This window comes from Sorangiineae bacterium MSr11954 (assembly GCA_037157815.1).
Taxonomy (GTDB): Bacteria; Myxococcota_A; Polyangia; order Polyangiales; family Polyangiaceae; genus Pendulispora; species Pendulispora albinea.
Genome location: CP089984.1, coordinates 7,483,358 through 7,598,700 on the forward strand (window position 1 = coordinate 7,483,358; position 115,343 = coordinate 7,598,700).

Annotated in this window: 84 protein-coding genes (2 of these 84 running past the window's edge); 47 read left to right on the forward strand and 37 right to left on the reverse strand. The window is 66.7% G+C overall.

All coding sequences use genetic code 11. The features are described 5' to 3' along the window. Positions 1-216, forward strand: the final stretch of a protein-coding gene (locus LZC94_28995) for a Gfo/Idh/MocA family oxidoreductase (GenBank protein ID WXB11881.1). 885 nt of this gene lie to the left of the window's left edge; the window shows 216 of its 1,101 coding nt (coding positions 886-1,101); its start codon lies beyond the left edge, outside the window; its stop codon occupies positions 214-216. 44 nt (positions 217-260) lie between these two features. Here the strand turns inward: LZC94_28995 and LZC94_29000 are convergent, their stop codons facing one another. Beyond that, positions 261-656: a type II toxin-antitoxin system PemK/MazF family toxin gene (locus LZC94_29000; protein WXB11882.1), complete on the reverse strand. Its 396-nt coding sequence runs from the start codon at positions 654-656 to the stop codon at positions 261-263. 524 nt (positions 657-1,180) lie between these two features. Here LZC94_29000 and LZC94_29005 point away from each other — a divergent pair. The 5 genes from LZC94_29005 to LZC94_29025 all read left to right on the forward strand — a co-directional run bounded on the left by LZC94_29005 (position 1,181) and on the right by LZC94_29025 (position 8,537). Further along, positions 1,181-2,197, forward strand: coding sequence for a polysaccharide deacetylase family protein (locus LZC94_29005; GenBank protein WXB11883.1), 1,017 nt, complete (start codon positions 1,181-1,183; stop codon positions 2,195-2,197). A 5-nt stretch (positions 2,198-2,202) separates the two neighbouring features. Next, positions 2,203-2,610, forward strand: a complete 408-nt coding sequence (locus LZC94_29010) for a Dabb family protein (GenBank protein ID WXB11884.1) — start codon at positions 2,203-2,205, stop codon at positions 2,608-2,610. 301 nt (positions 2,611-2,911) lie between these two features. Then, a complete protein-coding gene (locus tag LZC94_29015) occupies positions 2,912-4,789 on the forward strand; it encodes a gamma-glutamyltransferase family protein (protein ID WXB11885.1) in 1,878 nt (625 codons plus the stop codon). Positions 4,790-5,356: 567 nt separating this feature from the next. Then, positions 5,357-6,475, forward strand: coding sequence for a glycosyl hydrolase family 18 protein (locus LZC94_29020; GenBank protein ID WXB11886.1), 1,119 nt, complete (start codon positions 5,357-5,359; stop codon positions 6,473-6,475). A 589-nt stretch (positions 6,476-7,064) separates the two neighbouring features. Further along, positions 7,065-8,537, forward strand: a complete 1,473-nt coding sequence (locus LZC94_29025) for a carboxylesterase family protein (protein WXB11887.1) — start codon at positions 7,065-7,067, stop codon at positions 8,535-8,537. A gap of 25 nt (positions 8,538-8,562) precedes the next feature. Here the strand turns inward: LZC94_29025 and LZC94_29030 are convergent, their stop codons facing one another. Both LZC94_29030 and LZC94_29035 read right to left on the reverse strand, forming a co-directional pair. After that, positions 8,563-10,347: a serine/threonine protein kinase gene (locus tag LZC94_29030; GenBank protein ID WXB11888.1), complete on the reverse strand. Its 1,785-nt coding sequence runs from the start codon at positions 10,345-10,347 to the stop codon at positions 8,563-8,565. Between the two features lie 327 nt (positions 10,348-10,674). Beyond that, positions 10,675-13,779, reverse strand: a complete 3,105-nt coding sequence (locus LZC94_29035; GenBank protein ID WXB11889.1) for an amidohydrolase family protein — start codon at positions 13,777-13,779, stop codon at positions 10,675-10,677. Between the two features lie 579 nt (positions 13,780-14,358). Here LZC94_29035 and LZC94_29040 point away from each other — a divergent pair. Next, entirely contained in the window at positions 14,359-15,651 is a 1,293-nt protein-coding gene (locus LZC94_29040) for a sigma 54-interacting transcriptional regulator (protein ID WXB11890.1), read from the forward strand. A 33-nt stretch (positions 15,652-15,684) separates the two neighbouring features. On the opposite strand, the gene LZC94_29045 is transcribed toward LZC94_29040, so the two are convergent. After that, a complete protein-coding gene (locus tag LZC94_29045; protein ID WXB11891.1) occupies positions 15,685-17,334 on the reverse strand; it encodes a serine/threonine protein kinase in 1,650 nt (549 codons plus the stop codon). 1,025 nt (positions 17,335-18,359) lie between these two features. On the opposite strand from LZC94_29045, the gene LZC94_29050 reads away from it, so the two are divergent. Beyond that, positions 18,360-19,337, forward strand: coding sequence for an acetylserotonin O-methyltransferase (locus LZC94_29050; protein ID WXB11892.1), 978 nt, complete (start codon positions 18,360-18,362; stop codon positions 19,335-19,337). Between the two features lie 623 nt (positions 19,338-19,960). Here the strand turns inward: LZC94_29050 and LZC94_29055 are convergent. Genes LZC94_29055 through LZC94_29065 form a run of 3 tightly spaced genes read right to left on the reverse strand, consistent with a single transcriptional unit; the run spans position 19,961 to position 22,991 of the window. Then, positions 19,961-21,772 (reverse strand): M14 family metallopeptidase, encoded by a 1,812-nt coding sequence (locus LZC94_29055; protein WXB11893.1) that lies wholly within the window; start codon positions 21,770-21,772, stop codon positions 19,961-19,963. 10 nt (positions 21,773-21,782) lie between these two features. Continuing rightward, on the reverse strand, positions 21,783-21,932 hold the full coding sequence (locus LZC94_29060) for a hypothetical protein (protein WXB11894.1): 150 nt from the start codon (positions 21,930-21,932) through the stop codon (positions 21,783-21,785). Between the two features lie 18 nt (positions 21,933-21,950). After that, positions 21,951-22,991, reverse strand: coding sequence for a DUF1566 domain-containing protein (locus LZC94_29065; protein ID WXB11895.1), 1,041 nt, complete (start codon positions 22,989-22,991; stop codon positions 21,951-21,953). A 65-nt stretch (positions 22,992-23,056) separates the two neighbouring features. Between LZC94_29065 and LZC94_29070 the strand changes: the two genes are divergently transcribed. The 3 genes from LZC94_29070 to LZC94_29080 are packed head-to-tail and all read left to right on the forward strand — an operon-like array spanning position 23,057 to position 26,813. Continuing rightward, a complete protein-coding gene (locus LZC94_29070; protein ID WXB11896.1) occupies positions 23,057-24,403 on the forward strand; it encodes a sigma 54-interacting transcriptional regulator in 1,347 nt (448 codons plus the stop codon). Next, positions 24,400-25,782: a protein kinase gene (locus LZC94_29075; GenBank protein WXB11897.1), complete on the forward strand. Its 1,383-nt coding sequence runs from the start codon at positions 24,400-24,402 to the stop codon at positions 25,780-25,782. The genes LZC94_29070 and LZC94_29075 overlap by 4 nt, the downstream gene beginning before the upstream one ends. Next, positions 25,779-26,813 (forward strand): hypothetical protein, encoded by a 1,035-nt coding sequence (locus LZC94_29080; GenBank protein ID WXB11898.1) that lies wholly within the window; start codon positions 25,779-25,781, stop codon positions 26,811-26,813. The genes LZC94_29075 and LZC94_29080 overlap by 4 nt, the downstream gene beginning before the upstream one ends. Before the next feature lie 14 nt (positions 26,814-26,827). Here the strand turns inward: LZC94_29080 and LZC94_29085 are convergent, their stop codons facing one another. From LZC94_29085 to LZC94_29100, 4 genes are all read right to left on the reverse strand, one after another. After that, entirely contained in the window at positions 26,828-27,391 is a 564-nt protein-coding gene (locus tag LZC94_29085; protein WXB11899.1) for a hypothetical protein, read from the reverse strand. A 195-nt stretch (positions 27,392-27,586) separates the two neighbouring features. Further along, on the reverse strand, positions 27,587-28,564 hold the full coding sequence (locus tag LZC94_29090; GenBank protein WXB11900.1) for a hypothetical protein: 978 nt from the start codon (positions 28,562-28,564) through the stop codon (positions 27,587-27,589). A gap of 381 nt (positions 28,565-28,945) precedes the next feature. Then, on the reverse strand, positions 28,946-29,626 hold the full coding sequence (locus tag LZC94_29095; GenBank protein ID WXB11901.1) for a hypothetical protein: 681 nt from the start codon (positions 29,624-29,626) through the stop codon (positions 28,946-28,948). Between the two features lie 164 nt (positions 29,627-29,790). Next, positions 29,791-30,702, reverse strand: a complete 912-nt coding sequence (locus LZC94_29100) for a hypothetical protein (GenBank protein ID WXB11902.1) — start codon at positions 30,700-30,702, stop codon at positions 29,791-29,793. A gap of 171 nt (positions 30,703-30,873) precedes the next feature. On the opposite strand from LZC94_29100, the gene LZC94_29105 reads away from it, so the two are divergent. Next, positions 30,874-31,185, forward strand: a complete 312-nt coding sequence (locus LZC94_29105; protein ID WXB11903.1) for a hypothetical protein — start codon at positions 30,874-30,876, stop codon at positions 31,183-31,185. Positions 31,186-31,258: 73 nt separating this feature from the next. On the opposite strand, the gene LZC94_29110 is transcribed toward LZC94_29105, so the two are convergent. Further along, complete coding sequence (locus LZC94_29110; protein ID WXB11904.1) at positions 31,259-31,936, reverse strand: TetR/AcrR family transcriptional regulator; 678 nt, start codon at positions 31,934-31,936, stop codon at positions 31,259-31,261. A gap of 439 nt (positions 31,937-32,375) precedes the next feature. On the opposite strand from LZC94_29110, the gene LZC94_29115 reads away from it, so the two are divergent. Further along, positions 32,376-47,510: an amino acid adenylation domain-containing protein gene (locus LZC94_29115; protein ID WXB11905.1), complete on the forward strand. Its 15,135-nt coding sequence runs from the start codon at positions 32,376-32,378 to the stop codon at positions 47,508-47,510. Between the two features lie 42 nt (positions 47,511-47,552). Continuing rightward, positions 47,553-47,774: an MbtH family protein gene (locus tag LZC94_29120; protein WXB20262.1), complete on the forward strand. Its 222-nt coding sequence runs from the start codon at positions 47,553-47,555 to the stop codon at positions 47,772-47,774. A gap of 168 nt (positions 47,775-47,942) precedes the next feature. Here the strand turns inward: LZC94_29120 and LZC94_29125 are convergent, their stop codons facing one another. Continuing rightward, on the reverse strand, positions 47,943-48,950 hold the full coding sequence (locus LZC94_29125) for a formylglycine-generating enzyme family protein (protein ID WXB11906.1): 1,008 nt from the start codon (positions 48,948-48,950) through the stop codon (positions 47,943-47,945). Positions 48,951-49,104: 154 nt separating this feature from the next. Between LZC94_29125 and LZC94_29130 the strand changes: the two genes are divergently transcribed. Then, positions 49,105-49,524: a hypothetical protein gene (locus tag LZC94_29130; GenBank protein ID WXB11907.1), complete on the forward strand. Its 420-nt coding sequence runs from the start codon at positions 49,105-49,107 to the stop codon at positions 49,522-49,524. On the opposite strand, the gene LZC94_29135 is transcribed toward LZC94_29130, so the two are convergent. The 3 genes from LZC94_29135 to LZC94_29145 form a co-directional block, all read right to left on the reverse strand. Beyond that, positions 49,488-50,699, reverse strand: a complete 1,212-nt coding sequence (locus LZC94_29135) for a formylglycine-generating enzyme family protein (GenBank protein WXB11908.1) — start codon at positions 50,697-50,699, stop codon at positions 49,488-49,490. The genes LZC94_29130 and LZC94_29135 overlap by 37 nt on opposite strands. 3 nt (positions 50,700-50,702) lie before the next feature. After that, entirely contained in the window at positions 50,703-51,716 is a 1,014-nt protein-coding gene (locus LZC94_29140) for a formylglycine-generating enzyme family protein (GenBank protein ID WXB11909.1), read from the reverse strand. A 477-nt stretch (positions 51,717-52,193) separates the two neighbouring features. Next, positions 52,194-52,967, reverse strand: coding sequence for a formylglycine-generating enzyme family protein (locus tag LZC94_29145; protein WXB11910.1), 774 nt, complete (start codon positions 52,965-52,967; stop codon positions 52,194-52,196). Positions 52,968-53,556: 589 nt separating this feature from the next. Between LZC94_29145 and LZC94_29150 the strand changes: the two genes are divergently transcribed. From LZC94_29150 to LZC94_29185, 8 genes are all read left to right on the forward strand, one after another. After that, complete coding sequence (locus LZC94_29150) at positions 53,557-54,360, forward strand: hypothetical protein (protein ID WXB11911.1); 804 nt, start codon at positions 53,557-53,559, stop codon at positions 54,358-54,360. Continuing rightward, positions 54,360-55,943: a protein kinase gene (locus LZC94_29155; protein ID WXB11912.1), complete on the forward strand. Its 1,584-nt coding sequence runs from the start codon at positions 54,360-54,362 to the stop codon at positions 55,941-55,943. Before LZC94_29150 ends, LZC94_29155 begins: the two co-directional genes overlap by 1 nt. Before the next feature lie 277 nt (positions 55,944-56,220). Continuing rightward, complete coding sequence (locus LZC94_29160; protein ID WXB11913.1) at positions 56,221-57,522, forward strand: sigma 54-interacting transcriptional regulator; 1,302 nt, start codon at positions 56,221-56,223, stop codon at positions 57,520-57,522. Positions 57,523-57,688: 166 nt separating this feature from the next. Then, positions 57,689-58,339 carry a TetR/AcrR family transcriptional regulator gene (locus LZC94_29165; GenBank protein ID WXB11914.1) on the forward strand — a complete coding sequence of 217 codons (651 nt, stop codon included), beginning with the start codon at positions 57,689-57,691 and terminating at the stop codon, positions 58,337-58,339. After that, complete coding sequence (locus LZC94_29170; GenBank protein WXB11915.1) at positions 58,336-59,571, forward strand: acetyl-CoA C-acetyltransferase; 1,236 nt, start codon at positions 58,336-58,338, stop codon at positions 59,569-59,571. The genes LZC94_29165 and LZC94_29170 overlap by 4 nt, the downstream gene beginning before the upstream one ends. A gap of 17 nt (positions 59,572-59,588) precedes the next feature. Next, positions 59,589-60,053: a PaaI family thioesterase gene (locus LZC94_29175; protein WXB11916.1), complete on the forward strand. Its 465-nt coding sequence runs from the start codon at positions 59,589-59,591 to the stop codon at positions 60,051-60,053. Then, a complete protein-coding gene (locus tag LZC94_29180) occupies positions 60,050-61,282 on the forward strand; it encodes an HlyD family secretion protein (protein WXB11917.1) in 1,233 nt (410 codons plus the stop codon). Before LZC94_29175 ends, LZC94_29180 begins: the two co-directional genes overlap by 4 nt. Further along, positions 61,279-62,871: a DHA2 family efflux MFS transporter permease subunit gene (locus tag LZC94_29185; GenBank protein ID WXB11918.1), complete on the forward strand. Its 1,593-nt coding sequence runs from the start codon at positions 61,279-61,281 to the stop codon at positions 62,869-62,871. Before LZC94_29180 ends, LZC94_29185 begins: the two co-directional genes overlap by 4 nt. A 63-nt stretch (positions 62,872-62,934) precedes the next feature. On the opposite strand, the gene LZC94_29190 is transcribed toward LZC94_29185, so the two are convergent. The 4 genes from LZC94_29190 to LZC94_29205 all read right to left on the reverse strand — a co-directional run bounded on the left by LZC94_29190 (position 62,935) and on the right by LZC94_29205 (position 67,747). After that, the gene (locus LZC94_29190; GenBank protein WXB11919.1) at positions 62,935-64,584 is read right to left on the reverse strand and encodes a thiamine pyrophosphate-binding protein; all 1,650 of its coding nucleotides are present in this window, start codon (positions 64,582-64,584) and stop codon (positions 62,935-62,937) included. A gap of 255 nt (positions 64,585-64,839) precedes the next feature. Beyond that, positions 64,840-65,916 (reverse strand): fatty acid desaturase family protein, encoded by a 1,077-nt coding sequence (locus LZC94_29195; protein WXB11920.1) that lies wholly within the window; start codon positions 65,914-65,916, stop codon positions 64,840-64,842. 26 nt (positions 65,917-65,942) lie between these two features. Then, positions 65,943-66,869 carry a 2-dehydropantoate 2-reductase gene (locus LZC94_29200; protein WXB11921.1) on the reverse strand — a complete coding sequence of 309 codons (927 nt, stop codon included), beginning with the start codon at positions 66,867-66,869 and terminating at the stop codon, positions 65,943-65,945. After that, entirely contained in the window at positions 66,866-67,747 is an 882-nt protein-coding gene (locus LZC94_29205) for an iron-containing redox enzyme family protein (protein ID WXB11922.1), read from the reverse strand. Before LZC94_29205 ends, LZC94_29200 begins: the two co-directional genes overlap by 4 nt. Before the next feature lie 384 nt (positions 67,748-68,131). On the opposite strand from LZC94_29205, the gene LZC94_29210 reads away from it, so the two are divergent. Next, a complete protein-coding gene (locus LZC94_29210; GenBank protein ID WXB11923.1) occupies positions 68,132-69,058 on the forward strand; it encodes a branched-chain amino acid transaminase in 927 nt (308 codons plus the stop codon). Between the two features lie 45 nt (positions 69,059-69,103). On the opposite strand, the gene LZC94_29215 is transcribed toward LZC94_29210, so the two are convergent. The 3 genes from LZC94_29215 to xylB form a co-directional block, all read right to left on the reverse strand. After that, positions 69,104-70,324, reverse strand: coding sequence for an MFS transporter (locus tag LZC94_29215; GenBank protein WXB11924.1), 1,221 nt, complete (start codon positions 70,322-70,324; stop codon positions 69,104-69,106). 215 nt (positions 70,325-70,539) lie between these two features. Beyond that, complete coding sequence (gene xylA, locus LZC94_29220; GenBank protein ID WXB11925.1) at positions 70,540-71,703, reverse strand: xylose isomerase; 1,164 nt, start codon at positions 71,701-71,703, stop codon at positions 70,540-70,542. Further along, the gene (gene xylB, locus LZC94_29225) at positions 71,700-73,151 is read right to left on the reverse strand and encodes a xylulokinase (GenBank protein WXB11926.1); all 1,452 of its coding nucleotides are present in this window, start codon (positions 73,149-73,151) and stop codon (positions 71,700-71,702) included. Before xylB ends, xylA begins: the two co-directional genes overlap by 4 nt. Before the next feature lie 142 nt (positions 73,152-73,293). Here xylB and LZC94_29230 point away from each other — a divergent pair, with 142 nt between their 5' ends. Together LZC94_29230 and LZC94_29235 are read left to right on the forward strand one after the other, a co-directional pair. Next, positions 73,294-74,475, forward strand: coding sequence for an ROK family transcriptional regulator (locus LZC94_29230; protein ID WXB11927.1), 1,182 nt, complete (start codon positions 73,294-73,296; stop codon positions 74,473-74,475). Between the two features lie 341 nt (positions 74,476-74,816). Next, on the forward strand, positions 74,817-75,221 hold the full coding sequence (locus tag LZC94_29235; GenBank protein ID WXB11928.1) for a hypothetical protein: 405 nt from the start codon (positions 74,817-74,819) through the stop codon (positions 75,219-75,221). Between the two features lie 51 nt (positions 75,222-75,272). On the opposite strand, the gene LZC94_29240 is transcribed toward LZC94_29235, so the two are convergent. Together LZC94_29240 and LZC94_29245 are read right to left on the reverse strand one after the other, a co-directional pair. After that, positions 75,273-76,841, reverse strand: coding sequence for an aromatic amino acid ammonia-lyase (locus LZC94_29240; GenBank protein ID WXB11929.1), 1,569 nt, complete (start codon positions 76,839-76,841; stop codon positions 75,273-75,275). Next, entirely contained in the window at positions 76,835-77,743 is a 909-nt protein-coding gene (locus LZC94_29245; protein WXB11930.1) for a fatty acid desaturase, read from the reverse strand. Before LZC94_29245 ends, LZC94_29240 begins: the two co-directional genes overlap by 7 nt. Before the next feature lie 150 nt (positions 77,744-77,893). Here LZC94_29245 and LZC94_29250 point away from each other — a divergent pair, with 150 nt between their 5' ends. From LZC94_29250 to LZC94_29280, 7 genes are all read left to right on the forward strand, one after another. Continuing rightward, on the forward strand, positions 77,894-78,760 hold the full coding sequence (locus tag LZC94_29250; protein ID WXB11931.1) for a helix-turn-helix domain-containing protein: 867 nt from the start codon (positions 77,894-77,896) through the stop codon (positions 78,758-78,760). Next, the gene (locus LZC94_29255) at positions 78,757-79,470 is read left to right on the forward strand and encodes a chorismate mutase (GenBank protein WXB11932.1); all 714 of its coding nucleotides are present in this window, start codon (positions 78,757-78,759) and stop codon (positions 79,468-79,470) included. The genes LZC94_29250 and LZC94_29255 overlap by 4 nt, the downstream gene beginning before the upstream one ends. A gap of 891 nt (positions 79,471-80,361) precedes the next feature. Continuing rightward, positions 80,362-82,170, forward strand: coding sequence for a fatty acyl-AMP ligase (locus LZC94_29260; protein WXB11933.1), 1,809 nt, complete (start codon positions 80,362-80,364; stop codon positions 82,168-82,170). A gap of 666 nt (positions 82,171-82,836) precedes the next feature. Then, positions 82,837-84,624: a protein kinase gene (locus tag LZC94_29265; protein ID WXB11934.1), complete on the forward strand. Its 1,788-nt coding sequence runs from the start codon at positions 82,837-82,839 to the stop codon at positions 84,622-84,624. A 76-nt stretch (positions 84,625-84,700) separates the two neighbouring features. After that, complete coding sequence (locus LZC94_29270; protein WXB11935.1) at positions 84,701-85,528, forward strand: tetratricopeptide repeat protein; 828 nt, start codon at positions 84,701-84,703, stop codon at positions 85,526-85,528. After that, a complete protein-coding gene (locus LZC94_29275) occupies positions 85,525-86,985 on the forward strand; it encodes an ABC transporter substrate-binding protein (GenBank protein WXB11936.1) in 1,461 nt (486 codons plus the stop codon). Before LZC94_29270 ends, LZC94_29275 begins: the two co-directional genes overlap by 4 nt. A 144-nt stretch (positions 86,986-87,129) precedes the next feature. After that, positions 87,130-88,386 carry a kynureninase gene (locus LZC94_29280; protein ID WXB11937.1) on the forward strand — a complete coding sequence of 419 codons (1,257 nt, stop codon included), beginning with the start codon at positions 87,130-87,132 and terminating at the stop codon, positions 88,384-88,386. Positions 88,387-88,419: 33 nt separating this feature from the next. Here the strand turns inward: LZC94_29280 and LZC94_29285 are convergent, their stop codons facing one another. The 5 genes from LZC94_29285 to LZC94_29305 form a co-directional block, all read right to left on the reverse strand. Next, on the reverse strand, positions 88,420-89,628 hold the full coding sequence (locus tag LZC94_29285) for an ABC transporter substrate-binding protein (protein ID WXB11938.1): 1,209 nt from the start codon (positions 89,626-89,628) through the stop codon (positions 88,420-88,422). A 68-nt stretch (positions 89,629-89,696) separates the two neighbouring features. Beyond that, positions 89,697-90,113, reverse strand: coding sequence for a DCC1-like thiol-disulfide oxidoreductase family protein (locus LZC94_29290; GenBank protein WXB11939.1), 417 nt, complete (start codon positions 90,111-90,113; stop codon positions 89,697-89,699). 152 nt (positions 90,114-90,265) lie between these two features. Beyond that, on the reverse strand, positions 90,266-91,162 hold the full coding sequence (locus LZC94_29295; GenBank protein ID WXB11940.1) for an N-acyl homoserine lactonase family protein: 897 nt from the start codon (positions 91,160-91,162) through the stop codon (positions 90,266-90,268). 148 nt (positions 91,163-91,310) lie between these two features. Continuing rightward, positions 91,311-92,966 (reverse strand): sulfatase-like hydrolase/transferase, encoded by a 1,656-nt coding sequence (locus LZC94_29300; GenBank protein WXB11941.1) that lies wholly within the window; start codon positions 92,964-92,966, stop codon positions 91,311-91,313. Positions 92,967-93,039: 73 nt separating this feature from the next. Next, positions 93,040-93,900, reverse strand: a complete 861-nt coding sequence (locus LZC94_29305) for a DUF4097 domain-containing protein (GenBank protein ID WXB11942.1) — start codon at positions 93,898-93,900, stop codon at positions 93,040-93,042. A gap of 201 nt (positions 93,901-94,101) precedes the next feature. Between LZC94_29305 and LZC94_29310 the strand changes: the two genes are divergently transcribed. Genes LZC94_29310 through LZC94_29320 form a run of 3 tightly spaced genes read left to right on the forward strand, consistent with a single transcriptional unit; the run spans position 94,102 to position 96,217 of the window. After that, the gene (locus LZC94_29310) at positions 94,102-94,716 is read left to right on the forward strand and encodes a TetR/AcrR family transcriptional regulator (GenBank protein WXB11943.1); all 615 of its coding nucleotides are present in this window, start codon (positions 94,102-94,104) and stop codon (positions 94,714-94,716) included. Continuing rightward, positions 94,713-95,567, forward strand: coding sequence for an enoyl-CoA hydratase-related protein (locus LZC94_29315; protein ID WXB11944.1), 855 nt, complete (start codon positions 94,713-94,715; stop codon positions 95,565-95,567). Before LZC94_29310 ends, LZC94_29315 begins: the two co-directional genes overlap by 4 nt. Continuing rightward, positions 95,564-96,217, forward strand: coding sequence for an MGMT family protein (locus LZC94_29320; GenBank protein ID WXB11945.1), 654 nt, complete (start codon positions 95,564-95,566; stop codon positions 96,215-96,217). Before LZC94_29315 ends, LZC94_29320 begins: the two co-directional genes overlap by 4 nt. Here the strand turns inward: LZC94_29320 and LZC94_29325 are convergent. Further along, complete coding sequence (locus LZC94_29325; protein WXB11946.1) at positions 96,214-97,335, reverse strand: hypothetical protein; 1,122 nt, start codon at positions 97,333-97,335, stop codon at positions 96,214-96,216. The two genes, LZC94_29320 and LZC94_29325, sit on opposite strands and share 4 nt — an antisense overlap. A gap of 1,325 nt (positions 97,336-98,660) precedes the next feature. Between LZC94_29325 and LZC94_29330 the strand changes: the two genes are divergently transcribed. Then, positions 98,661-99,281 carry an RNA polymerase sigma factor gene (locus LZC94_29330; protein ID WXB20263.1) on the forward strand — a complete coding sequence of 207 codons (621 nt, stop codon included), beginning with the start codon at positions 98,661-98,663 and terminating at the stop codon, positions 99,279-99,281. Between the two features lie 366 nt (positions 99,282-99,647). Here the strand turns inward: LZC94_29330 and zigA are convergent, their stop codons facing one another. After that, the gene (gene zigA, locus LZC94_29335; protein ID WXB11947.1) at positions 99,648-100,904 is read right to left on the reverse strand and encodes a zinc metallochaperone GTPase ZigA; all 1,257 of its coding nucleotides are present in this window, start codon (positions 100,902-100,904) and stop codon (positions 99,648-99,650) included. Positions 100,905-100,986: 82 nt separating this feature from the next. Here zigA and rpmG point away from each other — a divergent pair, with 82 nt between their 5' ends. After that, complete coding sequence (rpmG, locus tag LZC94_29340; GenBank protein WXB11948.1) at positions 100,987-101,148, forward strand: 50S ribosomal protein L33; 162 nt, start codon at positions 100,987-100,989, stop codon at positions 101,146-101,148. Here rpmG and LZC94_29345 read toward each other — a convergent pair. Next, positions 101,145-102,710 (reverse strand): oligopeptide:H+ symporter, encoded by a 1,566-nt coding sequence (locus tag LZC94_29345; GenBank protein ID WXB11949.1) that lies wholly within the window; start codon positions 102,708-102,710, stop codon positions 101,145-101,147. The genes rpmG and LZC94_29345 overlap by 4 nt on opposite strands. 19 nt (positions 102,711-102,729) lie before the next feature. On the opposite strand from LZC94_29345, the gene LZC94_29350 reads away from it, so the two are divergent. Both LZC94_29350 and LZC94_29355 read left to right on the forward strand, forming a co-directional pair. Next, positions 102,730-103,653: an SDR family oxidoreductase gene (locus LZC94_29350; protein WXB11950.1), complete on the forward strand. Its 924-nt coding sequence runs from the start codon at positions 102,730-102,732 to the stop codon at positions 103,651-103,653. A gap of 138 nt (positions 103,654-103,791) precedes the next feature. Beyond that, positions 103,792-104,112: an L-rhamnose mutarotase gene (locus LZC94_29355; GenBank protein WXB11951.1), complete on the forward strand. Its 321-nt coding sequence runs from the start codon at positions 103,792-103,794 to the stop codon at positions 104,110-104,112. A 168-nt stretch (positions 104,113-104,280) separates the two neighbouring features. Here LZC94_29355 and LZC94_29360 read toward each other — a convergent pair whose 3' ends face one another. Continuing rightward, positions 104,281-105,312: a hypothetical protein gene (locus LZC94_29360; protein ID WXB11952.1), complete on the reverse strand. Its 1,032-nt coding sequence runs from the start codon at positions 105,310-105,312 to the stop codon at positions 104,281-104,283. 81 nt (positions 105,313-105,393) lie between these two features. Between LZC94_29360 and LZC94_29365 the strand changes: the two genes are divergently transcribed. Beyond that, entirely contained in the window at positions 105,394-106,209 is an 816-nt protein-coding gene (locus tag LZC94_29365) for a LytTR family DNA-binding domain-containing protein (protein ID WXB11953.1), read from the forward strand. A gap of 34 nt (positions 106,210-106,243) precedes the next feature. Here LZC94_29365 and LZC94_29370 read toward each other — a convergent pair whose 3' ends face one another. The 3 genes from LZC94_29370 to LZC94_29380 form a co-directional block, all read right to left on the reverse strand. Continuing rightward, positions 106,244-106,669 carry a type II toxin-antitoxin system VapC family toxin gene (locus LZC94_29370; protein ID WXB11954.1) on the reverse strand — a complete coding sequence of 142 codons (426 nt, stop codon included), beginning with the start codon at positions 106,667-106,669 and terminating at the stop codon, positions 106,244-106,246. Further along, entirely contained in the window at positions 106,666-106,869 is a 204-nt protein-coding gene (locus LZC94_29375) for a hypothetical protein (GenBank protein WXB11955.1), read from the reverse strand. Before LZC94_29375 ends, LZC94_29370 begins: the two co-directional genes overlap by 4 nt. Before the next feature lie 506 nt (positions 106,870-107,375). Then, positions 107,376-108,278, reverse strand: coding sequence for an alpha/beta hydrolase (locus LZC94_29380; protein ID WXB11956.1), 903 nt, complete (start codon positions 108,276-108,278; stop codon positions 107,376-107,378). A gap of 7 nt (positions 108,279-108,285) precedes the next feature. On the opposite strand from LZC94_29380, the gene LZC94_29385 reads away from it, so the two are divergent. From LZC94_29385 to def, 6 genes are all read left to right on the forward strand, one after another. Next, entirely contained in the window at positions 108,286-112,125 is a 3,840-nt protein-coding gene (locus LZC94_29385; GenBank protein WXB11957.1) for a hydantoinase B/oxoprolinase family protein, read from the forward strand. Continuing rightward, positions 112,122-113,483, forward strand: coding sequence for an MHS family MFS transporter (locus tag LZC94_29390; protein ID WXB11958.1), 1,362 nt, complete (start codon positions 112,122-112,124; stop codon positions 113,481-113,483). The genes LZC94_29385 and LZC94_29390 overlap by 4 nt, the downstream gene beginning before the upstream one ends. A gap of 90 nt (positions 113,484-113,573) precedes the next feature. After that, on the forward strand, positions 113,574-113,939 hold the full coding sequence (locus tag LZC94_29395) for a nuclear transport factor 2 family protein (GenBank protein WXB11959.1): 366 nt from the start codon (positions 113,574-113,576) through the stop codon (positions 113,937-113,939). Positions 113,940-114,125: 186 nt separating this feature from the next. Further along, entirely contained in the window at positions 114,126-114,479 is a 354-nt protein-coding gene (locus tag LZC94_29400; protein WXB11960.1) for a copper-binding protein, read from the forward strand. Between the two features lie 32 nt (positions 114,480-114,511). Further along, positions 114,512-114,883, forward strand: coding sequence for a copper-binding protein (locus LZC94_29405; protein WXB11961.1), 372 nt, complete (start codon positions 114,512-114,514; stop codon positions 114,881-114,883). A 121-nt stretch (positions 114,884-115,004) separates the two neighbouring features. Next, positions 115,005-115,343, forward strand: partial view of a peptide deformylase gene (def, locus tag LZC94_29410; protein WXB11962.1) — the 5' portion only. 267 nt of this gene lie beyond the right edge of the window; 339 of the gene's 606 nt are visible here — the first part of the coding sequence; the start codon lies at positions 115,005-115,007; its stop codon lies off the right edge, out of view.

Consider the following 115,343-nt stretch of genomic DNA (forward strand, 5'->3'; position numbering starts at 1 on the left):
AAGCTGACCGTCCCCCAGGCGCATGTGGGTGAGTACGGCACGGATCTCCAAGGCTCGGCCTATGCGATGACGCAGCTCTATGCCGCGTTCGGGCGCGATATCGCCGATGGGACTTCGCTCGCGCCCGGCTTCGACGATGCGCTCCGGCGGCACCGGTTGCTCGACGCCATCCAAACGGCAGCGTCCACGGGACGAACGCAACCCGTGCCGGGGTGACGAGCCGAGCCTGCGCGTGCGCGAGGAGGTCTTCCGACGTGCGATCACTCCCCGAAGAACGAGCGCTGCTGGAAGCGTAGGCCCGAGAGGATTTGCTCCACGCGGGCGCCGGAGAGCGAGCCGATTCGTTCGCCCAGTTGGGCTTTTTCGACCGAAGCGATCTGAGACACCACCACCACGCTCGGCTTGGGAAGGTCCCCCTCCCCCGGGTCGAGCAGAACATTCCCCGGTTCGTTTGCCCGGTGCACGTTCGAGGTCAATGCGCACACGACCACGGTGGTGATGCGCGAGTGGTTGAAGACATCGTCTTGAACCACCACGTGGGGGTGCGCGCAGCTCGGGATTGGCCCTCGCCCATCGTCGGGCGCAATCCAGAATAGGTCGCCTCGGTCGATCCTCGCGGGACGTGCGGGCACCTTCTCCTCCGCCTTCGTCGTCATATCGGCAGTCTATCGCAATCAGCCGCTCGCGAGCCTCCAATAAAAGCAGCGGGAGCCCGAAAGAGGCGCGAGACTTTTCTCGCGCATGCTGCTAAACAGTTTAGCAAAGAGAGCCGGAAAGGATCCCGCTGCCTCGACTTCGAAGTCGCTGTTTCGTTGACGATGGGATCCCGGATTTCTCACGGTGAGAAGGAATCTGCGCGACCACTCCCGAATACGCGTCAAAACGCGATTCGTCCAAAACGACTGGTATGCACGCTTGACTCGAAGTCCCGAATTGGGTACTCGACGGTCCGTGCATTTGCACGACGAGACGTTCGCCGCCGAATGACCGCGACGTAGTTCGCGAAGAAGCTTGGTTTGCGCCTTCGAATCGCATGGCACGCGTTCGTGACTCGACCTCACAGGTCTTGTTCCGCACGACCCGCTAGCCCAGCGCGAAGCGAGCGCCCACATTCCTGCGGTCCGACATTCGTCTCGGAATTGGGAGTCGTTTCTTTGGATCGAGGAGAGGTGCGCTCACCATGAAAAGAAGAGAGATGCTGACGGGATCCCTGGCCTTGGGGGCCCTGGCGATGACCGGGTGCGCGAGCACCGCGGGGGCCCAACCCACGAAGGCGGTCGGGGCCGGCGCCCCGCTCGCGGGCGTCAAAACGGGCCCGTTTTGGCCGAATGGGGCGCGGCTGGCCGTGTCGGTGTGCATGCAGTTCGAAGGGGGCGGTCAGCCGATCTCGGGTGCGCCGGGTCCCATTACGGTGCCCGTCGAGCCCGGCGTGCCCGACTTGACGCAGAATACCTATTACGAATATGGCCCGAACGAGGGTATTCCCCGCATGCTGGAGCTATTCGACCGGCATGGCATCAAGGTCACCAGCTTCATGATCGGCGAAGCGGTGGACAAGCGGCCCGATCTCGCCAAGGAGATCGTCCGGCGCGGGCACGAGGCGGCCAATCATGGGAAGCAATGGGCATTTCAGTACATGCTCCCGCCGGAGCAGGAGAAGGCCTGGATCCTGAGCGGCCAGAGGAGCATCGAGACGGCGACCGGTGTGACCCCCGTCGGGTACGACTGCTATTGGATGCGCGGCTCGGTCCGCACCCTCGAGCTCCTGCAGGAGTTGGGCTATATTTACCACAACAACGATCTCAGTCGCGACGAGCCCTACGTCCAACGGATCAACGGCAAGCCCTTCGCCGCCGTGCCCTACACCGCCCATTTGAACGACATCGCGTCGTTCGACTTCGATGGCTATGACGCAGACGCTTACGTTCGAGCCGTGTGCGACGAGTTCGATCAACTTTACGCCGAAGCGGCCACCCGGCGACGCATGATGTCCATGAGCCTGCACGATCGAATCAGCGGCCGTCCTTATCGCATTCCGCCGCTCGACCGCATTTTTACGTACATGAAGAGCAAACCCGGCGTCTGGTTCGCGCGGCGGGACGAAATCGCCCGCCACGCGCTGGCCACGCCGCAACGGACCCTCCAGGTCGAGCGTCCACCCGCCCCCATCAGCGGCCTCCCGGGCCGCAGCCATTGAACCCCATGGACCGAAGGCAATTCTTATCGCGCTCGCTCGCCGCCGTCTCCGTGGCCGCGATGGCGACGCCCGCCATGGGCCGTGCCGCGGAAGAGGGAAATCGCATGGTGATTCATATCGTGCTTTTCAAGTTCATGACCACCGCGACCTCGAAGGCCATCGATGACCTGATGGCCCAGGTGCGCGCGTTGCCGAAGGAGATCCCGGGCATCGTCGATGTCGCCTGCGGGCGAAATGTATCTCCGCGGAGCCAAGCGTATACGCACGCCATCACCCTGCGGTTTCGCAACCGGGCGGCGCTCGATGCGTTCTATGCGCACCCCGCGCACCTTCGTCTGATCCGCGAATCGATCAAGCCCATCGTGTCCGAGCTCCTCCCCGTCGACTACGAGGACACGCCGACGCATCCGTGACCGCCGAGCTTTGGGATTCCGACGCGCATCGCCTCGAACATGGCCGTTCGCGAGCGTGGCGATCCGTCATGACGGCGCCGGCTCGAGCCCGAGGTCTTCGCCATGATGCGCGCCATCGACATACACGTAGCATCCGAAGGCGGCCGAGCTTCATCGCGCGGGACGAGAGGGAAATGGCCTCGACCGAGGGCCAAAGCCCCGAGCTCGTGCGGTGACCTAGCGCATGCCCCTTGCAAAGGCCGCGCGCGCGGAGTCGAATCGCTTCTTCTGGACGACATGTCCATCCCCGAAGGAGCTTTCCATGACGACGGTTCCCATGAAGGCGCTGGGGGGCGCCGCGTTTCTTCTCATCCTCGCATCGGCCCCCATGTCCGGCGGCCAGGCATGGGCTCAACCCGCCCCGCTCATGTCGGCGTGCGATGCCGAGCCAAGACCGCCGGCCTGCAACGCGGTGCGCGGTGATCGCGCCGAAGGTTGGCGCGCGCAGGGCCGCGCGGAGGTGATGGCCCAACACGGTATGGTCACCAGCAGCCAGCCGCTCGCCTCGCAGGCGGGCCTGCAAGTGCTCATGAAGGGCGGCAACGCCATCGATGCCGCCATCGCCGCCTCCGCGGTGCTCAATGTGGTGGAGCCGATGAACACCGGCATCGCGGGCGACTTGTTCGTCATGGTGTACATCGCAAAAGAGAAGAAGCTGTATGCCCTCAACGCGAGCGGTATGGCGCCGACGGGGGCGAACCTCGAGCGGTTCCAATCCCTCGGCTACCGCGCCGACCCCGCGAACTTCGGCCCGGGCTCCGGGATGCCCGGCTACGGCATTCTGCCGGTGACCGTGCCGGGGGCCGCGTGGGGTTGGGAGGAGCTCCTCAAGCGATTCGGCAAAAAGACCTTCAAGGACGTGCTCGCGCCGGCCATCGACTATGCGGAGAACGGATTTCCCATCTCGCAGCGCATTGCCCATGATTGGGTGTTGCCCAACGCGCTGCCCCTGCGCGGCTGCTGTACGGCGCCCGATCCCGACACCATCAAGACCTGGTACATCGACGGCAAGCAGCCCGTCGCCGGGCAGGTCTTTCGCAACGCCGATCTGGCCAAGACCTTCCGGCTCCTCGCGCAGCACGGCCGCGACGTCTTCTACAAGGGCGAGATCGCCAAGGCCATCGTGGCCAAATCGAACGCCCTGGGCGGCAGCATGACCCTGGAGGATCTCGCCACCTACAAGGGCGAGTGGAGCACCCCGGCCACCAGCGAGTACCGCGGTTACCGGGTCGCCGAGCTCCCCCCGCCCTCGCAGGCGTGGGGCACCAACGTCATGTTGAACGTCCTCGAGACGTGCATGCCCAAGTGGGCGCCGGGGCAGTCGCTCGCCAGCTTGGGTCCGCGAAACGCCAAGTACTGGCACTTCTTGGTGGAGGCGAAGAAGCTCGCGTACGCGGATCTCTTTCGCTACAACGGCGATCCCAACTTCGTGAAGATCCCGCTGGCCGACTTGCTGTCGAAGGCGCACGCGGAGAAGCTTTGCAGCAAGGTCGATCCCAAGCGCGCGTCGTCCACGGGCCCCGCGGCCCCCGTCAACGCGGGCGGCGACACCGTCGTGCTCTCCACCGCGGACGCGGAGGGCAACATGGTGTCGTGGGTCAGCAGCAATTATCAGAGCTTCGGATCGGGCATCACCGTTCCGGGGTATGGCTTCGTGCTGCACAACCGCGGCTCCCTCTTCAGCCTATCGCCGACGAGCCCCAACGTGATCGCGCCGCACAAGCGGCCGTTCAACACGCTGTCGGCCGGCTTCGTCATGCGAAATGACAATACGCCGCTCATGTCCATTCTGCTGATGGGCGGCGATATGCAGGCGCAAGGTCACGCCCAGACCCTGGTGAGCATCCTCGACCTCGGCGCCAATTTGCAGGCGGCGACCGATATGGCGCGCTTCCACCACGTGCAGGTCCCCAACCGGCTGGAGCTCGAGTCGAGCTTGGCCAACCTCATAGGCCGAGACCTCCTCTCCATGGGGCACAACGTCGTCTCCATCGACGGCACCCCCGTGGGCGGCTTTCAATCCATCCTGTTCACGCCGCTCCCCGCGGGCGCGCCGGCCGGCGCGGGCGCCCCTCGCGTGCACGGTTTCTATCGCGCGGCCTCCGATCATCGAAAAGATGGTGAGGCCGTCGGCTGGTAGCATTTTCGAGTCGGATTGTGCCCTCGTAAGCACCTACCCACGTGCGCGCGAGGGCACGCGCGCCGGCGCGCACCGGGTGAAGGTAGCGCTTTGTCCTCCACGCACGCGCGCCTATGGTGCTCGGATGCGCGACGTCGTCTTATCGTGTGCCTTCCTCGCCATGACCTTCGTGCTCGGTGATCTGCGCGCGGAGACACCGGCGCCGGCCCAGCCGCGGCCGGCGGATCCTGGAAAGCCCACCGTGGTACATCGAAGTGCCTCACCGCCGCCGCCGCGCCGTAACCCCAAGAAGAGCCCGCGCCGGCGCAAGCACCCTGCCGATCCTGCCGTCGGGTCGGCAGCGGCTCGGCCGGGCGGTGCACCTTCTGCCGCGCCGGGCGCGCCGCCGCGGGAGCCGAAACCGCCGACGCGCGATAAGCGAGTACGCAAAGTGAAAATCAAGAAAAAAGACACGACGCGCGTACACACGATTTGATCGATCGCGGCTCGTAGGCGCGTGTATCCGAAGTACATGCGGTTCGGGCCCCAGCGCCTCGCAGGCGCGTGAATTGCTGGGGACCTGCCACCATGAACATTGCAAGGCTTGGATGGACCTTGGTCCTCGGTGCGCTGGTGGCTTGTTCGTCGACGGAGTCCCCTCGTTCGCAATCGGGCAATGATGGGGATGGCCCCCGCCCGGGCTCGGAGACGGGGGCACCCGGCCGCGGCCCAGGCACCGGCGATCCCAACGCGGGCAACGGCGGCGGCTCGGGAGGAGGCGGCGGCTCGGGAGGGAGCGGCAGCGGCGCGGCCGAGTATGCACCGTATTTTTACACGTGGGGCTGGGGCAATCCCGTTTATCCATTTACGAGCCTGGTGGACATGAAGGCCAAAGGCGGCCCCGCCGCCGTCACCTTGGCCTTCGTGCTGTCGAGCGGCGGGTGCGCGGCCACCACCGACGTGCAAGAGCACCTCGCCGACGTCAAAGCGTATGTGGCGGCCGGCGGTCACGTGAAAGCATCGTTCGGCGGCGCCAATGGCACGTACCTGGAGAATGCGTGCGCGGACGCGACCTCGCTCGCCAACGCGATCACGGGCTATGTGCGCGCCACCGGCATCGACGATCTCGACTTCGACGTGGAGCAGAGCGGCGCCATGACCCCGCAGGTGAACGCGCTTCGCGCGCGGGCGCTGGCCACCGTGCAGAAGCAGACCGGCGCCCGCATCTCGTTGACCCTCGCCGCGCTCCCGCGCGATAAGTTCAACACCCCCGGCGGGCTCGGTGCGACCTCCGTCGATGTCGTGAAGGCGGCGGTGGCGGCGGGGGTCGAGCTCACGCACGTCAATTTGATGGTCATGGATTATGGCAATTACTTCAGCGAGGGAAAGAAGATGGGCGAGCTGGCCATTTCGGCCCTCACCGACGCCAATGCCCAACTACGAAGTGCCCTATCCGGCTCGAGCGAAGCAGACGCGTGGAAGATGCTCGGCGCCACCCCCATGATCGGCGAGAACGACGTGGCGAGCGAGGTCTTCACCTTGGAAGACGCGCGCACCTTGGCGGCGTTCGCCAAGAGCAAGTCGCTCGGGTTGCTCTCGTTCTGGGCCATCCATCGCGATCAGCCGTGCGGGGGCGATACCAGCAAGGCCATCTGCAACCGCGTCGGGGGCGCGGCGTTCTCGTTCCATCAGATCTTGCGACCCTGACCGAAGGTGCGCCGCTTGCACCGGCCCCTCATCGGGGGTACGCCGCCCTGCGCGGTTCCTTTCACGCGGGAGGTGTCATCATGAATGGTCGGGCGTGTGGGTTCGGTGCGGCGATCGCAGCCTTCGCAGTGGCGTCGTGCTCAACGGCGGCAGCCAACCGGGGTACGGTGATGCGGAATGTCGACGAAGGTGAGTCGCGGGTGCGAATCACGTCCGCCGAATTTCGAGAGGGCGATTCGATCCAATTTTTACGGGATACATGTGGCACCCGAACCCGCGGCTCGGGCTCGCCGAATTGCAGGCTCCAACCGGTGGGCACGGGCATGATCACCCGCATCGTCCAACCGAACGAGGCCGCAGTACGGCCCGACCCAGGCATTACCGTTCAGCCGGGGGATGCGGTACAAAAGATTCCGAAATGATCGGGTCACGGAAGTATTCGCGACGCGAGGCATTGCGAGCTGGTCTCACGGGGCTCGGCAATGTCGCGTGCGGTCGATGGTTGCAAACCTATGCCCGATGCGCGGCATCGGTCGGGTCGGGAGCGGTCGCCGGCTGCGCCGATTCGCGGCCCGAGCCGGTTGGCCCCGTGGTGGACACCCAAAGCGGCAAGGTGCGCGGGCGCGATGCCGGCGATCCGCGATCCCCTGGCGCCAACCCTATCGTGCACGTGTTTCGCGGAATTCCATTTGCCGCGCCGCCCTTTGGCAAAAATCGATTTCGCGCGCCGATAAAACCGGAGCCTTGGGGCGGGGTGCGCGACGCAACGAAGTACGGGCCGGTGTGCCCGCAGATCGGCAACCGCTTTGCCTGGAAGGGCGGACCGCCCCAAGGTGACGATTGTTTGACCCTCAACGTGTGGACACCCGCGCTGGGCTCGGCGCGCCTGCCCGTGCTGGTGTGGTTTCACGGCGGCTCGTACATGTATGGAACGGGCGCGCTCCCCGGGCGCGAGGGCGCGGCGTTTTCGCGCGACGGGGTGATCCTCGTTTCCTGCAATTACCGACTTGGCGCCGAAGGGAGCCTTTGGGTCGGCGACGAGCCGGGATCGGGCGCATTCGGTCTTCTCGATCAGCTGGCGGCCTTGGGGTGGGTGCACGAGAACATCGCCGCGTTCGGCGGCGCTCCGGACAATGTCACCATCTTCGGCCAATCGGCCGGTGGCACCTCGGTGAGCGCCTTGCTCGCCGTCCCCTCGGCGCGCGGCCTCTTTCGCAGAGCCGTCCCCATCAGCGGCGGCGGCAACGCCACCCGCTCCCCAAAAGACGCGGGAACGATCACGCGCGCCATCTTCGACGCCGCCAACCTCGCGCAAGGCGATTTCGAAGCGCTGCGAGCCCTCCCGCCGGAGGGGCTTTTGCGCGCGCAGGAGATCGTGGGCGCGTCCACGGATCCTTCGCTCAAAGCCATCGAAGTGTACTGGGCGCCCATGCACGGGGGCGACGTGCTCCCCGAGCTCCCCATTCGGGCGGTGGCCCGCGGCGCGGCCAAAGGCGTCGATCTCTTGACGGGGACCACGAGCGAAGAGTGGAAATTCTTCACCGCGCTCTCGCCGGCCGTCCTCGCTCGAGCCGAGCCCTCGATGACCCCCATGATGGAGGCGGCCGGCCGCACCTTCCAGAGCGCCTATGCCGTCTACGAGAAGAACCGCCCCGGGCAGCCGCGCAACGAAATCCTCACGGCCATGGAAACGGATCATTGGTTTCGCATCCGCCAGATCCGGCTCGCCGAGGCGCAGCTCGCGCACCACGGCGCAACATGGATGTATCTGTTCACATGGCCGTCGACCGCTTACGGCGGCGTGCTGGGCGCGGCGCACGCCATGGATATCCCCTTTCTATTCGACGATATTCAATCGTATACCGATTTCACCGGCCCCAATCCCCCCGAGGAGCTCGCGGCGCGCATGCACGGCGCCCTGGTGTCGTTCGCCAAAGACGGCGATCCCGGCTGGGCGCGGTATGAGCCGAGCGGGCGCACGACCATGGAGTTCGGCCGCGCGATCCGTACCGTCGAGGATCCCATGGGCGACGAGCGCGCCGTTTGGGATGGCGTTCAATAGACCGGGTCCAAGGAAGCGACCATCCTCACGGATGCCAGGGATCGCGATCGAGCGGGGGCTTGCTGCTCGAGGAGACCGGGGGCGCGGCGCTCGCCGGCGGCGCCGTGCTCGCGGGCGGCGGGGGTAATTCGACCGTCGCGCTGGGTGCAGACGCCGCAGCGGGCGGCGACGCCGTGGACTTGGGGCTCCCGCCCACGCGCCGGATCGCCGGCCGATTCGGCTGCGCGGGTCGGGTGATGGGCGCGGATCGCACGTGCGGAGCGGGTCGCGCTTGTGGGGCGGATGGCCCTTCTGGAACGACCGGCGGCCGCGCTTCCGGCGCGACCACGGGCGCCGCCGTCTCGGAAACGGCGCCGTCGCGTTCGGGATCGCGCTCTTCGGGCTTGGCCGCCTGCGCCGACACCTGCGCCGGGGCGGACGCCGACACCTGCGCCGACGCCGACGCCACCCCCGGATCCGGCAGCGGCTTTTTGCGCACGAAGTGCATCACCATGGCGCCGGCGGCGAGCAACGCGGCCAGCACCACCGAGGCCTGGAGCGCCCGCCGCGCGCGCGACGTCTTCTTCGCGCGCGAAGGCGGCTCGAACGACGCTCGGTCCAGGAACCCGACGGCGAGCCGCCCCTCCGAGGAATCGTTCGCAGGAGCGAGCCGGGGCGGCGAGGCGTCGTCCGCCGGCGGCGCGTGCGGATCGATGAAGATCGGGATCTCCGCCGAGTTGGTCTCTTGCTTGCGGAGCTCGTTCTCGATGGCCCGCGTCACCTCGGCGTGCGAATCCGCAAAGAGCTCGCTCACGCAGCGGCCGATGTCGCGGCTCCCGCGCGGGGTCGACAGCGTATCCAAGTAGGCGTCGATGGCTTCGGCCAGCTCCGCGGCCGTGCGATAGCGGTTCTCGCGATCGGGCGCCAGCGCGCGCTCGCAAATGCTCACCAGCTGCGGGTGAAGATGCGGATCGACGCTCAGCGGCGACGGAATCTCCCCCGCCGAGACGCGGCTGTAGATCTCCATGTCCGACAGGCCCTTCCAGAGCCGCGTGCGCGTGATCGCCTGCCACACCATCACGCCGAGCGCAAAGATGTCCGCGCGCCGATCGATCCCCCCCTTGCCCTGAAACTGCTCGGGCGCCATGTACGCGCACTTGCCCTTGATGACACCCGTTCGCGTTTGATGCGACGAATCCGCCGCCTTGGCGATGCCGAAATCGAGCACCTTCACCTGCCCCGCGTAGGTGATGAACACGTTGTGCGGGGACACGTCGCGATGCACGATTTGGAGCGGCCGCCCATCGATGTCCGAGAGCTCGTGTGCATAATGCAACCCCGCGGCCACATCGGCGAGAATGCGCAAATGCATCGCAACGGTGAAGCCCGCGCCGGGTCCCGTTTGCGTGCCGATGGTGACCGGCGGAACCGATGGCACCGGCGGGGCGGATGGAACGGGTCCGACCGATGCGACAGGCGGCGCCGGTGAAGCCGATGCGGCCGAAGCGTCCGATCCGGCAGGTGCCGTCAACGTGGCGGAGGTGGTCGAGGTGACCGGGGCCGCCGCGGCGGCCTGCGTGCGCCGGACGATCGCATCGAGGGTCTGCCCCTCGAGGTACTCCATGGCCATGAAGTAGTGCGCGCCGTCGAAGCCAACCTCGTTGATTTGAACGATGTTCGAGTGGTTCAAGCGGGCCGAGAGACGCGCCTCGTCCAGGAACATCTGCCGAAAATCGGGATCCGAGGCCAATGTCGGCAAAAGTCGTTTGATGACTTGCAGCTTATTGAAATGTCCCGGACCTCGAATGACAGCGACGTACACGCGGCTCATGCCGCCATGGCCGATCTCGAGGAGGGGCCGATACTTCCCGGACCCGTGTGCATCGGAGATTGAACCGCGAGAGCCCGGGGGCGTCGAGACGGTCACCGAAGCCACCGGCCCCCGCATAGCAGCTCGTCCACGGTGGGGGCGCAGCGCATCGGTCGACAGTCTACAAAAACGACGTGGGCAATCCAGTCAAACGAACTTTCGATCCGTTTCGACGAATATCTGAGCCGAGCCTCACACGACTTGACCCGCCCGCGTCACTCTTTTGTCTCATCGAGCTAAACAGTCGCTGCAGAGCCCGATGACGTTGCGACAACAGTTACATCTACGTCATCGGTGATCGTCCTCGATCATGTTTTCCGGATCATGCCACCAGTACCGTTCGGCCGCCCCCTCCAGCCCTGGCGCGAGCTGCCGTCCAGCTGCGGCTGCGGGTGCGGGCTTCGGCGGGAACGGCGCCATCAACGCCTCCACCGTGTGCAGCTTCCCGTTCTTCATGACCGCGCGGACGTTTGCCAGGTCCTCGATGCGATCGAGCGGGTTGCCTTCGACGATCACCAGATCGGCGAGCTTCCCCCGCTCGAGTGTGCCCAAGTCGTCCCCGGCAGAAATCGCCTCGGCGGCCAGCTTGGTGGCGGTCTGCAGCGCGCGCCACGGGGGCAGGCCACCCAGCTTCACCTGGGAACGGAGGTTCAAATGAAGCGCGGTGGCCACGTCGTCCAAGGGCGAGTCGGTGCCCGCGAGCATGGTGCCGCCGGCTGCGAGGATGCTGCGGACGGTGTCCTCCTCGCGCCGCAGCGACTCCAAGAGGAGCGTTTGATCCGTAGTTACCGCCGTATCGCGCTTGTTTCGTAGGATGGTCTGATCCCAAGGCGTGTTCAACGCGAGCAGCCGCGGATCGTCCACCATGCCGGGATCGTCGGCGTAGAGCGAGGGCGTGAAGGTGGTGCTGATGCCGAACATCCCCGACAGCCGCAAGGAGTCGCGCATGTCGCCGTAGCTCACGCCGGCCATCGAGCGCGTGTACGCAAACCCCAAACGCGCCGTCGCGCTCACGTGCGTGATCCCGTCGACCCCGTAGGCCATGACCGGCGGCATGTAGTGCGAGGCCACGTGCACGCCCAGGCGCTCGTGGGCAAAGCGCGCGATCTTCGCCTGGTCCCGGTGGGGCAAGCGAACGTACGTCTTGACCATGTCGTAATCGAGGGCCTGCGCGCGGGCGAGCTCGCGCGCGAGCTGGGCGTCACCCCCGGTGACCGGCCGCATGAAATTGTAATAAATGCGCTCGCCGTCGATGGCCTCCCCGGTGGGGAAGAAGCGCGGGCCGACCCGCTCGCCCGACGCAAAAGCCTCCGCCGTCTCCACCGCGCGGTACGCGGGATCGCCGACCGAGTCGAGCGACGTCACGCCGTACGCCAGCCAGAGGCGCCCGAGCCGATCGCCGTGGAACTTGCCGCTGATCCACTGATGCGTGTGCGACTCCCATAGCCCGGGGAGGACCGTCCGGCGCGAAGCATCGATATGGGTCACGCGCGCGCCGTCGTCGGCGTGCGCATCGTGCGGCCGAATGCGCGCGATGCGATGGCCGTCGATCACGAGATCCACGTCGGTCATCACGTTGGCGCCGCGCCCGTCCCAAAGCTTTCCGGCATGAATCACCGTGCGCCCCTCGGGCATCTCCGGGCGGTACGCGAGCTCCAGCGGAACGTCGCGCGGGGGCCCGCCGGCGCGATCGACCTCGCGCAGCTTGCCGTTGGAGAGATAAAGGAGCGTTCGCGAGTCGCCGCTCCAGCTCGGCGCATCGGTCACCTCGTCATTGATTCGAACCGGATCGCCTTGCGGGATGCCCTGGGCATTGACGGGTTTGATCCAGAGCGTGCTCTGCATGACGAAGGCGACCGCGCTGCCGTCCGGCGCATACACGGGGCCATCCTCGCCGCGGGTGCTGATCGACTCGAACGGCGCGGGCTCGGTGTACGTGAGCGCGCCGGTGGTCAGGTTCACCGTGAGGATCTGGCTGGTCCCCTCGCGAAAGCGACGGCTGTACGGCTTGAGCGCCGCCACCGCGAGGGTGGCGCCGCCCGCGTGCCAGCTCGGCTTGGAGGGCGCGAAGAGGGATGGCAGCACCTGCCGAACATTTCCAGTGGCAATTTCCACGGTGAATGTTGCGTTGGTCTGATTTTGAAAAGCGAGCATGCGCCCGTCGGGCGACCAAGCCGATGAAACCTCCGCGCCCGGCAACGACGTGACGCGCTGCTCTCCCCCGCCCTCGAGCTCGACGATATAGAGATCTTCCGTCCCCGCCTTGTCGGACGAATAGGCGATCTTCCGGCCATCGGGCGACCAGGACGGGTCGGCCTTGAAATAGCGATCGTTCGTGAGCGCGCGCGGCGGCTGCCCGCGCGTCATGACCCAGATCTGGTTGAGCGCCTGAAAGAGGATTTGGCGACCATCCGGCGAGAGGCTCGGCCCGACGATGCCCTTGGCGCGCCTTGGCCCATCGGCGTCGAAGTCGCGAGGACGGTGATGGTATTCGGATTGGGCAGCCTCCACCTTGGCGCGAAAATCAATGGTGCGGGTGGTACCCGCATCCACATCGGCAACGTGGATCTTTCCATTTGCCGTGTAGAGGAGCGAATGCGAACCGAGCCAATGCGCGTGAAATGGAAAGACGTCGGTGTTCGCGCCGACCCGTGTGCCCGAGAGCATCAAAAGACTTTCGGCCGGGCGCGCCGGAGCTCCAATTTGCTGCGTGTACGCGACCCGTTGGCCGTCGGGCGATACGGATGGCGACGCGATGCGCATCCCCGCAGGCGCCGCGATCAAGGTGCGGGCGGCGCCGCGGGAGGTGGAGGCCTGGACCGAGGTTCCGACGGCCCCCGTCCCCACGGCATAGGCGATCTCGCTTCCACCGGGGAGCCAATCGGGCTCGAACTCGTCGGTCCCGGCCGACGTCCAACGTTGGAGCGACCCCGTCGCGACGTCGGCCACCCAAATGTCATAGCTCCCTTCGAAGGCGCGATCGGAAGAGAACGCGATCCGTGCGCCATCGGGGGAGAACCGCGGCTCGCGATCGTCGCCATGGCCCGAGGTCAATGCACGCAGGCCGCTCCCGTCGGGGCGCATGAGCCAAATGTGAAAGGTGCCCCCCGAATAGGCTTGAAAGGCGACCCAATCGCCGGCCGGGGACCAGTGCGGGCGCGCCGGCTCCAACAAAGGATCGGTCAACCGGGTGGCGTCGCCGCCGGATGCCGGGACCGACCAGAGCGCTCCTTGAAGATCGAAAATGACGCGCTGCCCATCGGGCGACAGGGTCGCCGCCAGGTTGGTGCCCTCGGTCACGTTCACCGTCACCCGGCGCTCGCCCTCGCACGACGATGGCCCGAACGCCGTGAGCATGAGACCGAGCGAGCCGAGCGCGATGCACGAAGCCACGGGCAGAACGCGTTGAAATCGCCGCGGTGCGGCGACTGAACCGAGGTGACGTCGCATGCCGTGGATTTAGTTCGAATCATGAAAATCGCAAACCCAATTTGCGATTCGAACATCCGAGCGATTCGATGTCTTCATGATGCATCCTGCACACGGAACATGACCGCGCGCCCATGTCGATATGCGAGTAGTCGAAGTGCCAGGGTGGGCCGTGGCACGTGCCGCCCACGTTTGCGTGCGCGCATCAGGGTACGAGTCGCACTCAGTCTCACTCTTTTTTCGAGCGCGCGCGGCGCGCGTGGACTGCGGGTCCACAGCTTCGAACCGGCGCCTCTCGTGATGTGGATTGCGGGTACACACCCGGGCGGCGCGCGGCGCTCGGGCGCGCCCTTCGAAGCCGGTTGCGCGGGCGGAGGGGGGTGTTATTGGATTTGCATGGTTTGCGGGCCATCCCCACGATGAAGTCTTTTTCGGCGCCCTCGCGGACCAGCTGGGCGCCGAATGACGGACGCACCTTTCTTTCTTAACTAATTCTTACCGATCCATTGCCCGGGGGGGGCGCGGTGCGCGTACACTGCGCGGATGGCCGACGAGGAGGGGGCGAACGAGAGCAGCATCGAAACGCTGATTCACGATCGCGGGATGCAAGCCGTTCGGCGTCACCATCCCCGGCTCCGTTGGACGGACGCGAGCGGGCCGCACGAGCTCGTGGTTCGCGACGTGTCCATCGTGGGCAGCTCCCAGCGCGCGCAGCTGCGCGTGGACGACCGTACCGTCTCGCGACTGCACGCCGAGCTGGAGCTCAAGCCGGACGGGCTCTGGGTTCGCGATCTCGGAAGTCGCAATGGCACCTTCGTGCAGGACGTTCTGGTGTCGATGGCGCGCATTCCGGACAATGGCGTGCTGCGCGTCGGGTTCACCCAGCTGGCCATGGACCGCGCCCCCGAGGACGCCGTCGTTCACCTTTGGCCAACGGATCGATTCGGTCCGCTGATCGGCACGAGCACGGCGCTGCGGGAGCTGTTCGCGTCGCTCGCGCGCATCGCGGCCACGGACAGCAGCGTCTTCATCCAAGGCGAAACGGGGACGGGCAAGGAGCTCGTGGCGCGCGCCATCCACGACGCTTCACCCCGGCGCGACGGCCCCTTCGTGGTCGTCGATTGCGCAGCCATGTCCGAGCACCGCCTGGTGGAGGTCGAGCTCTTTGGTTGCGTCAAGGGGGCGTTCGAGGGCGCGGACGCGCGCGAGGGTGCGCTCGAATCGGCCCATGGTGGCACGCTCTTTCTGGACGAAATCGGTGAGCTCCCCCTGGCGATTCAGCCGAAGCTCCTTCGCGCGCTGGACTCCCGCGAGGTCAAACGCGTCGGTGAGACCACGGCCCGCACGATCGACGTGCGCTTCGTCTCGGCGTCGCATCGGGATCTCCAGAAGATGGCCAACACGCGCGCCTTCCGGGAAGATCTCTATTTCCGGCTGGCCGTTCTTCCGGTGCGCGTCCCCCCGCTGCGCGAGCGCATGGAGGATATCCCTCTTTTGGCGAGCCACTTTGCCGCGCGCATCGGCGGCGCCCTCGAGCCGCCGTTGCTCGAGGAGATGAGCCAGATGCCTTGGTTTGGAAACGTCCGCGAGCTCCGCAATTTCGTGGAGCGCGCCATCGCGCTCGGCGCGCACCGCGCCCTCGATATGGCGACCACCCCGGCGCCCCGCATGGAGACCGCCTACAAGGAGTTTCGCGAGCGCTGGATCGAATTTGGAGAGCGCGAGTATCTGCGCAAACTGCTGGACCGGCACGGACGGCAGGTGGCGAGCGCCGCGCAAGAGGCGGGGCTCGATCGAACGTACCTGTACCGCCTCCTTCGCAAACACACGCTCTGATCCGAGCTCCTCGCGCGATCGCCGCGCGGGCGATCAATCGCTCCAAGGATTGCGATCGAGAGGCGGCTTGCCACCCGCCGGTGCAGGCGCGGGTGCGGGCGGTACGATCGCAGGTGCGGGCGCCGCGGAGGACGCCGGAGGGCTCGATGGCGACGAGGGCAAAACCGGCGCAGCGGGGGCCGCTCGGGCCGGGACATTTCGCGCGGGACGCGCCGTCTTGGCGGGATTTGCCTTTGCGTCGTTTGCCCTTGCATCGGCGGAGAGCGCCGGCGGCTGCGCGGACGGCCGTACCGAAGGCCGCGCTTCTTCGGGAGGAGCCGGCGTCTCGTCGCGAAACGTTCGCGGCTCTTCACGCTTCGTCGTCGGAACGGTGACCGTGTCCGCCGTCGAATCGTGGATGGCCACGGGCGGCGGCGCGACCTGGTGCAGCTCCCGCCAAAGCGGGTATCCCGCAGCGCCAATCCCCGCCAGCGCGAGCACGGCCGCCGCGCGAACGCGTCCCTTGCGCGCGGCGGATGCCGCCGGTGCGACGGGCGCATCCGGCTCCTCGGGCAAAGGCGGCGCCATGGGGTCGGCCGGCGAAGGCTCGTCGGGATCGAGGCCGGCGGGGACCTCCGCCATCTTCACGCTCTCGAGCTTGCGGAGCTCCGTCTCGATATCCGCCTTTATCTTGGCCAAGCTTTCGCCAAACACGGAGCTCACGTACTTGCCGATATCGCGCGCGCTCTCCACGTGCGGCAATCCGCTCAAATAGGCATCGATGGCATCGGCGAGCTCCGCGGCCGTTCGATAGCGCTCCGCGGGGTAGAACGCGAGCGCGCGATCGCAGATGGCCACGAGCGCCGGGGGCAGATCGGGATCCACCGCCAGGGGCGAAGGGATCCGCCGCAGCGCCATGCGCTGAAAGATTTCGGCCTCCGACAGCCCCTTCCACAGGCGCTTGCGGGTGATCGCCTGCCAGACCATCACCCCGAGGGAGAAGACGTCGGCCCGGCGATCGACGTGTTTGGCCCCGAACTGCTCGGGCGACATGTACGAGCACTTCCCTTTGAGCACCCCGGTGCGCGTGTGCACCGATGTATCGGCCGCCTTGGCAATTCCGAAGTCGAGCACCTTGACCTGCCCCGCGCAGGTGACGAAGACATTGTGCGGAGACACGTCGCGATGCACGATGCCGAGCGGTTTGCCATCGATGCCGGTGAGCTCGTGTGCATAATGCAACCCTGCGCACGCATCGGCGATGATGCGCAGGTGCATCGCAATCGTGAACTCGGGATCATTCGTGACACGCGCCCGGCGCGCGATCGCGTCCAGCGATTGACCCTCCAGGTACTCCATCGCCATGAACGGGTGTGTCCCGTCGAAACCCACTTCGTTGATCTGGACGATGTTGGAATGATTGAGCTTGGCGGAGAGGCGCGCCTCTTCCATGAACATCTCGCGAAACTCGCGATCTTCCGACAATGTAGGCAGGAGCCGCTTGATGGCTTGGAGCTTGTTGAAGCCACCGGGGCCGCGAACGACCGCCACATGAACGCGGCTCATCCCTCCCTGACCAAGCTCGAGAATCAGATGATACTTGTCGAACGCGCGCCCGCCGCCAATCCTCTGGCGCTGGCTCGAGACGAGATCGCTCCCGCGAGCCTCGGGCCTTTCCTGGATCGAACGGATTCGAGACTCCATCGGGGGCACCCTCCGCAAAATCACGATTACGAATTAAGCTGCTTCGAACGTCCTGGCCACAAGGAGATTGTCGACATCGAACGTGACGATGCGATGACCCCGTTTCGATGTCGCATGTACAGCATTTTTGTTGCATTTGCGCGCGCCCTCTCTCGACAGATGAGCCGCACCATGCGAAAATTCGCCCGGGGTTCTTGCACGCACATGGTTCCCGTGATCTCATGATCGCACCAGGGATCCTCTCGATCGTCCCCGCGTGAGCCAGAGGAAGAGCCTCGGGCTCTTTGTCGAGAAGGTCGAGGAGGTCGAGGAGGTCCAAAAAGGAGGAGGAGCGCGCGGAACGTAACGTGCTTCGACGTCGATGAATTGCAATCGGCGTACGATGCGCGACAAATCGAAATAACTCGACACCTTTCTTTGGCGCTCAAAAATTCTTTCGAAGCGCTGTTCATCTTTCATCACGCGTCATTCATCTTCCATCGTTCATCAATTCTTCATTCTTCTCGCATCTTGCTTGCATATTACGGGCCGAAGCGCCCAATCCACGCTGCCGGGTCTCGGAATCATGAAGGGGGGAATCCCATGACCAGCCATGCCCATCTCGTTCGCACATCCTACGAAGCACTCCGTCGCGGCGATCTGGAGGACGCCATCGCGCTCTTCGCGCCCGACGTCGCATGCACCCATCCCGATGGGATGAGCGACTATGGCCTCGGCGGCGCCAAAAAGGGTCGCGCGGAGGTGCTCGCATTCATGAAGCATGCGCGCACCCTCTTCTCCGAAATCCGACCGACGCCGCGCGAGCTCATGGAAGATGGCAATCGGGTGGTCGTCCTGGGAGAGCACTTCATGCGCAGCGCGCGAACGGGGCGCTCGTGCACCGTCGACTTCGTGCACTCCTGGGTGTTCTCCCATGGCAAGGCCACGCACTTCACCGATTTTCACGATACCGCGCCCGTGCGGCGCCTCTTCGAGCCCGAGCCGGTGCAGGGCATCTGGCGCGTGATCCGAACGGCGCTCGGCTTTTGGGAGGCGAGGGTCCTCTCGGCGGCCGTGGAGCTCGGCCTCTTCACGGCGCTGGCCGAGGGCCCCACGCGCTCGACGAGCTCACGGCGCGCCTCGAGCTGCACCCGCGCGCCGCGCGCAATTTCCTCGATACGTTGGTCGCGCTGCGCTTCCTCGATCGCGAGGGCGTCCATTATCGAAATACGCCCGTCGCGAGCATCTTCCTCGATCGCGGCAAACCCGAGACCGACGTCACCGGCCTGCTCGAAATCGCCGGCACCTGGTGGTACGATAGCTGGCGAAACCTCACCAAGGCGCTGCGCACAGGCGAGCCCCAAATCGACGTGACCGCCGGCGAGAGCAACTCCTTCGAAGCCTTGTACGCCGATCCCCAACGGATGGAGAAATTCCAGCGCGCAATGCACGGCGCCTCGCTCGGCGCCACCTTGGCGCTGGTCGACGAGTTCCCATGGTCCAAATACCGCACGGTGGCCGACATCGGCTCGGCGTCGGGCACCATGCTGCGCGGGCTCCTCGGCCGCCACGCGCACCTGCGCGGCGTCGGGTTCGATCTTCCCCCGCTCGCGCCGGCCTTTCACCGCGCGGCGGCGCGCGCGGGGTTGTCGGATCGCCTCACGTTCTCGGCCGGGGACTTCTTCACCGATCCGCTCCCCTCGGCCGACGTTCTTTCCTTTGGGCACATCTTGCATGATTGGGATTTGACGACCAAACGAATGCTGCTCGCGAAGGCCTTCGACGCCCTGCCGCCCGGGGGCGCCGTGATCGTCTACGACGCCATGATCGACCCCGGGCGCTCGGAGAATGTCTTCGGTTTGCTTTTGAGCCTCCACGTGATGATGGAGAACCCCAAAGCGTTCGCCTACACCGGCGCGGAATGTCTTGGATGGCTGGCCGACGCAGGCTTCTGCGATGGCTGCGTCGCGCACCTCAGCGGGCCGGAATCGATGGCCATCGGCTTCAAACCATCGACTGCTTGAACCTTCTTCTTACGAAGAGCAATCGAATATGAATCGACATCATGATTCGGCCAACGTCGTCCTCGGCGGCGGACCAGGCGGGGCCACGGCATCATCGTATCGGATAAGGAAGACTCCCGAGCGGGCAATCCCAGCCTCCCGTTCGGCGCACGCGGCGCGTTCTAAACGAACGCAAGATTCGGCCAACGTCGTCCTCGGCGGCGGACCAGGCGGGGCCACGGCATCATCGTATCGGGTAAGGAAGAATCCCGAGCGGGCAATCCCAGCCTCGCGTTCGGCGCCCGCCGCGCGTTCTAAACGAACGCAAGATTCGGCCAACGTCGGCGTCCTCGGCAGCCGACCAGGCGGGGCCACGGCATCATCGTATCGGATAAGGAAGACTCCCGAGCGGGCAATCCCAGCCTCGCGTTCGGCGCCCCGCCGCGCGTTATGAACGAACGCAAGATTCGGCCAACGTCGGCGTCCTCGGCGGCGGACCAGGCGGGCCACGGCATCATCGTATCGGGTAAGGAAGAATCCCGAGCGGGCAATCCCAGCCTCGCGTTCGGCGCCCGCGGCGCGTTCTAAACGAACGCAAGCCAGACGCCCGCTCGGGATCGTGGGTGGCTCACATCTCGTTTACGTCACGGATCCGCGTTCACGCGGTAGACGGGATAAAGGCGATAACGCTCATCCCAGTACGGCGTGCGCTTGTAGAAGAACTCGATGCGGGCGGCCGGATCCTTGGCGAAGATCGGATCGCTGGCCACTTTGGCGTCGAATTCCACCTTGAGCTGCGGGTCTTTGGCGATCATCTCGCGGGCGAGCTGCTCGACTACGTAGTTCTCGATGTTCTCCTTGTACTCGAGGCGGCTATTGAAGAAGCCCCACGCGAAGAGGCTATCGGGCGCCGTGGGCTCCAGGACCTGAACGGCCAGCACCGCCTTGGTTTGTTTGATGGGCACATAGAGCGAGCCATCGGGAACGTCGACCGCCTCGGCAGCCCACTTCCCCTTGTGCTGCACCGGCGTGCGCCCCTCCGAGGGTGAGCCAAACTTCACCTCGTCGGCGCGGTACGCTTCCACCTTGAGGGCTTTGCGCTCGCCCTGGATGCGCGAGTACTTCACGCCGTGCAGATCCAGCTTCCCGCCGACGAGCGCAGCATAGGCTGCCGGGACGATGTAACCGCCCTTGGGCGCGGTCGCCGTCACCGTGGGCGTGACCTCGCGATAGACGGGCACCGGCCAGATTTCCGGCTTGGTCTCGTCGTAAATCGTCCAGAGCGTGCCCGAGATCTCCGACGGCACGCGCTGATATGCGTATCCCCGGAACGGGAAGGTGGTCGCGTTTTTGGTGGTTCCGTAGTCGACATTGACCGTGGTTCCACCGAGGTTCGCGGTGCGCTTGTCGGCCGCGTGCGCCGCGTCGAGCCACTCGCCCCCGTGTTCGGCGGCGGCGTTGAGGAGGTGGTTGAAGATGTCCTTGGTCGTGCGGACGCGCGTGGCGTAGTCCTTCCACGAGTGGGTCTCGATGAGGAGGGCCAGACGGTTGTGGAGCGATCGGTAACCGTGGCTGAAACGCGGCGGATAGATGCGGGCCGCGAAGCCGGAGGTGGGATCGTCCTCCTTCAGCAGGGTCGGATAGAAGTCGATCGGCAAGTGCCCCTTGTCCGTGAGCCACGCGAGGAGCGATTCGCTCAGGGCCTTGCCGCGCGGCCGGAGCTCCTCGGCGCCCGCGAGGCGCGGCTCGATTTCGACGGAGACATCGTGCTCGAATTTAGCACCATCACTTACATGTGCGTCGGCGAAGAGAATGGGATCCCACTCGCCCATGAGCCGGAGCACGGCCGCCATTTCGGGAGCATCGGCCTTCAAGTAGTCGCGGTTCAAGTTGAGGTTGTGCGCCGTCGAGCGCCAGCCGGCCTCCTCCGGTCCGCGTTGATTGGGCCGGGTGCCCCTTTCGAAGCGCTCGTGCCCGTCGACATTGAAGACCGGCACGAAGAGCAAGGTCACGTTCTCCAGTGCCTTGGCAGCGTCGCCCTTTCCATCGAGCAGATCGCGGAGCACGATGAAGCCCGCGTCCTTGCCATCGACTTCGCCAGCGTGAATTCCCCCCTGGAGGAACACCACCGGCCGATCCTTCGCCTTGCCGGGTTCGAGCGCCCCCTTTGCGCCCGCGACGAAGGCCAACATCGGGCGGCCCTCGGGTGTTTCGCCGAATTTGAAGCAACGAACGCGCTCGGGGTAACGGGCGGGGTACGCTTTGCAGAACCGTATCACCTCGTCGTAACGACCCGTCTTCTGAAAGCCGCTCTCCTCCGCGATGGTGGTGAGCGACGTATCGGGCGTGCATGTACCCGACCAGGCAACGCTGGCAATCGCCAGCAACGCCGTAACCGGTGTAATGCTGCGGAATTTTTTTGACCGTGTCGTCTTCGAATAAGAATACTCGTTCATGGTGCGGAGCTTAGTGCTGGTCATCCCCGTGACCATCCACAAAGCGCAATTGCTGCGCAGCGCCATGGAAGGTAATCGCCCCATGGCGCTTATCGTCCTGGATGTTGCGGCGGAGGTAGCGCAAGATGTCGAACGACACCGCAACGAGCGCCAGCGTCACAGAATCGACACGCGCGTTTCAGCGAACGCAGCGAACACCGGCGCGTTGCGATTCGCCGTTTTGATTGTGGGTCGCTCCGTCCTTGAAATCGACGTAGAGATATGTCGTCGATGGAGGCTTGCCCCGAAAGGTGTCGCTCCAGAGCGTGGGCGCCACGCCGGCAGCAGGTGCCGCGAACGCATCGTCCCAGATGGGGTTTTCGGTTTCGGCCTCGTCGATCAACGTCTGGAGCTCACGCAGGTTGGGAAGACGAAAACCTGGAGGCGAAAGATCCTCGCAGCGGCGCCGGGCGCTCGCGATGTCCTGCGGAGCACCCAGCGCTTGCTCCCATGAAAGCCCTGTGCGCGCGTCCTTCACAGTGGCCCCCTCCACGATGAAACGCCGAGTCGATCCGGACACCTTGCCGGCGCGCACGCATCGGAAAGGAAGCCCGTCGGACGATTGGCTCAAATCGCGATACCACGCCGCACCGTTGGTCGCGACCCAGCGCGCATCGCGCCGTCGCTCCGCTCGGTAGACGGACGCGGTCCATTGGTATTGATAATTGTTATTGTCGGGGAAGAGGCCGGGGTTGATGGGCTCGGCCTCCGGCCCATAGTCGACGATGCTGATCATCTCGATGCGCGTCGGCAGCCGCCAGTCGTCGTACCCGCCGAGCCGGAGCTTGGGGCAGGTGCGAACGGCGTCTTCCCAGGCGACGCGTCCTTGGTTGGCGACGCGCCTTTGCCACATGAGACCCGTCGTTTTGTCGAGCACCGTATCGTCGGTGAGCTCGTAATTGGCAGGCGCGGGCGATGAAACGGGGAGCGGCCATTGAGGCTCCGTTCGCTCCACTGCGCCCGGCGCGCGCCCATCCCCCGCGGAAAACGCGTCGCCGCCTGCGTCCCGTGTACCGTCGCCTGGATCGAGACCGCCATCGTCGGTGGGCCCGAGCGGCGAGCCATCGTCGATCCCGAGAATGGCGCGGCAACCGACCGTACCGCCGACCACCCCAGACGACACCAAACCGAGTACGATGGCGCGCTTGGCGATGCTCGAAGGAAGGATGCGGTATCTCACGCCGTACCTTATATACCGTACGTGACCATCGCCGGGCTCCTTCCCTCCCCGACGCGACGATCCTCATGGCCCAGCGAATCACCAATCTCATCGAACGCACCCGCGCGCACCGGGGCAACCGCGTTCGCCTCGTGGGGGCGTCGGATTCGCCGCTGACCGCGCGTTCCGTGCTCTTGCCGGCCGCCGGGATCGTTCTCGGCGCCGATAGCGCGTGCGACGTGCAGCTGGAAGATTCGGCCGTATCGCGAAAACACGCGACCATCGTTCCGGCCACCGGCGGATTCGAGGTGGCCGATCTCGGCTCGCGCAACGGCACGTGGCTCGATGGATCCCGGATCGAGCGCGCCATGGTGGCCGCCGGCGCCACCTTGCGCATTGGACATACCTTGGTCCAACTGCTGCCCGCCGAAGAAGCGATCGACATTCCCCCGAGCGACGCCACGTCGTTCGGCGAGCTTTTGGGCGCGAGCGAGCCAATGCGCCGCGTGTTCGCCGTGCTCGAGCGCGCGAGCGGATCGCACGCGCCGGTCCTCCTGCTCGGAGAGAGCGGCACGGGCAAGGAGCTCGCGGCGCGCGCCATTCACGAGCGCAGCCCCCGGCGCGGCGGCCCCTTCGTGGTGTTCGACTGCGGCGCGGCGAGCGGCACCTTGATCGAGAGTGAGCTCTTTGGCCACAAGAAGGGCGCGTTCACCGGCGCTTACCGCGATCACGCCGGCGCGTTCGCCTCCGCGCACGGCGGCACCCTCTTCCTGGACGAGATCGGCGATCTGCCGCTCTCCTTGCAGCCAAAGCTCCTGCGCCTCCTCGAGCGCAGCGAGGTCACCCCGCTCGGAGCCCGAGCCCCCGAGCGCTACGACGTGCGCTTCATCGCGGCCACCCACCGCGATCTCTGGGCCGATATCGGCTCCGGCTTGTTTCGCGGCGATCTGTATTACCGGCTCGCGGTGGTCGAAGCGCACCTCCCTCCCCTGCGCCAGCGCAAAACCGATATTCCCATTTTGGTGCGCGCGCTCTTGCGGGCCAATGGCGCGATCGACAGCGAGGTCGAGGGACCGAAGCTCGAACGCCTTTTGCGCTATGCGTGGCCGGGAAATGTGCGCGAGCTTCGAAACGTGATCGCGCGCGCGGTGGCCCTCGCCCTGCCCGGCTCGGAGTTCGAGCAGATGCCCATCGTCCTGCGCACCGAGACCCCCGCCGATGCCGAGCCCATTGCGCGGGCCGACGTGCCGTACCTCGAGGCCAAGGAGGCGCTGCTCGAGCGCTTCGATCGCGATTACTGCACCGACCTTTTGCAGCGCGCGGGCTCCAATTTGTCGGAGGCCGCGCGCGTGGCCAAAATCGAGCGCAAATACCTGTACCGCGTGCTCGCGCGCGCCGGGATACGGCCGCGTCCATCCGAGGAGGATGCGTGACCGAGCCTGAGACGTTCGAGCTCGGCTCGGCCAGCTACCGCGTGATGGGCGAGCTCGGTCGCGGCGGCACCAGCGTGGTGTACGAAGCACGGAGAGAGCGCGCGGAAGGTGGCGCAGCAGACGACGCATGCGACGAGGCCGTCGCCATCAAAGTCTTTCGCGATGATTTGGAGCTCTCGGAGCGGGAGCAGCAGCGTTTTCTGCGCGAGGCCGAGCGCATGCGCCGGGTCCACCACCCGGGGTTGGCCACCGTCTTCGAAGCCGGAACCTTGGCCGATGGGCGCCCCTATCTGTTGATGCCGCGCCTCTCGGGTCTCAGCCTCGCCGCGCGCCTCGAGCACGGGCCGGTGCCGCCCGAGGAGGCCGTGCGCATCTTCGCGGAGCTCGCGCGCGCCGTGCACGCCGTGCACGAGGCCGGGATGGTCCACCGCGATATCAAACCGGAGAATGTGCTCCTGGTCCGGGGAAGTCCGGTTTTATTGGACTTTGGTATCGCGCGCGACATGCACGAGGAGAGCTCGACGACCACCCGCGAAGGGCGGATTCGAGGCACGCCGGCTTATATGGCGCCGGAGCGGTTCTTCGGCGAGCCCGCGAGCATCGCGTCGGACATCTACGAGCTCGGGGTGGTGCTTTATGCGATGTTGGCCGGGCGCCTCCCGTGGAGCTCGGGCACCAAGATGAGCGAGCGCCTCCATCCCGGGAGCGTGCGTCTCTCGTCCGGCATGGGCGATCGGGGAGCGGGCATTTCGCCTGCGTTGGCCGCCGCGGTGCTCGAAGCCTTGTCGACCCGTCCCGAGATCCGCCCGAAGGACGCCGCCAGGTTCGCGCTCGACGTGGAGGCCGCGCTTCGTGCGACGGGAAACCCCGATTCGGAGCGCGTCACGGCCGATCTGCGCGCGCACGCGCCGCGCGAAACGCCGTCGCCATCCTTGGCCCACACGCCCCACGATGCCCCGTCGCCGGCGAGCGCGCCGGATGCCGCGCCCCGTGCGCGGCCCCTCCGGCGCTCGTTTGCGCGGGTGTTCCTGGTGGGCGCGCCCCTCGCGGTGCTCGCGGCCATGGCCGTGCGCGGGACGTCGCGCGCGTCGCCCGAGCTTGCCGCGGCGCAACCCGCCGAGGTGCGCGCGATCGCGCCGGCGCCGGCCACCGCAAACACCCCGGCGCAGGCCATCGGCGCCACGCCGCCGCAGACCGCGGCGAACGCTCCGCCGCCAGCTGCCGCAAAGCTGCAAAAGGCGGAGGCGCCCCATGCGACTTCGCCCCCCAAAGCGGCAAAAGTGCCAGAGGGCGCGGCAAAAGCGCGAACAACGGCGGCTCTGCCGATCGCGACGGCGCGCTCCTCCAGCGACGATACGTATTTCGAGGATCGGCAATGAATGCAGGGTGCAAGCAAAAGGTAGGATTCGCGCTGTTGGTCGCGGGCGCGCTCCTCGGTGGCGCCGAGACGGCCCGCGCCGATGGGGATGGTCCGCGCGATCCGATGGGCGCGGAGGCGGCCTTCAGCGATGCGCGCCGGCTCATGAAAGAGGGGCGCTTCGAGGAGGCGTGCCCGAAGCTCGAGACGAGCTATCGCCTCGATCCCGCGCTGGGATCGCTCCTCAACCTCGCCGAGTGCCTGGCGCGCACGGGCCGAACGGCGAGCGGCTGGCTGCGTTACCGCGAGGCCGCGGCCATGGCGCTCCAACAAGGGCAAAAAGAGCGGGCCGCCATCGCCCGCGAGCGCGCGGGGGCGCTCGAACCGCAGCTCTGTCGCCTGGTCATCCATGCCCCCGCGAGCGTGGACGATCTGCGGCGCGACGGCACCCAAGTGCGCCGAGAAGACGCCGACCAATCCGTCCCCATCGACCCAGGCGCGCACGTCATCGAAGCACGCGCGCCCGGCTTCGTGCCCTTCATCGCCCACGTCGCCATCGCGCGCGGCGCCAGCGGTGAATCGTGCAAACCGGTCGTGGTCGACATACCGGCCGACCTCGGAGGCCGCGCAGAGCCTCTGCGCGCGGCGGCCGCCGATGCGCCCTCGAGCTCCGCCGAGCCCTCGGCCCCCGCGGGACCTGCCTTCCCACGCGAGAAGCCGCCCGCGACGGCGCCCCCCGCGCGCGGCTGGAGCGCGCAGCACACGCTGTCCCTGGTCGCCGGCGGCGCAGGGCTCGTGGCCCTGGGGATCGGCGGCGGCTTTGCGCTCGATGCGGCAGCCTCCGAGCGCGACGCCGATGCGCTCTGCCGCCCCCACGGGTGCACGAACGAGGGCCTCGACGCGCACGCGCGAGCCGGGCGCTCCGCCGATATCGCGACCGCGGGCCTCATCACCGGCGCCGTGCTGCTCGTGGGCGGCGCCGTGTTGTGGTTCACCGCGCCCTCGCTCCGGCGCCCCGCCGCGCCGATGCGCGGGGCCATGCTTCGTTTCTGAGCGCACGGCGCGGATCAGGTGAAGTACTTCTTGCGCGCCAAGTTCTCCGGGGTGCAAATCTGGTCGATTTGCGACTTGAGCTCTTTTGCCTTGGGCTCGTTCTCCAGCTTGTCCTGCGCCAGCCCGTCGAGGAGGCGCTTGGCGCTGGTGCATGACGTGGTGAGCCCCGCCCAGTACAGCTGCTCGGAGGAGCGATCCTTCTTCTTCTGGGCGGCGATCATCTCCTGGTAGTCTTTCTTCAGCCCCGCGACGTCGTGTCCGAGCGCCACGTCGAGCTGGCAGAACACGTCGATCTCCTTGAGCAGCTTCGCCGCGTCGGCCGATTTGTCCTTCGAGACCTCGAGTTTGTCCTTTCGGAGCTCGCTGCACTCGTCGCTCACCGCCTCGCCGCCCGCGAACTTCGTCTTCGCCTCGGCCAATTGCTTTTTGGTCATATCGAGGATGAGCTTGTTCGCCAGATCTTCACCGAGCTTCTCGACCTTCTTGTCGATCTCCGCGTCGGCCTTCTTTCCACACCCGGCCACCAAACCCCACGCCGCCAAGACCCCAATACCCAATATCCGTCGTCCAAGAACCATCGGATGCATTTCCTCGTCCGTAAGAGATGCATCGGATATTCAGCAATCTACGTACCAGGACCAGAGCGCTCATTTCTTGCGAGCGCGAGGCGGCGGCCCGAGGCCAATCGGGTATTCCAGGACCCACGCCGCCCGCGATCCGTACCCACTTCACGGTCGGCGCCGAAATCCACGAACGCGCGAGGGCCCGGCGCTTCAGGGCGCGGCGGGAAGCAGCTTCGGAAGGTAGGCCGCCGCCGCGTCGGCGAGCAGATCCCGGTGCATGCGCGTGGCGTCGCCAAAGAACGATTCGGCCAGGCGGGCGTCGAGGATGTGCGTGGCCTCGAGATCGAGCGCCTTCGACTCCTCCCAGAGCCCTTCGGCGAAGACGATGCGGCGCCCCTCGCCGGGCTCGCCCAAGAGCCGTTGGAAATATTGCATTTGCAGAGATTGATCGCGCGCCATGTGCGAGCTGATGACCACGACCCGCAGGCGGCTCCACGCGGAGGCGGGCATCGCGGCCCTCCACCTCGAGACGTTCGCGTGAATGGCGTCGAGCTCCATGCGCGCCGCCTCGTCGACGCTGGCCAGAAGAAGCGGCGCCGTCGCACGTGCAAATTGCACGTACGCCGCATGGGCCAACGTGCGGCGATCGAGCACGTCATCCATCAGCGCCACCGATGACGCGAGAATTCGCTTCTGGCGCTCCACGCTCGCGGCGGGGTGGCCATGGGCCAAAAAGGCTTGCTCGGCTGGGGCGATGTGCGCGCGCAGCTCCCGCATGGCGGTCAATCGGCCAAGGTCGACGGGGCCGTCGCTATCGCCAATGAGCGCGTCGAGGGCGAGCGGGACGTGATCCAAGGTCTTGAGCTCGTGGTACGCGCGCGGGTGGATGACCGCCTCCTCGCGCTGGCCATCGTGAAGGAAGACCAGCTTGTCCCCCTCGACCACCATCGTCGGCCCGAGGCCGCGCAAAATGCGCTCTTTCGCAGTACGGTACGCGCCCCGCGCCGTCTGGTTGAGCGCCGTCATCGGATCTCGAACAGGGGCGGCCTCCGTCTTCGCACCCGCCGCCTTCGCCGCATCCGCCGCCGAAGTCTTCGCCGGCGGCGTCCTCTGACAGCACGTCACGGCGCTCGCGAGAAGGATGGAGACAGCGAGCGAGCGCAGGGGATGCATCGTGGGGTTATCCATTGCAGCAGGATACACCAGCGCTCCTCGCATTTGCTGAATCCCGAACCGAGTTTGCGCCGTGATCGAGCGACCGGCTGACTCACCTGCAAACGAGCCGGCCAGCAGGATGAATCGTGCCATTTCGGCGCAAAGGGCCCGACTTCAACGCAACGATTTTCGTCGCGCCCCGCGCGGAGATTATTAAAGAATCGAAGCCGGCATCGCGCGCGCTCGGACCGGGCTTCGTCGACGGCGAAGCTTTGCGCAATCTCACGCCGGCGCGATATCACCATCATCATCCGAAGACCGTGTCATGGGTGAAATACGAATATCGCAACCAGCGACGATACGAGCTTTGCGGCCGACCTTCGGTGATCGGCCGCACCATTCTCAGCGTGTCTTTTACTTGGCCGCGGGAGCGCCCGATGCCGCTCCCGCGGCCCCTGGGGGCGCGAACGCAGGGTACATCCACGCGACGTCGAGGGAGGTGTCCTGGGTGATCTTGGGCTTTCCATTTCCGGCTCCCGTCGCGAAGCCGCCGTAGAACACCTTTCCTCGAATCGCCACGACCAGCTTTCGATCGCGCGCGGCGCGCAGGTTCTCGGTCACCGTTTGGGCGGCCTCGAAGGCGAGCTCGATCAAGGCCTTGCGATCTTCGCCTTTCTTGTACGTGTCGAGGTTGGGCGCCTGAACGAGAAATACGATGTCGGTGGGACGAACGTGCGCGTACGTGAGCCAGTTGCCCTTGGTGAAGGTGTCGCGCGTCTCGTCCTTGCCGCCCGTGAACGATTCGGCCTCGAGCTTCTTGAGGGTGGTGCTGAACTTCCTCGCCAAGGCGACCGCCTCCGCGTCGGCGCCAAAGCCGACCTCCCCCGAGAAGGTATCGATTTTGGCGTTGGCGGTGTCGAACTCGGGCTGACCGGGCTTCGGCGGCTCGGATTTACCGCATCCTGCAGCCATATGCGCCAAAGACGCAAAGGACGTGAAGATCGCGACGGACAAGAGCGTGCGGCGGCCCATTCGCCCGGGTTGCGACGGGCGAGGCGATACGGCGGACGATGCACATGGCGTAAAATGCAACATGGCGTTTCTCCTATGTCCGGAATGTACGCAGCCGCATCGAAGGAAATGCCCTGGCGATCGAGCGAGCGAAGACGATTGCCCGAATGGTGAAGGCGCCGATCACGGTGCCCCCGCGGCGCGCGCCGGGGCCGTGGGAGCGATGGCCCCGGGGCTCGGTGGCGCGTTTAGCGAATCGCCTCGTTCAATGTCGTGAACAGCGGCTTGGTATACGGGACCATGTCCTGCCGGAAATACCACCAGAAGTGGCCACCGATGTAGCGGGGGTGCTCGATGGGCATCGTGTAATAGCGAGTCAAATAGCTGGCCTTCTTTCGCGCGACCTTGGTGCCCACCTCCCCGAATCCAATCTTGGAGCTCGGAAACATCTGGCCGAGCTGGTCGAAGATGGGTTGCCAATCGGGGCGCTGGTTCTCGCAATCGTCTTCGTAATAGCTGATCAGCACGTAGTCGAGGCCTTGTTTCATGTCGGCCGGCACGTTGGCGCTCGCCCAATGGAACATCTCGTGATCGTCGCGCTCCCAGCACCCCTCGTTGTAATAGAGCGTGAGCGCCGCGGTCTTCCCCTTCCCTTTCACGATGTCGTACGCGCTCTTCATCTTCGTGCGCACGGTCGGGCCGTCGCCCACCCACTCGCCGTTGATCTCGTTGCCGATCTCCCAAATGTCGACTTGGTCGCCCAAGGTGGCGAGGTATTCGCGGGTTCGACTGGCATATTCTTCCGTGGTGTAGTCTTTGACGTAATACGAATCGAGGATCTCGCCCATCACGTGGCTCACCCGATGGATGGCCGCGGCCGCGGAGACGTATTGGGTCGCGGGCACGCGCTCGTCGAAGACGATGCGCGTGGTGGGCTTGTGCGCGAGCCGCGCGAGCGAGTCCGTGATGGCGGAGATGCCGCTCACATCGTCGACGGTCACCCCGTAAAGGCGCTCCTCCGCCGGCACGGAGCCCGAGGACCGCGAGGCCGCCTCGACGGCCCCCTGCTCCGCGCGATCGGGCGCGCGCTCGGCGCTGCACGCGACGCCTACGGTGGATACCGCCACCCAACAGGCGACGAGCGTGCGCTTCTTCGACATGAATGACGCCGTTTCACGATAGGCCATATGCGCCTCCGGATTGTGAAATAGCGACGATTGTCGGGGGTACGCCGGCCCCTGACAAGCGAGATCCGTGGCTTCTGGCCCGCGTCGGCTGCGAACGTAACTTTCGCACGAAACCGGCGCGCGCCGGGGGCCGATGATCGGAATATGGTGGAAACGAGCGACGATACCGGCGGGCTCGAGGCGCGGTTTACGCGCATGCTCGAGCAGATCTTCGAGGACGGCGTGATCACGGAGGAGGAGCGCATGGCGCTCTGGACGTCGGTCGCCTTGGGCGGGCTGGAGGCCGCGCGGGTCGACACCCTGCTCATCGACTTCGTGATGGCGCAGTTCGCGCGGTTTCGCGCCGATGGCTGGCTCTCCCATGATGAACGGGGCCGGCTCCGGCTGATGGTCGACGTGCTCGGGGTGGCCGCGGGCCATCTGCCGGAGGAGATCCGGAGGGCCCTCGAGGCGTAGCACCGGCTCGCGATCCGCGCCCTGCGCCGTGTGCCGCGCCCCCTGCGCCGTGCGCCGTGTGAATGAGGAGCGTTCACTTCTTCTTCATGGCGCCGTGCGGGTGCCGCTCGGAGACGGCCGGCTCGTCGGAGAACACGAGGCGAACGAGCTGGGCGACGAACTGGCGGCGCATCTCGGGGTTCTCGAGCTCGACCCCGCCCGTCTGGTGAAAGAAGCGGGGGAGCAGGCCGGAGATCATCACCACCGACCACATTTGAGCCAGCGCCATACGGGCGCGTCTTTCGGCCTGCTCCGACCGTTTTGGAAAGAGCCGCCGCGTGAGCCCGTCGATGAAGTCGTTCAGCCTGCGCATGACGGCGCCCTCGTAGTATTGCTCGACGATGGGCTCCCGCAGGTGCGCATAGGTGATTCGTGGGTAGCGGATGGCTCCCCCCACCGCATCGTCGAACACGCTCTCGAGGGCCGCGCGCGGGCTCGCTCCCCCTTGCACCAGCGCATCGAAGTCGACGAGCACCTGGGAGAAGGCCTCGTCGAGGGTGCGCTCGAGCACGATGCCGAGCAAGTTGTCCTTGCTGCGAAAGTGGTAGTTGATGGCGGCCCCGTTCACGTTCGCCTCTTCGGCGATCTCGCGAACGCCGGTGCCCTCGATGCCCAGGCGCTCGATGCATGCCACGGTGGCCAGGATGATGCGCTCGCGCGCGGCTTCGCCTTTGGTGCTGGTGGTAGGGCCCGATGACTTCGGTCGAGGCATACCCCGGAACCATCGCAGCCCCGACCGTGCCTGACAAGCTTCTATGTGGGGGAAAACGGGTGCCTTGGCCACCAATCCGAAGCCCCGGCCGCCAAATTGCACATCGAAGCGGCCATTCGTGAACGAGCTGGCGCCTCGGTCTCGTCTCTATCGTTCTCGCGCTCTCGCCGTTCCTGTCGTTCTCGTCATTTCGTAGCTGCTGTCGCTCGACTCGCTCGGAGCTCGCCCTGACGGTCGATGCGGCGATGCGGGCGGTGCGCGCGCGCATGGATATCGGGCAAACCGTGCGGGCGGCGGCGCGCCGGACGACCCGTTTGGCCTCCAACTCGACTGCAATACGGCCATAGATGATCGCAGCCAATCGAAGCCCCCAAATCGGATGTTGGGGAGCTCACCTCTTTACGTCGTCAGGCGTGGAAATAGACGGAACATGTCACGAATGGGCAGCAGTCGACTTCGATTAACGAGCGCGCAGTCGGCCATGTGGTTCGCGCAGCAGCTCGATCGCGACAACCATCGTTACAACATCGGTGAGTACCTCGAAATCCGCGCTGCCGTGGACGCGTCCGCCTTCGAAGCCGCCCTGAGGCAGACCGTCGCCGAGGTCGAAGCGCTGCGGATCCGCGTGGTCTCCGGCGACGGAGGGCCTTGCCAGTGGATCGATGCGGAGGTCGACTGGACCTTGCCCATCGTCGATGTGTCGGGCGAGCCCGATCCGCGCGCGGCCGCCGAGGCCTGGATGCGAGCGGATCTCGCGCGGCCCATCGATCTGACGACCGGACCGTCGTTCGGGTTTGCGCTGTTCGAAATCGCGCCGGATCGCTTCTTCTGGTTTCACCGCAATCATCATATCGCGCTCGATGGATTCGGCTTTACGTTGATCGCCAAACGGGTCTTCGAGGGATACGAAGCCCGCCTGGCCGGGGCGCCCACGCCCCCCCGCCTGCTCGGCCTGCGCGAGATGATCGAGGACGGCGAGCGCTATCGCCTCTCGGCCGACTTCACCGATGACCGCGAGTACTGGACGCGCAAGCTGGCCGATCGTCCCGATCCGGTCACCCTCTCGGGCCGCGCGCCCGAGGTCACCCGCGAGCTCCTCTCGCGGATCGCGCGGATCGATCCCGAGGTGATGAACCGCGTGCGCGACACCGCCAAGAAGGCGCACGTCCCCTGGACGTTCGTGCTGATCTCGGTGGTTGCACTCTACATGCAACGGATCACCGGCGCGCGCGAGGTGATGATCGGCCTGCCGGTGACCACCCGGCGCACCAAGGTCGCGCGCACGGTGCCGGGCATGATGTCCAACGTGGTGCCTCTGCGCCTGTCGCCGCGGCCGGGGATGACGGTGGCGGAGCTCTTGGCCCATACGGCCGAGGAGAGCAAGCAGGCGCTGCGCCATCAGCAGTACCGCCACGAGGATCTCCGGCGCGATCTTGGCGTGGCCACCGATGGATCGCTGGTCGGGGCCATGATCAACATCTTCCCGCCCGATCCCGATCTGCGCGTGGGCGATCATCGGGTGGGCGGGCGCAAGCTGTCGTTCGGGCCGGTCGAGGATCTCTCGATCAGCGTTTACGATGGCGAGGGTGACGATGGGCTCTGCGTGGATTTCCAGGCCCACCCCGAGCACTATCGACCCGAGGTGCTCGAGGCGCACCAGCGGAGGTTTCTGGCGCTGCTCCAGAACGTGGCCAGCGTGCCGCTCGAGCAGCCACTCGGCAGCATCTGCCTCCTGGAGCCGGACGAGCTCGGGCGCGTGCTGGTCGAGTTCAACGACACCGCGCGCGCGATCCCGCCCGTGACCTTGCCCAACCTGTTCGCGAAGCAGGTGCACCAGACCCCCGAGAACGTGGCCGTGGAGTTCTCGGGCGGGCGCCTCACGTACCGCGAGCTCGAGGCGCGCTCCAACCGGCTGGCGCACCTGCTCATCGGTCATGGGATCGGCCCCGAGAGCGTGGTGGCGCTGGCCCTGCCCCGCTCGGTCGAGATGGTGATCGCGCAGCTGGGCGTGCTCAAGGCCGGCGGCGCGTACCTGCCGATCGATCCCGATTACCCGCCGGAGCGCATTCGCTTCATGCTCCGCGATGCCAAGCCGGCCCTCACCATCACCCGGTCGGACGTGGCCGCGCGGCTGCGCGCGATCGATGGCTCGGCGTTCCTGTCGCTCGACGGCGAGGACATGCAGAGCGCCATCGATCGGCAGACGCAGCGGCCGCCGCCGGCCTCGGTGGGCCCGGACAACCTGGCGTACGTCATCTACACGTCGGGCTCCACCGGGCGGCCGAAGGGGGTCGCGGTCACCCACGCGGGCTTGGCGAGCTTCGCGGCCGCGGAGGTCGAGCGCTTTGCGGTCACCCCCGAGAGCCGGGTGCTCTCCTTCTCGTCGCCGAGCTTCGATGCATCGGTGCTCGAGCTGTGCATGGCGCTCCCCACCGGTGCCACCTTGGTGGTGCCGCCCCCGGGTCCTCTGGCCTCGAACGCCTTGGCGAACGTGCTCGACGAGAGCACCATCACGCACGCGCTCATTCCGCCGGCGGCGCTCGCCACCTTGCCGGAGGTGGATCTGCCCCAGCTTCGGACCTTGATCGTGGGCGGCGATGCTTGCTCCAGCGATCTGGTGGAGCGATGGTCCAAGGGGCGCCGCATGGTCAACGCTTACGGGCCGACCGAGTCCACGGTGGTGGCCACCACCAGCGAGCCCCTCTCCGGTTCGCAGACGCCGCCCATCGGGCGGCCCATCGGCAATACGCGCGTGTACGTGCTCGACAGCGCGCTGCGCCCCGTTCCCGTGGGGGTCACGGGCGAGCTTTACATCGCGGGCGCGGGGTTGGCGCGCGGGTACTTGGACCGGCCGGATCTCACGGCCACGCGCTTCGTAGCGGATCCGTATGGCGGGCCCGATGGCCGCATGTACCGCACGGGCGATCTGGCGCGGTGGACCGCCGACGGGGAGCTTACGTTCGTGGGGCGCGCGGACGATCAGGTGAAGATCCGCGGCTTCCGCGTCGAGCTGGGCGAGATCGAGTCGGCCCTCGCCCGCCATCCGGCGCTCGACCGAGCGGCGGTGATCGCGCGCGAGGACCGGCCCGGGCAAAAGCGCCTGGTCGCGTACGTGGTGCCGGCCGCGAAGGACGATCCGCCGAGCACCGAGGCGCTGCGCGCCTTTCTGGCCGAGACCTTGCCCGAGCACATGATCCCGCAGGCGTTCGTGACCTTGGGCGCACTTCCGATTTCGCCCAATGGCAAATTGGATCGCAAAGCGCTGCCCGCGCCCGATCCCACGGCGGCGCGCGCGAACCTCCGCGGGCCGCGCGATCGGCGCGAGGAGATCCTGTGCGCGCTCTTCGCGGAGCTCTTGAACCTGCCGGCCTCTCAGGTGAGCATCGACGATAGCTTCTTCGATTTGGGCGGCGACAGCATCGCGTCGCTGCAGATGGTGAGCCGCGCGCGAACGGCGGGCCTGGCCATCACCCCGCGCGACGTCTTTCAGCATCGGACCGTGGAGGCGCTGGCCACCGTGGCCGGTGTGGTCGATGGGACGGAGCCGGCGGCGGTGGCCGCGCCGGTGGCCACGGATCAAATGGAGGTGGTGCGCGCGGCGCGGCCCGATGCCATCGATGTGTTGCCGCTGTCGCCCTTGCAAAAGGGGCTTCTGTTTCACGCGCTCTACGAGGCCGACGGGCCCGATGTGTACACGGTGCAGCTGCGCATCGACCTGTCGGGGAACCTCGATTCGGAACGCCTGGCCAACGCCGCGCGCGCGCTCCTGCGCCGCCACCCCAATTTGCGCGCGGGCTACTGGGTCGACGGGCTCGCGCAGCCCGCGCAGTTCATCCCCGCCGAGGTGGAGCTGCCCTGGGCGGATCGCGATCTCGCGGGGCTGGAGCCGGAGGCGCGGGAGGCGGCGCTCGCGCGGTTCATCGCGGAGGACCAAGCGCGAAGGTTCGATATGACGGTACCGCCGCTCATGCGATTTACGCTCTTTCGCGTGGAGGAGGGCCGCTATCACCTGGTGCTGACGAACCATCATATCTTGCTCGATGGTTGGTCGACGGCCGTGCTCTTTCAGGAGCTATTTGCCATTTACCGGCAGCGAAACGGCGACGCGGGTCTGCCCAAACCGACGCCGTACCGCGATTATTTGAATTGGCTCGGTACGCGCGATCGCGCGGCGGCCGAGGCGGCGTGGCGCGAGGCGCTCGCGGGGTTCGACGAGCCGACCCGGATCGCCCGGAGCAGCCACGGGCATGCACCCGCTACGCCGGAGCGTGTGACGGTGGATGCGTCCGAGGAGCTGACGGCGGCGCTGACCCGTGAGGCGCGCGCGCGGGGCTTGACCATGAACACCTTGGTGGAGGGGGCGTGGGCGCTCTTGTTGGCCCGGTCGACCGGCCGCAACGACGTGGCCTTCGGGACCACGGTGTCGGGCCGTCCGCCCGAGATCGCCGGGGTGGAGTCGATGGTCGGGTTGTTCATCAATACGCTGCCGGTGCGCGTGAAGCTCGATCCGATGGAGCCGTTCGCCGCGGTCTTGGCGCGGCTGCAAGATCAGCAATCGGAGCTGATGGCGCACGAGCACCTGGGGCTGACGGAGATTCAGCGGCTGGCCGGGGTGGGCGAGCTGTTCGACACCCTGGCCGTGTTCGAGAACTATCCGATCGATTCGGCCACCGCCGAGGGCCGCCGCGAGCTGGCCGAGGACTTGAAGTTCGCCGGCTTCGACGGCGGCGATGCCACGCATTATCCGCTGACCCTGGTGACCTTGCCGGGCTCGCGCCTGCGTTTCCGGTTTGGGTTCCTCCCCGGGGCCATCGCGCGCGCGGCGGTGGAGGCCATGTGCGAGCAGTTCGTCCGGCTGCTCACGGACATGGCGACCGATCTGGCGCAGCCCGTGGGGCACGTGGGTCGCTCGCCGGACATGACGCCGGCCGAGCGGCAGCGCGTGCTGGTGGAGTGGAACGACACCGCGCGCGCGATACCGCCTTTGACCTTGCCGCAGATGTTCGAGGCGCAGGTGGCGCGAACGCCCGATGCGGTGGCGGTGCGATGCGCGAGCCCGGCGCCCGAGGTCCTCACCTATGCGGAGCTGAATGCGCGGGCCAATCGGCTGGCGCGGGCGCTCATCGCGCAGGGCGCGGGGCCGGAGCGGTTCGTCGCCTTGGCGCTGCCGCGCTCCGTGGACTTGATCGTGGCGGCGCTGGCGGTGTGGAAGGCGGGCGCCGCGTATGTGCCGCTCGATCCGAAGTATCCGGCGGACCGGATCGCGTTCCTCATCGAGGACGCGCGGCCCGAGCTGGTGGTGAGCACCGTGGCCGTCGCCGAGGAGCGGCGCCAGCAAGACGGCACGTCGTGGCTGCGGGTGGACGAGCCGGAGACGGCGGCGGCGATCGCGGGGCGTTCGGACGGCAATGTCGTGGACGCGGAGCGAAGGCAGCGGCTCTCGCCCGAGCACGCGGCGTATGTCATTTACACGTCGGGATCGACGGGGCGGCCCAAGGGGGTGCTGATCGCGCACGAGAGCGTGGTGAGCCTCGCGGGGTGGGCGGCGGCGGAGTTTGGCGCGGCCGGGCTGTCGCACGTGATGGCGTCGACCTCGCTCAACTTCGATGTGTCCGTGTTCGAGCTGTATTGCCCTTTGATGATGGGCGGCTCGATCGCGATCGTGCGCGATCTGCTGGCGCTGGCGGAGCAGCCGGCGGCGGCCGTGAGCGTGATCAGCGGCGTTCCTTCGGTGTTCACGCAGCTGCTCGGGCAAGGCGGGTTGACCTTGCGCGCGGGCACCGTGGTGCTCGCAGGCGAGGCGCTCACGGCGCGCGCGGTGCGCGAGGTGCGGGCGGCGTTGCCCGAGAGCCGGATCGCCAACTTGTACGGGCCGACGGAGACCACCGTGTATGCGACGGCGTGGTTCCGCGAGCCGGGCGCGGAGCTCGATGACGATGCCCCGCCCCCGATAGGCCGTCCGCTGGACAATACGCGGCTGTACGTGCTCGACGATGCGCTGCGGCCGGTGGCGCCGGGGGTCAAGGGAGAGCTCTACATCGGCGGGCGCGGGCTCGCGCGCGGCTATCACCGCCGGCCGGATCTCACGGCCTCGCGGTTCGTGGCGAACCCGTTCGAGGGGCCGGGCGCGCGCATGTACCGCACGGGGGACGTGGTGCGATGGAACGCGCAGGGGGAGATCGAGTACCTCGGGCGCAGCGACGAGCAGGTCAAGATCCGGGGGTTTCGCATCGAGCTGGGCGAAATCGAGGCGGCCCTCGCCAAACATCCGAATGTTGCCCAAGCAGCGGTCGTGGTCCGCGAGGACTCGCCGGGCAACAAGCGCCTGGTCGCCTATGTGGTCGACGCTGCCGGTGCCAACGAGCTAAACGAGCTAAACGAGACGGCGCTCCGCGACTTCGTCGCCGAGGGGCTGCCCGAGTACATGGTGCCCGGCGCCATCGTGGTGCTCGACGCCTTCCCGCTGACTTCGAGCGGCAAGCTCGATCGCAAGGCGCTGCCGGCCCCGGATTTCGCCACGGCAAAGACCGCGCACCGAGGCCCGCGCACACCGCAGGAGCAGATCCTGTGCGGCCTGTTCGCGGAGCTCTTGAACCTCCCGAACGTGGGGATCGACGATAGCTTCTTCGACCGCGGCGGCGACAGCATCGTCTCCATCCAGCTCGCCTCGCGCGCCCGCGCCGCCGGCCTGGCGCTCACGCCGCGCGACGTCTTCCAGCAGAAGACGGTGGAGGCGCTGGCCGCGGTGGCCGGCGTGGTGCCCGACGTGCCGCTCGCCACGGCGGCCGCCGCGAGCTCCGCGCTCGGCATCTCCAACGAACAAATGCGGATCGTGCGCGAGGCGCGCCCGGACGCCACCGACGTTTTGCCGCTCTCGCCGCTCCAGCGCGGGCTGCTGTTCCACGCCCTCTACGACGATCGCCATCGCGACGTGTACAACGTGCAGTTCCGGCTCGACTTGGAGGGCCAGCTCGAGCCCGCGCGCCTCTTGGCCGCCGCCACGACCCTCTTGCGCCGCCACCCCAACCTGCGCGCAGGCTTTTGGACCTCCGGGCTGGAGCAGCCGGTGCAGTTCGTTCCGGAGGCCGCCGCGCCGGCGTGGTCCGAGCGCGATCTCTCGGCGCTGGAGCCAAAGGAGCGGGACGCGGAGCTCCTGCGCATCATCGACGAGGACCACACGCGGCGCTTCGATATGACGGCGCCGCCGCTCCTTCGTTTCACCTTGGTGCGCCTCGCGCCCCGGCGCTACCAGTTCATCCTGACCAACCATCATATCCTCCTCGACGGCTGGTCGATGCCGCTGGTGCTGCGCGAGCTGCTCACGCTCTACGAGCGCCACGGGGACGCGACGAACCTCCCCGCGCCGACGCCGTATCGCGACTACTTGGCGTGGCTCGGCACGCGCGATCGCGACCTCGCCAAGGCCGCATGGCAAGACGCGCTCGCGGGGCTCGATGGCCCGACCCGGCTTTCGCGCGCGGACGCCGTCCAAGGCCCCGTCATGCCCGAGCGCCTGAGCATCGATCTGTCGGCCGAGCTCACGGGCCGGCTGCGCGAGCAGGCGCGCAGCCACGGTGTCACCCTCGCCACGGTCCTTCAGGCCGCGTGGGCCCTGGTGCTCGGCTTGTGGACGGGCAAGAACGACGTGGTCTTCGGCACCACGGTGTCCGGCCGGCCGGCGGAGATCCCGGGGGTCGAGGCGATGGTGGGCCTCTTCATCAACACCCTGCCCGTCCGCGTGCGGATGAAGGCGGCCGAGACGCTGTCGGCCCTGCTCGTGCGGCTCCAGGACGAGCAGTCGGCCCTCATGGCGCACCAGCACGTGGGGCTGACCGAGATCCAGAACCTCGCCGGCTCGGGCGAGCTGTTCGACACCTTGGTGGTGCTCGAGAACTTCCCCTTGGATCGCGGCGCCCTCCCCTTCCAAGAGGAGGATCTCGCCTTGACCGGCATCGGCGGGCAGGACGCGACGCACTACCCGCTCAGCGTGGTGGGCATCCCGGCCGGCGAGCAGCTGCGCATCGATTTGAACTACCGCCCCGATCTGTTCGACCGCGCCACCATCGCCGCGCTCGGCGAGAAGCTGCAGCAGGCGTTTTGCGTCCTGGCCTTCGATCCCGCGCGCGAGATGGGCAAGGTCGATCTGCTGGACCTGACCGAGCGCACGCGCCTGCTGGTCGAGTGGAACGACACGGCCCGCGCCATCCCTGCCGCGACGCTGCCGAACATGTTCGCGCAGCAGGTTGATCGGACGCCCGATCACGTGGCCGTGGAGCACGGCGGCGAGCGTCTGACGTACCGCGAGCTCGAGGCGCGCGCGAATCGCCTCGCGTACCTGCTCTCGGGTCGCGGCGTGGGCCCGGAGAAGATCGTGGCGCTGCTCCTGCCGCGGTCCCTCGACATGGTGGTCGCGCAGCTGGGGGTGCTCAAGGCGGGCGCCGCGTACTTGCCCATCGATCCCGACTATCCGGCGGAGCGCGTTCGCTTCATGATCGACGACGCCAAGCCCGCGCTGGCCATCACCCGCAGCGACGTCGCCGCCACGTCCCTGGCGACGGGCGCCACGGCGTGGCTGCTCTTCGACGGCGACGATGCGCGCGGCGCCTTTGCGCGAACGAGCGATCGACCGCCGGCGGCGCCCTTGCACCCGCGCAACCTGGCGTACGTGATTTACACCTCGGGCTCCACGGGCCAGCCCAAAGGCGTCGCGGTCAGCCACGCGGGCCTGGCCAGCTTCGCGGCGGCGGAGGTCGAGCGCTTTGCCGTCACGGACAGCAGCCGGATCCTGGCCTTTTCATCGCCGAGCTTCGACGCGTCGGTGCTCGAGCTCTGCATGGCGCTCACCACCGGCGCCACCTTGGTGGTCCCGCCGCCCGGCCCCCTGCTGGGCGACGCGCTGGGCGCCGCGCTCGGCGAGCACGCGATCACGCACACCTTGATCCCGCCCGCGGCCCTGGCGACCCTTCCCGAGATTGAGCTCCCGGCGCTTCGAACGTTGATCGTGGGCGGCGATGCGTGCTCGGGCGAGCTTACCGCGCGCTGGTCGAAGGGCCGGCGCATGGTGAACGCCTACGGTCCGACCGAGTCGACCGTGGTGGCCACCACCAGCGGGGCCATCTTCGGCTCGGAGACGCCGGCCATCGGCCGGCCCATCGTCAACACGCGCGTCTATGTCCTCGACGGCGCCCTGCGGCCGGTGCCGGCCGGCGTGACGGGCGAGCTTTACATCGCCGGCGCCGGGCTGGCGCGCGGCTATCTGGCGCGCCCGGGCCTCACCGCCGAGCGCTTCGTCGCCGACCCGTTCGCGGGTGAAGGCGGCGCCCGCGACGGAGCCGCCCGCGACGGAGCCGCCCGCGACGGAGCCGCCCGCGACGGAGCCGGGGCGCGCATGTACCGCACCGGCGATCTGGCGCAGTGGACGGCCGCGGGCGAGCTCGTGTTCGTGGGCCGCGCCGACGATCAGGTGAAGATCCGCGGCTTTCGCATCGAGCTCGGCGAGGTCGAGGCGGTGCTGGGACGTCACCCCGATGTCGCCCAGGTGGCCGTGATGGCCCACGCGGATCGCGCCGGGAGCAAGCGGCTGATCGCCTATGTGGTGGCGCGCCAGGGGGAGCTCGATCCATCGGAGGTGCGCGAGCACGCCGCGAAGACCTTGCCTGAGCACATGATCCCGCCGATCTTCGTGATGCTCGACGCGCTGCCGCTGAACGCCAGCGGCAAGGTGGACCGCAAGGCCCTGCCCGCGCCGCGAACGGGGGGAACGTCGCGCCGTGCTGCGCGCGCGCCGCGCTCCCCGCAGGAGCAGGTGCTCTGCCGCCTCTTCGCCGAGGTGCTCCACCTTTCGCCCGCCCGCCCGCCGAGCATCGACGACAGCTTCTTCGAGCTGGGTGGCGACAGCATCGTCTCGATCCAGCTCGTGAGCCGCGCGCGCGCGGCGGGCCTGGTGCTCACCCCGCGCGACGTGTTCCAGCACAAAACGGTGGAGGCGCTGGCCGCGCACGCCCAGGCCACCGCGCAGTTCGTCCCGCCCGAGCCCGACGAGGGCATCGGCGAGGTGGCCCTCACGCCCATCATGCGCTGGCTGCGCGAGCTGGGCGGGCCGGTGGACGGCTTCTATCAGTCGATGCTCTTGCAGGTACCGGCCGGGGCCTCGCTCGATCGCCTCCGGGAGACGCTCCACGCCGTGATCGATCACCACGACGCGCTGCGCATGCACCTGACGCGCTCCCCGAGCAACGATTGGTCGCTCTGGATCGCCCCGCGCGGCGAGGCCATGGTCCCGATGCAACGGGTCGATATCTCCGGCGTGGCGGCCGAGCGGCTCCCCTCGATGCTCGCCGAGCACGTGAGCGCGGCCCAAGCGCGCCTCGCGCCCGAGGACGGCGTGATGCTGCAGGCGGTGTGGTTCGACGCGGGCGCGCGAAGGCCGGGGCGCCTGCTGCTCGTGCTGCACCACTTGGTGGTGGACGGCGTGTCGTGGCGCATCCTGGTCTCGGATCTGACCCGCGCTTGGAGCGCCCTCGCGCAAGGCCGGGCGCCCGCGCTCGCGCCGGTGGGCACCTCGTTCCGCACGTGGTCGACGAGGCTGCACGAGCTGGCGCGAAGCCCGGCGCGCGTGCGCGAGCTGCCGAAGTGGTCGGCCATCCTGGACGGCCCCGATCCGAGGCTGACGGAGCGCCCGCTCGATCCGGCGTTGCACACGGTGAGCACGGCGCGCGCGCTCACCTTGACCCTTCCGCCCGAGCGCACGGCGCCGCTGCTCACCAAGGTGGGCGCCAAGTTCCACGCGGGCATCAACGACGTGCTGTTGACGGGTCTCGCGCTGGCCGTCGCCCAATGGCGCGAGCAGCGCGCGATCCACCATCGCACGGACGTCCTGCTCGATCTGGAGGGCCATGGCCGCGAGGACGTCGTCCCCGGCGCCGATCTCGCGCAGACCGTGGGCTGGTTCACCAGCGCCTTCCCCGTTCGCCTCGATCCAGGGCCGGTCACCCAGGCGGACCGCCTCTCGGGCGGCGCGGGGCTCGGGTGCGCGTTGAAGCGGGTGAAAGAGCAGCTTCACGCGATCGCCGATCACGGCATCGGCTTCGGCCTGCTCCGCCACTTGAACCCCGAGACGGCACCGCAATTGACCCGCGAGCACGAGCCGCAGCTGGGGTTCAACTACCTCGGTCGCTTCCCGGCGGTGGCCAAACAAGCCGATTGGGCCCCCGCGCCGGAGGCCGGCGGTCTCGGCGGCGGCGGCGACGCGAAGATGCCGGTCGCGCACGTGCTCGACGTCAACGCCATGACCCTCGACCATGCCGATGGTCCGCGCCTCACCGCCCACTGGTCGTACCCCGAGGGCCTGCTCTCCGACGACGACGTGCGCGCCTTGGCCGAAGCGTGGTTCGATTGGCTGAACGCGCTGGTCGCGCACGCCGCCCGCCCGGAGGCAGGCGGCTTCACCCCCAGCGATCTCCCGCTCGTCGCCTTGTCGCAAGAGGCCATCGAGCAGCTGGAGGCCGCGCGCCCGGATCTCGCCGACGTGGTGTCGCTCTCCCCGCTGCAAAAGGGCTTCCTCTTCCACGCGCTCTACGACGATGGCGGCCCCGATGTGTACGCGGTGCAGTTCGGCCTCGACCTCGCGGGGCCGGTAGAGCCCTCGCGCCTCGCCCTCGCCGCGCGCACCTTGCTGCGCCGCCATCCGAATTTGTGCGCGGGCTTCTGGACCGCCGATCTCGAGGAGCCGGTGCAGTTCATTCCTTCGGCGCCCCCGCTGCCCTGGGCCGAGCACGATCTATCGGCGCTCGATCCGGTCGCGCGCGAGGCCGAGTTCGCGCGGCTCCTCGCCGAGGATCGCGCGCGCCCCTTCGATATGGCGGCCCCGCCGCTGATGCGCTTTGCGCTCATTCGGCTGGAGCCTTTGCGCTATCGGCTGCTGATCACGAACCACCATATCCTCTTCGACGGCTGGTCGCTCCCCATCCTTTTGCGCGAGCTGTTCGTGCTCTACGAGCAGCGCGGGGCCGAGACGGGGTTGCCGCGGCCGACCCCGTACCGGGAGTACCTCTCGTGGCTCGCGTCGCGGGACGTCGATGCGGCCAAGAGCGCGTGGCGCGACGCCTTGTCGGAGATCGACGAGCCGACGTACGTGGCCAAGACGTCGATCGTGCGGCGCGGCGAGCCGCGGAGCTCGGATCGCGCCGCCATCCCGGAGCGCGTGGCCTTGGCGCTGACCCCGGAGCTTACCGGCGAGCTTCGTGAGCGGGCGCGCGCCCAGAACGTCACCTTGGCCACGGTGCTGGAGGTGGCGTGGGCCGTCGTGCTCGGGCTCTGGACGGGCAAGGACGACGTGGTGTTTGGAACGACCGTGTCGGGCCGTCCGCCCGAGGTGAGCGGGGTGGAGTCGATGGTCGGTTTGTTCATCAACACCGTCCCCGTTCGCGTGCGGCTCGATCCCACCAAGTCGCTGGGCTCCGTGCTGGAGCAGCTGCACCAGGAGCAGGGTGAGCTCATGGCGCACCATCACCTGGGGCTGACCGACATCCGGCTCGCGGCCGGGGTGAGCGACCTCTTCGACACCTTGGTCGTGCTGGAGAGCTACCCGCTCGACTCCGGGACCTTGCGCTTCCCCGAGGACCAGGTGCAGCTCACGGCGCTCCATACGCAGGACGCCACGCACTATCCGCTGAGCGTCATCGCCATCCCCGGCGAGCAGCTGCGCATCGATTTGAGCTACCGCTCCGACGTGTTCGAGCGAAGCACCATCGACGCGCTGAAGCAGCGCCTCGAGCAGGTGCTGTGGGTCCTCGCCTCCGCGCCCGAGTCGCGGCTCGGGCACATCGACCTTCTGGGGCCGGAGGAGCGTCAGAAGGTGCTGGTGGCGTTCAACCAGACCGCGCACCACGTCCCGCCGGTGACCTTGCCGGATCTCTTCGCCGAGCAGGTGCGCCGCACGCCGCAGGCGGTGGCCGTGATCGCGGAGGGGGCCTCGCTGTCCTACGCGGAGCTCGACGAGCGCGCGAACCGGCTGGCGCGGCTGCTCATCGCGTGGGGCGCGGGCCCCGAGCGGCTCGTGGCGTTGGCGCTGCCGCGCTCGGCGGATCTGGTGATGGCGTCGCTGGCCGTCTGGAAGGCGGGCGCCGCCTATGTGCCGATCGATCCGCGCTACCCGGCGGAGCGCATCGCCTTTTTGCTGAAGGACGCGCAGCCCGCGCTGGTCGTGAGCACGCGCGCCGTCGCCGCCGAGCTGCGCGCGAGCGAAGACACCTCGTGGTTGATCGTCGACGACGAGGAGACGCACGTGGGCCTCGCCGCCAAGTCCAGCCGCTACGTCTCCAACGCCGATCGCAAGGCGCCCCTCACCCCGCAGCACGCCGCCTATGTGATCTACACGTCCGGCTCCACCGGGCGGCCCAAAGGTGTGGTGGTCGCGCACGAAAACGTGGTCGCCCTCGCGGGCTGGGCGGCGCTGGAGTTCGGCGCCTCCGGGCTGTCGCGCGTGGTCGCCTCCACCTCGCTCAACTTCGATGTTTCGGTGTTCGAGCTGTTTTGCCCGCTCATGGTCGGCGGCAGCATCGAAATCGTGCGCGATCTGCTGGCGCTGGGCGAGCTCTCTGCGACCGCCGACGCGAACACGGCCGCCGATGCGAACACGGCCACCGACGCGCCGGCGCGCGAGGCGAGCTTGATCAGCGGTGTGCCCTCCGTGTTCGCGCAGCTGGTCGCACAAGGGAGCCTGGCGGTCCGCGCAGGCACGGTGGTGCTCGCGGGCGAGGCGCTCTCGGCGCGCGCCGCGCACGACATCCGCGCGGCGCTGCCCGGGAGCCGGATCGCGAACATCTACGGTCCCACCGAAGCCACCGTGTACGCGACGGCGTGGTTCCGAAACGCCGACGCGGCGCTCGGGGCCGACGAGGCGCCGCCGATTGGAAAGCCGATCACGAACACGCGCGCCTATGTGCTCGACGCGGCGCTCCGGCCGGTGCCCCCGGGGGTGAGCGGAGAGCTCTACATCGGCGGCGCCGGCCTCGCGCGCGGCTACCTCCGCAGGCCCGATCAGACGGCGGAGCGGTTCGTGGCCAACCCCTTCGAAGGCCCCGGCTCACGCATGTACCGCACGGGCGACATCGTGCGCTGGAACGAGGCGGGCGAGCTCGAATACCTCGGCCGCACCGACGAACAAGTGAAGATCCGCGGCTTCCGCATCGAGCTGGGCGAGATCGAGGCGGCCCTCGCCCAGCACCAAAATGTTGCCCAGGCAGCGGTCATCGTGCGCGAGGATCCGCCCGGAAACAAACGGCTGGTCGCATACGTCGTGTGCGACGGCGACGAGGTCGAGCCCCCGCGCGCGGCCGATCTTCGGGCCTTCGTGGCCCGTACGCTCCCCGAGCACATGGTCCCCGCGGCCGTGGTCCTCCTCGACGCGTTCCCTCTGACGTCCAGCGGCAAGCTGGATCGCAAGGCTCTCCCCGCGCCGGCCTTCGCCGCGGAGCCGGCCTCGCGGCGCGACCCGCGCACCCCGCGCGAGCAGCTGCTCTGCGATCTGTTCGCCGAGGTGCTGGGGATCCCGCAGGTGGGGATCGACGACGACTTCTTCCACCACGGCGGCCACTCGCTGCTCGCCACCACCCTCGTCGCCCGCATCCGCACGACCTTGGGGGTCGCGTTGAACATCCGCGCCCTGCTCGAGCATCCCACCGTCGCCCAGCTCGCCGCCGCGCTCGATTCGGGCACCCCGCACACGTACGATCCGCTGGACGTGCTCTTGCCACTGCGCCGCACCGGAGCGCAGCATCCGCTGTTTTGCTTGCCCCCGGTGGTGGGCATCGGCTGGGGGTACTCCGGGCTCTTGCGGCACTTGCCCGCAGACCAACCGGTGTACGCCCTGCAAGCGCGCGGTCTTGCCCGCGACGAGGAGCTGCCGAGCTCGATGGATGCGGTCGTTCAGGATTACCTTGCGCAGATCCGCGCGGTTCAACCAACCGGACCGTATTCACTCCTCGGTTGGTCCCTGGGTGGCACGATCGCCCACCGCATCGCGGCGGAGCTGCAAGCCGCGGGCGAAGAGGTCGCACTCTTGGCGCTGCTCGACTCCGCGCCCAACCCGTCGGGGCTACCCCTGCCCCATGGCCTGCCGTTGCGCGCGCTCGAGCGCGAGAACGCGAGCGAGCGCGAGAATGCGAGCGAGAGCGAGAACACGAGCGAGAGCGAGAACACGAGCGGCCGATACGAGCAAAACCTACTCGCCACCATCCTGGCCATGGGCGGCCGCGCGATGGGCGAGCTCCCCGAGAAGCACGTGGCGGCCCTGCGCCGGGTGACCATGAACGCGGCCACCCAGGTGATCCCCTCGATCGAGCAAAGCCCGCCCCGCCCGTTCCAAGGCGACGTGCTGCTCTTCGTCGCCGGGCGCCAGCACGAGGACCCGGCGGCGCTCGCCTCGGTGTGGGCGCCGCATATCGAAGGACGAATCGAGACACATATCGTGGATTGCGGCCATCATGAGATGACGCACCCCGAGCCGATTGCCCATATCGGCCGTGCACTGACCAACCAACTACGTCACCTCCGCCCGCGTGGATCGCGCTGATCGCGTGAACCGCGTCGAAGGATGACGACCGAAAGGCAGCCCATCATGTCCAATCCGTTCGAAGACGCCGACGCCTCGTATTACGTCCTCGTCAATGGCGAAGGCCAGCACTCGCTCTGGCCCTCCTTCGCCGAGGTCCCCGCCGGCTGGACCACCATCTACGGTCAGGCCAACCGCGAATCGTGCCTCGCCTATGTCAACTCCAGCTGGACCGATATGCGCCCTGCGACCCTCATCGCCGCCATGGAGCAGACGTATCACTGATCGACCAAGGCTTCGCACGCGTCCACCGCATGGATGCTCAACACATCTTGAACACCGCGCCGACGGCCGCGGACGGTCCGGTCATCTCTGGATCGTCCGTGACCTGCGGGGATGGGCGGCGTCGGCGTCCATGATCCGACGCCGCCGAGCCCCGCGGACGGCTCCAACTCACTTGGGCCGTGCGCAGCGCGCGCCCGTGCCATAGTCCCGGATCTCCGGACTCACCGTGCTACCGCGCCATGAGTTCAGATCGCGCGTATCGCTGCTCACGTTTCCGCCAAAGCGCACCCGGTCCGGATCGGCCGCGAGGCTCGCACAATCGTGGCAGGGTTTCGGAAGGCTCGCACCGGTGTCGAGCGTCCACTCCCACAGGTTCCCTATGAGATCGGCGTGTCCCCATTTCCCATCGCCCTTTGGCGATTTCGCCCCTACGGGCACGAGATCGGCAAGGGAGCAGTGCGTCGTGCAGCCGTACGCGGCACGTGACGGGTCGATAGCATCATGGCCCCAGGGATAAGTGCGCTGTTCATTGCCTCCGGTGGCCGCGTAGTTCCACTCGGCCGCCGTGGGAAGCCACCCTCCGTCCCACGCGCAAAACGCAAACGCCTCGTACCATGTGATGCAATTCATCGGCAGGTTTTCCTGCGCTCCCGGGGTCGGCGTCCATGACTCTATGGCGCTATCGTCGCACGGGAGCGCCGCCCGCAGGGCCGCAGTGTCCGCGAGGAGCTTGTCGTCGAAGTCTTTCAACCACCCGCTCCCCGGCAAATTCGGACGCGCACCGGCACCGGGTGCGGGCGGGCTGGCGCGTGTGCCTTTTCCCGCGTCCACGAAGGCGCGGAATCGCCCCACGGTCACCTCGTAGATGTCGAGGCGGAAGTCGCTCAATGTCGCCGGATACTCCGCGTTGTTTTGCAACCGATTGAACGTGCCCCCGGTCACGATGGCGGACTTACAACAATCCCCGCCGCTGCAGCTCTTAGGCGTTTCACAGCTCGACCGGGCAGCGCCTCCGCCATCTCCGCCACCATCGGGCCCCGGCCTGATGGGGGTGTCATCGACCCGAGGCGCCACCGAGGAGTCGGAGCAGCCAAATGCCGGATGAAGAATGCCCGACAGGAGAAAGAGGCGCAGCGCAAACGAAAGCTGCGCACCCGAAAATCGATGCGAATTCATATTCGGCAATCTAACTCAATTCGAGCAGTATGTTGGACATCGATTCAATTAATATCACGTATGCGTCTTCATTAGGTCCGTGCATGTCGCACGAGCCTCCTTCCCCCTAGCGTTCGGAGGTTTCGAGGCTTCGAACTTTGATGTTTCGTGCATCATGGCCACGGAACACGTCGTACTCATCGCATCGGCAGCTCTGACGACCGCCAGCGGTCTTTTGCTCTTTGCCTCGACGTCCGATGCCGCCATGTCGCTTGCCTCGCGCCCGTGGGCGCCATCGCTGCTCTTACCGCTCGGCCTGACCATGAGCACAGAGGAGGACACCAAACCCTCTACCCGAATTCCGTCCCCGCCGCACCGTACGAAGCGCGTGCTCGCGATGTCGTCCTTCACCGTCGTCGCAGCCTTCGGCGCGCTCGCCGGCGCCCATCATCGCCCCCATGGAGCAGACGGATCACGGGATCTGCCGGGGCTGCGCACTCGGGATCGTCTGTGCCTCACTGGCGATGGGAAGGCACCGAGCGACTGCAGCGCCGAATCTCACTTGGGCCGCGCGCAGCGCACCCCCGTGCTATAGTGTCGCATCTCCGGCGGCACTGTGCTGCCGCGCCATGGGCTGAGATCGCGCGTGTCGCTGGCCACCATTCCGCCAAAGCGCACACGGTCCGGATCGGCCACGAGGCTTGCACAGTCATTGCACGGTTTCGGAAGGCTCGCCCCCGTGTCCAGCGTCCACTCAAAGAGGTTCCCGATGAGATCCGCGTGCCCCCATTTCCCATCGCCCTTTGGCGATGTCGATCCGACGGGCCTGAGATCGCCGAGATTGCAGTGAGTCGTGCAGCTATACACGGCGCGTGTCGTGTCGAGGGCATCGTTGCCCCACGGATAATTGCGCTGTTCATTGCCACCGACCGCCGCGTAATTCCACTCGGCGGCCGTGGGAAGCCACCCTCCGTCCCACGCGCAAAACGCAAACGCCTCGTACCATGTGATGCAATTCATCGGCAGGTTCTCCTGCGTCGCCGGCGCCGGCGTCCAGGATTCGATGCCGCCATCGTCGCACGCGAACGCCGCCCGCAGTGCCACCGTGTCCGCTACGAGCTTGTCGTCGAATGCTTTGATCCATCCGCTCTCCGGTAGATTCGGACGCGCACCAGCACCGGAATTCGGCGGGCTTGCGCGCGTTCCCTTTCCAGCGTTTACGAATGCGCGAAATCGCCCCACCGTAACCTCATAGATGTCGAGTCGGAAATCGCTCAACGTCGCCGGATGATCCGCGCTGTTCTGCAACCGATTGAACGTTCCCCCGGTCACGACGGCGGACTTGCAGCAATCCCCCCCGCTGCAAGTCTTGGGCGTTTCGCAGCTCGACCGTTCGCCGCTTGGAACTCCAGCAAGCGTGTCCCGCTTCCCCGCCACCGAAAAGTCGAGCGAGCAGCCTAATGCCGTATGAAGAACGCCCGACAGGATCAATGACCGCAGCGCAAGCGGAAGCAGCGCACCCCGCGCTCGATGCCTATTCATATCATGGGCAACATAACTCAGATCAAGCGGTACATTGGACATCGATTTCGCCTCTGCGTTGATTAAGTAGCTGGTGAAGTCGTGCTCATCGAGGATGCCCCATAGCTCGTGCGCAATCCAGCAGGCCTCGTCTACGTCAGCGCAAATTCCACAGCCTGGATCGTAGGTAACCTGCCTCGGTCGACGGATGGTCCGTACGGCAAAGGTAACGATCGCGGACGACTCCAAACCTCACTTGAGCGGCCGTGCGCAGCGCACTCCGTGGTCGTAGCTTCGCATCTCCGGCGGCACCGTTCTGCCACGCCATGCAGTGAGATCGCGCGTGTCGCTGCTCACGCTACCGCCAAAGCTCATGCGGTCCGGATCGGCCACGAGACTCGCGCAATTGTTGCAAGGCTTCGGAAGGCTCGCACCGGTGTCGAGCGACCACTCCCAGAGATTCCCGACGAGATCGGCGTGTCCCCATTTTCCGTCCCCCTTTGGCGATTTCGACCCGACGGGATCGAGATCGGCAAGGGTGCACTGAGTCGTGCAGCCGTACACGGCGCGTGTCGTGTCGATGGCATCGTTGCCCCACGGATAATTGCGCTGTTCATTGCCGCCGACCGCCGCGTAGTTCCACTCGGCCGCCGTGGGAAGCCACCCTCCGTCCCAAGCGCAAAACGCAAACGCCTCGTACCACGTGATGCAATTCATCGGCAGGTTCTCCTGCGTCCCCGGGGCCGGCGTCCAGGATTCGATGCTGCCATCGTCGCACGCGAACGCCGCTCGCAATGCCGCAGTGTCCGCAACGAGCTTGTCGTCGAACTCTTTGAGCCATCCGCTCCTGGACAGGTTTGGACGCGCGCCGGCACCGGGAGCCGGCGGGCTTGCGCGCGTTCCCTTTCCAGCGTCCACGAATGCACGAAATCGCCCCACGGTCACCTCGTAGAGGTCGAGGCGGAAATCGCTCAACGTCGCCGGATACTCCGCGTTGTTCTGCAACCGATTGAACGTGCCCCCTGTCACGAGAGCGGACGCACAGCAATCCCCGCCGCCGCAGGTCTTCGGCGTTGCGCAGCTCCACCAGACAGGACCTCCGCCATCTCCACCTCCGCCATCGGGCCCCGGCCCGCCGCGGGTGTCCTCGCCCCGGGGCGCCACCGAGGAGTCGGAGCAGCCAAATGCCGGATGAAGAATACCCGACAGGAGAAAGAGGCGCAGCGCAAACGAAAGCCTCGCACCCGAAAATCGATACGGATTCATATTTCGGCAATCTAAGTCAATTCAGGCAGTGTGGCGGACATCGATTCAATTAATATCACGCTTGCGCCTTCATTAGGTCCGTGCATGTCGTACGAGCCCCCGCTCACCACACCGTTCAGATGTTTTGAGGCTTCGAACTTTGATGTTATCAGAATACGCCCTACGAATCTCCGAGCGCGCATGGGGCACGGGACGGAGCGGTCGAAAGGCCGACGACGAAGGACACCAAGCCTCTGCCCGAATTTCGCCCCCCGCCGCCGTAGGAAGTCGTGCTCGCGACGTCGTCCTTGGCCGTCGTCGCGGCTTTCGGCGTGCTCGCCGGCAACCCTCATCGCCGCCATGGAGCAGACGTACCACGGATGGACCGATTGCCTCGCGCCGCGCACGGACAGTCCATCAGCATGGATCGTCTGTAGCCTGCTCGGGTGGACAGAGACACCGGCGAGCAAAGGCAACGATCTCGGACGACTCCCGACCTCACTTGGGCCGCCCGCAGCGTACGCCCGTGCTATAGTGCCGCATCTCCGGCGGCTGCGTACTGCCGCTCCATGAGTTGAGCTCGCGCGTATTGCTGGCCACCATTCCGCCGAAGCGCACACGGTCCGGATCGGCCACGAGGCTCGCACAATCGTTGCAGGGCTTCGGAAGGCTCGCACCGGTGTCCAGCGTCCACTCCCAGAGGTTCCCGACGAGATCGGAGTGCCCCCATTTCCCGTCGCCCTTTGGCGACGTCGATCCAACGGGCCTGAGATCGCCGAGATTGCAGTGCGTCGTGCAGCCGTACACGGCACGTGAGGGCTCGATGGCAGCATTGCCCCACGGATAACTGCGCTGTTCACTGCCGCCGACCCCCGCGTAGTTCCACTGGGCCGCCGTGGGAAGCCACCCTCCGTCCCAAGCACAGAACGCGAACGCCTCGTACCACGTGATGCAATTCATCGGCAGGTTTTCCTGCGTCGCCGGCGCCGGCGTCCAGGATTCGATGCTACCATCGTCGCACGCGAACGCCGCCCGCAGTGCCGCGCTGTCCGCTAAGAGCTTGTCATCGAACGCTTTGATCCATCCGCTCTCCGGCAAATTCGGATGCGCACCGGCGCCGGGAGCCGGCGGATTTGCGCGCGTGCCCTTTCCCGCGTCCACGAACGCGCGAAATCGCCCCACGCTCACCTCGTGGATGTCGAGGCGGAAATCGCTCAACGTCGCCGGATACTCCGCGTTGTTCTGCAGCCGATTGAATGTACCCCCGGTCACGATGGTGGACCTGCAGCAATCCCCCCCGCTGCAGGCCTTGGGCGTTTCGCAGCCCGAGCGTTGGCTGCTTGGAGCTCCACCTCCGCCGTCGCCGTGATCCCCGCCCGACTCGCCGAGCGTGCCCTGCCCCCGACCTGAGGAAAAGTCGAGCGAACAGCCAAATGGCGCGTGAAGAACGCCCGACAGGAACATCAACCGAAGCGCAAGCGGAAGCCGCGCCCCCCGCACTCGTTGCCCATTCATATTTATTGATAGCCATAGCTCAATCCGAGTAGTGCATCGGACATCGATTAAAATAAAAATCGCTCACCCATGCGCGCCGTGAGTCCGTGCATGTAGCACGGACCCGCCCCTCAATCGCACGACCTGCAGGATCGATGCATCGAACTTTGATGTTTTCGTGCATCATGGCCTCGGAATGCGTCCTGCTAATCTCCGAGCGCACCTAGGGCACGAAGCAGAGCGGCGTCGAACGATCCTCCTTCCACGGACAATCATCCTGGCGCTCATGCTCGCGAGCGGACCCTTGCACGCGCAAACGCAGAGCCCCGCTCAAACCGCCGCACGCAGTGCGTACAATCGCGCGGTCGTGCTCCACTCTCGAAAGGAGTTCGGGGCGGCCGCACGGCAATTCGCGCTGGCCGATCAGCTCGTCCCCAACGACTTCGTCCTCGCCGATGCGATCGACTCGAGCGTAGCCGCCGACGAGCCCGCGTTGGGATCGATGCTGGTGGCGCGAGCCGCGCGCAATCCGCAGAACGCGGAGCTGCAGCACGCTTCGCGCAAAGCCAAAGAGAAGTTTTACGGTCGCGCCGGGCGAATCGAGATTCGTTGTCCGCAGCACTGCGAAGCGGAAATCGACGGGAAGCCGCTCGACCCCTCCGACGAAGGATGGTTGACCGCGGGACCCCACACCATTAGTTTGATTACGAATTCATATCCTGGTTACCGCGACGAGCATCACGTGGAGATAACATCTGCCGGAGCCACAAGCGTGGTTCTTCGACCGCCGACACCGGTGGCACAACCGAAACGTGCGGAACGCCACGGTCCCTCGCCGGTGTGGTTCTGGATTGGGGCGGGCACGACCGCGGTCCTCGCGGGGGGCGCCGTGCTCTCGTGGTTCGACACGAAGGGTACCCATCGCGACTTTCTCGATCAGGGGTGCGCGCAAAAGACGAGCGACGATTGCAATCGAAAGGCCGACGACGGCAAGGGCTCGCTCCTTCGTACGAATATCTTGCTGGGCGGCGCGATTGCATCGGCCGCGCTGACGGCCGCCGTCGGGATTTTCCTCGTCGATTGGAAGCCGCGCGGCGGCGATTCAGCGCTCCGCCCCGAGCTCACGGTCGGCCCCCAAGGAGCCGGGGCGGCGCTCCGCGGAGGCTTTTGATGGAACGAGCGGCGCCGTCCAGCCCGAGGGATCTCACGCCGACGTCGCGGTACGAGCGCCTCGTCAAGATCGCCTCGGGTGGTATGGCCACCGTCTACGTCGGACGGCTCCGCGGAGATCTCGGGTTCGAGCAGCTCGTCGCGATCAAACGCCCGCACCCGCACATCATGCAATTGCCCGACTTCCGCCGCGGGCTCATGGCGGAGGCGCGGCTCGCTGCGCGCATGCGGCACGCGAACCTCGTCGGAGTCCGCGACGTGGAGGCCCAAGCCGACTCCATTTTGCTCGTCATGGATTACGTCGAAGGGGCTTCGCTTCACGAGCTCTTCAGCGGCATCGCCGATCGGGATCGAAAGACCATGATTCGGGTGGGGCTGCGCGCCATTCGCGATCTATGCGCCGGATTGCAAGCCGTTCACGATCTGACGGACGACGAGGATCGCCCGCTCGGCGCCGTGCATCGCGATGTGTCGCCGCAAAATGTCCTGGTCGGGATCGATGGAGTCTCGAGGCTCGCCGATTTCGGAATTGCGAAATGCATTTATGCGCACGAGACGTCTACGACCTTTGGCACGCTCAAGGGAAAAGTCTCCTATATGGCGCCCGAATACGTGGAGGGCCAAGGCTTCGATCAGCGGGCCGACATTTTTGCCGTGGGCGTGATGCTCTGGGAAATCTTGGCCGGCCGCAGGCTCTTCGTCGGAGAAAACCACCTGGTCGTCATTCGTAAAATCCTGCTCGAGCCCATTCCCTCTCCCTCCGAGGTGGCGCCGGAGCTCGGCGACGCCTTCGACGCCATCGTCGAACGTGCCGTCGCGCGCGATCCCGCCGCGCGGTTCGAGCGGGCGAGTGATCTCGGTGCTGCGCTGGACGCGGCGCTGTTCCACTCGGAGTACGCCGGAACGCACCACGACGTCGCCCGCTTCGTGCGCGATCGAGCAGGGCCGCGGCTCCTCGAGCGACGACAACGCATCAAGGACGGACTGCGCGCCGTATCGACCCCCGATGCCACCGCTTCACTCGCGTCCCCGGCGGAGGCGGCATCGCCCCTGCCGCTGTCGGCCCCACCGGTGTCGCGCCCGCAATTGTCGCCTCCGCAATTGTCGCTGGGATTGGCCGTGAGCACCGGTGAAACCGTCCACCTGCCCGAATCTCGCCGCCCCCGCCCTCGCACGACGCTCGTGCTCGCAACGTCGGCCGTGGTCGCAGCCGTGGGTGTGCTCATCGGGACGGGTGTGCTGGGCCCGCGCGCCAATCCCGCTCCTGCGGGCGCCCTGTCGATGCAGGCTCCCGACGCTCCCATCGTCACATTGCACACCGATCCGGTCGTCCCCGTCGCGACGACAGTGGCGCCCATCGCATCGGTCGCGACCACGCCCGTGCCCGCACCGGTGCGCGCGTCCGCGAGCGCCCCCAATCCGAACGCCAAAGCGGCGGACAAAGGGGAAAAGCCCGCGAAGCCCACGAGGACTCCTCCTCCTCTACTCCCCTCGGCTCCACCATCGAGCACCACCCCCGCGGTCCCCCCGCTGCCCGCGGCAACGACCTCGGACGTTCCACCGCTGCGCGGCAACCCGTACTGAGCATCGGCAACCATGACCCACGACGAGATGAGCACGGAAACACTGGCGAGCAGCGGCGAGCGCGCGCGATCCCGCCGGCCGCAACGACCTCGGACGTTCCACCGCTGCGCGGCAACCCGTACTGAGCATCGGCAACCATGACCCACGACGAGATGAGCACGGAAACACTGGCGAGCAGCGGCGAGCGCGCGCGATCCCGCCGGCCGCAACGACCTCGGACGTTCCACCGCTGCGCGGCAACCCGTACTGAGCATCGGCAACCATGACCCACGACGAGATGAGCACGGAAACACTGGCGAGCAGCGGCGAGCGCGCGCGATCCCGCCGGCCCCTTGGCGCCATTCTTCGCGTCCTCGATGCGCGCGCCACCCCGAGCACCTACGCGCTCAACGCCGGATCGTGCTCGATCGGCTCGTCCTCCGCGTGCGATCTGGTCATCGACGATTCCACGGTGTCGCGCAACCACGTCGAGCTCGACCTGACGGCCGAGGGGGTGAGCGTGCGCGATCTCGGGAGCCGCAACGGCACGTACTATCTCGGCCAGCGGGTCGAGAAGATGGTGGTCGGCCTCGGCGGGCGCCTCACCTTGGGCCGCGTGACCATCGCCATCGAAGCCGACACCAAGGCCCTCGAGCAAGGCCTCGAGGACGGTGAACCGGGCTACGCCGGCATGCTCGGCGAGACGCGCCCCATGCGCCAGCTCTTCGCCCTGCTCACGAGGCTCGAGGGCTCCCTGGTCCCGGTCCTCTTGGAGGGCGAGTCGGGGGTGGGAAAGGAGCTCTTGGCGCACGCGCTCCACGATCACTCGAGCGTGGCGACCGGTCTCTTCGTGACCGTCGATTGCGGCGCCATCGTTCACGATCTCGTCGCGGGGGAGCTCTTCGGCCCCAAGACGAGCGGCGGATTCGCCGGCGCGGGGCTCGGCGCCTTCGAGCGGGCCGACGGCGGCACCTTGTTCCTGGACGACGTCTCGGAGCTGCCTTTGGAGGTGCAACCCGTGCTCTTGCGCGCGCTCGAGACGGGCGAGATCCGCGCAGGCGAAAGGGCGAAGCGCGTTCGCGTGCGCATCCTCGCCGCCTCCAACCGCGATCTCGCCTCGGCGATGGCCGAGGGCAGCTTCCGCGAGGACCTCTTCTACCGGCTGGCGGTGGTGCGGCTCATCGTCCCTCCCTTGCGCGAGCGGGCCCCGGACATCCCGATCCTGGCGCGCCACTTCGCCGAAGAGGCCGGGCTCGGCGGGCTCCCCGACGACGTGCTCGTCGAGCTTCGCGCGCGAAGTTGGCCCGGCAATGTGCGCGAGCTTCGAAACGCCATTCGCTCGTACGCGGCCATCGGCCTCTTGCCGGCCGATCGCGCCCGCTGGGGCGCGGACGGCCTCGATATGGCGCTCTCGGAGTTCGTCGATGTCGCGCGCAGCTACAGCGATCAAAAGGACGCCCTGTTCGAGCGCTTTACGCGCGCGTACCTCCATCGGCTGATGCTCGCCGCCCGGAACAACCAAACGGAGGCCGCCCGGATCGCGGGCCTGGATCGCACCTACCTGCGCAAGCTGCTCGCCAAGTTCGGCTTCCTCGACTGACGATCCCGAGATCGCCGCGCGCCCCTCCAGCCCGCTCGCCATACCCGCGTATTCCATCGCTTAGGGCTTTCAGCTCTTCGTTTTGCCGCCGATCGGCCTGGCGTTCGGCGCCTGAGGGGGGCGCGGCTTGACAGGTCGATTACCATCGTCATATTACCATCGTACGATGAACGCCAAGGCCGAACGAAAAGAGCGATCGCACGAGACCATCCTGCAATCTGCCTCGCGCCTTTTGCGCGAGCGGGGCATCGCCGGCGCGCGGGTGGCCGACGTGATGATGGGCGCGGGGCTCACCGTGGGCGGCTTTTACGCGCACTTTGGCTCGAAAGAGGAGCTCATCGACGAGACCTTGCGCCGCACCGGCGCGGCGCTGCGGCAGCACCTCTTTGGCCGCGTCGATGAAAAGCCGGCGGCCGATCGCGTGGTGGTGATCCTCAAACGCTACCTCTCGGCCCGAAATCGCGACGAGTTTCTGCGCGGCTGTCCCCTGCCGGCCGTCATGAGCGAGGTCGGCACCACCGCGCCCCAGCACCGCGACGCGCTCCGCGTGGAGATCGAGGCCATGGCCTCGGGGATCGAGGAGCACCTGCCGCCGCACGCCCTTCCGCGCCGCTATCTGGCGCTGGGGTTGGTCGCGCTGATGACCGGGGGTCTCAGCTTGGCGCGCGCATTCCGTGGGACCGAGATGTCCGACGAGGTGCTCAAAGCGTGCAGGGCCTTGGGCGCATTTGCCGCGCGCGGCGGCGCAGACGACGCAGCCATCGCGCGCGCGCCGTCCGCCTCGCGCGCCTCACATGAAGGTGGAGAACTGGAATGAACAGAAGTTATGTGATTGACGCCGTTCGAACGCCTCGCGGTCGCGGCAAAGCAGGAAAAGGTGCGCTGTCGGGGGTTCACCCGCAGGAGCTCTTCGCGCAGACATTGCAGGCCATCGAGAAGCGCGTCGGCTTCGCGGCGCGCGAGGTCGACGATGTCATGGTCGGGTGCGTCTCCCAAGTCGGAGAGCAGGGCGCGAACGTCGCGCGCAACGCGGTGCTGGCGGCGGGCTGGCCCATCGAGGTCACCGGGGTGTCGCTCAACCGGTTCTGCGGCTCCGGGCTGCAAGCGGTGAACTTCGCGGCCATGGCCGTCGCATCGGGCGCCATGGATCTCGCCATCGCGGGCGGGGTCGAGAGCATGTCGCGCGTGCCCATGGGCGGCGACGGCGGCGGCACCGACGGCGGCAACGCGCAGCTTCGCGAGCGCTTCTTCCAGGTGCCCCAGGGGATCAGCGCCGATCTGATCGCCACCGTCGAGGGCTTCTCCCGCGCCGAGATCGACGACATCGCGCTCCGCTCCCAACGGCACGCGGCCAAGGCCATCGAGGAGGGCCGCTTCTCCAAATCGCTGGTGCCCGTGATCGATCGGCTCTCGGGCAAGGCGCTGCTCGAGCGCGACGAGACCGTGCGCCCCGACACCACGCCCGAAGCTCTGGCCGCGCTGGCGCCCTCCTTCACGGCGCTCGGAGCGACGCCGTTCGGCCCCAACGGCGAGACGTTCGATCAAATTGCGCTCGCCGGCTACCCGGGCGCCACCACCCTTCGACACTTCCACACCGCGGGCAACTCCAGCGGCATCGTCGATGGCGCCGCCGCGGTGGCCGTCGCCTCGGAGAAGTACGTCCGCGAGCGGGGCATCCGGGCCCGTGCGCGCATCCGCGCCATGACCACCATCGGCAGCGATCCCATTCTCATGCTCACCGCCCCCGCGCCGGCGAGCGAGCGGGCGCTCCGCATCGCGGGCATGACGGCGAGCGACATCGATCTGTGGGAGATCAACGAGGCCTTCGCGGCCGTCGTCCTTCAGACCATCCGCAAGCTCGAAATCGATCCCGATCGGGTGAACGTGAACGGCGGGGCCATCGCGCTCGGCCACCCCCTCGGCGCGACCGGCGCCATTCTGCTGGGCACCGCGCTGGACGAGCTCGAGCGAACGGGGAAGCAGACGGCCCTCGTCACCATGTGCATCGGCGGCGGACAGGGGATCGCCACCATCCTCGAACGAATCTGAAACGTGAGGAGCCTCCCATGAGCGAACGGATTCGGCAGCCGAAGACGCTGCGGCATCTCGAACGATTGAAACAGCTGGTGCGGGGTGAGATCCCTCCCCCGCCCATCGCCGAGCTCTTGGGGTTTCATTTGGTGGAGATCGAGCTCGGTCGCTCCACCATTCGCCTGGAGGCGTCCAAGCGCCACGCGAACCCCATGGGAACGCTCCACGGCGGCGTCATCTCCGACGTCGCCGACGCGGCGCTGGGGCTGGCCATGGTGACCACGGTGGAGGAAGACGAGAGCTTCACCACCCTGGATCTCACCGCCAAGTACTTCAAACCCATTTGGAACGCGCGCCTCTCCTTCGACGCGCGCGTCACCAAACGAACGCGCGCGCTCGGCCTCATCGAGTGCGACGTCACCGACGAGACCGGGAGCCTGGTGGCCCGCGCGTACAGCACGTGCATGGTGCTGCGCGGCGAGGAGGCAAAAGGGCGATGAGCGCAGCCGCGTCCGCAGCACCCGCCAGCGACGTTCAAACCGAGACCGCCGCCGCCAAGCCCAAGAAGGCCCGCCGCACGCCGAAGTTGATCGGCGGCCTCGCCGCGGTGGCCATCGTCGGCGCGGGCGGCTTCCACCTGCTCACCGCGGGGCGCGAGTCCACCGACGACGCGCAGATCGAGGGCCGCGTGATGAGCGTGTCCGCGCGCGTGACGGGCCAAGTGCTCCATGTGCGCGTCACGGACAATCAAATGGTGAACCCGGGCGACGTGCTCGTCGAGCTGGATCCGTCCGACTACGCGGCCAAGGTCGACGCGGCCAAGGCCGACGTCAACGCCGCGCGCGCGACCGCGGAGGGAGCCCGCGCCGCCCTCGCGCTCACCGAGAAAACGGCGCCCGCCAATGTCGTTCAAGCCCGCGGTGGGATGACGGCGGCCACCTCGTCGGTGCTCTCCGCGCAGGCGGCCATCGCCCAGGCAAAGGCCGACGTGGCGGCCTTTGGCTCGCGAAAATCGCTGGCAGAGCTGAATCTCAAACGCGCCCGCACCTTGTTCGAGCAAAAGGCGGTGGCGCAGGCCGAGGTGGACGCGCAGCAAACGGCGTTCGACAACGAGAACGCGCAGCTCGAGCAGGCACGGGCGCGCCAAGTGGCGGCGGAGGCCTCGCTCACGGGCTCGAACGGCGGCGTGATCCTGGCCAAGGGCCGGCTGAACGCGGCCGACACCTCCACCGAGCAGCTGGCGTCGGCCCGCGCGGCGCTGGCGCTGGCCGAGGCGCGGCGCGAGCAGGCGGAGGCGGCGCTGAAGCTGGCGGAGCTGAATCTCTCGTACACGACCGTGAAGGCCTTGCGAAAGGGCGTGGTCTCGCGGCGCACCGTGGAAGAAGGGCAGCTGGTCGGCCCCGAGAGGCCGCTCTTTGCCGTGGTCCCGCTCGAGGACGTGTGGGTGGTGGCCAACTTCAAAGAGGACCAGCTCGCGGAGATGCGCGCCGGGCAGCCGGTCACCGTGCGGCTCGACACCTACGGACGTCGTGAGTTCCGCGGCAAGGTCGAGAGCGTGGCCGGCGGCACCGGGGCACGCTTTGCGCTCCTGCCGCCGGACAATGCCACCGGCAACTTCATCAAGGTGGTGCAGCGCATCCCCGTGCTCGTTCGCTTCGATGGCGTGCCCGGTGTCGACCTCCGTCCCGGCATGAGCGCGGACGTGACGGTCGACACGAGGCAAAAGTGACCGCCAGCGCCGGCGCGAACGCGAACGCAAGCGCGGGCGAAGACGAGACCATCTTACGCGGCAACAAGGCGCTCATCACGGTGGGCGCCATGCTGGCCGGGTTGATGGCCTTCCTCGACATCTCCATCGTCAACGTCGCGCTCAACGATATCCGCGCCAACTTCGGAACGCCGCTCGATCGCATCGCCTGGGTCTCGACCTCGTATGCGATGGCGAACATCACCATCATCCCCATGTCGGGGTGGCTCCTCAAGCGATTCGGCTTTCGGCGCTACTACGCGGCCTCGATCCTCGTGTTCACGGCGGCCAGCGTTTTGTGCGGGCTCTCGTGGGACCTGCTCTCCCTGGTCCTCTTCCGCATCCTGCAAGGGCTCGGGGGCGGCGCCATCATCCCCACGTCGCAGAGCGTGCTCTTCTCGCGCTACCCCGAAAAGCAACATGGGATGGCGGGGGCGCTCTTTGCCATCGGCGCCATCACCGGCCCCTTGCTGGGCCCCACCATCGGCGGCTACTTGGTCGAGTGGGCGAGCTGGCACTGGATCTTCTTCGTCAATCTTCCGTTCGGCCTCTTCGCCGCGTACATCGCGTGGACGAAGATCGAGCAGCCGAAATTCGTCCCCGATCGCGCCAAGGTCGATCGCTTCGGCATCGCGCTGCTCGCCATCGGCATGGTGTCGCTCCAGTACGTGCTGGAAGAGGGCAACCGAGACGGCTGGTTCGAGAGCACGACCATCACGGTGCTCGCGGTGGTCGCCGCCATCGCGATCATCGGCTTCATCAGCCACGAGCTGGAGGTAGACCACCCGGTGGTGGAGCTGCGCGTCTTCGCCAACCGCGGGTACACGGCGGCCACCGCGCTCAATTTTCTGGTGGGCACCGTGGTCTTCGCCGGCTCGCTGCTCCTGTCGCTCTACTGCGGCACCATCATGCACTACCGCGCGCTCGACATCGGCCGCGTGTTCCTCTTGGGGAGCTGGATTCAGCTCTTCATCTTTCCGCTCGCCGGAAAGCTGGTCACCAAGGTCGATCCGCGCCTGCTCCTGGTGTTCGCCAACGTGGGGATCTTCACCAGCCTCTGGCTCAACGCGCACCTGACCCCGAGCGCCGACACGGCCGCCATCGTCACCCCGTTGTTCATCCGCGCGGTGGGCACCGGCATCGGCTTCGTGCCGCTCACCTTCCTCGCCGTGGCGTCCCTCCCCCCGGCCCAGCGCCCGGGCGGCACCGCGCTCTTCAACCTGACGCGCGAGCTCGGCGCCTCCATCGGCACGGCATGGATGAGCACCATGCTCGATCGCGAGAGCAAGCGCTCCTTCACCTTCCTCACCAGCCACGTCGACGCGTATGGCGCCGCCGCCGCCGAGCAACTCGCCGCGCTCCAACGCGGCCCCGGCGCGCGCCTCTTCGACCCCGAGCACGGCGCCCTGGCCGTGCTCAAGCTGCGCATCGCCCAACAGGCGCTGCTCAAGGCCTTCAACAGCAGCTTCTTGCTGCTCGCCATCGCGTTCCTCTCCGCCAGCTGGCTCATTCTGGTGATGCGCCGCCCCGGCCCCGCCCCGGCCAAGGCAGCCCCCACGCAGGATCATTGAGCTCGGCGGGTGAAGCGAACCGCCAGGGCGCTTCTCGTGGCGGCCCTGGCGGTCGATTCGTTTTCAGAATTGATGCTCGTACTGCACCGGCACCTCGATGAGCGTCGGCTCGGAGAGCTCGAACGCCCGCTCGATTTCGCGGCGTAGGTTCTTGCTGGACTGCACGCTCACCCCGCGACAGCCGTTGGCCTCGGCCAGCTTGACGAAGTCGACGGAGAGGAAGTCGACCAGGTTCTTGTCGTGCTCCTGGCCGCCGCGGACCTGGTAGTGCTTGATGAGGCCGTACGCCGAGTCCTTCATCATGACGATGACGATGGGCAGATCGTAGCGGGCGAGGAACTCCAAGTCCTGGCTGTTCGAGTGGAACCCACCGTCGCCCACAATGGCGGCGACCTTCTTCTCGGGCCGGGCCAGCTTGGCGCCGATGGCCAAGGCCATGCCGGAGCCAAAGCTCCCAAGACCGTTGGAGCAGAGGAAGGTGTTCGACTCGGTGGTCTCGCTGATGAGCCCCGCATATTGCTTGTGGAGCCCAATGTCGGAGCAGAGAATTCCGTCTCCATTGAGAGCACGGCGAACCTCGCGCACGATGGCGGGCGGCGGCACCGTGGGGTAATGCTGGTGGCCGTTGCCCCCCGTCGCGCGCTTCGCCTCGCGGATGGTGCGCGCGATGTCGGCCGCCCAGTTCGAGCGCGACACCTCGTTCTCGGGTCGGTTCAAGGTCTGGAGCGCCTGCTTCACCGAGCCGACGATATCCAGATCGGTCTTGACCAGCCGGCTCGCCTCGTTGGGGGTCGAGCCAATGCGCACGATGGTCTTTTTGCGCCCGGTGAGCCACATCGCCGGCTTGACGTCCTCGCAGATGTCGAACCCGAGGAGGACCACCACGTCGGCCTTGCCGAACACCTCGTCGATCACGGGCATCTTCAAGATGCCGTTCAGATAGCGGTTGATGGCGCCCAAGCTACAGGGATCGTCATCGGAGATGATGCCCTTGGAGGCCAAGCTGCTCACGGCGGGGATCTGGTACTTGGCCACGAAGGCGCGCGCCTCCGCCACCGCGTCCTCCCGGTGCAGCGAGTTGCCCACGATCACCACCGGCCGCTCGGCCTTGACCAGCAGCTCGTGAACCGCCTTGAGATCGGCCGCGTCGCTCTGCGGCGCCTTCTTCGGATGGATGGCGCCGGCTTGCCCGAGCAGCGCTTGCCCCTCTGCGTCGGGGATCTCGGCGCCCAGCACATTGACGGGCAAGGACAGGTACGACGGTCCCATCAACTCCGAGTACGCGGCCTCCAGGGCCTTGCGCACCTCGGCGGGAATTTGGCGCGGATCGCGGAGCTCGCTGGCGTACTTGCACATGCTCCGCATGATCTCGACTTGATCGAGGCACTGGTGCACATGGTTGTGCAGCGCGTCGTCCGTCTCGATCTGCGCGGACATGGCCAGCATGGGCGAGCGATCCAAACAGGCGGACGCCACGCCGGTGGCGAGGTTGGTCGCGCCGGGACCAAATGTCGAGAAACAGGCCTGCGCCCGTCCGCTCACCCGCGCGAACGCGTCCGCGGCGACGCCCGCCGTAAACTCGTGCCGCGTAAGGAAGAAATCGAGCTCGGGGTGGTGGAAGTTCAGCACCTCCGCCTCGCGCCCGAGAATGCCAAATACACGATTTACTCCGTATTTCAGGAGAGATTGAAGGAGCAGGTCGGAACCGCGCATGGATGACTCCAAGTAGGGGTTTGAAATTTCGAAAAAAAGACACCCAGAGGGAAGGTCACCCCACCCCCAATCCCCCCCATTCCCGTTCGTGCCCTACGACTTCCGAGCACGATTTTTTCGACCAGATCTCGAAGTAAGCGAAGAAGCGTCGAACCAAAAGGCGCTAGGGGCGCGAAAAATCACCCGAATGCCGATGTAAATTCAGCATTTATCGTCGGCGACCCTCGCGCCCTCGCGGTTGATTCGCGCGTCGATTTACGTCCCTGTCCGGGCCTCTGCCCGCGGCGACGACGACGCCGCGCTCAATTGCGCGAGCACCCTCCCGTACCCCATCGTGAGATGGAGACGCGGGAGAAGGCGCGGATTGTCGCGCATCTCCTCGTGCAAGCGCCGCAGGTGGTAGAAGGGCACACTCGGATAATCGTGATGCTCGCTATGGAAATACGTACCCTTCGAGCAAACGAAGATCCGCCCCAGCACCGAGGGCAACACGGTGCGCGATTTGCCGCCGATGAGATCCTCCTCGCCGTCGATGCCGAAATGCTCGGCGGCGAGGCGCAGGTCCCGGATCATCGGCGTCCAGGTGGCGAGCGGCACGATCCAGTAAAGGAGCCAAATGCGCCAGCCGCCGAGGGCGGTGATGGCCCCGAACATCGCCGCGTAATAGGCGATCTTGAACGCGATGTAGCCGCGCGAAGGCGCATGGGTGAACCCGCGCACGAAGGCCCGCATGTAGCGGGGGAACGTCAGGCCCGTGAGCCTCCGCAGCATCCACAGAGCGAGGGCACCGCGCGTCTTCGGAAAGCGCCACTCGGTGGGGCTCCGCTGGTACGTTTCGGCGATGTGCGGGTCATCGATGTTGCCGATGTTCCGGTGGTGGCCGAAGTGCCGCTTGCGGTAGAGCGGAATCGAGTGAAAACTCGCCCACGCGAGGACGACGTCGCCAAAAACGTCGTTCACCTTCCGATTTCGGAACAAATGGTAGTGCGTGGCCTCGTGCGCCAGGTGGAACAAGGCGTGCTGGCGCCCGCCCAGGAAGGCGACCGTCACCGGGTAGAGCCAAATGCTGCCCACGCGCTCGCAGAGCGCGATGGCCGCGGCGATGAGCACCCATTCGCCCGCGGAGTGGAGCACGCTGCGCGTCTGGTCGATCCGAGACAGCTCACGGATACGCTCGGGCGGCACACGATCGGCGATCGTGCCATGGTAGTCGTCCGGCCTGCGCTCTTCACCCGCGAGCACGCCGGCACCGGCACTACCACTCGCGGCACGACCACCGCCGCCATCATCGCTCGACTGCGAGGCGCCCGTCAGGCGCTCGTTACAGTTCATCGAACTTTCCTTTCAGCACCCGTCCGTCAGGACTGCAATCCGCGCAAATGCGCGGGGAGCAAGGCGGCAACCAAAAATTCGTGGGCTGGCGTAGCCACCCCGCGGGCGCGCCCGCGACGAACAATCGCACCAACCATGGCATCGACCTCCGTCCGGCGCCGGGCCTCCACATCGCGCAAGAGTGAAAACTTCGTGGCGGGCTCGGTCCCCTCCGCGCGCATCATGGTCGCTTCGACGATATTGGGCCGGAGCGCCACCCCCTCCGCGCGAGCCACCGCCACCGCCTCGCGAAGCGCCGAGAGGTACAGCGCGCGCGACTCCGCGCAGGCGAGCACCTCCCCCACCGAGCTGCGCGTGGCCGCGACCACGCCCGCCAGGCAGCCGATGAAGATCAACTTGGTCCAGAGATCCGCCTGGATCGACTCCGAGAGGACGACCTCCGCGCCCGAGCCGGCAAAGACGCTGGCGATCGCTTCCAGCCGGCTCGTTCGGCGGTGATCCAGCTCCCCCACCACGATTTGCTGCGGCCCGCGGGCTTGCCGGATCACCCCGGGCTCCAGCACCTCCGCGAGCACGCTGCACTGCCCGCCCACCGTGCGGCCCGGAAAGGCGGCCGCGAGCTTGTCGACGGCGTCGACCCCATTGAGCAGCGGAACGAAGCACGCGCGCTCCCCCGCGAACGGGCGCAGCGCCTCGATGGCCGGATCCAGATCGTACGTCTTCACGCACAGGAAGACGGCGCCGCAAGTCGGAACGGCGCGCGCATCGGCCTCCACGCTGGCAGGACGAACCGTGAATGTTCCGGACGCCGCCTCCACCCGGAGCCCATCGCGCCGGATTGCTTCGAGGTGCCGGCCGCGGGCCACGTAATGGACGGAAACGCCTTTTCGCGCCAGCAAGCCGCCGAAGTGGCCCCCCACCCCACCGGCACCGACGAATGCAACCTCCATCATGTCACCAAGAAGTCGCGAAATCGGGGTTCACGCTTCAAAACAATCTCGCGCAAAAGGCCATTCCAATAAACCTTCTTGGCCTGCAGCGCGCGCCAGACCGCCTGCCGACAGCGCTCCTGCGTCTCTGCCGTTGTCGCATAGCGTTCGAGCACGGCGGCCGCTTCGTCGGCGTGCTGGATGTCCCCGCCGTAATCGTTCTCCACGCCCTCCTTGCCGACGTGCACCCAGAAGAACTCGCAATCGTCGTCGGACAAGACGAACTGTTCGCGCAATCCAAGGGCCACCTTGCGGTAAAAGCCCGGAATCGTGAGCTCATTGACGTACGAGGCGCACGCCACCCCCTCGATGAACGACGCGTCCCGCACCAACTTTGCGCGGTATTCGACGTAGAGCAAGGTCTCCGGATAGGGAACGATGAACTCCGCCTCTTCGTCGGTCGCGCCCAGAGCCACCGCGCAGCGGCGCAGGAGCAGCGGGTGCTCTTTTTGTGGGTCACCGGCCCCGAGCTCCTCGTACACGTTGATCGAGAAACGCTCGTGAAGCCCGTAATATCCCCCCGAGTTGGCGATGAGCTGAGCGATCAAGGGCGGAAATGCGCGCGCCTGATAATACCACTGCATCACCCAGTCTTTGACCTGCTCGCGCGAGAGCTGGCCGTCGTAGAACATCTTCAGCAGCTTGCCGATGTTGTTTTCGCCGTCTTTGCCAATCTGTCGCGCCAGATCGCGAACGAAGGCCCGCGGCGGCTGTGCTTCGGGCAGCTCACGCCGGCGCTCGTGGAGGTGAGTCCAAGACTGGTGGTCCAGGTGCTCCGGAACCGTAATCGCTACGCCATGATCGCCAGCCACATGCTTCGCGTGGTCGTTCGATTGGGACATCGCACTCATCGCTCCTTTCTGCGCTGAGAAGCGCGAAATTCGTTATTCGAGATATCTGTCTGCTATTCGAGATATCTGTCTTTTTTTCGGGTACACTGGGCGCGCTACGCGCCCGGACCTACCGAATACGCGGTAGCACGCGTATCTTCGCTGGGCAAGCGACTTGGGATGGGACAGCACCATTATCGGATTTCGTTTTGAATTTACGATTTATCGACGTGATGACATTTCGTCATCATCACGTAATGACCCCTGGTGTCATTAAATCATCTAGATTCATGACATTCCGTGTCATTCAAAATCAAGACTGGCATTTAGTGGCATTCCTTGCACACCGACAATCTGTCAAGGAATAAATTATTAAGGACGAGAAAGGCGGCTTTCATGGTCGAGAAACTGAAGAAAATCTGGTGCGATGGCGAGTTCGTCGACTGGGACGCTGCCACGATCCACGTGCTCACCCACTCGCTCCACTATGGAATAGCTGCGTGGGACGGGGTGCGCGCGTATCAGCGTAAAGACGGAGCCAGCTATGTCTTCCGATTGCGCGAGCACATCGATCGTTTGTTCGATTCCTGTAAGCTCTGCCTCCTGAAGCCCGCGCAATCTCCGGAGGCCATCTTCTCGGCGTGCGTTCAAACGCTCCGCGTCAATGGAATGGTCGACGGTTATCTACGGCCGATGGTCTACGTGGGAGACGGGGCCATGGGCGTGTACGCGCCCGACAATACGATTCACAGCACCATCATGGCCTGGCGATGGGCCGCGCACCTCGGCGCCGACGCGAACGACCGCGGCATCCGCGCCAAGATCAGCTCCTTCGCGCGGCCGCACCCGGCCTCGGCGGTGGTGAAGGCCAAGATCACGGGGCAGTACACGAACAGCGCGCTCGCCCGCGCCGAGGTCAAGCACGCGGGCTACGACGAGGCGATCCATCTCGCGGTCGACGGCTATGTCAGCGAGGCGTCGGGCTCGAACGTCTTTCTCGCGAAGCGCGGGGTGCTCTACACGCCGGATCTCGCGAGCGCGATCCTCGAGGGCGTCACGCGCGACACGGTGATCGTGCTCGCGCGCGAGCTGGGGATGACGGTGGTGGAGGGCCGGGTGACCCGCGAGCAGCTCTGGCTCGCCGACGAAGTGTTCTTGACCGGCACCGCCGCGGAGATCGTCCCCGTGCGCGAGATCGACGATCGCCGCATCGGCGATGGCCATGTCGGCGCCATCACGCGAAAGCTGCAAGAGCGCTACGCGGATATCACGCGAGGGAGCGACACGTCGCATCCCGAGTGGCTCACGCGCGTCGGAGCGTGATCCACTCGGGCTCGATGCTCGTCGATGGTCGGGCGGCGCGCGCGACTATTCGACGAGCTCCGGGGTCACCGCAGGCGCGGCGTCGAGGGGGGCGGCGCTGCGCGCGCGGCCGAGGGCGGCGATGATGAAGGCGGCGCCCAGGGACAAGATTCCGCCCATCACCATCGCCCCCCAGACGCCGACCCGATCGACGGCCACGCCGCCGCCGAAGGAGCCGAGCGCGATGGAGATTTGAAAGGTGGAGACGAGCCAGGCGGAGCCGCCCTCGAACTGCTCCGGCGCGGATTGGTACATCCAGATCTGGACGCTAACCGGGATCGATCCAAAGGCCAGCCCCCAGACCATCGCGAGGACGGTGGCCGACGCTTTGCCGGCGCCGAGGACGGGCGCGAGGAGCATCACGATGCTCAGCAAGAGCGCGGTGGCGACGTAGGTCGCCTTCAGGTTGCGCGCCGCCCCCCACTCGGCCAGGAAGGTGCCGATGAAACCGGCGAGGCCATAGGCGAGCAAGACGCCGGTGATGGCGTCGGTGCCCATCTTGGTCACCTGCTCCAGGAACGGCTTGAGATACGTGTAAGCTGCAAATTGTCCGGCCGCCACCAGGGACACGGACAAGAGGCCCACGCGCGCCGCAGGCACGCGCCAGAGAGCAAAGAGCTCGCGCGCGCCGATCGCCTGCTTGGTGGGGAGCTTCGGCAGGAGCAAGAGTTGCGCGATCAGGACCAACCCGGCCAGCACCGCGGTGGCCGCGAACGCGACCCTCCAGCCGGCGAGGTTGCCGATGAAGTTGGCGGCGGGCACACCGCATACGGTGCCCACCGAGACGCCCGCCGAGATCACCGCGGTGGCGCGGCCGCCCGACTCCTCCGGGACCAACCTTCGCCCGAGCGCGCTCGCCAAGGTCCAGAAGCCGCCGACGCAGAGGCCGAGCAACATGCGACCGAGCAAGAGAACGGGAAAGTTGGGCGCCAGCGCTGCGATGGCGTTCGACGCGATGAGCATGATGGTGAGCGCCCAGAGCGCGGTGCGCCGATCCAATCGGCCCGCGGCGACGATGAGAATGGGCGAGCCGATGGCCCCGACGAGCCCTGGGGTGGTCACCATGAGCCCCGCGGTGCCATCGGAGATGCCGAGGTTCGAGGCGATGTCCGTCAGCAAGCCGACGGGAAGAAACTCCGTGGTGACCATGGCAAAGGTCCCGACGGCTACGGATGCAACGGCGAGCCAGGACTGCAGGATCGAGCGGGGAGGCGAGGCGGTCGTCATGAGGGAGCGAGCGATATAGATCCCCGGCCTCGCACGGCAAGACCCTTTCATATCGTTCGCTATGAAATTAAGTCCGACCCGCGCGCCGCGCCGGCACCAGGACGAAAAAGGTGCGCGGCACGATCGCGCTCGCAGGGCCGCGACGTGAATTTTTTCGCTGCGTGTTTCGCGTTCGTCACGCGGCGGACGAAGCTTCGACGCGCGGCGATTTCGAATCAGCGAATGCCGTAAAGGTGCTCGAGGGCGAGCTGATCGAGCCGCTCGAACGCGGTGCCGCGCTTGGCGAGGGCGTCGATGTCGGGTGAGAAGTTCCGGATCGCGTGCCACGTTTCATCTTCGCCGAGCGTGGGGATGGCGAGCTGGTCGACGCGGGCGGCCTTCAGAGCTTCGCGCGCCTCGGGATCGGCGCGGAAGGCGCGGACCTTCTCGCGCAGAATGAGCCAGTTGCGCATGTTGGCGGCGGCCGAGACCCATACGCCTTGGTCGTCTTCGGTGCGCGGTGGCTTGAAGTCGAAGTGAATCGGCCCCGCATAGTCGCTCGTGTCCAGGAGGTCGACGACCCAGAACGCGCCGCGCGCGTTGCCGGCGCCGAAGCGCAGATCTTGATCGAAGCGCGGGCCGTTTTGGCCGTTGAGATCGATGTGGAACAGCTTCTTTTGCCACAGCGCTTGCGCCAGACCGTGCACGTAATTGAGGCCCGCCATTTCTTCGTGGCCAATCTCGGGGTTGAGGCCGACCAGCTCCGGGTGCTCCAGCTCCTCGATGAACGCCAGCGCGTGGCCGATGGTCGGTAAAAAGATGTCGCCGCGCGGCTCGTTGGGTTTGGGCTCGATGGCAAATCGCAAATCGTAACCGCGTTGCAGGACGTAATCGGATAAAATGTCGAACGCTTCTTTGTAGCGATCGAGCGCCGTGCGCACGTCTTTGGCGGCCCCCGTCTCGGCCCCTTCCCGTCCGCCCCAGCAAACGTACACGGAGGCGCGGAGCTCGGCCGCGAGGTCCAAGTTATCCATGACCTTGCGGAGCGCGAAGCGACGGACGTCGCGGTCGTTGGCGGTGAACGTGCCGTCTTTGAAGATGGGGTGCGAGAACAAATTGGTGGTGGCGGTGGTGACGACCAGCCCCGTGTCGGTCAGGGCCTTGCGGAAGGCGCCCACCAGCTTGTCCCGATCGGCGGCCTTGGCGTCGAATGGGAAGACGTCGTTGTCGTGGAAATTGACCCCGTACGCGCCGAGCTCCGCCAGCTTGTAGACGGCGCGATCGGCTGGCATCGGCGGCCGGGTGGCGGGGCCGAACACGTCGACGCCTTGCCAGCCCACCGTCCAAATGCCAAAGGAGAATTTGTCCTCCTTGCGCGGTTCGTAGCGATTGTCGCTCATCGTTCGCCTCCTCGGTTTTCGTTCGTTTCGCGCTTGTCTCGCTCTTCACCGGCCTCCGGCGCGCCCCACGAGGCGGTGCCGTCGCGCAGGGCGGCGTAGCGTCTTCGGACGTGCGGCTCGGGCGCGGCGTCGTACGTGCGGGCCGGCGTCTTGGTCCACGCGGGTGGGTGCGGGGTTTTGGCGAGCGCCCACGCGGCCTGGCGCGCGGCCCCCAGCGCCACGTACTCCTCCGGCTCCGGCACCGTGACCTCGACGCCAAAAATCTGCGGCGCGATCCGGCGCACCGCCTCCGCGCGCGCGCCGCCGCCGATGAGCAGCACCCGGCGCGGCTGCACGCCTTGGTGCGCGAGGTGATCCACGGCATCGGCCAGCGACGCCAAGAGCGCCTCCACCGCGGCGCGCGCCAGGTTCTCCGGGGTGGCGTTGGCGGTGGTGAGCCCGCGCAGCACGCCGTCGGCCCCGGGTCGATTGGGGGTGCGCTCGCCGTCCAGGTACGGGAGCAATGTCAACCCACCGGCGCCGGGCTGCGCCGCCAGCGCCAAGGTGGAGAGCTCCTCGAGCGAGCAGCGCAGCAGGCGCGCGGCCGACGAGAGGATGCGCGCCGCGTTCAAGGTGCACACCAGCGGGAGGAACCGCCCGGTGGCGTCGGCGAACCCCGCGACGAGCCCCGAGGGATCGGCCGCCGGAACGTCGCTCACGGCAAAGGCCGTCCCCGAGGTGCCGATGGATACCGCGACGTCACCCGGCTCCAGCCCGAGGCCGAGCGCGGCGCCCATGTTGTCCCCGGTCCCGGGCCCGAGCACCGCACCCCACTCCGTGCGGCCGACGATCTCGTTGGGGCCCGCCACGCGGGGCAGCGCCACCTCGCGCCCGATGGCCGCCGCGAGCATCTCCGGCAGGTACGCGCCCGCAGCCGGCGACCAATACCCGGTGCCCGAGGCATCGCCGCGATCGGTGGTGCGCTCGCCCCGGCCGCCCAGCTGCCACGTGAGCCAGTCGTGCGGCAGCATCACCGCCGCGACCTTCGATGCGCTCTCGGGCTCGTGCTCCGCCAGCCATCGAAGCTTGGTGACGGTGAACGACGCGACCGGGACGCTGCCCGCGCGCGCGGCCCACGTCGCGGGGCCGCCGAGCTCCTGGGTGAGCTTCTCCGCCTGCGGCGCCGAGCGCGTATCGTTCCAGAGGAGCGCGGGGCGAATCACCTCCCCCGCCGCGTCCAGCACCACCATGCCGTGCTGCTGCGCGGCCACCGACACGGCCGCGGCGCGCTGGAGGAGCTCCCGGACCGGATGGATCGCGGCCAGCCAGTGCCGTGGATGGCACTCGGTGCCCTCCGGGTGCGGCACCGAGAGCTCCGCCACCACCAGGCCATCGTCGGCACGGCACAAGACGACCTTCGTCGACTGCGTCGACGAATCGATCCCCGCCACCAAGGTCGCGTCGCTCAAGGAACCCTCCGTTCGCGTGCGGAATATATTTTGGAAACTATCTGGACGAATAAGCGCGGTCAACGGCAGCTTTGGATTTAACCTGCTCCCGATGCTTCATGAAGACGACCGAATTTCAGCCGGCCCCGTTCGCCATGGGGCGATGCGTGAGCACAACCTCGCGGTCGTGCTGGCGGAGGTCATCCGGCATCAGCCGGTGACGCGGGCGCGGCTGGCGGAGATCACGGGGTTTACGAAGACCACGGTCTCCAACCTCCTGACGGTGCTGGCCGAGGCGGGGTTGGTGCGCGACGGCGGCTTCGTTCACGAGGGGGAGCGGGGCCGTCCGGGGGTCGCCGTATCGATCGATCCCAACGGCGCAGCGGGCCTCGGGCTCGAGATCAACGTGGACTACCTGGCCGCCTGCATCGTGGATTTTGGCCGGCGAATTCGCTACCGGCACGTGGTGGCCAGCGATCACCGCGGGCGCGCGCCCGAGGCGGTGGTCGAGGCCTTGTCGCGGCTGGCTCGAGAAGCGCTCGCGTCGGCCAAGGCGCAAGAGCTGGCGGTGGCCGGCGCGGTGGTGGCGCTCCCCGGGCTGATCGATCGCGAGCAAGGCCTCTTGAGGCGCGCGCCGAACCTCGGCTGGGGTCAGGTGCCCATCCGCAGCTTGCTTCGCGCAGGTCTCCCCGCCCTCCGGCTCGCCGTGGACGAGGACAACGAGGCGAACCTCGCGGCCCTGGGGGAGCTTTGGTTTGGCGCGGGGCGGGAGCTCGGCGATTTCGTCCACGTCTCGGGCGAAATCGGGATCGGCGCGGGCATCGTGATGGATGGGCGCATCTTCCGCGGCGCGCACGGCTTCGCGGGGGAGCTGGGCCATATCGTGGTCGAGCGAGGGGGTGCGGCGTGTGGCTGCGGGGGGCGCGGGTGCTTGGAGCAGTCCGCGGGGCAAGAGGCCATTTTGCGCGCCGCGGGATTGGAGGGCACGAAGGTGACCTCGGCGGCCAGCGCCGATGGCTCCTTATCGGCGTTGCTGGCGCGCCTGGAAGCCGGCGACGACCGGGCGCGATCGGCGGTCAAGCGCGCGGGCAAAGCGTTGGGGATCACCTTGGCGTCGGTGGTTCATCTGCTCGATCCGGACACCATCGTCCTCGGTGGCATCTTCTCGGCGCTCGCGCCTTGGGCCAAGCCGGCGGTGGCCAAAGTGCTGGCCAAAGGCTCCGGCACCTTGCGCGACGCCATGCCACGGCTGGTCGTCTCGCGTCTCGCGGGCGGCGCCGCCGTATTGGGCGCGGCGGGGCTGGTGGTGGAGCGCGTGACCGCGGAGCCGGCCTTATTGCTTTAGTCGCATTTCCAGGCATGCTCGTGCGTGGGGCAGCTCCGCCACTCGCACTTTTTACGCATCTTTTTCGAGCCGGAAGATCCGATCGGGACGCGCGCCAGGATGCCGGGGTGCGAGGTGCTCCGACCCGATCGCCTTCGTGTTGCTCGCCGATTTACGTGCGCCCTCAGGCCCTGCTCGCTCGCGTCGACCTCGAGTTGCCCTGGAAGGTCGGATGGGCAGAGGGCTCAACCAATATGATCGGCGTCACGCGAACATCACAACGCACCATGGCGTGCAACAATGGTCGCTGGCTTCGCTCATGCGAGGCTCGTGAGCAGGAGAAGCAAGGGAGGGATTTTCGAATGAAGTGCGCGACCGTCGAAAACATCGTCCGCGAAGCGTACCGGCTGCTGGGCGATGTCGAGGACGTGGTCAGCTCGTCTGGGCGCCTCGGATATGGATTCACCAACGAGCAAGCCTCCACCTTGGCGGACGTCCGCATTCATTTGGCCCAGGTCAAGACCGCGCTCCGCCGCATGGAACGCACGGCGGACGGATCCAAACCGCGGATCGAGGACTCCATCGACCGCACCACCGCCGACGAACAAACCACCGCCCTCGCCGACATCGGCCAACACATCGCCGACGTTCAGGCCACGCTTCGGAGGATCGGGAGCTCACCGCTCACGGCCGCGGATCCGGGCGCACCGCGCTCCAAAGCGACACGACGAGAACAGGATCCGAAGGGATCCTGCGCTACGAAATAGAGCAGCGCGTTCGCGGCATCCGCAGCCGACGATCCATCGTTCAGGCGGGTGCTACCCGTCGCCGGCCACGTTCGAGCGAACGAAGTCGACCATGGACTCGATGTCGGCGGCCGCGAAGCGGTCTTCGATGAGGACGGGGACGCGGCTGCGCAATTTGCGGCGGAGGCTCTCGAGGCGCGGGGGGAGCTCGAGGTCGGCTTCGCCGGCGGCGCGGAGATCGACGGCTTGTGCGGCGGTGAAGAGCTCGATGGCGACCACGGTTTCGGCGAGGGTCACGGCGCGGGCGGCGCGACGGGCGGAGAGGGCGCCCATGGATCCGTGGTCCTCGGTGCCGTTGCCGACGGGGAGCGAGTGGATGCTCGCGGGGGACGCGCTCGCGCGCAGCTCGGAGACGATGGCGGCCGCCGTGTAGTGGTGGATCATCAGGCCCGAGTGCAGGCCCGCCTTGGCGCGCGGATGGACCAGGAACGAGGGCAAACCGCCGTTCATCGCGGGATCGAGCAAGCGGTGCACGCGGCGCTCGCTCATGTGCGCCAGGGTGGTGAGCGACGTGGTCAGCGCGTCGAACGATTCGGCCAGCTCGGCGCAATGCATCGTGCCCGCGTTGTTCGTCAGGGCGCCATCGGCGAGCAGCACGGGGTTGTCGACCGTGCGATTCAACTCGGTGCGGAGCGCCTTTTGGGCGCGCGCAACGGCCGCGTGAAAGGCGCCGAAGACCATGGGCGCGCAGCGCGTCGACAGAGGCTCGCGCACGGTGCTCGTGGGGGAAATCGCGGGGGCGGCGGGGCCGATGCCGGCGCGCATCCGGGCGCGCACGAGCTCGCGCAGGCGGTGGGCGCTCTCGGCGCTCGGGTCGGCGGGGTCGTCGAACAGCCGCGGGTCGAGGAAATCGGTGCGGCTCTTGGCGCCGGCCATCGACATGGCCGCGGCCATTTCTGCCGCGCGACCGAGGCGCATCGCGTCGTGGAGCATCAGCGCTCCCGTGCCGAGGGTCTGCGCGGGCCCGTTGATGAGCGCAAACGCATCGCGGCCCGAGAGCTCGGGCAGCGCGATGCCCTTGGCCTTCATGGCCGCGGCCCCCGGCACCCGCTCCCCGGAGGCCACCGCCCACCCCTCCCCCAAAAGGAGCAGCGCCGTGTGCGCGAGCGCCGCCAGATCGCTCGCGCCCACCGAGCCCAGCTCGGGGACGTAAGGATGAACGCGCCGATCGAGCATCGTCAGAAGCGCGCGCACCACCGGCAAGCGCACCCCGCTGCGTCCGCGCGCCAGCACGCTCGCACGCACGAGCAACATGGCGCGGACACACTCTTCGGGCATGGGGGCACCCACCCCGGCCGCGTGCGACAGAAGCAGGTTGCGCTGAAACGCCTGATTGTCCTCCGGCGAGAGCGCCGCCGCGTCGAGGGCGCCGACCCCGGTGGTCAGCCCGTAAATGGTCGCGCCGTTCTGCGCGTGCTCCCGAAGGATCGCATGGCCTCGCTCGATCGCCTCCTCCGCGGAGCGCGCCAGCACCACACGCGCTCCATGGCGCGCCACCCGCACCACATCGCCGACCTCGAGCGCCGTCCCATCGAGGCTCACGGGCGGATCGTCGGGCAGTGTGGCGAGCAAGGTCACCATGGGTGCACCGGCGGATCCTTGGGGCGGAACGCGAAGCGCGCGAGCACCGCCAGGTATCCGGGGAACACGAACCCGCCATTTCCCTCGAGCACGGCCGTGCGCTGGCTGCGGTAGTGCGCGGGGAGCTCGTACCAAGGCACCCCGGGCATCTGGTGATGCACCGCGTGCAGGTTGTTGTTCAAATAGAGGAGGCCGAACAGCGGCCCCGCCTCCACGACGCCGATGCGGTGCTCCATCTGCGCCGCCGGCCGGTGCTCGAGGAAGGAGCGGAGCAAGGTCAGCCCCAGCCCGGGATAAACGAACAGCGCGACATAGCGCCCGAGGGGCATGTCGCAAATACCGATCAGCCAACCGAGTACCAGCGCGAGCCCCGCGCCATGCGCCAGCCATGCGCGCGCATGACGATAGTCCCCTGCGAGGAGGGCGCGCAGCTCGGCCCACAAAAACCGCCCCACCATCCACGCGGGGCCCAGCAAAAGACGGCCCGCCAAGGTGGTCTGCGCACGATGAACGATGCGCTGGAGCGTCCCCATGGCGGCCCACGCTTCCCGCGTGACGTAAAAGGATTCGGGATCATCCAGCGGATCGGTCAATTGGGATGTGCGGTGATGCGCCTGATGCTGCTCGCGATAAATCCCATAAGGGAGCCAGAGGCCGAGGGGCACCGATCCAAAGAGCGCATTGAGCACCGGTGAGCGCGTGGGGTGACCGTGGATGGTCTCGTGTTGAAACGAGCCATGCCAGGCGATGAGGCCGCCTCCTGCGAGCGCCACCAGCCACCACGGCAGGCTCGAAGCGGTCGCGGTGAGGGTCAGCCAGAGCAGATAGACCGACAGTCCGACTGCAACTGTGGGGAGCTCAACCGCGTTGCAACCTGGTCCGGGGCTAGCTGGGGCGGCCATGAATACGTTGAGTATTCAATGAGATAGACCTCTTCGCAACGAGCCAATGCGCACAACACGTTGCGCATTGCCACAATATGTGGCTGTAATTTTACATATGCAACGCGTGCGGTGGTTTCGCATCATTTGTTGCGATATATCTACATCTCGATGAAAAGGCGCGACACTGTTGAGCTCTTTCGCACACGCTTGCTGGAGGTGATCGATCGCACGGGGCTGACCCGCTCCGCGTTCGCCGAGAGGGTCGGGATGGATCGCTCGACGCTCTCGCAGCTGCTCGCCGAGGGAAACGATCGTCTCCCGCGGGTGGAGACGTTGGCGGGCATCGCCAGCACGGAGCAAGTGAGCATCGATTGGCTGGTGGGCCTCAGTCAGGAGGGGCCGCTCGGCGCGAACATCCTCAAGCAATCGGTGCAGGTCGAACCCGACGCGCCCTCCCCGGCCGACCAGCGTCTGGCGCGGTGGCAGGCCGAGGCGGCCGGCTACAAAATTCGTTATGTGCCCACCACCTTGCCCGATCTGTTGAAGACCGATCGGATCATCGCCTACGAATATGGGCAATTCGCCACCGTCGATCCCGATCAGAGCCTCGAGCAAAGCCACGCGAAGCTGGAGCTCCAGCGCCGCTCCGAGTCGGAGATCGAGGTGTGCAACTCCGTGCAGGCGGTGGAGGGCTTCGCGCGCGGCGAAGGGATCTGGCGCGATCTCGGCATCGAGGCGCGGCGCGAGCAGCTCACGCGGATGATCGCGCTATGCGACGAGCTTTACCCCGCCTTCCGCTGGTTCCTTTACGATTCACGAAATCGCTATTCGGTGCCGCTCACCGTATTCGGTGCAAAGCGCGCGGTGGTTTACGTGGGACAGATGTACTTCGTATTCAATAGCCTCGAGCACATCCGCCATCTGACGAAGCACTTCGACGATTTGATCCGGGCAGCCGTGGTCCAACCTCCCGCCGTCATCGATCTGCTCCAAAGCTTGCTTCGCAGCCTCGACGACGCGCCCACCGCGACGTGAGCGCGGTCCTGACGTACTGCCGTACTAGAAAGAGCACCATGCATCGAGAGAACGCCTCGCCAACCCTGACGCCGCCATTTTTCGTCCGATTGACCGCACGGACCGCGCTCGCCGCACCCTTTCTCGTTTTTGTCGCGGCCTTCACCGTTTCCGCCCTCACCGCGTGCGCGACCGACGGCAGCAGCGCAAAGGCTACGACCCCCTCCGATGCAACGGAGGCCGCCGCGGAGAAGGCCATCGAGGCGCTCGCCCAATTGGCCGGTGAGCGCCTCGCCATCGCCGATAAGGTCGCCGCCTCCAAGTGGGGCACGGACAAGCCCATCGAGGATCCGCCGCGCGAGAAGCAGGTCCTCGACGACACGTCGAAGCGCGCCATCGACATGGGTCTCGATCCGGCGCTCGCCCAACGAATTTTTCGCGATCAAATCGAGGCGAACAAGCTCGTCCAGCGGGGCCTTCATCTTCAATGGGAGGCATCCGCCGAAAAGCGTCCGACCACTCGCCCCGATCTCGCCAAAGAAATCCGCCCGGAGCTCGATCGCATTGGAGGAGCACTCCTCGCTACCATCCGCGACGCGCAACCTTTGCTGACCAGCCCGCGCTGCAAATCCGCCCTCGATCGCGCGCGCCAACGCACCCTAACGGGCACGGGGATGGACGCCCTCCATCGCGAAGCACTCGACCGCGCCCTATTGCACACCTGCCCTTAACACCGCGCCCACCCCCTCCAGCGAAGCACGCCTCCCCGAACCCTCCGGCGAAACGTGGCCCCGACCCCTCCGGCGGAACACGCCTGCCCAAACCCTCCGGCGAAGCATCACGCCCTTAACATCCACGGAACACGCTGCCGAAACCGCCCCGGCGGAACACGCCTCCCCAAAGCTCCCGCGGAACGCACCCGCCCGAACACTCCGCCGAATACGGAACACGCTGCCGAAACGCCCCGGCGGAACGCGCCTCCCCAAAGCTCCCGCGGAACGCACCCGCCCGAACACTCCGCCGAATACGGAACACGCTGCCGAAACGCCCCGGCGGAACGCGCCTCCCCGAACCCTCCGGCGAAGCATCACGCCCTTAACATCTACGGAACACGCTGCCGAAACCGCCCCGGCGGAACGCACCCGCCCGAACACTCCGGCGAATACGGAACACGCTGCCGAAGCCCCCCACCAAACACGCCTGCCCGAACACTCGGCGGAGCACCACCTCGAACACCCGAACTCCAGCGGAACACCGCCGCCGAATCACCACCGGAGCACGTTCCCGAGCGCGCACCCCACTTGAACGGCCCTCGAGGGCGCGCAGCGCCCCTTTTTTTACCGACCACGGGCATTCAGTGAGCGCTTACAGCACGGTTGTTCCTCGAGAATTCTGGGCTCGGTAAGCGGCATGGTGCCCATTCGACCTCACGAGGGGCATTTGAGCCATCCCGCAGAAATTGCGGCACCTCGCATTCGCCGGTCAACTCGAGCGGAGCGTAGGCTTGCGGTTCGGGTCCCGAACTTGCTCAGGTGAACGTTGCTCGGCACTCGGTAGCCGCCGGAGGTAAACGGCGTCAGTCGTGCGAGCCCAGAATACCGATTAACCGGGGGGTTAAGTCCATGAACCATGTGCGAAATCAGTTCGAATCCATCGTGACCCGTTTTCAGTCGCACGTTGCGCGACACCCCGAGCGCGTTGCGCTCCGATACTTGGTGACCGGCGATCATGACGGCCCCACCCGACAGTGGAACTACGCGACCCTCGACGAACGCGCGCGCGCCGTCGCCGCGCAGCTCGACGATTGTCGTGGCCGATCGGAGCCCGTCTTGTTGCTCTATCCGACGGGCCTCGAATTCGCCGCCGCCCTGCTCGGGTGCTTCTATGCCGGCGTCCCGGCGGTGGCGGCGAGCACACCCGATCCCGGCCGCTTGTCCCGCCTCCTCCCCCGATTGCTGGGCATCGTCCGCGACAGCGGCGCGCGCGTGGTGCTGACGGACGATGCCACCGCCTTGGCGGCCAGGGCCCTTCTCCCCGACGCGCCCGAGTTCGTGGATCTGCGATGGGTCGCCACCGACGATCTCGCGCCCACCTGGTACGAACGCGAACGCTTCGCCGCGCTCTCCCCCGACTCGCTCGCCCTCTTGCAGTACACGTCCGGCTCCGCGGGCGCCCCGAAGGGCGTGATGGTCACGCACGGGAACCTCGTCGCCAACGCGATGGCGCTGGAGAATGCGTACCTGCATACGACCCCCGCTCGTTGGGTCGGCTGGCTGCCGCTCTTCCACGATATGGGCTTGATGGCCAACCTCCTCCAGAGCTGGTGGGCCGGTGGGGAGCTCACCATGATGTCGCCGGAGTCCTTCCTCCAGCGCCCGATGCGCTGGCTGCGCGCGCTCTCCGCCTTCGGCGCGACCCGCACGGGCGGCCCCAACTTCGCCTTCGCGCTGTGCGCCCTCAAGGCCGAGAGCGAAGATCTCACGGGCCTCGATCTGAGCCAGCTCGCCGCCGTGATCACCGGCGCCGAGCCCGTGCGCGCGCGCTCCCTCGACGCCTTCGCGCGGGCCTTCGCCCGCTACGGCTTCCGCCGCGAGACGTTCGCCCCTTGCTACGGCTCGGCGGAAGGGACGCTCTTCATCACGGGGCCCGACGCCTTCGTGCACGCCTCCGAGGGGCGCTTCCTCGCCCACGAGCTCGAGATCGAACACCGCGCACATCGCGCGCCCCCGGAAGAGAGGTGCGTCCGATCGCTCATGTCGTGCGGCATACCGCACCGCGGTCTCACGACGGTGCGGGTGGTGGACCCGGAGACCCACCGTGAGATGCCCGAGGGTCAGGTCGGAGAAATTTGGCTGCGGGGATTGACGATCTCACCGGGCTACTGGCGCCGGCCGGAGCTCACGGAAGAGGCCTTCGGCGCCCGGCTGGAGGGCGACGATCAGGGTACGTTCTTCCGCACGGGCGACCTGGGGTTCTGGCTCGATGGCCAGCTCTATCCTTGCACCCGCATGTCGGATCTCATCGTGCTGCACGGGCGAAGCCTGTACCCGCACGATCTGGAAGACAGCATGGATCGCGCGCATCCTGCAATCCGCCCGGGCTGCACCGCCGCGCTCGCGATCCACGCCGAAGAGCACGGCGAGGCCCTCGCCGTCGTCGCCGAGCTGGACACCCGGCTGGAGTGCGCGCCCGACATTGTGGCCGACGCCATCCGCCATACACTGGCGACGGAACATGCCGTGATCCCCGACGTGCTCGTGTTCATCGAACCGCGGACCCTGCCGAAGACGAGCAGCGGAAAAGTGCAGCGCGCCCAGTGCCGTACCGATCTGCTGGAGCATCGGCTGCGCGAGCTCTATCGCGCCGACATGCTCTCTGCGCCCGACTCGTCGGTGATGGCCCGCCGGGGGGATCATCGCGCGGTCGCGTGAAAACGTCTCAGAAACGTGAATGGAAGGACTTGCGATCGGCGAGCGCCTCATTAGACGGATGAGCGGGTCCGGTGCGTGCAGCACGGGCCCACCCCGCGTCTGCGAGCTCGGGAGTAGGAACCGTTGGGGGTGAGCTGCGATTTTTGCGGCCGCCCCCAAATCTTTTTTGTGTCTTTTTGTGCGCCGGATTGCTCTTCACCCTGAGGGGTCAGGTCACATTCGAGCAGGCCGTGGCGCGTGGCCGTTTTGAGTCATCCCTCTTCGAAATTTCGTATTGCTTCTGTCGCATATTTCGAACGAATGACGATAATCATGGGCAGCCGGCGCTCGAAAGCTCTACTCTCCTCACGGCACGCGGCGCGCACGTCCTAGGCTCCGCAGCCGCTCGAGCGAAGCTCGTACATGGCAAATCGGCTCTGCACCGCGCAGAGGCCGTCTATGGGGCCACAAGCGTAGAGATCGTCGATGATTCATCATAGATTCGAGGTTCCCGTGCAGCCTACAAGAGTGCTTTCCATACCCGACGTCAAACTGCAGCTGTCGCATACAGTCACCGTGTGGTGACAATTGCATCCACCGCGTTTGTCGTACCCTAAATATTATTAATTCAACGTCTGCTTGGAGAGGCTTCGTGGGGTAAATTCGGATTGCTGGGGGAGGTCTTCAATGATGAGTGCGGGGAGGGAAACGGATAGGGACGAGTCCGAGGACGCGCAGGGCTCTGCGACGTTCGGAAAATACCAGCTCTTTGCGAAGCTCGGCAGCGGCGGCATGGCCGAAGTCTTCCTCGCGGTCGCGCGCGGGCCGATGGGTTTCAACAAGCTCACGGTCATCAAGAGGCTGCGCAGCTCTGTCTCGGACCAGTCCTCGGTCGTGGACATGTTCCTCAACGAGGCACGCCTCGCAGCGCGGCTCACGCACCCGAACATCGTCCACACCTACGAGGTCGGCGAGCATCAGGGCGTCTTCTTCATCGCCATGGAGTACCTCGAAGGGCAGCCCCTCAACCGCGTGGGGCACGTCAACGAGACGAAGCAACAGATTTCGCCCGTCATGTGGGCCCGCATCATCGCCGACGCCTTGAACGGCCTGCACACGGCCCACGAGCTGCGCGACTACGACGGCACGCCCATCAAGATCGTGCACCGCGACATCTCGCCGCAGAACATCTTCCTCACGTACACCGGTGAGACGAAGATCGTCGACTTCGGGATCGCGAAGGCCGTCAACACCGAGCAGACGGAGGCCGGTGTGCTCAAGGGCAAGGTCCGTTACATGGCCCCCGAGCAGGCGCTCGGAAAGGCGGACCGCCGCTCCGACCTCTTCTCCATGGGCATCGTGCTCTGGGAGATGCTCGCCCAGAAGCGGCTGTTCGAGGACGCGCCCGCGAAGGTGCTCACCGATCTCGTTCGCAAGGATCCGGTGGCGCGCCTCTCCAGCGTGTGCCCGCACATCGATCCGGCGCTCGACGAGATCGTGGCCAAGGCGCTCGAGAAGGATCCGAACAAGCGTTATCAGACCGCCGAAGAGATGCGCGAGGCGCTCGAAGCGTACATCCTCGGCACGGGGGAGGTCGTCCGCGAGGTGACCATCGAGCGCGCCATGATGGCCATGTTCCAGGAGCGCAAGGAGGCCATCGCCAGGCAGGTGCACACCTTCATGACGGCGGCCCTGGCGTCGGACTTGAGCGGCATCGGATCGGTGTCCTCGCAGGGGATCTCCGAGTCGGACCTGATCGGCACCGGCACGCACTCGCAGTACAAGAGGTTGTCGAACGTCATGTCCAACGTGAGCCGCGTGCACTCCGCGGACTCGCAGCTGCTCGTGGCCGACGTACCGACCTTGATGGAAACGGGCACCACCAACAGCGCCGCGCACCTGGTGGTGACGCGGTGGGGCAAGGTGGCGTTCTTGGCGGTGGGGCTGCTCCTCGCCGGCGGCGTGGGCCTGCTCGCCCTGGCCATCGGCGGACGCGAGATGCTGCGCACGAGCGTGGTGCACGAGGCGACGCCTCCGCCCCAGCCGCCGACCGCCGCGCCGAAGGTCAGCGTTCCGCTCGCGCTCGCGAGCGAGCCAGGTGGAGCCGTCGTCGACTGGAACGGCGTCCCCGTGGGCCGCACGCCCGCGCGCATCGATCTGCCGCCCGGGAGGCAGACGCTCATCGTCACCAAGGATGGCTACGTCCCGGCCACCTTGGTGGTGGAGCTCGAGGCTGGATCGCCCGACATCGTGCGGCAAGTCACCTTGACGCCGATCCCCAAGGCGACGGCCGTCGCGGCCAGCACGCCGCCTGCGCCCATGCGGGCGCGGAGCAACGCGGTATCGCGATCGGTGAGCACGGGATCGGCGCCGACGCCGGCGCCGGCGACACCGCTGGTCACCGCGGCGCAAGTTCCGAGCAGCAAGGTCAAGGTCCTCGAGGACGACGATCCGAAGACGAAGGTACTCGAATAGAGGTTTCTCCCGTGGGCCTCCCGCGAGGGAGGCCCGAAGAGCAGCGCACCCGTTCCCAGCGCGAAAGGAAACTCCCATGGCGAAGTTGCAGTCGGCCTTCTTTGCTCTGTGTCTCGTACTTGCCTTCCCCGTGGCCGCATTCGCCGAGGACAAGCCGAAATCGGCCGACGACTGGGCGGAGGAAGCGTTCGCGCTGGTCCAGAAAGGCGACTTCCCGAAGGCCATCGCAGCGTATCAACGGGCGTATCAAATCTCGGCAGACGGCCGGAACCTCTACAACATCGCCAATATCTACGATCGCAAGCTCCACGAACGTGACCTCGCCGGCGACTACTACAGGCGGTATTTGCATCTCCCGCAGACCGAGCCCGACCTCGTCAAGAAGGCGAACGAGCGGCTCGGCGCGCTCAAAGAAGAAGACGATGCCATCCGCCGCAACGGCCCCGCGCTGAGCACGCCCGCGGGCGCGCCGGCGGGCTCCGGGCAATCGTCGATCGTGGTGACGCCCGTGGGCACGCAGCAGCCTTCGGCGGAGGCCGATCGGAACGAAAACCTGCGCTCGACCATGCGCATCGCGGGCATCGCCACGGGCGGGGTCGGGATCGCGCTGCTCGGGGCGGGGGCGGTGTTCGGCCTCATCGCCAAGTCGAAGAACGACGACGCGGCGAAGCTCTGCACCGGCTCCGTGTGCAACTCGCCCGAGGCGATCAACCTCACGGACGACGCGCGCCGGGCGGCCACCTTCTCCACCGTGGGCTTCATCGCGGGGGGCGTGGCCGTCGCGGGCGGCATCCTCCTTTACGTGCTGGCGCCGCCCAGCGAGAAGAAGGTGGGATCGATCCACGTATCGCCGCGGCTCGGGCCTCAGGTGGCCGGGATCACGATTGGTGGAGTGTGGCGATGATACGACCCATCAAGTGGAGCCTCGCAGCGATGATCGGCGCGGGCAGCTTGGCAGCGTGCGCCAACATCCTCGACATTCCATCGGACCGCTACGTTCAGGGCGGCGGGCAAGACGGCGGCGACAGCCTTGCGACCTGCACCGGCACCCTCGAGGTGCGCATCCTCATCGACCTGAGCGGGCCGACCAGGACGCTCGGCGCGCCCTACCTCGCCGGCGAAGAGGACTACTTTCGGGAGCTGAACGAGAAAGGCGGCATCAAAGGGTGCCGCATCAACTTTCAGCACGTCGACTACCAATACAAACAAGACCTCGCGCGCGCGGCGTACGAGAGCTGGAAGGCCGATCCCTCGTGGCCGCGCGTGGTCGCCCTCTTCGGCTACGGCACCCCGGATACCCTGGGTCTGGCCGACCAAGTCAAAGCCGATCAAAAACCGCTGTTTGGCGGGCAGCACGCCTCCCTCGCCTCGCCCGAGCCCGTCTCGCTCGCCGTTTCCATCCCGGAGATCAACGCGAACTTCCAGGAAATCGCCTTTTCGGCGGAGTTCAAGAGCATCGGCTACCCGTACAACTTCTTCGCGTTCACCGACTACTCCACGGGCGCGCGCATCGCGATGTTCCACATCAAGGCCCTGGCCGGAAAGAGGGTCGGGTTCTTCCTCTGCAGCGATGCCTACTGCACCGGCCCTGGGCAAGCCGCCCGGGTGCACGCAAAGAGGCTTGGCTTGGAGATCGGGCGGGTGCTCACCCTCGAGCAAAGCGGGCAAAACCAAACTGCGTACAACGCCGCGGTGCTCCAGTACTTCCAGCAGGAGGTCAATCACAAGAAGCTCGAGGACGCAAACTACTCCATCGTGGACTGGGTGTGGGGCGGCAACACCACGAGCACCAGCGCGCAGATGGCCATCGCCATTGCCTACATGAAGCAACAGCTCGCGACATCGAACCCGCCCGTCCCCGACGTGCAGCTCATTCTCAACAACAATGGCTTCAGCGAGGACCTGTTCGCGTCCTGCGGGCAGTCTTGCGTCAACAACGTGCACGGCATCGTCCCCTATTTGCCCTACGGCGACACCAGCCGCGGTTCGGTCGAGATGGGCAAGCTCACGGAGCTAAATGACAAGTGGAGGGCGATTGACGATGCCGAGGCCGGCGCGCCGGGCCCCACCCATCGCAACGTTCGCTATGTGCAAGGCCATGTGAACGCCATGCTGTTCAAGCTGGGGGTCGAGGCGGTGGTGGCGCAGCGAAAACCCGTGACGGGCGAGAACCTCAAGGCGGCGCTGGAGGCGTTCAATGGGGTCGATACGGGCGGGCTCACCGACAAATTGTCCTTCACCCCCAAGGATCACCGGCCTCAGTCGACGGAGTCGATCTACAAGATTGGCTCCGATGGCGCCCTCGTTCGCGAACCACCGGATCGCACCATCTCGCTCGAAGACTCTTGGTTGGGGTGGTGAGTTTTGTGGGGCTGCGCCCCCTCGAAACCGTCGATTTCGAGCCTCCCCTCGCCTGTGGCGATGCGTGCTTCGCACGCGAGAAGATGAGAAATGGGGAGGAGAATTTGAGGGTGTGCTTCGTGCGCCTGGTTTAGAACGGTAGGGGTGAGCACGACGAGAGACTCGGACAGCAACGATGCATTTCTCGAATCGCTTCGGCGGGCGCCCAACGCGCTCGCCGGGCACTACGCGAAGTTTCGAGTGGGCGAGCGGCTCTTGCTGTCGGGGCACTCGCATCAGGCGTGGCCCGATGTGGCGCTGGAAGGTCAAATCGAGGCCTTCCACGACGCGGCGCACGACGTGGACGAAAAATGGGGGCGCGCCTTCGCCAAAGCGGACGAGGTGCGCGCCGGCTTTCGCCGGCTGCTCGGCGATCCGCAGGGCGAAATCGCGCTGGGCTCGAGCACCCATGAGCTCGTGATTCGTTTTCTCTCGGCGCTGGATCTGCGCGGGCGTCCGCGTTTGGTTACCACCCAAGGTGAGTTCCACACCTTGCGGCGGCAGCTCGCTCGGCTGGACGAGGCAGGCATCGAGGTGGTCGCGCTTCCCACCGCGCCGGCGGACACCTTGGCCGAGAGGCTCGCCGCGGCCATCGACGATCGCACCGGCGCGGTGCTCGTCTCCACGGTGCTGTTCGAGACATCGCGCATCGTGCCGGGTTTGCGCGAGCTCGCCGCGGTGTGTGCGGGGCGCGGGGTGGAGCTGCTCGCCGACGCGTACCACGCGCTGGGCCCCGTCCCCACATCGCTTCACGCGTTGGGGCTTGGGTCGGCGTGGGTCGTTGGCGGCGGCTACAAGTATTTGCAGCTGGGCGAGGGCAACTGCTTTTTGCGGCTACCTGCGCACGCCCAGACCTTGCGACCCGTGGTGACGGGGTGGTTCGCGGAGTTCGCCGATCTGGCGGAGGAGCGGCAACCGGGCCGGGTCGGGTACGGCGGGGGCGCGGCGCGCTTTGCGGGGTCCACGTACGATCCGACCAGCCATTACCGCGCGGCCCGCGTGTTCGCGTTCTTTCAGGAGCACGGGCTCCAGCCGGAGATTTTGCAACGGAGTTACCGTCACCAAGTGGCGCAGCTGGCGGCGCACTTCGACGCGCTGAATGTGCCGGAGACATGGATCACGCGCGACCGCGAGGCGCCGCTCGAGGCGTTCGGCGGGTTTCTCTCGTTGCGGGTGCGGCCGCCCTCCGAGGGAGCGCTCGATGCGCAAGGGCTGCAGCGAGCGCTCGCGGCGCGCGGGGTGCTTACGGACAGCCGCGGCGAATACCTGCGGTTTGGCCCTGCGCCGTATCTGTCGGACGAACAACTGCGCGCTGCGATGGCGGCGCTCGGCGAGGTGATCGCCGAGCACGCGCGAACGTGACGCATGTGACCCACGCGACCTACGCGACCGCGATCACGGATCGACGGTGGCCACGTACTTGGGCTTGTTCTCTTTGACCGTCAGGACCATCGACGACTTCACCGGGTTGTGATCGGCGTCGATGGTGATGCTGCCGGTCACCGTCTTGAAGTCCTTCGTTTGCTCCATGGCCTCGCGGATCGAGGGGCCCGTGAGCTCCTTGGCGCGCTCCAGCGCATCGATGGCGACCTTGGCCGCGTCGTAGCCGAGGGCGGCGAGCACCTCGGGGGTGTTGCCGTAGGTCTTCGAGTACTTGGCGATGAAGTCTTGCACGACCGGCGACGGATCTTCCGTGCTGAAGTGCGTCGAGAAGTACGAGCCGTCGAGGGCTCCTTTGGCGATTTGATACAGCGGCGCAGCGTCCCACCCGTCGCCACCGGCGAAGGGCTGCTTCATGCCGAGCTCCCGCGCCTGACGCGCGATGAGCGCCACCTCTCCGTAGTACCCGGGCAGATAGATGAGATCGGGGTTCTTCCCTTTGATGGCCGTGAGCTGAGCTTTGAAATCCGTTTCGCCCGATTTGAAGCTCTGCTCGAGGATGATCTCGCCACCGAGCTTCTGAAAGGTCGTTTTGAAGTACTGAGCGAGCCCAACCGCGTAATCGTTTCCAACGTCGCGCAGAATGGCCACTTTGGTGAGCTTCAGGTTCTCGCGCACGAACTTCGCCATGACCGTTCCTTGAAACGGCTCGATGTAGCAAACGCGAAACACGTACGGCCGCGTCTTGTCGCCGTCCTTGGTGACCCGCGGGTTGGTCGAGCCTTCGCTGATCATCGGCAAGAGGTTCTGGTCCGCGATGGGTGCCATGGCGAGCGAGCGGGAGGACGCCACCTCCCCGATGAGCACCGAGACGTGATCCTGGGTGATGAGCCGGGAGGCGGCCACCGCGGCCTCCTCGGGCTTTCCTTGATCGTCGAGCGTCTTCAGGGCGACCTTTTTGCCCTTGATGCCGTTCTTCGCGTTCTGCTCGGAAATGGCCAGCTTGGCGCCGTTGTCGGTTGCTTGCCCGAAGGCTGCATCGTTGCCCGACATGGATCCAACGTGACCGATCCAAATCGTGTCACCTGCGGCAGGTGCAGGTGCTGGTGCAGCGGAAGACACCTTGGCCTCCCCGGCCGGCGCGATGTCGCTTTGTTTCTTCTCCCGACAGCCCATGGCAACCAATGCCAGCGCTGCCACCACGAAGGTGCGCGAATAAAACATGCCCTCATAACAGCGGTAGGGCCCCACTTGTCAACGGCCCAAACAGGTTCCGATCGCGCGGACAATTCTCAGGGGAGAAACAGCTCGCGCTCATGGGGCTCGGGGAGGCGGCACACGTCCGACTTGCCGAACAGCCGATAGCGAAAATGCGCGATGCATCCATATGCGGCGTCCGCGACGAAGCGTGGAATCCATCGCAGCAAGCGCGCGGCACGCCAGGGCCAATCCAGGTAGGTGGCGATGGCCAAGATCCCCTGCGCGCGCAAATAGACGCGGCCGGCATCGATGAAGACGATGGTGTCGAGACCGCTCGGAATGGTGGGGTGCACCGCGCGCAGCTTGGCGGCCGTTTCGCCCTGCAGCGGTGCGTAGCGAAGCATGCGACGGCGATCGGCGCGGACCAGGAGCTGGACGGCGTGATTGCAGAGGCCGCATACGCCGTCGAACAGGACCAGGCGCGGTGGGAGCTCGCTGGGATCCGTCACGGAGAAGAGAGTTAACCGCGAGGAAGCTAGGGGCACCAGGGGGAACGGGCGCATTTTGGTTTTGGTGCCGGAGACCTTCGCTTGGCGGTGCTCATCGCGCGGCGTTTGGCGGTGCTTCGCGGGGTGTGAGGGAGGGCGCCTCCCAGGTCACCTCATTCGAGGTAGGCGGGGAATTTGGGCAGCGCGCGGAAGGCCTGGGGCTCGTGCTGAACGATGAACCGGGCGTGCGTTTCGCGGGCGAGGGCCTCGATGCGTGCGATGGAGGCGCGGCTTTGGTCGCGGTCGTGATTGAAGGCGGGGATGACGTGGTGCTCCCAATTTTCTTGGGTGTGCGACAGATCGCCCGAGAGGATGACGGTGCCCGCGCGCTCGAGTTTCACCACCAGCGATTGATGCCCGGGGGTGTGCCCGGGCGTTTGCAGAATGCGCACTTGGCCATCGCCGAACACATCGTGATCCGAATCGAGGAGCTCGATCCGAACGTCGCGGTACTTCGAAAACGAGGCGGGCTCGATGCCGACGGGCGTGGGCGTGCGAAGGGCACCTTGCAGCTCGCTTCGGTTCATGAGCCACGTCGACGAGGTGAACAGGTTTGCGTTGCCCGTGTGATCGAGGTGCAGATGGGAGAAGCCCACATAGGTGATGTCCGCCGGGCTCAGCGACACGGCTTTCAATTGATCGACCAAGGACGCATCGATGAACTCGCGCCCGACGGGGTTGGCCACGCCGCCCTTGGTTCGTTCGACGGACCATGAAAGGCCCGTATCCCATAGGAGCGTGCCGCGCGGGTGGCGGATCAAGAAGCACGGATCGCTCATCATAAAGGGTTTGCCGAGGGGCTTGCCCGCGTCGCTGAAGGAGCCGATGTCCGTGATCGCGATGCGCCCGCAGTCGAGCGCATAAAGACGGACCCCCGCGTGCGCGGGCCCCTTCGCCGCCCCCGTGGTCCCAACCTGGGACGGTTGCGCGGCGGTGGATGCGCAGGCCGCGAGCAGCGCGCTGAAAAAGCCTCCGATGGCGAACAGCGAGAATCGACCGAACGTGCTCATCTTGAAATCGTCTCCTGGAAGGACGGCTCCTCGCGCCCATTTGCCTCGGTGCTTCGCGGGCAATTCTCGGTGATTCGCGCGTAGAGGTGCCGCCGCAGACGTTTTCTAGAGCGATCCGGCCGCCGGCGGTAGCCGACGGAAAGGAATGTCACCCGTGCGATTTGGTATCGACTGGCGCCGGGGCCGGGGGCCGCGCCAAGAACCCAACGTAGTCGGAGATGGCGCGGTGTTGCGCCTCGCGAAGGGCCTCGGGCAGCGGTGCGCGGAGCTCCTTCCAACCTTGGGACGCGAGGCGCGCGCTCATCTGGTCGCGGAGCCCGGTGTTCGACGCGGCGACGCTCACCGTCTCCAGCTGGCCCTCGCGGGTGCCGTAGTCGTAGAGCTCGAGCTCCGCCTGGGCGGCCGCGGGCTCCACGGTCCCCGCGTTCCAAAGGCTGTAGTGGCCGATCTTGGCCTGCTTGGTCCGCAGCGCCACCACGTGATTGACGATGCCGGGCGTGGTCAGAAACTTTTCGTCGGTCGTATGAAGGACCTGCTCGCGGCCGGGGGCGCTCGCGCTCTTCAAGAGCGGAATCAGGTCGAGGCGCTCGGCGAGGTACGGGTACTGCGACCGCCACGACGTCTTTCCATCGTGGGCGAGGGTCAGCAGCATGGGGAGCAGATCGACGCTGGAGGTCAGCTCAGTTCGCGGTGTCTCCACGCCGTTGGCCAGGCGCCCGGTGGGATCGTGCACGGCCAGCGGGATGCGGATCCCCTCTTCGTAGGCCGCGGCCCCTTTGCCGCGCAGACCGTGCGAGCCGCCGTACTCGCCGTGATCGGCGGTAAACACGACCATCGTGTTCTTGGCGAACGGCGAGCTCGCCAGCGCGTCGAGCACGGCGCCAATCTGCGGGTCGACGGTGCCGTGAAGCTCCAGATACAGCGCGAGCAGGCGGCGCCACGCGAGCGAGCCCGCCTCGCCCTCGTGCGGCAGATCGCCGAAGGCCTTGTTCGCGTTGCGCGCGTACACGGCGTGCAGGCGGGGCTTGTTGGCCTCGAGGTGGGCCAGCGTCTCGAAGTTCGGCGGGAGATCGACCTCGCCGACGGGGGGGCTGCGAAAGCTCGCGATGGTGTCGGTCTCCTTTGGGTAATACATGATGTCGTGCGGGTTGATGAGGCTGATGGTCGTGGCCCACGGTCCTACCTGGGTGCCCTGGCCCGCCTGCCCCGCGCGGCGCCGGAGCCATGCCACGAACTGGTCCGTGATGCTGCCATCGGCGCTCAACCCCTCGCCATTGGAGCCGATGATGTCCGGGCACGTGGTCCCTTTGAAGCCGTACGCTTCGAGCACCCCCGCGTCGCCGGAGGCGTCTGCCGGGCAATGCTCGGGCACGTTCGACTCGTGCCATTTGCCGAACCACCACGTGTCGTAGCCGAAGTGGCGGAGCGCCGTGCCCCACGTGGGGAGCTCCGGGCGGAGCTCGGGCTGCGGAGGATTCGTCACGATGCTGCGCGTGAGCAGCAGACGATGCTGGTGCGCGTAGAGGCCCGTGAGCATCGAGGCCCGCGACGGGGTGCACATCGAGGCCGCCGTGTAGTGCGACATGAAGCGCACCGACCGCGAAAAGAGCTGGTGCATGCGCGGCGCGCGCGCCTCCAAGGTCCCCGGCCGGAACCACACCGGCGCGCGCATTTGATCCACGATGATGACGAGCAGGTTGGGCTTCGAGCCCGAGTCGCTCTTTCGAAGGGTGGTCGCGCTCGTGGCGGCGGGCGGTGGGGTGCCCGCGCACGCCGCGAGCGCACCACCCAACGATGCGCTCATCGTACCCAGTAGGAAATCTCGGCGTCGCATGAAGGCTCCCGCGAAATGCTTCGTTGGAGCCGCGACCCTAGCACTAACGGAGGCGCTTGACGGTGATGTCGCCACTCACCGTCTTGAGCGCCACGCGCGCCCCGCCGCTTCCAACCTTCGCCGACACCGTCTCGGGGAGCCCGCCGCCCGCGCGACCGGCCGGAATCGCAAAGTCCGAAGCGATATGGCCGCTGACCGTGGTGGCGTTGAGGTCGAAGCTGGCGTCCTCGGGCGCCCGCAGCTCGATGGATCCATTGACCGCCTCGAGCTGCACCGGCACCTTCACCCCGCTCGCCAGCGGCGCCACGATGCGGCCGTTCAAGGTCTTGGCCACCAGCCGCCCCGTGGTCGACACGTCGACATCACCGTTCAAGGTGAGCAAGCGCACCTGGCCACGCATTTCCTTCGCCTCGATGTCACCGTTCAAGGTGCGGGCGATGAAGGGGACGCCCGCGGGGACGCGCACCTCGAAGTCCACCTTCACGTCGGCGCCGCTGCTGTTGGTGCCGCGGGGCGCGTAGTCCGATTCGTCGGCCGGCTTGCAGTCCGAGTCGGGCTGGTTGGCCGAGAGCGCGCAGATCACCACCCCCGCGTCGTGCTCGGCCACCACGACGCGCTGGCTCGCCGGATCCCCTCGCTCCGCCTTTTTCGTGGCGCGGACCTCCACGGTGCCGGACGGGGTTCCAAGGGCACGCACGTTGCCGTTTACTCCGCGGATCTCCAGGGACTTGGGCGGCACGATCGCTTTTTCATAGTGAAAATCCCCACCGGCGGTTCCGCTCGACAGGCTCACAGGGGCATCCGCCGAGCCGGCGTGGGCCGGTCGCACGGGGGTCGTCTCCGAACAACCGAGGGCAGTGCTCACCGTTGCGGCCACTGTCATGGTCCAGAGCCATCTGTTCATCGTAAGTCTCCTTGAAGGTCAGCCCTCACGCCGACCGGCGTGGGCGCGTTCTCCCTTCGCGGCCCTTCGGTCCTTAATTTCAATCGAGGTCGCAAAAAGTTGGAGCGAGCTCGACCGGCATGTCGCGCGCGCCTCGCGCGTCCCGAGCGCGCTCTTGGTCGAACCTTGACTAGAACGTCATTCTAGAACAAGGTTCTAGTCATGACCTCGCCGCGTCGCGATCGGCGCTCGGAGATCCTCGACGCCGCGCTTCGCTGCTTCGTCGAGCGCGGCATCGCGGCCACCACCATCGCCGACATCCGCGAGCGCGCCGGCGCCACCACCGGCAGCGTCTACCACGTCTTCCCCAGCAAGGACGCCATCGTGGGCGCCCTCTATGTCGACCGCCTGCGGAGCTACCAGAGCGATCTTTTGGCCCGCGCCAGCCGCCATCGCACCGCGCGCGCCTTTATCCGCGGCATCACCTTGCACTACTTGGAGTGGGTGGAGGCCGAGCCGGACGCGGCGCGGTTCCTGTTCGACGCGCGCCGCACGGAGGCCATCGCCGCCGTCGCGGCCGAGATCGCGGAGGCCAACCGCGAGAGCTTCGCGGCCATGCGGCGCTCGATCGATCACTTCGCCGCGAAGGGCGACCTGCAGGACCTGCCGATGGACATCTTCATCGCCGTCGTCATCGGCCCCGCGGCCGCCTACGCGCGCCACTGGCTGGAGAAAGAGTCTCGCACCGAGATGCATCGCGCACGCGCGCTGCTCGCCGACCTCGCGTGGGCGTCCGTCCAAACCAAGAACGAGCGGAACGAGGAGAACGAACCATGACCACCGCCACCGAATACGACACCATGATCGAAGGCTTTCGCGCGGCCGGCGCCGGCCTGGTCCGAGTAAGCTACCCCTTCGAGGGGTGCGCCGTCGTGAGCATGCACGATCCCGCGCGCCTCAACGCGCTGTCGGGTCCCCTCACCGTGCGCCTGCGCGACGAGCTGGAACGCGCCATCGCCAACCCCGCGGTGCGCGCCATCGTGCTCACCGGCGAGGGCGGCGCCTTCTCCGCCGGCGGCGATCTCCGTCTGATGCGCGACACCGCGTGGCCGCTGCTCGCCACCCACGACGGGACCACCGCCCTCTGGCGATGGATCCGCACGCAGTTCGGCGGCATCGTGCGGCTGATCGCCCAGTCGGACAAACCGTTCATCGCCGCCGTCGATGGTCCGGCCGCCGGCGTGGGCCTCTCCTTTGCGCTCGCGTGCGACTTGGTCCTGGTCTCCACCCGCGCGCGGCTGGTGTCGGCCTTCGGCCGCATCGGGCTGGTGCCCGAGGTCGGTATCAGCTGGCTGCTCACGCGAAGGCTCGGGCACGCGCGCGCCTTCGAGCTGTTCGTGTCGGGCGAGCCCCTGAGCGGCGAAGATGCCGTCCGGCTCGGGCTCGCCAACGCCGCCCATGCGCCCGAGGCCCTGGAGGAGGCGGCGTTCGGGTGGGTGCGCAAGATCCTCGCCTTGCCGGAGCACGCGGTGCGCATGACCAAGCCGCTGCTGCGCGGCGCCGCCGACATGGCGTGGCCCCACGCCATCCTCGCCGAGGAGTTCGCGGAGCCGAATTGCTTCACCACGGCTGCCCACCGCGAGGTCGTCTCGGCTATGCTCGAAAAGCGTAGCGGCAGCCGCACATGATCCCGACTCGAAAACCGAAAAAGCCCTCGCGTCCAAAATCCGGAGCACCCGAAGCCTCCCGTGAAACCCCGCCCTTCGTGCGCGTCTGGGAGATCATCCAGAGCGTGCCGCGCGGCAAGGTCGTCACCTACGGGCAGCTCTCGAACATGATCGATCGGCGCCTCACACCGGTCGGCGTCGGGTGGGCCATTCGCGCGGCCCCCGCCGAGAGCGGGCTCCCTTGGCAGCGCGTGGTGAATGGCCAGGGCGGCATCTCCACCGACGGCGAGCACCCCGGGCTGCAGCGCACCCTCCTCGAAAAAGAAGGCGTGCGCTTCGGCCACGACGGGACCATCGACCTCCGCCGCTACGGATGGCTCGCCGGCGTCCTCGCCGCCGACTCCACCCCACCCGACGATGCCACCCCGGGCCCCCAAGCGTCCCGCCGACGCAAGACCACTTCGTCCCGCGAAGCAACCCCGCTGCCCCGCAAAGCCACCCAAGACCCGAAAGCCACCGCCAAACGCTCCAAAGCCACCGCCAAGCGCCCCGCCGCGCAAACGGGCCGGGACGCCGCCAAGCCCGCAACGACCACGAAGACCACCGTCCCACGCGCCACGAAGGGCACCGCGCGCGCAAGGACCCACGTCAAGCGTTCGCGGCGCGCCTAACGCACCGCAAAGGTCGCCTTCACCGCATCCACGACGGGCTGATAGCCTTTCGGCGCACCGCCATCGGGCACCTGACGCAACGAGGGTAGCTGTTCGATGTGCACAAAACGACCAAACATCGACCCCTTGTCCGTACACGCATCGCTCGCGCCGGCGGTGGCACGCGCCTCGACATTGTCCGTACCGCAGAGGTTGCACCCGGCCTTCGGATAATCCAAACCGCACCGACCGACCGATGGCCCGCGCGCCTCGATGGCGGCGGCCAAACGTGCGCTCGTGCTGACATCCGAATAGCGCCCCGACGAATCGCTCACCAATGCATCGGGGCACGCTTGCGCATTGCCGTGCAATTGAATGAACGCATCGTCGGTCTTCGTGGAGAGCGCCAGGTGAACGGCGAAAAATGGCGTTTTAGTGGCGTGCGCCGTGTCCGACACCCGGTACGGCGCCGAGCTGCCCCCGCAGGCCGAAGTGGTGCCGTCGCACCCTGCGCTCTCGGCATTGGCGCATCGATGCGCGCCGGCCATGAGGAACCAATCGCCGCGCGCCTCGGAGAAAACGGCACGAGCTTCGTACGCCGTGTTCGTATCGAACAGAGGATGCGGCGCCTCGAGGACGATGGCGCGCGTCCCAGTAGCCGGACTGCGCGCGGCATAGGTGCCCCAAAACGTCTTTGGTGCGGGCGCCCCCGATGGGTCGAGCTCCGCCGCGACCAGGACGTCGTCGGCGCCGTCGCGAAGGGCCACGATGCGGTACGATGGCGGTAATTTGCACGCTTTTCGAAGATCCCCCGAGAGGGCGCCCACCACGGAGTCGGCGAACGCATCGCGCGCGGCCGCACTCGGAACCATTAATGCATTGGAGCCTGCCCCCGCACTCGTCATCATATTGGAGACGATGGCGCGAACCAATTGGTCGAGCGATCGCCCATCGCGTGCGGGCGGACAGCCAATGGCCCCGTCCGACGTTTGCGCATCACGCGGAGCGGAGTCGAACGCCGAAGCGTCGTGCACCGAAGCGTCGGGCCGCGAAGCGTCGGGGGCCAAGGGCTCCTCCTGCGAGGGATCGCTGCAGGCCGCGAGCGCCAACATGACGAGGGAAATACGTGAAGAGGTCATGGGTACGGCGCGTTAGACCATGCCGCGCGCCTCCATGTCCACGGTTAGGGCGCCGATCCGATCGAGGGACCGAGGATTCATCAACCCGCGAATTGCCCGGGTCGGTGCCCTAGTGCTTTATTGCACGGCCCTCTGCGCGCGCCGCCATGCCGCCTTCGACGATCGTGCACATGGGAAATCGCCGGCAGACCCCGGCGCAATCGCGAGCTTTCGTGCAGCGGTCGCCGCTCGGACGCGGCGCGGGAATTCTCCGCGCGCGGCAGCACGCTTCGCCGTCACGCGGTTTCGGAATTGACAATCGATTGGCACACCGTGTCCCGAAGTCTCGCAAAGCATCCACGAGACCATTAGAACCCATGAGTGCGAACCCCCTGTCGGGGTTCCCAAAAAATGTTCGCCGGCAGGCGCGCAAATTGGCTGGTTTTCATAGAGGGTCGACGATTGAGTTTCATTTCGGGACACCTGCGACGGCCCGCGTAAATCCGTCACACGCGCTCGCGGCCACACACACGACTCATGGGGAACTCGATAGTAATGATAACAACGTTCAAAACCTTCGCTTCACGGGCTCGAACGTGGAAAGCTCGATCGCACTGAAACCGGAACGTGCTTTCGTGCGTAGCCCCCCGGGTGACCCTCGTCCTCCGTTCGCGCAAGTGGCCTCGAGGGCTGAGAATCGCCGCGCGAGGCGATACGACATCAGGAGGGGACCGCTCTCCGCGGGCGGCGCAGGCATCGGTTTCGGAGACCCAGCTACAAATGCGATTTCGTTCTCTTTTCGATCCAGACCAGATTTCGAAGCGCGGCGATGAAACGCGCGCTCGTGGCGTAGAAACCCCACGATATGCATACGGCCGCCGGCGACGGTGCCGGCGCGAAAGGCGACGGAGAAGGTGCGCTGCCCGCAGGCCGCAGGCTTGTTGCCACGACGCCCGATATCGCGGTAAAGAGGCTTGCGCATGAACATGGCCTTACGACCGCCGTGCTTCGTTTTCGATCGGGTCATAGGACGGTTGCATGGGTGTGGCACGGCGCCCACGACCGGGCCCACGACCGGGCACCGGAGCCCCAAGAGCTCGTGCGATCCATCGCGCGCGGCAGACGCAACGCGTGATGACGCTTCGAAACAAATCACACGACGCGATAATTAAAATGCTGGGTCAACGGTAAGTCGCGTCGACTTTAATGAAGAAATTAAATCGAGTTTGGCGTACAAAGAGGCGACCCGAACACGGCGAAATACTGCCTACGCACCCGCGTACTGGTTGCCCACCCAGCTGAGCAAATCGCCGGATCCACTTTCTTTCAATGATTGCACCAAGCCCATGAACACTAAATTTGGGTTGTACAATACCGTTCATAATTCTCGAGGTAGCCCCCAAGTCACATATGCCAGGGCTACTTCGGCCGTTGGAGATTCGGCCTCCCGACCTCCTTACAAGTCGGTGTTTTCGGTCGATTTCAACAACGTCTTCGAAACCTACGAGTCGTACGTCACACGCGTCCTGCGCCGGCTAGGCGTGTCCAGCTCGGATTGTAACGATGTCTGCCAGGATGTCTTCGTCGTGGTCCACCGCAAATTGCGGGACTTCGACGGGCGTGCCCCCATGCGAAGCTGGATCTATGGTATCTGCGCCCGAACGGCTTCGACGTACAGGCGATCGGCCCGCGTTCGCTTCGAAGAGGTCCGAGAGGAGTGCCCCGAGCTGAATATCGCGGCAAGTCAAGACAAACGAATCGAAGTGCTCCAAACGCTCGATTGCATCGAAGCGACCTTGCGAAGACTCGACAACAGCAAGCGCGAGGTCTTCGTCCTGCACGATCTCGAAGGACTCCCCATGTCCGAAGTGGCCCATTCGATCGGATGCCCGCTGCAAACCGCGTACTCCCGCCTCCATGCCGTGCGTAAGACAATGAAGGACGCAATTTTGCGAGATTGCTCGTAGTTTCGAGCCGTCTCATTGCGTCGTCGGGGGGCACCGAACGAGAATAATTCCATTGAAATCGAGTGCGCCGTCTCCGGATGGTGCGCTTCGATTTCAATACATTGGATCTATTTAAACACCACAACGACAAGTTGCCAAAGGTCGCGCGGTGAAATCGAAACCCATCGCATGTCGCCGGGAGGCACAACCATGGACCTGCAAGCTGCAACCCGCAAACTGCAAGGGTGGAAAATTTCAGCGTCTCTCCCGGGCCCGACTCGACTTTTGTCCGTACGGATCGAAAGTCGCGCGGGCGCGGGTCTCAGGGCGGAATTTCCAGTTTATTTCAATTTGCCGGTGATGCCTATTTAAACGAGATGGGGATCATCAATCCGCAATTGCACACGAAGACTGCGCGGCAGCCGGATTCTCTGCGTCCAGATCCTCGTTCGTCCACGGGGGAAATGGATCGGGAAGACGGCTCCACGCGGGCTCACCCGAGGCCATCTCGAGGTCGGTGAGCAAGCAGCTCTCCAAACCGGCGCGGAGCAATGGCTCGTTCATATCCATGCCGATGAGCACCAGCTCCTGACGGCGATCGCCGAACGGCGCGCGCCAATCGGCGCGGATCTCGGCGAGGGCCTCGGGTGAGGTGGGCCAATCCGACTCCGGCGCGGCGGCCCACCAGAAGCCCGCGCGGCCCGTCTGGCACGCGACCCCGGCCTGCGACCACGATCCGACCTCGGACATGCGCGTGGCCAGCCAAAAGAAGCCTTTCGAGCGGAGCACCCCAGCCCAGCCTTCGTGCTCGGCGCATAGAAACTCGTACAGCCGCGCGGGGTGGAAGGGGCGGCGCGCGCGAAAGACGAAGCTCTTGATGCCGTACTCCTCGGTCTCCGGGGTGTGGACCCCCGCGAGCTCCTTCGCCCACCCCGCGGAGGTCGCCGCCTTGGTCTCGTCGAACGAGCCCGTGTCGAGCACGTCGGTCAGCGCGACCTTCCCATGCGCCGCCCGAACGATGCGCGCGTCGGGGTTCAAGTGGTGCAAGAGGGCCTCGAGCCGGGCCACCTCGTCCGGCTCCACGCGATCCGTTTTGGTGATGACCAGGACGCTCGCGAACTCGACCTGATCGGCCAAGAGATCGCCGAGGCCGCGCTCGTCGTCGTCTCCGAGGGCGAGGCCGCGGGCGCGGAGATCGTCCTCCGAGGTGTACTCGCGGAGGAAGTTTACGGCGTCGACCACGGTGACCATGGTGTCGAGCTTGGCGATGTCGGCCAGCGCGAAGCCCTTCGCGTCGCGGAAGGAGAAGGTGGCGGCCACCGGCATGGGCTCCGAGATGCCCGTGGACTCGATGAGGAGGCTGTCGAACCGGCCCTCGCGCGCCAGGCGGGCGACCTCGGTCAGGAGATCCTCCCGCAAGGTGCAGCAGATGCACCCGTTGGTCATCTCCACCAGCTTCTCCTCGGTGCGATCGAGCGAGGAGCCGCCCATCTTCACCAGCTGGGCGTCGATGTTCACCTCGCTCATATCGTTGACGATCACCGCCACCCGCCGCCCTTCCCGCTGGCCGAGCACGTGGTTGAGCAGGGTCGTCTTGCCGGCGCCGAGAAATCCAGAAAGAACCGTTACGGGCAGTCGCTCCATGTCGCCTCCGAAGGGAGCCGACCGTCCCATAAACGCATCTCAGTTGCAAATACTATTTGAGTGCGGTTACATACCCGCCGCCATGCGCGACACCATCCAACTCGTCTCCACCGCCGGGACCGGCTACGCCTACGTGACCACCAAAAACAAGCGCACCACCCAGGGCAAGCTGGAGATCAAAAAGTACGATCCCATCGCCCGAAGGCACGTGCTCTTCGTGGAGAAGAAGATCTCGAAGGGTTAGCTCCGGTAGTAATCGACCACCTTGTAGCCGCGGGCGTAGAGCCCGAAGATCAGCGCGACCACCAGGGCGAAGCCGGCGAAGAAGAACATCTGGAACGCGGTGACGCTCACGCCCGTGGCGGCGATGCGCGAGGTCACCGCGTCGTTCTTCACGCTGGCGTTGACCAGGAGCACCCACAGGTTGCCGACGGTGTTCGAGAGCAGGTAAAACGCCATCAGGACGCTCTTCATCGAGCTCGGCGCCTGGCTGTAGGCGAACTCGTAGGCGGTGGCCGACACCAGGACCTCGCCGAAGGTGAGCACCGCGTAAGGCAGGATCTGCCAGGTGATCGACACGGGCGCGCCGCCGTCGATGACCATCTGCATGATGGCGACGATGATCCAGGACAGCCCCGTGAAGACGATGCCGGCGGTCATCTTGCGCAGCGGCGTGGGCTCGTAGCCCGCGCGGCGGAGCAGCGGATAGGTCACCGCGTGGTTGAAGGGGATGAGGAGCATCACCAAGGCGGGGTTGATCGCCTGCATCTGCGCGGCCTCGAACCACTCGGGCTTGGTCATCTTGTTCGCCTGGAGGATCCAGGTCGACGCCTTTTGGTCGAACAGCGACCAGAACGGGGTCACCAAGGCGAAGATGATGAGCACGCGAAGCACCGCGCGCACGGCCTCCACCGCCTCCGGCGAGTGCTTCCCCACCGCGCGATCGAGCTGCTGCCACGTGCCGACGCCGAAGAAGACGAGCACGATCACCAGCGCCAAGCAGAAGGCCGCCACGAAGCCGAGGCTCGGGATCATGGCCAGCGCCCCCAGGGCCAGCACCGATCCGATGCCGGCCAGCACCAGCCCCGGGCGCGACTCCCCGGGCTTGGCCGCGAGCAGCGCGGTGCGCGAGACATTGAGGACCGAGTCGGGGTCGGGCGGCGACGGAGGGACGATCACGTAACGATGCCGCCCGCTCCATAGAACGAGGGTGGCCACCAACATCAAGATGCCGGGGATGCCGAACGCCACCGAGGCGCCGTAGTGGCGCAAGAAGAGCGGCATCGAGAACGACGCGAAGAACGAGCCGAGGTTGATGATCCAGTAGAAGGCGTCGTAAACGGTCTTGGAGAGGTGCTTGTTCGACTGATCGAACTGGTCGCCGACGAAGGCGGTGATCAGCGGCTTGATGCCGCCGGAGCCCAGCGCGATGAGGAACAGGCCGGCGTAAAACCCCTGGCGATTGTCGTCGAAGACCGCGAGGCACGCGTGGCCCGCGCAATAAATGAGACTGAACCAGAACGTCGTTCGGTACTTGCCAAAGAAGCGATCCGACAGCCAGCCGCCGAGCAGGGGGAAGAAGTACACCCCGATCACGAAGCTGTGGAAGACCTCTTTGGCCATCCCCGCGCGCTCGGACTCCGGCAAATACAGCAAGAGGGTGCTGGCCAAGAAGGGGGTGAGGATGTTGCGCATCCCATAGAAACTGAAGCGCTCGCACCCCTCGTTGGCGATGATGAACGGTATTTGCCGGGGCATCCGGGCCGGTGCGGCGGGCGCCACAGCGGCTTCACTGATTGCAGTCATGCGATCTAGACTCTATCGCATGGCTGACTTGGCGAACAAAGTCCCCCGTGCAGGGTCGCAGGGCGACGCGGCCTCGCGCGAGACGCAGGCGGTCGTCCTCGTCACGGGCGCCAATTCGGGCATCGGGCTCGAAGCCTCGGTGAAGCTCGCGCGGCTCGGCGCGGCGGTGGTAATGGTCGGACGCCATCGCGAAAAGCTCGACCTGGCCGTCCAAGACGTGACGCAGCGCGCAGCGTCCACCAAGGTGACCGCCATGCTCTGCGACTTTGCGTCGCAGGACTCCATCCGCAAGCTGGCGGCCGACTTCCGCAAGGCCCACCACCGCTTGGACATCCTGGTGAACAACGCCGGCTCGGTCAGCGATCGGCGGCAGGTCACGGTGGACGGGCTGGAGCAGACCTTTGCCGTCAACCACTTGGGCTACTTTCTACTGACCAACCTACTGCTCGACCTTCTGAAGGCGGCGGCCCCCGCCCGCATCGTGAACGTGTCGAGCACGGGGCATCGCCGCGGGGACATCGACTTCGACGATCTGCAAATGGAGACGGGCTACGCCATCATGCGGGCGTACGACCGGTCCAAGCTGGCCAATGTGCTCTTCACGCGCGAGCTCGCCAGAAGGCTCGAGCTGGAGAACGCGGGGGTCACCGTCAACAGCCTGCACCCCGGGGCGGTGGCGACCCAAATCTGGAGCCACGCTCCCTGGTATGCGCAGCCGCTCCTGGCCGTGGCCAAGCGGTTCATGATCACGCCCGAAGAGGGCGCAAACCGGGTGGTGCACTTGGCCGTGAGCCTCGAGGTGGAGGGCCAAACCGGCGGCTACTACGAAAAATACCGTCTGGTGGAGCCCGCGCTGCGCGCACAAGACGAGGCGGTCGCCGAAAAGCTCTGGACCGTGAGCGCGCGCCTCTGCGATCCGGGGCGCGCGTCCAGCGTGGCGTAGGCGCGCGTGTCGGCTCGCGAGGCGCGCATCGCGTCGGCTCGTGAGCTGCGCATCTCAGTTGCTGCTGCGGCGGATGGCCAGGGCTACCCAGGCGCCAAAACGAGGCGACGATCAACGAAGATCGCCTACCCTGCCCCCATGCAAACCGTTGCCCTGCACACCCGACTCCGCCCCGGCAAAGAGGCGGAGTACGATCGAATTCACGCTGAAATCCCGTCCGATCTGGACGCTGCGCTGCGCGATGCCGGCGTGCATGCGTGGCGGATCTGGCGCAGCGGTCGCGATCTTTTTCACCTCGTCGAGTGCGAGGACTTCGCGCGGATGCGCGCCCACCTGCAAACGCATCCCGCCAATGTTCCGTGGCAGGCGCGGATGGCCGAGTTGCTCGAAATATCCGATGACTACTCGGGCGCGAAGCCTCAGGTTCACTTGGTGTGGGCGCTGCCGCCGCGCACATGAACGGCGCGCGCGGGGCGCCGCGCATTTGAACGGCGCGCACGGGGCGCCGCGCACTTGAACGGCGCGCGCGGGACGCCGCGCACTTGAACGGCGCGCGCGGGACGCCGCGCACTTGAACGGCGCGCGCGGGACGCCGCGCACTTGAACGGCGCGCCCGGGGCGCCGCGTTCAACGGCCGAACGTTAGCTCGTAGGCGTCGCCTTGGTCTTCGGGTGTGGCGGAGCGAACGAAGAGGAGGCTCCCGCGGGCCCAGGCAAAGCTCGGGTGGAACTCTTCCTGGGCGGTGTTGATGCACGGGCCAGCGTTCTTGGAGGGCAGCCATTGGCCGTCGCGCTTGACGGACGTGTAGATATCGGCGCCGCCGAAGCTATCGGTGCGGCCGATGGAGCCAAAGAAGATGAAGCGGCCGTCGGGGCTGGGCATGGGGTTGAACTCCCAATTGGCGGTGTTGATCCCCGGCCCGGCATTGACGGCGGGCTCGAAGCCGGAGCCTTTGCGGCGGGCGTGGTAGATGTCCCATGCGCCAAAGCCGCCTTGGCGATCGCTGTTGAAGTAAAGGGTGCCGTCGTCGGTGGTCGACGGGAAGAGCTCGTTGTCCGGGGTGTTCACCTCGGGGCCGAGGTGCACGGGCGCGCCCCACCCGGTGCGGGTTCGGGGGGCGCGCCAGATCTCCCAGTCCGGGCGGGCGGTGCTGCCACCGTCGGTGGGGCGGTCGGAGGAGAAATAGATGTACTTTCCATCCAATGTGACGAACGGGTCGAAGTCGTTGAAGGCGGTGTTGGAGAAGGAGGCGGCCACCGGCTCCGACCACACATCGCGCCGCGGATCGCGGCGGCTCTCGAAGACCACGAGGCGATTTTCGTTCGCGAGGAAGCGATGAAAATAGGCGGTCTGGCCGTCGGCCGTGAGCACGAGGCGGCCTTCGCTGGCGGGGGTCGAGATCACGCCGGGCGCAAAGATGCGCGCGGTGGGGCAGCGCCCCGCGGCCAAGTCGGCCACCTTCGAGGCGACGTCGAGGTTGGCGGATTCGGTTGCATCGAGCGCCGCGCTCGTTTGAGCGGGGATGGGCGTGCTGGTCGCATCGGGCGCGACGTGCGCATCGGGCGCGTCGGCGGCGCAACCTGCGCCAACAGCGGCGCCGATCAAGGCGGTCAAGCCAATCCAGAGGGGCGTGGAAAACGAGTGCGGTGCATCGCGCATGGGGGCTCCTGGTTCATGGGCCGCGGGTGGCGGCCGGGTCGTGGTTGTCGGTTGCGACATCCCACGGTAGGAAATAGGGCGATGCGTTCGGGCCGGCGGAGCGAGAGTGACGAATGGAGCGCCGCGCGGGATGGGCGCCCTGCATCCCCGGACGAACGGCTACGCGCGGTGGTGGTGGACGACGAGCCACTGGCGCGCGCGCGCCTTTGCCGTTTGCTCGCGCGCACCCCGGACATCGACGTCATCGCCGAGTGCGGCGACGGCCGCTCCGCCGTGGCCACCGTCTCCGATACGCGTCCGGAGCTCCTCTTCCTCGACGTGGAAATGCCGGAGCTCGACGGCTTCGAGGTGCTCGCCACCATCGGCACCGACGCGGTCCCCGCCCTCATCTTCGTCACCGCCTTCGACCATTACGCCGTCCGCGCCTTCGACGCCCACGCCGTGGACTACCTCATCAAACCCTTCGACGCCGCCCGCCTCGACCGCGCCCTCACACGCGCCCGAAAGCGCCTCACCGGCGAATCCATCGCGCTGCAGCTCACCTCCCTCCTCGCCGCCGTTCGACCTTCCCGCGGCCGCCTCGCCATCCCCGTAGGCGACAAAATGGTATTCGTCGATTGGGCCGATATCGACTACCTCGAGGCCGAAGGCAACTACGTCGCCATTCACGTGCACAACGCCGCCCACCTCGTTCGCGACACCCTGTCGAACATGGAAGCACGCCTCGATCCGGCCGCCTTCGTACGCATCCACCGCTCGCGCATCGTCCGCATCGACCGCGTCCGCGCCATCGAGCCGCTCTTCCATGGCGAATACCGTCTCACGTTGCACAGCGGCGCCCAGATCACCTCCGCGCGCGGCTACCGCGATGCGCTTCGTGCGGCGTTGGGGATTTAGATGCGGGGTGCGTTCCGCGCGGCGAAACGAGAAATCACGTAGGAACGACCGCACGCAATCCTTCGGCGGCGGCGGCCTTGCAGAGCATATCGTCGGCCGACCAGAACTCTACGGGAGTGCCGGAGTCTTGCACGTGCAGCGCGGCAGCCAACTGCACAGCATCGTAGCCCCGCAGGGGATGGCGCACGACGAGCGCAGGCACCAGGGCGAACATCGCAGCACGCATTTCGCTCACGGTCAGGCGCGAGAAGTCGATCGTGAGACGCGCCAAAATGGCATCGCGCTGCCCTTCGGTGATGGCGTCCAGTCGGGCGGCGCGCGCGATGGCGGCCGCGAGCTCCGCGTAGGTGATGCGGGCAACGGTAACGGCGTGCGCGCGCAAAGCCGCGCGCACCATGGACGTCCCCGACTCGGTGACATAGCGCTTGACGAAAGCGCTGGTATCGAAGAAGCGGATCACTCTCGATCCTCGATGATCAAATCCGAGAGGCGAATCGGTTTGCGTAACTCGATGGGGTCGAAGTCTTCCAGCCCTCGTCCACTTTCAGCAGGCACACCCATGAGCACGATGATTTCGACGGGGCCGACAGGAACTTCGTCCGGCAACTTCACCACGTGATCCTCTCCGACTTCGACCGTCAGCTTGAGTGCGTTTTGCATCGCTTCCCCTCAAGCATACGCCATGATGCGCCGCGGCGCTCGCGTGACGAGAGGAGGCAGAGCCGGCACCTTGCGGAGCGAAGACACGCTCTATTCCAGTACGCGCGCACGCGACGGCGCCGCTTTCGCGCGCAAGCTATTGGACCTCGTCGGCGAAGACAGCGTTTGTTGCCTACAAGACATTCGGCACGGCGAGCTCCTGTTCGCTCGTCAGCCAGTAAATCTTCCATGCGGGTCTGCGGCGAGCCTATCTCGATGCTCTGCTTGCACTTCGCCTGTCACCGGACCTGCTACGCGAACAGGTCGTCTATATTCTCATTGCAAAATCATGGCGACGCTCCGAGACGCTCGCCGAACGAGCCGATGCTCACGCGGCAGAGTGCTTAATTGCGCAAACTTACCTCCAAGCATACCGACGGAACCTGACAGAGCTCGTCGGACATGACAGCCTCGGTCTCGTCATCGAAGCACGCGCCCGTGACGCAGGCACCACGAGGACGCAACCCCTACCCGGTTACCTCACGCACCAGCCGCTCAATCACCGCCACCACCGCCCCCGGCCCTTCGATTTGCGGATAGTGCCCGAGCTCGTCCCACCGTGTGAGCGGCGCGTGGGGGCGCAAGGTCAAAACGGCGTCGAGCACGGAGGCGGTGGCGACCGGATCGCGCATGCCCCAAGCTAGCTCCAACTGTCCCGGCCAGTGGCGGAGGGCGCCGTGCCACCGGGATGCATGGACGGTGCGTTCGTGGATGTACGAGGTGAGGCGGTCGAGGATGCGATTTCCGCCGGCGTGGGCGAGTAGGGACCATTGGTCGGCCGCTTCTTCGGGGCGAAGAGGGTGCGCCTGGGAAAAGATGCGCGCGAACTGGGCGCGGAAGAGGGTTTCGTTGCTCCAGCGGGCGAACAAGGGGCCCAATCGGCTGCGCAGCATCTTTTGCGAAAGGGTGAGGCTCGCGCGCTCCACGACCATGCTGCCGTTGAACAGGAGGACGCGGTCGAAGGTGGTGCGCGGGGCGCGACCGGGGCGGCCTTCGAGAGCGCGGGCGAGCAGCTCGGTGGCCACCGATGTGCCCATATCGTGGGCCACCAGGATCACGCGCTCGCCATCGCGCTGGCAGCGGCGCAAGATGGCTTCGGTGATGTCGGCTTGTTCGTGCAGCGAATAAACGTGATTCGAGGGTTTGTCCGATAGACCGAATCCGAGAAAGTCGAAGCAGACGGAGCGCTTGCCGGGCAATCGATCCAAAACGAAACGCCAGTCGTACGAGCTCGACGGGTAGCCGTGCAAAAACAGAACGAGCGGCCCGTCGCCTTCGCGCTCGCGAAGGAAAATCCGATGGGCCGGGTGCTCTTCGAGCTCGATAATCTTACCGCTCTCGAACCAAGCCTGGGTACGCTCCGTCAGCATGTGCGCGATGCTCCGATGGCAGTTCTGGATTGACCGCGGGGGGACCTTCACCGATGTGGTGGCACGAAATCCGGAGGGCCGGATCTTCACCCACAAGCTCCTCTCGCACAACCCCGAGCGCTACCGCGACGCGGCGTTGGCCGGCATTCGGCATTTTCTGGGAATCGCCGAGACGGATCCGATCCCCGCCGAACGGGTTCAGGTCGTGAAGATGGGCACCACGGTGGCCACCAATGCGCTGCTCGAGCGAAAGGGGGAGCCCACCCTGCTGGTCACCACCCGCGGCTTCGGCGACGCATTGCGCATCGCGTACCAGAATCGACCGCGCATCTTCGACCGCCATATCGTGCTCCCCGAGCTGCTGTATGTGCGCGCGATCGAGGCGGCCGAGCGGGTGACCGCCGATGGCACGGTGCTCGAAGCGCTGGACGCGGCGAAGCTCGCGCCCGAGCTGCGCGCGGCGTTCGACGAGGGCCTGCGCGCCGTGGCCATCGTCTTCCTGCACGGCGATCGCTACCCCGCGCACGAGCGTGCGGTGGCCGAGCTCGCGCGCAGCATCGGCTTTACGCAGGTGAGCACGTCGCACGAGGTGAGCCCGCTGATGAAGATCGTGCCGCGGGGCGACACCACCGTGGTCGATGCGTACCTGTCGCCCATCTTGCGGCGCTATGTGGACCAAGTCGAACACGAGCTCGGGGATCCGTCGCTTGCGCCCGACGCTCGACCGCGAGATCCGTCGCTTGCTGCCGACGCTCGACCGCGTGATCCGTCGCTTGCTGCCGACGCTCGACCGCGAGATCCGTCGCTTGCTGCCGACGCTCGAGCCGGAGATCATTCGGGCGAGGCGGCCGACCCGTCGCAGCGCGGGGTGCGCCTCATGTTCATGCAGTCGAGCGGCGGGCTGGCCGATGCGCGGCGCTTTCGTGGAAAGGACGCCGTTTTGTCGGGGCCCGCGGGCGGCATCGTCGGGATGTCCAAGACGTCGGCTGCGATTGGTGCAAAATACATCATTGGCTTCGATATGGGCGGAACGTCGACGGATGTCTCGCATTTTCAAGGGCAGTTCGAACGAACCCTCTTCGCGCAGGTGGCCGGCATCCGCATGCGCGCGCCCATGTTGAGCATCCACACCGTGGCCGCCGGCGGCGGATCCATTCTGCACTTCGATGGCAATCGACTCCGGGTCGGCCCCCACTCCGCCGGCGCCGTGCCCGGCCCCGCGAGCTACCGGCGCAGCGGACCGCTCACGGTGACCGACGCCAACGTGATGCTCGGCCGCATCCAGCCGGCCTATTTTCCCCACGTCTTCGGCCCATCGGGCGACCTTCCGCTGGACACCGACGCCGTGCAGGAAAAATTCGCCGAGCTCGCGCGCCACGTCGATCGGGCCGCACCCGCGGCCGATGGCCACCCGCACCGCCCCGAGGACATCGCCGAAGGCGCATTGCGCATCGCCGTGGCCAACATGGCAAACGCCATCAAGAAGATCTCCGTGCAGCGCGGGCACGATATCAAGCAGTACACATTGACCACGTTTGGCGGCGCCGGCGGCCAGCACGCCTGTCGCGTGGCCGACGAGCTGGGGATGACCAAGGTCCTCTTTCCGCCCTTTGCGGGGGTCCTCTCGGCCTATGGCATCGGCCTCGCCGACGCGGTGGTCCTGCGCGAGCGCGGCGTCGAGGCGGAGCTCGACGACGCCCTCGTGGAGAAGCTCGATCGCGCGTGCGAAGACTTGGGCGCCGAGGGCACCGCCGAGCTCCTGCGCGATGGCGTGCCGCGCGAATCGATCCACGAGGTGCGGCAACTGCGTTTGCGCTATGCCGGCACCGACTCCAGCTTGCCGGTGCCCTGGGGCGCGCGCGCCGAGATGGCCTCCGCCTTCGAGCGCATGCACGTGCAGCGCTACGCGTTCACCATGGATCGCCCGCTCGTCGTGGAGGCCGTTTCCGTCGAGGTCGTCGGCTCCGCCGAGACCCCGGAGACGCACGTGCCGGCGCGCCCGAACCGCCCTGGCGCGCTGTCCTCCGCCGGAGCTGCGCGCATGTTCCACGAGGGTGCGTGGATGGATGCGCCCATTTATCGTCATGAGGACATGCGAGCGGGCGACGCCGTGGAGGGCCCCGCCATCCTGGCCGAGGCAAACGGCACCATCGTCGTCGAGCCGGAGTGGCGCGCCAGCTTTCTCGATGGCGACTACGTGCTCCTTTCGCGCATCCGCGACCGCGCGGCCGGCCGGGCGGTGGGCACGGCGGTCGATCCCGTGATGCTCGAGATCTTCAACAATTTGTTCATGTCGATCGCCGAGCAAATGGGGGTCATGCTCGAGAATACGGCCCACTCCGTGAATATCAAAGAGCGGCTCGACTTCTCGTGTGCCATCTTCGACAGCGAGGGCAATCTCGTCGCGAATGCGCCCCATATGCCAGTGCACCTCGGGTCGATGGGCGAGAGCGTGCAAGAGGTCATGCGGCGCAACCAGGGGCAAATGAAGCCCGGCGACGTCTACGCGATCAACGATCCGTACCACGGCGGCACCCACATTCCGGATATCACCGTCGTCACGCCCGTATGGGACGGCGGGGATACGTCGAGCACGACCGAGCCGCGCATCCTCTTCTATGTGGCCTCCCGCGGCCACCACGCGGAGATCGGCGGCATCACCCCGGGATCGATGCCGCCGTTCAGCACGAGCATCGACGAAGAGGGCGTCCGCTTCGACAATTGGCTGCTCGTTCAAGCGGGCCGCTTTCGCGAGGCGGAGACCTTCGCGAAGCTCCAGAACGCCGCCTACCCTTCGCGCAATCCACACGCCAACATGGCCGATCTGCGCGCACAGGTCGCCGCCAACGAAGAAGGTATTCATCAGCTGGAAAAGATGATTGCCCACTTTGGGCTGGGTACGGTGAGCGCCTACATGCAGCATGTGCAGGACAACGCGGAAGAGTGCGTCCGCAGGGCCATTGCCGCGCTCGCGCCAAACGCCCCATCCGCACCGAACGCCGTCCCCGCGCCAGACGCCGAAGCGCCCCCCACGGTCTACGAAATGGACGGCGGCCAGCGCATCGTGGTGCGGGTGCGCATCGACCGCCAGGCTCGCGCGGCGGAGATTGATTTCACGGGAACGTCCGCGCAGCTCCCGAACAATTTCAATGCGCCCAAGTCGGTCACCATGGCCGCTGTGCTTTACGTCTTTCGCACCTTGGTGGAAGACGACATTCCGCTCAACGCCGGTTGCTTTCGGCCGCTGCGCGTCATTATCCCCGATGGCTCGATGCTTGCTCCGTCGTACCCGGCGCCCACTGTGGCCGGCAATGTGGAGACCTCCCAGGCCATCACCGGAGCCCTCTATGCGGCGCTGAACCTTCAGGCCGAGGGCTCGGGCACCATGAACAATGTGACATTCGGCAACGAGCGCCATCAATATTATGAGACCATCGCCAGCGGCTCCGGCGCGGGCCGGGGCTTCGATGGAACCCCCGTGGTGCAAACGCATATGACCAATTCGCGGTTGACCGATCCCGAAGTGCTCGAGCACCGCTACCCGGTGCTGCTCGAGGGCTACGCCATCCGGCGCGGGAGCGGCGGCGCCGGCACCTTTCGCGGGGGCGACGGCGGCACGCGACGCATTCGCTTCCTCGAGCCCATGACCGTGTCGGTGCTCTCGGGCCATCGCCGCGTGCCGCCTTATGGTATGGCGGGCGGCGAGCCGGGCGACCTCGGACGAAACTGGATCGAGCGCAAAGACGGCCGCATCGATCCCATGAAGGGCTGCGACTCCGCCGAGGTGGGCTCGGGCGATGTCTTCGTCCTGCAATCGCCCGGCGGCGGCGGCTACGGGGAAGCATGAGCGCGCCGCTCCCCACGCACCCTTCGCACCCTTCGCACCCTTCGCACTCTTTTCGAGCGCCGCGCGCGCGCGATTCGCAGGACCCGCGCACGGCGCGGAGGGTGGCGGTGGCCAGCATGGTGGGCACGTCGCTCGAGTGGTACGACTTCTTCCTTTACGGGCTCGCCGCCGCCCTCGTCTTCAAAAAGCTCTTCTTCCCGAGCTTCAATCCCCTCTCCGGCACCTTGATGGCCTTTGCCACCTACGCCGTGGGCTTCGTGGCCCGGCCGGTGGGCGGAGCCATCTTCGGGCACTACGGCGATAAGATCGGCCGCAAGAACATCCTCATCTTCACCTTGGTGCTGATGGGGGTTTCCACCTTTGCCATCGGCTTGCTGCCCACGTACGACACCATCGGCGTGGCCGCGCCCATTTTGCTCGTCACCCTTCGATTCTTCCAGGGGCTCGGGCTGGGCGGCGAGTGGGGCGGCGCCGTGCTCATGACCATCGAGCACAGCCGCGGGCGCCGGGGGCTGGCCGCGAGCTGGCCCCAAGTGGGGGCGCCGGCGGGGAACTTGCTGGCCGCGGGGGTGCTGGGGCTGCTCTCCGCCGCCATGCCGGACGACGCATTTCACAGTTGGGGATGGCGCATTCCCTTTTTGCTCAGCGCCGCGCTCATCGCGGTCGGGCTCTGGATCCGCGGCTCGCTGCACGAGTCGCCCTTGTTCCTCGAGGTAAAACAGCAGCAGGCGGTGCCCAAAACGCCCTTGCTGGAGGTCCTGCGGCTGCATCCGCGCTCGCTCCTGGTCGTCTTGGGCGCGCGAATCGGCTCCGACGTTTGCTATTACATCTTTGCGCTCTTCATCGTGACCTATGCCACGCAGCACGTCGGCCATCCGCGCGAGCTCGCGCTCCACGCCGTGCTCATTGGCTCGGCGTTCCAGCTCTTTTTCATGCCGCTGTTCGGTGCGCTCTCGGACCGCTACGGACGCCGCCCGGTGTCGCTCGCAGGCGCGGTGGGCGCCGCGGCCTGGGGGTTCGCCTTTTTTCCGTTGCTCGACACCAAGAGCCCCGCGCTGCTCTTCCTCGCCGCCGTGGTGGGCCTGTTCTTCCACGCCGCCATGTATGGGCCGCAAGCGGCCTTCGTGAGCGAGCTCTTCTCCACGCGCCTGCGTTACAGCGGCTCGTCGGTGGGCTACCAAGTCGCGGGCATCCTCGGCGGCGCCCTGGCGCCCATGATCGCGCTGGCCCTCCTGACGTACTTCGGCACGTCGCTGGCCATCAGCCTGTACCTGCTGGGCGCCCTGGCGATCAACATCGTGGCCATGCTGGCCGCCCCCGAAACGCACACCGTCGATCTGGCGTTACCTACCAGGTAATTGAGACGCCTCCCGGTCCGCTGCATGGTGAGCCCTGTCGAAACGATGGGTTTCGACACCACCCTCGCAAACGCGAAAGGACCCACGACCATGAGCCAATCGATCCAAGATCTGGTGCAGCGCTACCTCGACGGCTGGAACGAGACCGATCCCGCGCGCCGTCGCGCGCTCATCGAGGACACCTACACGAAAGATTGCACCTACACGGATCCGCTCGCCTCCGTGAGCACCCCGGCGGGCATCGACGGCTTCATCGGCGCCGTTCAAAAGCAGTACCCTGGAATCGTCTTTACGCTCAGCGGCGCGGTGGACGCGCACCACAATCAAGCGCGCTTCACCTGGCACGCGGGGGCGCCCGGCGCGGAGCCGGCCGTCATCGGCTTCGACGTGGCCTTGTTCGAAGATGGGCGCATTCGCCATGTGTATGGCTTTCTCGACAAGGCGCCCCCGCAGTGAGCGCCGCTCGGCAGCCTCTCTGACGGATACCCGCCAAAACCGCGGCGATGGGATTGAACGCCCCCCGAATCCCATCGCCCGCGCCTCGGCCCGCGCGTTTCAAGGTGTTCGCGCCCCGCCGAGCCCCATGCGATCCGCGACATTTTGTCGCTCCCCAACGCCTCGGGAACGTGCCAGAAGGGCGGCATGCCGTTCCTCGTTCCCACCTCGCGTACCTTGCGCGCGCTGCGCCTGATCGTTCCCGTTGCCCTCGTGGGCTCGGCGGCCACGGCCGCGTACGTGTCCCGGCCCGCGGTGGCGCACGCATGTGGATCGGAAACGTACAGCGCGCGAGGGGTGGTGCGCTCGTTTGGGGCCGACAAGAAGTACGTGAACATCGCGCACGAAAAGATCGAGGGGTACATGGCGGCCATGACCATGTCGTTCGAGCCCCGCAACCCGCAGCAGCTCGCGGGGCTCAACGTGGGTGACAGCGTGAGCTTCCGGTTTACGGCGACGGAAGATGGGCGCCGGCTGCTCGACGCCATCGAGAAGAAGTAACGACGGCGAAGAGGCGAACAGGAGACACGCTCGTGACGACGACGCCATCGTTTTTCCGCCGCTATCTTCCATGGGCTATCGGCATATGGCTGCTCCTCACGGGCATCATCGTGGGCACGGTTTTGTGGCTCGATGCGCGGCCCCGTGAGCCCGCCGTCCCGTCGGAGGCCGACCGCCACGAGGCCACGGGCGTGATTCGTTCGTTCGGGCCCGACAAGAGCTATATCAATGTGGCCCACGATCGCATCGAGGGGTACATGGAAGCGATGACCATGTCCTTCGCGTTTCGCGACCGCGCGCAGGCCGCGGGGCTCGAGATCGGGGATCGGGTGCGTTTCACCTTCGAAGCGGACCGGCAAGGCCGGCTCTTGATCGCCTCCATCACCAAAGAAGCGCCCCGTTAAACCCGCTCGCCGCGGGAACCGCGCGCGCCTCGCGCACCAGCCTACCCCACCCGCCGACCGCCCGCCCACGGAGTGACCGCTCGGCCGCGACGGAAACCCCTGCGCGAGCTATAAGAACGTCATGACGGCCTCCCCGCTTCCTCCGATTGTCCAGGTTGGCGCGCCCGTGTTGCGCGGCGCGGCGCACGATGTCGACCCTTCCCGCATTCGGACCCAGGAGTTTCGCGATCTCGTTCAAACCATGATCGAGGTGATGCGCAAGGCACCGGGCGTCGGGCTCGCTGCGCCGCAGATCGGCATTCCGCTTCGCCTGATCGTGCTCGAGGATCGGGAGGAATTTTTGGCCCAGCTATCCCCGGCCGAGCGCGCGGCCCGCGGCCGGGTGCCCTTCCCAACGCGGGTGTTCGTCAACCCGCAGCTCACGCCCGTCGGTGACGAGAAGGCCATCTTCTTCGAGGGG

Coding starts and splice junctions, on each gene's coding strand:
- LZC94_29175 (WXB11916.1), top strand. CDS start 59,589: ATGAGCGAACGGATTCGGCAGCCGAAGACGCTGCGGCATCTCGAACGA.
- LZC94_29105 (WXB11903.1), top strand. CDS start 30,874: ATGGTGGAAACGAGCGACGATACCGGCGGGCTCGAGGCGCGGTTTACG.
- LZC94_29350 (WXB11950.1), top strand. CDS start 102,730: ATGGCTGACTTGGCGAACAAAGTCCCCCGTGCAGGGTCGCAGGGCGAC.
- LZC94_29265 (WXB11934.1), top strand. CDS start 82,837: ATGATGAGTGCGGGGAGGGAAACGGATAGGGACGAGTCCGAGGACGCG.
- LZC94_29080 (WXB11898.1), top strand. CDS start 25,779: ATGAATGCAGGGTGCAAGCAAAAGGTAGGATTCGCGCTGTTGGTCGCG.
- LZC94_29325 (WXB11946.1), bottom strand. CDS start 97,335: ATGACCTCTTCACGTATTTCCCTCGTCATGTTGGCGCTCGCGGCCTGC.
- LZC94_29160 (WXB11913.1), top strand. CDS start 56,221: ATGAGCACGGAAACACTGGCGAGCAGCGGCGAGCGCGCGCGATCCCGC.
- LZC94_29270 (WXB11935.1), top strand. CDS start 84,701: ATGGCGAAGTTGCAGTCGGCCTTCTTTGCTCTGTGTCTCGTACTTGCC.
- LZC94_29275 (WXB11936.1), top strand. CDS start 85,525: ATGATACGACCCATCAAGTGGAGCCTCGCAGCGATGATCGGCGCGGGC.
- LZC94_29125 (WXB11906.1), bottom strand. CDS start 48,950: ATGAATTCGCATCGATTTTCGGGTGCGCAGCTTTCGTTTGCGCTGCGC.
- LZC94_29110 (WXB11904.1), bottom strand. CDS start 31,936: ATGCCTCGACCGAAGTCATCGGGCCCTACCACCAGCACCAAAGGCGAA.
- LZC94_29040 (WXB11890.1), top strand. CDS start 14,359: ATGGCCGACGAGGAGGGGGCGAACGAGAGCAGCATCGAAACGCTGATT.
- LZC94_29170 (WXB11915.1), top strand. CDS start 58,336: ATGAACAGAAGTTATGTGATTGACGCCGTTCGAACGCCTCGCGGTCGC.
- LZC94_29055 (WXB11893.1), bottom strand. CDS start 21,772: ATGAACGAGTATTCTTATTCGAAGACGACACGGTCAAAAAAATTCCGC.
- LZC94_29215 (WXB11924.1), bottom strand. CDS start 70,324: ATGACGACCGCCTCGCCTCCCCGCTCGATCCTGCAGTCCTGGCTCGCC.
- LZC94_29140 (WXB11909.1), bottom strand. CDS start 51,716: ATGAATCCGTATCGATTTTCGGGTGCGAGGCTTTCGTTTGCGCTGCGC.
- LZC94_29130 (WXB11907.1), top strand. CDS start 49,105: ATGGCCACGGAACACGTCGTACTCATCGCATCGGCAGCTCTGACGACC.
- LZC94_29260 (WXB11933.1), top strand. CDS start 80,362: ATGAACCATGTGCGAAATCAGTTCGAATCCATCGTGACCCGTTTTCAG.
- LZC94_29330 (WXB20263.1), top strand. CDS start 98,661: ATGAACACTAAATTTGGGTTGTACAATACCGTTCATAATTCTCGAGGT.
- LZC94_29205 (WXB11922.1), bottom strand. CDS start 67,747: ATGTCCCAATCGAACGACCACGCGAAGCATGTGGCTGGCGATCATGGC.
- LZC94_29195 (WXB11920.1), bottom strand. CDS start 65,916: ATGAACTGTAACGAGCGCCTGACGGGCGCCTCGCAGTCGAGCGATGAT.
- LZC94_29385 (WXB11957.1), top strand. CDS start 108,286: ATGCTCCGATGGCAGTTCTGGATTGACCGCGGGGGGACCTTCACCGAT.
- LZC94_29380 (WXB11956.1), bottom strand. CDS start 108,278: ATGCTGACGGAGCGTACCCAGGCTTGGTTCGAGAGCGGTAAGATTATC.
- LZC94_29085 (WXB11899.1), bottom strand. CDS start 27,391: ATGGTTCTTGGACGACGGATATTGGGTATTGGGGTCTTGGCGGCGTGG.
- LZC94_29295 (WXB11940.1), bottom strand. CDS start 91,162: ATGAGCACGTTCGGTCGATTCTCGCTGTTCGCCATCGGAGGCTTTTTC.
- LZC94_29210 (WXB11923.1), top strand. CDS start 68,132: ATGGTCGAGAAACTGAAGAAAATCTGGTGCGATGGCGAGTTCGTCGAC.
- LZC94_29375 (WXB11955.1), bottom strand. CDS start 106,869: ATGCAAAACGCACTCAAGCTGACGGTCGAAGTCGGAGAGGATCACGTG.
- LZC94_29200 (WXB11921.1), bottom strand. CDS start 66,869: ATGATGGAGGTTGCATTCGTCGGTGCCGGTGGGGTGGGGGGCCACTTC.
- LZC94_29245 (WXB11930.1), bottom strand. CDS start 77,743: ATGGCCGCCCCAGCTAGCCCCGGACCAGGTTGCAACGCGGTTGAGCTC.
- LZC94_29070 (WXB11896.1), top strand. CDS start 23,057: ATGGCCCAGCGAATCACCAATCTCATCGAACGCACCCGCGCGCACCGG.
- LZC94_29010 (WXB11884.1), top strand. CDS start 2,203: ATGGACCGAAGGCAATTCTTATCGCGCTCGCTCGCCGCCGTCTCCGTG.
- LZC94_29090 (WXB11900.1), bottom strand. CDS start 28,564: ATGGATAACCCCACGATGCATCCCCTGCGCTCGCTCGCTGTCTCCATC.
- xylA (WXB11925.1), bottom strand. CDS start 71,703: ATGAGCGACAATCGCTACGAACCGCGCAAGGAGGACAAATTCTCCTTT.
- LZC94_29015 (WXB11885.1), top strand. CDS start 2,912: ATGACGACGGTTCCCATGAAGGCGCTGGGGGGCGCCGCGTTTCTTCTC.
- LZC94_29005 (WXB11883.1), top strand. CDS start 1,181: ATGAAAAGAAGAGAGATGCTGACGGGATCCCTGGCCTTGGGGGCCCTG.
- LZC94_29240 (WXB11929.1), bottom strand. CDS start 76,841: ATGGTGACCTTGCTCGCCACACTGCCCGACGATCCGCCCGTGAGCCTC.
- LZC94_29020 (WXB11886.1), top strand. CDS start 5,357: ATGAACATTGCAAGGCTTGGATGGACCTTGGTCCTCGGTGCGCTGGTG.
- LZC94_29155 (WXB11912.1), top strand. CDS start 54,360: ATGGAACGAGCGGCGCCGTCCAGCCCGAGGGATCTCACGCCGACGTCG.
- LZC94_29365 (WXB11953.1), top strand. CDS start 105,394: ATGCGTTCGGGCCGGCGGAGCGAGAGTGACGAATGGAGCGCCGCGCGG.
- LZC94_29360 (WXB11952.1), bottom strand. CDS start 105,312: ATGCGCGATGCACCGCACTCGTTTTCCACGCCCCTCTGGATTGGCTTG.
- LZC94_29095 (WXB11901.1), bottom strand. CDS start 29,626: ATGTTGCATTTTACGCCATGTGCATCGTCCGCCGTATCGCCTCGCCCG.
- LZC94_29180 (WXB11917.1), top strand. CDS start 60,050: ATGAGCGCAGCCGCGTCCGCAGCACCCGCCAGCGACGTTCAAACCGAG.
- LZC94_29395 (WXB11959.1), top strand. CDS start 113,574: ATGAGCCAATCGATCCAAGATCTGGTGCAGCGCTACCTCGACGGCTGG.
- LZC94_29400 (WXB11960.1), top strand. CDS start 114,126: ATGCCGTTCCTCGTTCCCACCTCGCGTACCTTGCGCGCGCTGCGCCTG.
- LZC94_29190 (WXB11919.1), bottom strand. CDS start 64,584: ATGCGCGGTTCCGACCTGCTCCTTCAATCTCTCCTGAAATACGGAGTA.
- LZC94_29390 (WXB11958.1), top strand. CDS start 112,122: ATGAGCGCGCCGCTCCCCACGCACCCTTCGCACCCTTCGCACCCTTCG.
- LZC94_29320 (WXB11945.1), top strand. CDS start 95,564: ATGATCCCGACTCGAAAACCGAAAAAGCCCTCGCGTCCAAAATCCGGA.
- LZC94_29355 (WXB11951.1), top strand. CDS start 103,792: ATGCAAACCGTTGCCCTGCACACCCGACTCCGCCCCGGCAAAGAGGCG.
- LZC94_29250 (WXB11931.1), top strand. CDS start 77,894: ATGAAAAGGCGCGACACTGTTGAGCTCTTTCGCACACGCTTGCTGGAG.
- LZC94_29115 (WXB11905.1), top strand. CDS start 32,376: ATGGGCAGCAGTCGACTTCGATTAACGAGCGCGCAGTCGGCCATGTGG.
- LZC94_29165 (WXB11914.1), top strand. CDS start 57,689: ATGAACGCCAAGGCCGAACGAAAAGAGCGATCGCACGAGACCATCCTG.
- rpmG (WXB11948.1), top strand. CDS start 100,987: ATGCGCGACACCATCCAACTCGTCTCCACCGCCGGGACCGGCTACGCC.
- LZC94_29315 (WXB11944.1), top strand. CDS start 94,713: ATGACCACCGCCACCGAATACGACACCATGATCGAAGGCTTTCGCGCG.
- LZC94_29100 (WXB11902.1), bottom strand. CDS start 30,702: ATGTCGAAGAAGCGCACGCTCGTCGCCTGTTGGGTGGCGGTATCCACC.
- LZC94_29310 (WXB11943.1), top strand. CDS start 94,102: ATGACCTCGCCGCGTCGCGATCGGCGCTCGGAGATCCTCGACGCCGCG.
- LZC94_29305 (WXB11942.1), bottom strand. CDS start 93,900: ATGAACAGATGGCTCTGGACCATGACAGTGGCCGCAACGGTGAGCACT.
- LZC94_29300 (WXB11941.1), bottom strand. CDS start 92,966: ATGAGCGCATCGTTGGGTGGTGCGCTCGCGGCGTGCGCGGGCACCCCA.
- LZC94_29230 (WXB11927.1), top strand. CDS start 73,294: ATGCGTGAGCACAACCTCGCGGTCGTGCTGGCGGAGGTCATCCGGCAT.
- LZC94_29000 (WXB11882.1), bottom strand. CDS start 656: ATGACGACGAAGGCGGAGGAGAAGGTGCCCGCACGTCCCGCGAGGATC.
- LZC94_29235 (WXB11928.1), top strand. CDS start 74,817: ATGAAGTGCGCGACCGTCGAAAACATCGTCCGCGAAGCGTACCGGCTG.
- LZC94_29030 (WXB11888.1), bottom strand. CDS start 10,347: ATGAGCCGCGTGTACGTCGCTGTCATTCGAGGTCCGGGACATTTCAAT.
- LZC94_29285 (WXB11938.1), bottom strand. CDS start 89,628: ATGTTTTATTCGCGCACCTTCGTGGTGGCAGCGCTGGCATTGGTTGCC.
- LZC94_29345 (WXB11949.1), bottom strand. CDS start 102,710: ATGACTGCAATCAGTGAAGCCGCTGTGGCGCCCGCCGCACCGGCCCGG.
- LZC94_29045 (WXB11891.1), bottom strand. CDS start 17,334: ATGGAGTCTCGAATCCGTTCGATCCAGGAAAGGCCCGAGGCTCGCGGG.
- zigA (WXB11947.1), bottom strand. CDS start 100,904: ATGGAGCGACTGCCCGTAACGGTTCTTTCTGGATTTCTCGGCGCCGGC.